Consider the following 115,343-nt stretch of genomic DNA (forward strand, 5'->3'; position numbering starts at 1 on the left):
CGTTGTTTTTCGGGGGGATTACCATACGAGGTCAACTTCTTGCCCAAAGTAGCCCGAACAAGCTTTCCCTGATTCCTAATACCAGACCCTTGCTCTGTCAGTTCTGAGCAATACGCGCCACCGCATCCCGACTAGCCGCATCCCGAGCCGCGCCGGTCAGTTCCGTCAACTGACCGGCGCGCATCTCCAGCAGCCGGTCGGCATGTTCGAAGTAGTGGTCATCGTGGCTGATGGCGAACACGGTATGGCCGCGGTCGGCGAAGGCGGGGAGTAGTTCGCGGTAGAAGACGCGGCGGAAGGTGGGGTCCTGGTCGGCGGCCCATTCGTCGAGCAGCAGGATGTCGCGGGATTCGGCCAGCGCGAGCATGAGGGCCACGCGTTTGCGCTGGCCCTGGGAGAGCTGGGTGTCGAGGATGCGTTCGCCTTCGAGGGCGAGTTTGTCCGTGAGCCCCAGGCGTTCGCGCCAGTCCTGGATGAAGGCGTCGTCCACGGGGGCGCCGTCGCTGTCGAGCAGTTGTTCGAACAGATGAAAGTCGGTGAATACGGCGGCGAACAGGTGCTGTAGCGATGCGCGCCGGTTGGCATCGATGACCTGACCATCGACAAGAATCTGGCCGGACTTGGGTGCGTAGAGGCCGGTGAGCAGCCGGGCGAGGGTGGTTTTGCCGCTGCCGTTGCCGCCGATCAGGAATACCAGTTCTCCGCGGCGCAGGGTGAGGTCGATGGGGCCGATGGCAAAGCCGTTGGGCGTATCGGCTTCGGCCTCGTCGCCGTCGTAGGCGAAGCAGACCTGGCGTAGTTCGATGGTCTGCCAGTTGGTGCTGATGGGCGCGGGTTGGTCGAAGCCGTGGGCGTGTTCGGCCAGGGCCAGCGTGCGTAGTTTGTCGAAGGCGACCTGGGCAGCGATGAGCGTGGGCAGGGCGCCGATGGCACCAATCAGCGGCGTGCGTACGAACAGCAGGGTGAGCGCATAGGTGGCGGCCACGGCCGGCGAGGCCCAGCCCAGGCCGTTGGCCAGGAAGAACACCAGCCCGATCGCGCCCAGCATCATGATGTTGGTGCAGTTGTTGGCGGACAGATGAAAGGTGTCGGCGCGAATGATATGGCGCTGGTAGCGGCGGGCGTTGTCGGTATAGGTTTCGTCGAACAGCCGGCGTGCGCGGGCGCGGTTCAGGCGTAGCTCCTTGCGGCCGTGGATGACGTTTTCATAGTCGCGATAGAGCGCGTCTTCGGCCTCGCGCACGAGCGCGATATGGTGATAGACACGCCGCACCAGCCAGGCGCCAAAGCCCATGGTGGCGCCGATCCATACCGCGGTAATCGCCAGAATGGGTAGCGACAGCCAGCCCAGATACAGCACGCTGGCCACGGTGAGAATGCTGCCCTGAACCAGCTCCGGCAGACGCACGAAGGCGATGGTGACGTTGCGGATGTCCGATGATAGTGCGGCGAGCAGGCGCGCGCTGCCCAGGCGTTCAATCCGCTCGATATCGGTATCCAGTATCTGTTTGACCAGGCGCGAGCGCAGGTCGAACACGAAGCGATGGCCGAGCGTGGTCAGCCCTAGCTGGGAGGCCAGAGAAATCGCCAGCAGCAGGGCGATGAGGCCGAAGAATTGCGGCAGGGCCGATAGGGCGCCAGTGCCGGTTTCAATGAGGCGCGAGTTGATGAAGGCGATCACGCCGATGCCCAGCCCCGCGCTGGCCATGCTGCCGACCAGCACGGCGATGAAGGCAGCGCGATAGTCGCGCCAGATCATACGAAGCAGGTCCATGAGCGGTTATCCGGTCGCGCGCTTGGGCGTGCGCAGGTGCATGGCGCGCGGGCAGTTTGAACACAGGCCCAGGCCGGGTTCGAGATCGCGCATGCAGCATAGCCGGCGACACTGTTCCACGGGTTCGCCGTTGCCGTCGAGGGTGCCGGGCGGGCAGCGTTTGTGGATGCGATGAAACGGGTTGAAGCCTCCGTCGGGGCGTTGCCGGCAGGCCATCAGGGCGCGCACAGCGGCCAGGCGTCCAGGCGGAATGCGCTGCTGGCGTTCCAGCTCGCCCAGTGCCCAGTCGAAGTAGACGCCGGCATTGCTCCAGAACACCCGGGTGGCGAGCCGGCAGTGTTGCGACAACGTGGTGATGACCGGGGCAAAGGCCGAGTCCACCAGCGCGCTGAAATCATGCCCCGGCCGGTCGCTTATGGCCGCGCTGCCGTTGGTGAACAGCACCTGGGCAACGGTTGCGTCGTCGTCGCAGACGATTTGCAGCCTGTTCAGATCGAAATCGAGCGCGCGGTCGGTGGACAGCTGGGCGACGAGCGCGGCGATGCCCAGCCGGGCGAAGAAGAATTTGGACCACTGCGATGCGCGGGCCCGCGGCTCGGTGCATTCGTGGCGTTCGCCGAAATGGGCCAGCAGCGGCTCGAGGCGGGCCGGGTCCGTGAGCGTACCGGCATCGATGGCGCGCGCGTACGGCGCCGCCTCGGAGTGCAGAAGCACGTCCGAAAACGAGGCGAGATCATCATGGAAATGGTCAGCGAACATCGCAGCCGGGCCGGTGGCTAGAAGTCTTGTGCGCCGCGCTCGCGCCAGACGATAGGAATGATTATCAGTACGTTAACGCGCGCGGGCCACCCCTTGCCAGTTTCCAAGGCAGGCTGGCGCAACTCAATCTGACATTGCGCCTTGTCAGAAAGAGCGGAAATTGATATTTTTGAAGTCCGCCAAACCCATGGCACCCACTTACATCGCCACGGAGCGCCCCATGGCCGTTACCGAACTCGTGTCCCGCCTCAATCCGCTCACCTCCCATCCGAAGATCGATACCGATATGCATATCGCGATCATCGGCGCCGGGTTTTCCGGCCTGGGCATGGCTATCCGGCTCAAGGAAGCGGGCGTCGACAGCTTTACGATTCTGGAACGCGGCAGAGAGGTGGGCGGCACCTGGCGCGATAACCACTATCCGGGCGCGGCCTGCGATGTGCATTCGCATCTGTACTCGTTTTCCTTCGAGCAGAGCGCGACCTGGTCGCGCAGCTTCGGCCAGCAGCCGGAGATCTTCGATTACATCAAGCGCTGTACCGACAAGTACAAGCTGCGCCAGCATGTGCGCTTCAATACCACCATCGTGGGTGCCGATTTCGATGAAGACACCGGCATCTGGAACGTGCACACGGCCGATGGCGAAACGCTGACCGCCAACGTCGTGGTCTCGGCCGTCGGCGCGCTGGCCGACCCGGCCTGGCCGCGTATCGAAGGTCTGGACAGCTTCACCGGCAAGCTCATGCATACCGCCCAGTGGGACGACGACTACGATCTCGCCGGCAAGCGCGTGGCCGTCATCGGATCCGGCGCGAGTGCGATTCAGGTGGTGCCGGAAGTGGCCAAGCAGGCGGAGCAGCTCACCGTGTTCCAGCGCACGCCCAGCTGGATCATGCCCAAGCCGGACCGGCCCATCAGCGCCGAGAAGCAGGCCGAATACCAGGAATCGCCGTCGAAACTGTATCGTCGCCGCGCCAAGATCTACTGGATCAACGAGCTGTTCGCGCCTTTCGTGATTTCGGACTTCGGCCCGTTCAAGCGCGTGGCCGAGAACATGGCCAAGGGCCATATCAAGAAGCAGGTGAAAGATCCGGCCATGCGCAAGCAGGTCACGCCGGATTACAAGATCGGCTGCAAGCGCATCCTCATCTCCAACGACTGGTATCCGGCGTTGCAGCGCGATAATGTCGAGCTGATTTCCGACGGCCCGGCGAAGATCACTGAAAACGGAATCGTCACCCAGGACGGGCGCACCGTCGAGGTGGATGCCATCGTCTGTGCCACCGGCTTCAAGGTGCCCAGCAAGGCTGCGCCGTTCCCCACCAAGGGCCGCCAGGGCGTCGACCTCAACGCCGCCTGGGACGATGGCGCCGAAGCCTACAAGGGCGTGACCGTTTCCGGCTTTCCCAACCTGTTCTTCCTGATGGGCCCCAACACCGGCCCGAGTCATACCTCGGTGCTGGCCTTCACCGAACAGCAGATGGACTACACGCTGCAGGCCATCGCCCATATGGCGAAGAAGAAGCTGCGCTTCATCGACGTGAAGCAGGCCGTGCAGGACAAGTTCAATCGCGGCATCCAGTGGCGGATGAAATACACCTCGTGGACCTCGGGCTGCAACAGCTGGTATCTGACCGATTCGGGCAAGAACACCACGCTGTATCCCGGCTTCAACTGGGAGTACAAGCTGCGCCTGATGCGTTATAAGCCGAGTGAATACGAAGAAGTGAAGCAAAGCGCCTCGAAGGCGGCGCGTTCGCGCAAGAAAGCGGCCTGACGCCAGGCTTTCACTGATCGAATCGACCCTGAGCGTTGGCACAGCGCTCGGGGTTTTTTATGAGCACTGCCGGGTACGCCGTATCTGGAGCAATGCCGCGCTGGCCACGAGGTCGGCTTAGCGAAGCGTAAGCCGACAAGAACGTAGCCACGCGCCCTGATTTCGGTTGGTAGCCGCATCGACTTGCGCTGTAGCGTGAAACCGAAGGGACGTCGAGCTGGTGAGCGCCGAAAGCGTGGCACTGATGGCCGTTTGAACAGCGCCAACAAAAAACGCCCCGGCAAAGCTGAGGCGTTCTCGATTCCAGTTTCAACGATTCGAGGCTAGAACTTCACATTCACCCCGGCAATCACGCTACGCCCCGGCTGGGCGACGCGCAGGAACGAGGTGCTGCGAATGATCTCGTCGTCGAGCAGGTTGTCGCCACGCAGATAGACCATGGTTTCGGTATCGTCGAAGCCCGCCAGGCGATAGCCCAAGAAGGCGGTGAGATCCGTATAGCCGGCGGTTTCGTCTTCCAGCGGGCCCTCGCGGTCCTGGCGGCTGGCGCGCAGGGCTTCCACGCTGCCCAGCCAGGTCTTGCTGTCGTAATCCAGGCCCACGCCATAGCGCCCGGGGGTGATGCGCGGCAGGTTGGTGTCGTTATCCAGCTCGGCCCGTACATAGTCGCCGAGTACGCGAGCGGTCAGGCGATGGGCGCCTTCGATAAGGTCGTAACCCACTTCGGCTTCGCCGCCGTAGAAGGTGGCATCGGCCGCGGCGTAGTCGATGAGCAGGAACTCGCCGTCGGCCGCGAATTCGCCTTCTTCGTTCACGCGGTCGGCAATGCCGTTTGAGGCGGGTGTGCCGGTGCCGTCGGCGTTGAGGCCGGCGTCGACCGAGCGCTGGTAGATGTAGTCGTCGTACTTGGTATAGAACAGGCTGGTATCGAAACGCAGCCGGCCGTTGATACGACGCAGACCGACGTCGAAGCTGTTGGCCACTTCCTCGCCGAAGCTGCCGTTACCGCGTTCGTAGGTGAGCGTGGCTTCGTGCGGGCCGAAGCTGTACAGCTCTTCGGTGGCCGGGGCGCGCTCGTAGCGGCCGGCGGTGGCGGTGAACACGTAGTGATCGCCCATGGTGCGCTTGGCACCCAGCGAGACGCTGATCGGGGTGTGGTCGGTATCCGAGCGGCCTTCGCTGGTGTCCTGTTCCTGGTATTCGGCACGCAGACCGCCCTGGAGGGTCCAGTTGTCGTCGAGCGGACGTTGTTCGACCCAGAAGGCGGCGATCGAGCGGGTATCGGTCGCGGGTACGAAGGATTCTTCTTCGCCGTAGGCCTTGAAGTCGCGGTCGAACCCTTGCACACCGAAAACGCCGGTAAAGCCGGCAACCGGCGCGTGCTCGGCGGCGATACGGAATTCGGTTTCTTTATTGTCGAAGAACGCTTCCGGGGTTTCCTCGCCTTCGGTATGCAGGTAGTCGGTATAGGCGCCGGAGAATTCGAGCCGCTTGATGCCGGGGGCCACGTCGTAGACCTCGCCCTTGAGGTCGTAGCGGTCCTGGGTCAGACGGATCTGCGCTTCTTCGCCGGGGATGCCGTATTCGCGCCCGAAATGGCTGACCGCGCCGCCGACATAGCCCCAGTCGCCCGAGTATGACGTGCCGGCACTGTAAGTGTCGGTATCGGTGGCACTGTTGTCGATCAGGCGGCTGTTGTCGGCCTCGTAGTCGTCGGTCAGGCGCTTCAGGCCCTGCACGTTGAGCGCGAAATCGCCGATGCCGCCGGTGACGTCCAGTCGCTGCAGGCGCTGGCCCAACGTGCTGTCGCCGCGTTCGAGCGTGGCCTCGCCGGTGATGCCGTCGGGTGCGGTCATGGGGATACGGTCGGTGACCACGTTGACCACGCCGCCGATGGCGCCGGAGCCGTAGAGCAGCGTGGACGGGCCCTTGAGCACTTCGACCTGGCGTGCCGAGTAGGGGTCGATACTGACCGCATGATCCTGGCTGAGCGTGGAGACGTCGGCCGAGGCCAGGCCGTTTTCCTGTACGCGCACGCGCGCGCCTGACTGGCCACGAATGACCGGACGGCCCACGCCCTGGCCGAAATCCGCGGAACTGATGCCGGGCGTGTCGGCCAGCGTTGCGCCCAGGCTCTGGCCGCGCTTGCGTACCAGCTCGGGCCCGGCGACAACCGTTGCCGGCTCGATGGCCTGGCTCGGGTCCTGATCGTCAAAGGCCAGGGCCTCGACCGAGATCGGCGCCAGCAGCGTGCTTTGGGCGGCGCTATCGCGGTCGTTGTCATTCGCGCGTTGCGGTTGGGCGAATAGAGGTTGCCCGGCCCCAAGCAGGCACATGCCGGCCGCGGGCACGAGCAGGCGTGCATATTTTGAGTAAGCCATGAGAAGAGTTCCGTCTGATATACGAACCCGCGAGAGGGGTTCGCAGAAATGCCGCTACGGCGGCGCCCGGGTTGTTGCGGTCAGACGAAATGTCGGGGTGGGGCCCGTGCGGCATGGTGGCCGACCTGGCTACGGGCATGCCCGGCATGGATCGGCGCCGCCGCCATGCGGGGCCGGGAAAAGAGGAGCGTCTGCGCCGGCACCTTAGCCGGTGGCACATTGCCCGAATGCCCGTGTGCACAGCTCGTACAGGCATGATCGGCATGGGCGACGGCGATCGGGTGATCGAAGGCGTGGGCGAACGCAAGCGACTGCACACAAAGCAATGCGAGCAGCACGATTGCCGAACGGAAATTCTTTTTCCCCATGCCCCAATCGAACTCATGTTCGTCGGCCAGAGAAGCCGATCGGAGCAGATATTACGTTATAAGATAGCAGTAAACCATAGCGGCATCACTTCTTATGGACTCGCGGGGGACGCCGGCGCTTGCGACATGCAACGAGCGCCCTGCGCTCATTTACAGGCGCCATAAAAAGCCCCGCGTACCTGGGGCACGCGGGGCTGAAATGCCCGTCGACGTAGAGGCGATCAGCCGCCGGCGTGGGTCACCTTGAACACAGTGCCGCCGGCATCGTCGCTGATATACAACGCGCCGCTGCTGTCCTGGGCGAGGCCGGCCGGGCGATGTTCGGCGCCCCCGGGCGAGGCGACGGTTTCGCCGCTGCCGGTAAAGCCGGCCGCCCCGGCGAAGTCCTCATAGTCGCCGCTGGCCTTGCCGTTCTCCATGGGCTGATAGATCACGCGATAGCCGGCCTGCGGGCTGGGCGCGCGGTTCCAGGAACCGTGGAAGGCAATGAATGCGCCGTCGTTGTACTGGGTGCCAAAGCCGTCGCCGTCATAGAACAGAATGTCCATGGGCGCCCAATGGGCGGGATAGGCGGCCAGCGGCTGTTCATAGTCCGCGCACTGACCCACCTTGTTGCCGTCGCCACCGTATTCCGGGCCGAGCACTTTCTTGTCCTGCTTCGGGTTGTAGTAGCAGAACGGCCAACCGAAATGGTCGCCCTCGTCGATGGCGAACAGTTCCTCGGCGGGCAGGTGCGCGCTTTGTTCCTGGGTGAATTTCTCGCGCCAGTTGGAATGCAGCTGGTCGCGGCCGTGCTGTACGCCATAGAGCTGGCCGGCGTACCAGTCGAGCGCGAACATGTTGCGCAGGCCGGTGGCGTATTCGGTTTTCGGCTTGAAGGTCTGGCCGGTTTCGGTGGCCGAGAACTGCCAGATGCCGCCATGGTTATCCAGCAGCGGGCAGGGGTCTTGCCCTTTCGAACCGGGCTGGCGGTCGTTTTCCTGACAGGCGTTCGAGGGCGCGCCGTTGTTGACGTACAGCTGGCCGTCGTCGCTTATTGCCAGCCCGCGGGCGGCGTGCGAGGACTGTCGCGGCAGCCCGGAGACGATATGTTCCGGCTCGCCCTCGGGTGCCAGGTTGTCGTCGAGCTTGTAGCGATAGATATAGGTGACCGTGGCGGCATAAAGCCAGCCCTCGTGAATCGCAAGCCCGGTGCCGCCGCCTTCACCGAACGTCGTGCGCTCATCGGCAACGCCATCGTCGTTGGTATCGCGAAGCGCCATCAGGCCGTGTCCGTCCACGTCGTTGGCAAGGTTCACATATACCGTGCCGTTGTCGGCCACGGCCAAATGCCGCGGTGCGCCCGCGTCTTCGGCAAATACGGTCGCACAAAAGCCTTCGGGCAGGTCGAGCCCGGTGTTATCACAGCTATCGGCTGCGCTTGCGCTACTGGCCGCAAAGAGACTTGTGGCTGCCAGCGTCGTGGCACAAAGCGTGTGGAACGAAAGCGTTCGCATCGGTTTTCCATGGGTTGTTTGGATGCCTGAGTCGGTTATATCAGTTACCGGTCGGCCTGGGCAAAGCCGCACAAAAAAACGATCAAGTAACTATTGAATCGTATATCGCTGTCCCTATCTTTCTCCACGTAACAACGCAGCCCGTTGATTCGGGGCGAAAAATCAGGAGGAATGATCATGGCTATTCAGCGTTATCAGAACCGTTTCGAGCCGAGCAGCCTGCTCGCGCAGTTCAACGACGAGATCAATCGCATGTTCGTACAGGACAACAACGCCTTTCCCGCGCTTTCCGGCGGGGCGTGGACGCCGAACGTGGATATCCGCGAAACCGGCGATGCCTATCACATCGAGGCCGAAATACCGGGTGTAGACCCGCAGGCAATCGAAGTAACGCTCGACAAGGGCGTGCTCACGCTCAAGGGCGAACGCAAGGAGGAAAAGAGCGGGGAAAACGGCCAGGCCCGCTATCGCGAGCGTCGCTTCGGTTCCTTCGTTCGCCGCTTCTCGCTGCCGGAAACAGCGGACGAGGACAATATCGACGCCCGTGCCGAACACGGCGTGCTACGGCTGACCATCAACAAGAAAGCCACCAGCGAGCCGCGGCGCATCACCGTACGTAGCGGCGAGCAGGCTACGACGGCGGTCACGCAAGAGTCCGAAACAGCAAGCGCCTGAGCGGCGTGGTCAAGCCGGAAACGGGGCCATTCGGCCCCGTTTTTTTTTCAAGGAATCTCTGCATAACCTCTCGCGGCTCGCGTTCGAGTCCTCAAATGCGTTGCGACAAGACGTCCGAGCGCAGCGCCTGCCTCATTGGCAGGTCAAGCTCGGCAACGCAGTCGCAGCGCATTTGAGGCCGAACCCCTTCGGGGCCGGGGCTTTGCGCGCGCCTGGTCGGCGTCGAGGCAGTCGCACCGTGCAACCAGCACGCTACGCCTACCTCTCCTTGCCAGCCACGCGCAAAGTACACCGGCGCGACCGTGACAGGTTGTGCAGAGATTCCTTAACTTACAGCGATCAATCGGTACACAGCGCCGCCGCCAAGGCGACCACCTGTGTTTTCGCCTGGGCTTTCGATGCCTCGAAACGGTCGTCGCCGAATTCCTGGTATTCGATACCCACGTGGTGGATGTTCTGGGCGCCCAGATAGCCCGCTACCGAACGCAGGTGTGGCAACAGATGCCCGGCCTGTTCGTTGAACTGGCCGGCGCCGAAACCGAACTCGCCCGAGGATGTCAGCAAGACCAGCTGTTTGCCGCCGAGTATCGGTTCCAGCGGCCGGTCGCCGCGGGCCAGGTCGAACGTGAACGTGCGATTGATACGCACCACCTGGTCGACCCATGCCTTGAGCGCGGCGGGCATGCCGTAGTTGTACATGGGCGTGGTGATGACCACCACGTGCGCTTGTTCCAGTTCGTCGATCAGCGTGTTCGACAGACTGAGTGCCGCGTGTTGCGCTTCGGTGCGTTCATCAGCCGGGGTAAAGGCCGCCGCGATCCAGTCTTCGGATATTGCCGGCGGCGGTTCAATGCCGACATCGCGCCGAATGAGCGGGGCATCGGGTTCGGCCTGCTGCCAGCGTTCAATAAACAGGTCGCCGAGCATGCGGCTGAGAGAGCGCGCCTGACGGGCGCTGGCGTCGATACGCAACATGTGGGTGATGGTGGATTGTCTGCAATGGTTCATGGATAAGTTGGGCGCAACTATCCGCCGTCGCGACGAGCCGCGACAAAGGCAAAGAAAGCGTCTATAGATGAGTGAAATACATCTATCGCGAGGCGCCGGTGTCGTTACCTTCGCTCTCTGCGCTGCGTGCGTTCGAAGCCGCTGCTCGGTTGGGCAGTTTCAAGGCGGCGGCCGAGGCGCTACATCTTTCGCCGACGGCCGTGTCGCACCATATTCGTGGTCTGGAAGCGCAGCTGGGCGTATCGCTGTTCGTGCGCCGTACCCGCGCTATTGCAGCAACCGAGGCCGGGTTGCAGTTGTCGCAGGCAGCCACGCGTGCGTTTTCGGAACTCGAAACGGCGGTGGCAACGCTTCGCGATCGCGAAACTTAGCTGACCGTCTCCGCCACGCCCGCTTTTGCCACGCTTTGGCTGGCGCCGCGTATCGATGCCTTCGAAAAGCGCTATCCCGATCTACGCATACGCTTGCTGTCGTCCACCGATCCGGTGGATATGGCGCGTGAGCGGGGCGTGGATATCGCCATCCGTTATTCGCCCGCCTTGCCCGAAGCAGACGACGGCGACGTGCTGGTACACGAATGGGTGGGTGCGTTTGCCAGTCCGGCCTATCTGGCGGGCGGGGTGCCCATCGAACGCGCCGATCGGCTGGCCACGCGCTGGCCGGCGTCGCGGCTTGCCCCGATCGACTGGTCGACATGGCAGGCCCGGGCCGACGTGGGGCCGCTCGACGACGCGAAGCTACGTACCTTCGCCCACCAGCAGGAAGTGGTACAGGCAGCGTTGGCCGGCAAGGGCGTCGCGCTGGTCAGCGAACTGCTGGTCGCGGACATGGTGGCCCGCGGCTGGCTCGTGGCCTGGCGGCCGGACATTCGCGTACCCGGGCATGCCTATCGTCTGATCACCGGGGCGTTGAACCGCCGGACACGTGGTGTGCAGCGGTTCACGGCCTGGCTTCAGGAGGCGCTGGCCGACGACTGACGCAGGCCTTGCCTCTAGCGAAACAGCGTATCGATATGGTCGGCGCCGATGCCGACGCGGTCGTAGTGTTCGCGGCACAGGCCGATATAGTCGTGCACGTCGAAATAGCCGTCCGATTCGCCCTGTTCGTCGAGCCAGATGAGCGGGCCCTTGACCACGAAGAACACACGCATCGGGTCTTCGTGCTCATAGGCGACCAAGGTATGGCCTTCGCCCGGCGTTTCGTAGACAAAGTCACCAGCGGTGGCGATCCAGTCGTGTTCCAGATACCCCCATTTGCCGGAGATGGTGTAGGCGAACACTTCGTTGGGGTGATAGTGGCGGTTCACCAGGCCCGCGCCCTTGGCCATAAGCACGTCGCACCAGCGGTTCGACGAGGGCGATATCCATAGCGGCCGGGAGGACACGGTATCGCTGAAGGGCACGTAGTAGCGCTCGTCCTCGGTGGGCGCATTGGCGATATGCACCTCGGGCAGCGTATCCGGCTTGAAGCTGTTCGGAATGGGTGGGATATCGCGCCAGAATTCGGCGGCCGGGCTTTTGGTGGCCATGGTGTCTCCTCGATCTAATCGTTATCGGTCAGCGCCGAGTGTCGATGCGCGGGCGATCGCATGCAACGTCGCCCGCTGATCAGTCGCTGGCGCGCAGGCTGGTCCAGGCCGGCTGGCGCAACACATCGCGTAGCGAGGCCAGCCCGGAGAGGGCGATTACGGCGGTGGCGCTGGTGATCGCGATCAGCCACAGCGGCCAGCGCCAGGCATAGCCGAGATCGAACACCCACACCGCGAGCACGATGGCCGTGACTTGGGCGATCACCGCTGCCAGCAGCGACGCACACAGGCCGATCAGCAGGCATTCCCCGAACGTGGCCTGGCGTAGCCAGCTTGAACGGGCGCCGAGTGCACGCAGCAGCGCGGCTTCGCGCAGGCGTTCGGCACGGCTGGCCTGCATGGCGGCCAGCAGCACCACCAGACCGGCGGCCAGGGTGAAGCCGAATACCAGCTCGATGGCGAGGCTGAGGCGGTCGATCAGCGTGGTGAGCTGGTCGAGAATGGCGGCGATATCGATCACGCTGATATTGGAGAACTCGCGCACCAGCGCGCCGATCACGCCGTGGGCGTCGTCGGGTACGTAGAGGCTGGTGATATAGGTCGCCGAGAATTCGTCCAGCACGCCGGGGGCGAACAGCACATAGAAGTTTGCCTGCAGGCTGGACCAATCGATTTCGCGAATGCTTTCGATCGTGGCCGTCACCGGCGTGCCGGTGATATCGAAGGTCAGGCTGTCGCCCACGCCCACATCCAGGCGTTCGGCCACCGAGGTATCGATGGACATGCGCGGCTTGCCGCGATCCTCGGCGTCGAACCACTCGCCCGCGGCGATGCGGTTATCGTTTTTAAGTTCGTCGATCCATGACAGATTCAGCTCACGCCGGGTCAGTTCGCCGGCCTGTTCGGCAAGGTCGGCATCGTCTTCGATCGCGGTGCCGTCGACTTTCGTCAGCCGCCCGCGTACCAGGGGATAGAAATCGGCGTCCAGGCCGGCTTGGGCCAGGCGGTCGGCAACGGCCGGCTGTTGTTCGCGGGTGATATTGATCAGAAAGCGGTTGGGCGCGTCGGCGGCGATATCCGCCTGCCAGCCGGCCAGCAGATCGCCACGGACGATCACCAGCATGAACAGCATGGTCAGGCCGATGCCGAAGGCCACGATCTGCAGCGCGCTGGCCTGGCGCCGGCGTGCCAGCGCGGAGAGCGCGAGTCGCAGGCCCGGCCCGCCGCGGTTGCCGATGCGTGGGCGCAGCCAATCGATCGCCGCCAGCAGGCCGAGCGCGACGACCCAGAGCACGGCCGTACCGGCGATGGTGGCACCCACCACCCAGGCGGTGAGGGTGAAATCACGCGTCGCGGCGCCGGCCAGCAGGGCAACGCTTGCAAGCGCGGCCGCATAGATCAACCACATACGCGCCCGATGTTGCGCCAGCGAGCGGGCAAACACGCGTGCAGGCGGCGTGGCTCGGGCCTGTGCCAGTGCCGGCCAGGCAAAGCCGGCCAGCAGCACGGCGCCGGCGGCGGCAGCCGGCCAGAGCGCGAGTAGCGATGCACCCGGCAGCTGAATTTCGAAAGCCCGGGCGATCAGCTGTGAGATACCCAGCTGCGCGAGCCAGGCCACGCATAGCCCCACGCCAATGCCCATTGCGCCGACGAAAGCCAGCTGCCAGGCCATCATGCGGCCGATCAACCCGCGCGCGGCGCCCAGCGTCTTGAGCAGCGCGATTTCATCGAGCCGCCCCGTCGCATGCTGGCGTGCCGTCAGCGCGATGGCTACGCCTGCCAGAACCACGGCCACGAGGGCGGCCAGATCCAGAAATACATCGGCACGATCGAGCGCGCGTGCCAGCGCACGGTTGGACTCGGCGGGCGTGCGCAGCTGTTCGCCGGGTTGCAGGGTGGGTTCCAGGCGTTCTCGCACCTGTTCGAGTGCCGCGGGCTCGCCGGCGATGCGTTCATCGTAACTGGCGCGGCTGCCGGGCCCGAGCAGGCCGGTCGCAGCCACGTCCGCGTCGCTTATGAGCACGCGCGGCGCGATATTGGCAAAGCCCTGGCCGCGATCGGGTTCGATCACCAGCACGGCGGCAATCTTGAGCCGGGCATCGCCGAGCGCCAGCGTATCGCCCACGTTCAGTTGCTGGGCGTCGAGAATGCGTTGGGCTACCCAGGCCGTGCCCGGCTCGGGCGTGGTGGTCACCGTTTTGGTTGGGCTGCCCGGCTCGCCCCGCCGTAGCGTGACTTCGCCGCGTAGCGGATAGCCTGGCTCGACGGCCTTGACCGAGACCAGCGTGATGTCGTCGTCGCGGCTCACCACGCTCGGGAAGACGGTTACGCCGTGATGGGCCACGCCGATCTCGTCCAGCGTCGCGGCCCGCGCGTCGTCCAGCGGTGCGCGCAGTTCCAGTTCCAGGTCGGCGGCGAGCGTGGCCGCGCCCTGGCGCTCCATGCCCGCGCGTACGCGATCGGTCATCTGGCTGACCGCGCCCACGGCGGCCACGGCCACCACGAGCGCGATCAGCAGAATCCAGGCCGAACCGTCGCGGCGGCTGCGCCCCACCTGGCGCCAGGCCAGGCGTATGGCCGAAGCGCGCTCAGTGCTCATGCAATTGCCCGTCCGCCAGGCGCGTACGCCGGGCACAGCGCGCGGCCAGGTCTTCGTCGTGGGTGACGAGCACCAACGTGGTGCCTTGTTCGGCGTTGAGTTCGAACAGCTGGTCGATCACTGCGGCACCGGTGGCGCCGTCGAGGTTGCCCGTGGGTTCGTCGGCAAACAGAATCTTGGGCTGGCAGGCAAAGGCGCGTGCAAGCGCCACGCGCTGCTGCTCGCCGCCGGAGAGCTGGCGCGGCGTGTGTTTGACGCGATGCGCCAGGCCCACCTGTTCGAGCAGCCGCTGCGCGGTGTCGCGTGCTTCGCCCAGGTCGGCGCCCGCCAGTTCCAGCGGCAGGGTGACGTTATCCAGCGCCGACAGGCCTGAGAGCAGCTGGAACGACTGAAACACGAAGCCCACCTGGCCGCTGCGCCAGGCCGCGCGTGCGTCCTCATCCAGATCCGACATCTCGCGCCCGAGCAGGGCAAGCTTGCCCTTGGTGGGCGTATCGAGACCGGCGAGCAGGGCCAGAAGCGTCGATTTGCCCGAGCCGGACGTACCCACGATCGAGAGCGTATCGCCCGCGTTCAGCGATAGTTCGATACCGTCGAGAATGGTGAGCGTGCGCTCGCCGCTTTTGATCGTCTTGGAAAGACCGATCGCTTCTAATGCAGGAGATGACATTGAGCCGAGTTTCTTGGTCCGGGAAAGGAATACTTCGCCGCGCGCTTTTTGCGACGACGGCAGCGCTGCTGTTTGCGACATGCAGCTTGGCATACGCACAGACGAGCGTCCTGGTTTTCGGCGACAGCCTCAGCGCGGGCTATGGCCTCGACCGGGGCGAAGGTTGGGTGTCGCTGCTGCGCGATCGCCTCGACGAAAACGATCGTGACGTCGACGTGGTCAATGCCAGCGTCTCGGGCGAAACCACCGCGGGCGGGCGCGGGCGCCTGCAAGCCGCGCTCGAGCGCCACGACCCGGACGTGGTGATTCTGGAACTGGGCGGCAACGACGGCCTGCGTGCGCTGCCGGTCAAAACGATGAAGGACAACCTCCTCGCCATGATCGAGGCCAGCCGCGACTCCGGCGCGAAAGTGCTGCTGCTGGGCATGCGTATACCGTCGAACTACGGCAAGCGCTACGCCGACCAGTTCCACCAGGCCTTCGTCGATGTGGCTGAGCAAACCGACGTCGCCTTCGTGCCGTTCTTTCTGAAAGACATTGCTACCGATCGCGGCAACTTCCAGAACGACGGCGTGCACCCCAATGCCCAGGCCCAGCCGGCCATGCTCGATGCCGTCTGGCCGGAACTCAGGCCGTTGCTATTTACGAATGCGCAGTCCTTAGCCACGCCTTGATCTACTGATGGGTGGGTGACAATGCGGCCATGAAATAGGCGCAGTGTGAGGCGCAAACCCGAGCTGGCGGGGCCTCTAGCGGTGGGCTGAAGCGTCTGCTGAGGCGATGCGTGAGGCGACCACGTCCAGTTCGCGGTCGGTGAGCGGCACCAGTTCCAAGATAAGCCGGCCTTGCGCGAGTTCGTGTTCCATGACGCGAATGGCAGGGCGCTCATGGGCAAGCCGCGCGACCAAGGCCGCAGCGCGCTCTGCCGAGTCGAGTTGCAGAACCACCCGCGAGAAAGGCGCCATTGATGGATCCGGCCATTCGGTGGCAACAATGCTCTGCACCGGCTGCATTTGATCCAGAAACCAGGCGACCTTGCGGGCTTGTTCGTCGCGCCAGTCGTCGCGATCGAGCGCCGCGCGTTCCTCGAGTGCAGCCAGCACCCCGCACAAGGCTTCCTTGCTCGCCTTCATGCCGCGGCCAATGCCTTTCTCCTGTGCCCGGCAGGCCGCTACATAGTCGGCGCGCCCGATCATGAGCCCCGCAGTCGGCGCGGCCAGATATTTGTGGGCGCTGACAAGCACGATATCGGCGCCGGTGCGCAGTAGTTCTTCGAGGCGAATATCCTGCGCAGCGCCGTCGATGATCACCGGAATACTGCGCTTGTGTGCAACGCGAACCGCTTCGTCGAAATCAACCCGTGGCCCTTGTGTCAGTCGCGACGATACGAGCAGCAGGCAGGCGGTGTCGGTGTCGGCGAGGGCAGCGTCCAGTTCGGCTATCTGGCATGCCTCGTGACCCCCGACCTGGATCGGTGTCGCACCGGCCAGGCGGATATCGGTGAGGATCGGATGCCCGTAATTGACGACATGCGCGGCCGGAATCACGACACGACTGGGCAGGTCGCGCGTATTCGGTAACGCCGCGATCTTCGTTTCGTTGGTTCCAGTCATCGCAGCCGCGACGGCCATCGTGATGCCGGCGGCAACGCAGTGCGTCAGCGCGGCGGCTTCGACGCCGTATATTTGGCTAACGGTTTGGCTGATCCGATCCTGCAATTCGTCGATAACGAAGAATTGCCCAAGCGCCGCGGCGGCCGTTTCAGCTACATACGGGGAAGAACGCGACACGCCCAGCGGTGTATAGGTGCCGGCGGCGTTGATGACAGGCGTCAAACCGTAGCGTTCGTAAAGATTCATACGCGCCCATCGCTATCGCCGTTGTTTAAAGGCGCTCGCGCCGTGTGCGAGCGCCTATTCATACGATACTTATACTCGCCTCATGCCTCGCTTTTGCCTGCAAACGGGCAAGCCGGCGCCTCGACACCGGCGGCCGCCAGATGCTGGGCGAAGGCTATGGTGGTGAGGTCGTGGCCGTAGTCGCCAACAATCTGCAGGCCGACCGGCAAACCATCGTCGGTGAGGCCGACCGGCGCGCTGGTAGCGGGCAGGCCGGCAACGGTGGCCGGGGCGATCCAGCGGAACAGGTTGGTATAGCCGTGGCTGTTGCCGTCCACGTCGATCTTGCGCGAGAGCACGTTGCCGCCCTGGTCGTGGGCAATAGCGGGCACGCAGACGCTGGGCAGCAGCACGACGTCGTAGTCGGCGAACAGCGTATGCCATTTTTCGCGCAGTTTATGGCGGGCTTCATCGGCCTTGGCCCAGTCGCGATGGCTGGTGGTGGCACGCTCGGCAAAGCCGCCGGTGGTGCCGACATCGTTCTTGCCGACCAGGCCCATTACCTTGGCGCCGCGTTTGGCCTTGTTGTAGAGCTTGTCGGGAATCGAGGCGCCGACCAGGCCGTTGAGCAGACGGTCGTAGGTTTCGTAGCTGGCTTCGAAACCGCCCGGTAGCTCATCGAGTTTCGTGACCGTGGCGCCGGCGCGGCGGGCGGCTTCCAGGGCGTCTTCGAGGCGTGCTTTCACGGCGGCCGCGATCGGGCAGAAGTCGTGCTCGAACAGATAACCGATCTTGAAGTCGGCCAGTGTGGTGGGTTTGGGGGCGGGCAGCTGAGCCTGCCAGACGCTGGCATCGATAGTATCCGCGCCGGCCAGCACATCGAGCGCAAGCGACAGATCGGCCGGGTGGCGCGCCAACGGGCCGGCCACGCACAGATCGGGTTCACCGCGGGTGCCCGGCGGGCCGGGAATATGCCCGCGCATGGGAATCACGCCGTAAGAGGTCTTGTGGCCATAGACCCCGCACCAGCTCGAGGGTGTACGAATCGAGCCAGCCAAATCCGAACCCAGTTCCAGCGGCGTGAAGCCGGCGGCCAGGCCGGCGGCCGCCCCGCCCGAGGAGCCGCCCGAGGTGCGCTCGGTGTTCCAGGGGTTATTGGTGGTGCCGTAGATCGGGTTGAAGGTCTGTACGTCCTGGGCCAGCCGCGGGGTGTTCGACTTGCCGAAGATCACCGCGCCGGCGGCACGCAGCCGGGCCACCGCCACGGCATCGTCGCTGCTGCGGTAGTCCTTGAGCTTGGGTTCGCCGACCACGGTGGGCAGGCCGGCGACTTCGTAGGTGTCCTTGATGGTCATTGGCACGCCGTGCAGCGGGCCCCAGTTCTGGCCGGCGGCGATGGCGGCGTCGGCTGCATCGGCGCGCTGGCGTGCGGCCTCGATATCCATCGCGACAACCGCGTTGATCGGCTCGCCCAGGGTTTCGATACGCCCCAGATAATGGTCGAGCGCGGCACGGCTGGAGATGTCGCCGCGGGCGATGGCGGCTGCGAGCTCGCCGGCGGCGAGCTGGTGGATTTCGGTCATGAAGTCGTTGTCCTTATCGTTCTCTAACGGCGGCTTGTTATTCGGTTTCGCCGCTTTGGGGTGTGTTCAGTGCATCGAACAGGGCCTGCTTGAAAAGCTCGGGCGATTCGATCGGCGGCAGATGGCCGATACCTTCGAACGTGACCAGTTCGGCGTTGGGCATGCGTTCCACGGCCTCGCGACCCAGCGTGGGGTAGTCGCCCAGTTCGGCGGCGAGCTCGTCGGAGACCAGATCGCTGCCGAGCGCGGTGCGATCACGGGTGCCGATCATGAGCGTGGTAGGCACGTCGATTTGTTCGAATTCGTAGAACACGGGCTGGGTGTAGACCATGTCGTAAGTCGCGGCCTGGGCCCAGGCGACCTGGGACTTGTCCTCGGCGCTGCCCGTGTACATGCCGGCGAGCATCTTTGCCCATTCGGCGTAGTCGTCGTTCCATTCGCCGTCGTAATAGCTTTTGATCTGATAGGACTTGATGGCGGCGTAGTCCTTTTTCATCTCGCGGGCATACCAGGCGTTCATGCCGCGATAGGGCACACCCTTGGCTTTCCAGTCTTCCAGGCCAATCGGGTCGACCAGAATCAGCTGCTCGATGGTGTCGGGAAACATCAGCGCATAGCGCATGGCGAGCATGCCGCCCATCGAGTGGCCGATGATGGTGGCGTTGTCGATATCCAGCGATGCCAGCAGCGCCTGCGTGTTGGCAGCCAGATGATGGAAGGTGTAGCTGTAGGCGGCCGGCTTGTCGGACTTACAGAAGCCGATCTGATCGGGCACGATGACACGGTAGCCGTTATCGGCCAGAGCCTGAGCGGTGTCCTGCCAGTACGCGCCGCAGAAGTTCTTGCCGTGCAACAACACCGCAACCGGGGCGTCGGTGATGTCGTCGGTGGGGGCGATATCCATATAGGCCATGGAAACCGTGCCCTGGGGTTCGTCGATCTCGAATTGCGCAACCGACCATGGGTAGTCGTAGTTCTCCAGATTGGGGCCGAGATCGGCCGCTTCGGTGGTGTCGCTGTTTGCGGCTTGTGCCGTGAACGCGAACCCGGCGCAGCACGCCGTGATCATCAGGGCATATGAAATAGCGCGTTGATTCATGGCTGTCGACGATGGAAAACGGATGGCGGCCAGCATACCCACAGTTACGGACCGACCACCAGCGTGCCGGAACCTTATGCGTCCGAGCGGGTTCTATATGAGTAGCTGATTCGTAATACGCAATTTTTCATTGCGTGGGCATGTCTGCTGACGTGCCAACCAGTCGACAGGGGGAAGGGTGAGCGATTGCACACCGGCGCCAAGCCGCGCCAAGCAGATTCAGCCGATGCGGTGGCTGCTGGGCGCTTTGTTGAGCCTGACGGCGAGCGTGCTTGCGGCGGCCGAGCCCGCGGTGGTGGATACGGTTCGCGTGGAAGAGCGCCGCTGGCAGCAGACGGTACCGCTCTACGGCACGCTGACCTCGCCCCGCGACGCCGATGTGATGCCACGCATTGCCGGGCTGGTGGAAACCGTTGCAGTCGATGCCGGCGATCGGGTGTCGGCGGGCGATACGCTCATCGAGCTCGACCGCGCGCTCTCCCGGCTCGATCTGGACACGCTCCAGGCCTCGGCCGACGAGGCCCAGGCCGAACTCGAAGAAGCGCGCCGCTTGCTGCGCGAGGCCGACCGTTTGGCCGGGCGCGGTGCGGTGTCGCAGAGCGAACTCGAAGCTCGGCGTTCGCAGGTGGCAGTGCGCGCGGCCGCACTCCAACGCCTGCGTGCCGAAGTGGCAGCGCAACGTGAACGCCTGGCGCGTCATACGTTGATCGCGCCGTTCGACGGCGTGGTGCGGGCTCGCCTGGTCGATCCCGGTGAATACGTGGCCCAGACCACGCCCGCGATTTCGCTGGTGGCGACCGATACGCTGCGCCTGGATGTGTCTGCACCGCAACAGTATTTCGGGCTGATCGAGCCTGGCATGCGCGTGCAGATCGAGCCGGAAGCGCCGGTTGGCGAACCTGTCGTCGGCACGGTGGATGTGATCGTGGGCGCAAGCGATGCTGCGGCGCGCAGCTTTCTCGTGCGCGTGTTCGTGGATAACAGCGACGGCGCGCTCACGCCCGGTATGTCGGCCAAGGCACTGCTCGAACTCGAAACACCCGAGGGCGTGTTGATTGCACCACGCGACGCGCTGGTACGCGTGCCCGGCGGTGGCACGCGCATGTGGCTGGTGAACGAAGATGACGATGGCACGCCGCGCGCAATCAAGCGCCAGGTTTCGCTCGGGCGCAGTGCGAACAACGATGTCGAAGTGCTCGACGGCCTGGAACCCGGCGATCGCGTGGTAGTGCGCGGTAACGAAAGCCTGGATGCCGGGCAGGCGGTCCGCGTGCGCGAAGCCAGACAATTGCCGCCAGCCGATACGGTAAGTCCCCCGCCGAACAACGAATCGCGAAGCTTGCGACTCTCGCAGCCCGGGGCCTGATCGATGTTCGAAGCGCTGATCAAGCGCGGCACGCTGATGACCATCGTCGTGCTGCTGATCTGTCTGTTTGGCGTGCTCGCGGCGATGCGTATTCCGGTACAGATGATTCCCGATCTGGCGGTACGCACGATCACCGTGACCACGAGCTGGCCGGGCGCCACCCCGCAGGACGTGGAAAACGAGATCCTCATCGAGCAGGAAGAATATCTCGCCAACATCATCGGCTTGCAGCGCATGAGCGCCGAAGCCAAGACCGGCGAGGCCGAGATCGAGCTGGAGTTTCCCTTCTCCACCGATGTCAACGAAGCGCTGATTCGCGTGACCAACGCGCTCATGCAGGTCCCCAGCTACCCGAGGACGTGAACGAGCCCGAGGTAGTCGCCGCCTCTTTTTCCCAGAACTCGTTCATGTATCTGAGCGTGGCGGCCGAGGCCGGCAATCCGGCCGGGCTGGACATGGCATTCATGCGCGATTTCGTCGACGACGAAGTGCGCCGGCGCATGGAGCGTGTCAAAGGCGTAGCGGATGTGCAGGTCGGTGGCGGTGCCGAGCGCCAGGTGCAGATCCATATCGACCCGTCGAAGCTGGCGGCCCGCAATATCTCGATGACCGGTGTGCGTGACGCGATCCGCGCGCGCAATCAGGATATTTCCGGCGGCGATATGGACGCCGGCAAGCGCCGTTATCTGGTACGTACCGTCGGCCGCTTCGACAACGTCTCGGGCCTGGCCAATGTCGTGCTCTCGCGTCGCGGCGATTCGGTGACCACGCTCGGCGATGTGGCCGATATTCAGCTCGACCATGCCGAGGTCCGTGAGCTGGGGTTCTTTAACGACCAGCCCGTGGTCAACCTGCAGGTGCGGCGCCAGCCCGGCTCCAACGTGATCGATATCAAGCGCGACATGCTGGCGCTGCTGCCCGAGCTCAATGCGACCGTGCTCGAGCCGGCCGGCATGCGCATGCGCCTGACCTCCGACGATGTGCGCTATGTCAGCGCATCCATCGCCAGTGTCTATCGCAATCTGGCGATAGGCGGCGTGCTGGCGGCGATCGTGATGTTTTTATTCCTGCGCTCGGTCTACGCCACGTTGATCGCGATCGTGGGCATTCCCATTTGTGCGATCGCGGCGTTCATCGGCCTGGCTGCGTTCGGGCGCACCATCAACGTGATCTCGCTGGCCGGTATTGCCTTTGCCATTGGCATGACGCTGGACAACAGCATCGTCGTGCTCGAAAACATTGCCCGCAAGCGCAGCGGGGGCGCGAGCCGCTGGCAGGCCGCGGTCGACGGTGTGCGCGAGGTGTGGCCGGCGGTACTGGCCTCTACGTTGACCACGGTGATGGTATTCGCGCCGGTATTGTTCATCACCCAGAAGGCCGGCCAGCTGTTTTCGGATATTTCCATCGCCATCTCGGCGGCGATTCTGGTCTCGATGCTGGTGGCGATCATGGTTGTGCCCACCGCGGCCGCGCGTATTCTGCCGCGCGATTCCGGCGCGGCGGAGACGGCGAACGGGCCGGTATCGCGTGGCGTGCTTGCCCTGTGCGCATGGATCATCGCGGTGCGCTCGCGGCGGTATCTGACCATGGTGTCGATTGCCGGGGCGCTGGGCGTGGGCGTGTTTGCGCTCACGCCGCCGGCGGAATATCTGCCCGACGGCGAAGAAGCGAAAACGTTTTCCTCCATGCTGCCGCCGGCCGGCTACAACCTCACCGAGCTTGGCGACATCGCCGACGAACTACGCGAGCGTTTCATGCGCTACGTGCCGGACGACAATGGGGATATCGAAGCCGACGACGGCGCGATGCCGGCAATCGCCTATCTGAACATGAGTGTGACCACCAACGAGCTGCGCGTGATCGCCGAGCCGGTCAACGATCATGAAATCGGTGCGCTCATGGCCGCATTCAACGACAGCTTCGAAGCCTATCCGGGCATGCGCGCGTTCTCGACCAAGGGTTCGATCATCTCCTCCAACGATGGCGGCACGCGCGCGATCAATATCGATATCTCGGGCGCGGATCTGGCCACGATTTACGCCGCGGCCGAGGCGATCTATGCACGGGCCAATACGGTTTTCGACAATCCGCAGGTGCTCGCCGAGCCGTCCACGCTCACGCTCGGCCAGCCGCTGCTGCGTATCGAGCCGGATCATGCCCGGATTGCCGAACTCGGGCTCGATGCCAGCGATATGGGCTATGCAATTGCTGCGCTCACCGACGGCGCATACGTCGACGAATATTTCTTCTCCGATGACAAGGTCGATATCTATCTCTACGATGCGGCCGGCAAGCCGGATACGGTGGATGCCATATCACGACTGCCGATCGCGACCTCCGAAGGCGTGCTGCCCGTCATCGCGCTGGCCGATGTGGTGCCCACGGTCGATACCGACGTCATCCGGCGGTTGGACAGCCGGCGCACGGTTACCATTCGCGTTATCCCGCCGGCCGCCATTCCGCTGGAAGCCGGCGTGGACCGCGTCAATCGCGACGTGATCGATCATCTGCGCGAGCAGGGCGCGATCGATGCCTCGCTGGCGCTTGATATTTCCGGGGCAAGCGATGAACTGGAAGTCACCCGCGATGCGCTGCTGAGCAACTATGTGGTGGCCGTGGGTGTGTGCTACCTGCTGCTGGTGGCGATCTTCTCCCACTGGGGCTATCCGCTGCTCATTCTCACCACGGTGCCGCTGGGCATTGCCGGCGGCGTGGTGGGTCTGGCGATGCTCAACGGTGTCGGTGCGCTGTTGCCGCTGATCGGGCTCACCGCGCTGTCGCAGCCGTTCGATCTGATCACCATGCTCGGCTTTCTCATTCTCGTCGGCACCGTAGTGAACAACCCGATCCTGATCGTGGAACGCGCACGCGCCAACGTGGCGGCCGGCATGGTCGCGATCGAAGCGGTCCAGGATGCCGTGGCTGTACGGCTACGCCCGATTCTGATGACCACGATCACCACCACCTTCGGGCTCGCCCCGCTCGTCTTTCTGCCGGGCGCGGGCACCGAGCTCTATCGCGGGCTGGGCGCGATCGTGATGTTCGGCCTGTTGTTCACGATGGCGACCACCGTAACCTTTCTGCCGGCGATGCTGACCGGTGTGTTGCAGTTCAGTGAACGGCGACGTGAGGCACGTTCGTGATTTTTATTCGGTCTCGACTGAGCTGATGCATTTTGGCCTGGGGTTTCGCACAGCCGCGCTAAATAAAAGGTTCGAAAGACGCGTGAGCACCGACCGCCTCGTGGCCTAATTGCCCGTTTCCCGCCCGAGTGGGCGGGTGAGCTTGTTCCGGCGGTTTTACAAAGCTAGGCCGAAAGCGTCGTCATCCAGGGCCTGCGGGCACATAATCGAGCCGCGAAAGACGTCTGCCTCCAATATTGGAGAGCCGGCTCGTGCTCTTTAGTCAGGACGCGAGGCGTCACCCTTCTCCCCCGCCGGGTTCAACGGAATGGCCGACGGTTGCAGACTACGCACGCGCCCGGCTCCGAGCGTATCTGGATGCTGCATATCGAGCAGCGGCGCAGCCAGATGCGGCGCGAAGTGATAGTCGATACCGCGCTCGGCGTCACGCAGAATCAGTTCCGGTTCGCGCTCGATCACGTCCAGTCGCCGCTCGTGATCATCGCCATAGCGCAGCGTCACGCGTGCGATACGTTCGCGCGAGGCATCAACCGGTTCGAGCGAGAGCACCCGGCTATGGCGCCAGGCATCGATCGTGGCCTGGGCATAATCGGCACCGCGATCGGCGCTGCTCGGTTTGACCTGCCAGCCGCCGGTTTCACCGCGAGTGAGGGTCAGGCGCGGCAGCGTGAGCTGGGCGAGATCGGCGTTATCGGTAATGAGCGTGGGCGAAACCCAGTTGCGCCAGGTGGTGGGTAGTCGAGCCAGCTGTTCGGCTTGAACCAGGAGCATCGCATGCGGCGTGGCGACGTAGCGGCTGGCGGGTGTGGGCCCTTCGTTGCCGACGAGAATCGGCGCTTGGCCGTTGAAGCGCACCACGAGCGCGGGGTCGTCGAGCCCCGTGGTTTCGTCATCGATCGCGCCGCGTTCATAGCGCTGTGTGGGCGTGGCCTCGGCCAGGGCAAGTAGTGCTTCGACCGGTACGTCATCGGCTGGGGCCGCAATAGGTTGGCGTAACTGCCAGGTTGCGGCTGGCCTCGACCGGTCGAGCTCGACCACGGCGTTGGGCAGATGCACTTCCATCGCTGTGACCGAGCCGGGCGCCAGGGCGCTGACCGTCTGGGGCGGCGTAGGCGCCGGCTCTGGCGCGCGAACCAGCCACAGAGTGAGTCCGAGCACCACGATGCCCAGAATGAGTACCACATTGAAGATCAGCCGCTTGCGGGTCATGGCGGACTTATCGACGGCGCCGGCGACGCCAGCGCATTAGCCCGAAGCCAAGCAGCGCGATCGGCAGGATCAGCACGTACACCCACCAGAAACCACGAATTTGCGCGGGTGTGAGTTCGAGCCTCGTATCCGGCGCTTTGGCGACATCCACCGCGATCTGGGCATCGCGAAAGCCGAGCCACTGAAATATGGCGAGCGCGAGCGGCCGGTTGCCGAGCCGTTCGAGATGCCCGTTGGTCATGAAATCGCTGTCGGCGACCACGGCCACGCGCTGGGCGAATTCGCCGGCGTCGGTCTGTACGGCGCGGGTCAGGGCAATCCCCATATCCAGCGGGCCGCGTGTATCGCCCTGGTCGGGCTGAAAGGTCAGGCTTTGCTGGCCGTCGAGCGGCCCGGTTTCGAGCCAGCTGCGCGTGCTCGAGCGTAGAAACGTCTGTGCCTGCCACTCGTTCGTGGCAGAGCGCTCGAGTCGGGCCAGCGCGCCGGCGTACGGAAACACGCCAATCTGTGTAAGGCTTTCGGTGATCGGTGTATCCGGATAGTTGGCAATAATGGCGATGGCGGGATGGCCAGTGCCCAGCTCGCGAAAATCCGGGTAGATCAGCGTGCCGGAAAGCCAGCGCAAGCCGAGGTCGCTCGCCAACGGTTCCAGGCCGTAGCGTGGGCCGGGGTCGTCGGCCCATAGCAGCGCGCCGCCACGGGCGACATATTCACGAATCATGCGGATTTCGCCGGGCAGCATAGCGCGCTGGGGGCTGGCGATGACCACGAGCGCGGCGTTGTCGGGAATGGCAGCGGCCTCGGCGATATTCAGGCTGCGGGTAGTCAGCCCCTGGGCATCGAGGGCGGCCGCAAGCTCGCTGTAGCCGCCGTTGGATTCGTCGGCAGGTGAGCGTTCGCCGTGGCCGGATAGAAACACCACCCATTGATCCTTGGCCACCGAGAGCTTCTGCAACGCGTTGGTCACGCTTTTTTCGCTGAAGTCGGTCACCGTCTGGCTGCGGCCCTGGTAGCGAATCTGTACGGCGCCCTTGTCGCCGATGCCTAGCGCGCGCACCTGCTGCGGGTCGCGCGCGGGATCGACGAATTCGAGGTTCACCCGTGAACTGGCGCGCGTGTAACGCGAAAGCCGCTCGCTCACTTCTGCCCGACGCGGGCCGGGATAGATATAGGCCGTGAACGCGATCGGCCCGGCGTCGAGGGCATCGAGCACCTGTTCGCTGGCGCTCGATAGCGAATTGCGATTACCCGCGGTCCAATCGGCGCTGAAAGAAAACCGCTGACTGACCGCGCCGGCCATGAGGGCCGCGATCACGATCAGCGCAAGCGACAGCCAGTGCGTCGCGCGCATCAGTGACGGTCCATATCGAGGCGCACGATGGTAAGCGCCAGAAAACCCAGCGTGAAAATCACGAAATAAAGCACGTCGGCGCTCGAGAACACGCCCCGCAGCAGCGCATCGTGATGGCCGATCAACGATAGCGCATGGGCGATATCGCCAAACGGTAGCGTGGTGCCGAGCACGACCGGCTGCCAGTCGAATGTCGACACGGCATAGCACAGCCATAACAACATCAGCACGCCGAGCGTGGCGATGGCAGCCAGCGTGGGTTCGCGTGTGAGCGATGAAACGAACAGCCCGATGGCGCAAAACGACGCCATCACCAACCACAGGCCGATCAGTCCCGCGCTCAGTAGCCCCAGATCCAGCGGCGTGAACAGCGCCAGCGAGAGCGGCATGGCCGCTATCAACACGAACATCAGGCTCAGATAGCCCATGAGTGCTGCGAATTTGCCCAGCACGATCGCCCACAGCGGCGCCGGCGCCGCCAGCATGAGATCGAGATTGCCGCTCTTACGCTCTTCGGCGAAGGCGCGCATGGTCAGCAGTGGCACAACAAGCAGCAGTACCACGGTGGCAAAACGAAACACGCCGCCGCCGACAATGGCGGAAATGCCGTCGTACTCGCCCACGGTTTGTGGGTTCAGGCTGATATCGGTCAACGACAGGGCGAACAGAATGCCCAGCAGCAATTGGGTGACGGCCAGCAGGGTCCAGGAGAGCGGCGAGACGAACAGCCGGTTGAGTTCGTGGGCGGCGATAGCGCGAGTGGCATTCATGCGGCGTGGTCCGGGACGTCGCGTGTGAGTTCGCGAAAACGGCTTTCCAGGTCGGGTGCGTGGCTGGTCATCTCCAGCAGTTGCCACCCCTGGTGCACGGCGGTTTCGGCCAACGCGCTTCGAATATCGTGGCCGGTTTCTGCAACCACGCGCCAACGCCCGTCGCCGGTTGACTCGACCGATTGCACGCCGGCCAGCGCTGCGAGCGTTTGCGTGCTCGGGCCCGAGCGCAGCGTGATATCGACCACGGCCGGGATGTGCGCGATCCCGCTCGGGCGTTCGTCGAGCACGACCCGTCCGTGGTGCAGGATGACCACGCGTGCGGCGACCGCTTCGATTTCCGACAGGATATGGCTGGACACGATCACGCTATGGTTGGCGGCAAGCCGTGCCACCAGCTCGCGAATGCCGCGCAACTGGTTCGGGTCGAGCCCGGCCGTGGGCTCGTCGAAGATCAGGACGTCCGGGCGGTGCACGATCGCTTGGGCGATGCCTACACGTTGCTGATAGCCCTTCGACAGATTGCCGATCAAGCGTTTGCCGACGTCTTCGAGCCCGCAATCGGCCTTGGCCTGGGCGATCGCGTCGCGGCGCGCGGCGCGCGGGATACGGTGCAGACGGGCACAGAATTTCAAATATTCGTCGACCGTGAGTTCAGCGTAGACCGGCGGGTGTTCGGGTAGATAACCGAGATGGCGTTTGGCCTGCAGCGGTGCGCGTGCCATATCGAAGCCGGCGATCTCGATACGACCGGCGCTGGGCGCGAGCGTGCCGGCGAGCATGCGCAGGGTGGTGGATTTGCCGGCCCCATTGGGGCCAAGCAATCCCAGCACTTCGCCGCGCGTAAGCGACAGATCCACGCCATCGACCGCGCGTCGGCCCGCATAATCGCGGACCAGCCCTTGCGCTACGAGCTTCAAATCGCTTTCCATGATGGTTTCCCGGCAAACCGGCAGCGTTCGGCCGTACAAAACGGCGACAACGACGAAGCCGAATCATCCGCTGACAGGATCATGACCCTAAACCACGACGATCGTTCGACAAAGCCGCAATCGAATTCGCAGTCCGCCGGCGAGCTGGGCGTGGATACCGGCGGTACATTCACCGACGTGATCGCACGCGAGAACGGTGCCCTGGCTGTCTACAAGATCGCCTCCACGCCGGACGCCCCGGAAGAGGCCGTGATCGACGGCGTGCGTCATTTTGCCGGCGACGCCGCGGCCGACTGGCGCATCGTGCATGGCTCCACGGTGGCGACCAACGCCGTGCTGGAGAACAACCTGGCCCGTACGGCGTATATCGCCAATACCGGTTTTGCCGATGTGTTGACCATCGGCCGTCAGGCGCGCCGGGAGCTTTATGCGCTCGAGCCCGCGCCCAACCCCGTACCGGTGGCGCCCGAGTTGTGTTTCGAGGTCGATGCACGCCTCGATGCCCACGGCAATTCGCTCGTCGCGCTGGACGAGGCCATGTGCGATGCGCTGGTCGACAAGCTGCGTGAGGCCGGTGTCGAGGCCGTCGCGATCAACCTGCTGTTCGCTTTTCTGAACGGCGATGACGAAGCCGCCATCGAATCCGCGCTACGTAAGGCATTGCCGGATCTGGCCATTGCCCGTGGCAGTCGCGTTTTGCCCGAATACGGCGAATACGAACGCGGCATCGCGACCTGGCTCAACGCCGCGCTCGGGCCCACGGTCGGCGGCTATCTGCGCCGCCTGGAAAGCGCGCTCGAACGGGTCGCAATCATGCACGGCGCAGCCGGCACGGTCGGCGTCGATCAGGCGGCCGATAATGCCGTGAACCTGTTGTTGTCCGGCCCGGCCGGCGGCTTGCTCGGGGCGCGCTTCGTGGCCCGATCCGCCGGGCTCGATCGGGTGCTCACGCTGGATATGGGCGGCACGAGCAGCGATGTGGCGCTGGTTGCCGATGAACTGGCATTGACCAGCAAGACCCGTATCGCCGGCTATCCGGTCGCCGTGCCCATGGTCGATATGCATACCATCGGTGCTGGCGGTGGCTCGATTGCCTGGCTGGATGCCGGTGGGCTGTTGCAGGTCGGCCCCGCGTCGGCCGGCGCCGAGCCCGGCCCGGCCTGCTATGGAAAGGGCGGCGAGCAGCCGACCGTAACCGATGCCCACGTTGTGCTCGGACGCCTGCCGGCCTCGACCCAGCTGGGCGGACATATGGGCCTCGACGTGGAGGCGGCACGACGTGCGGTCGGGCGTATTGCCGAGCCGCTCGATTTGAGTGTCGAGGACGCGGCAGCCGGCATTCTGCGTATCGCGGATGAAGCCATGACCGGCGCGCTGCGCGTGATTTCGGTCGCGCGCGGGGAATCGGTGGCGGACGATAGCCTGCTGTGCTTTGGCGGCGCCGGGCCGCTGCACGCCTGCGCCTTGGCCGAAGGCATGGGCATGAAGCGCGTGCTCATTCCCGTGTTCGCTGGCGTGCTCTCGGCGCTCGGCATGCTGGTCGCCCGGCGTTCGCGCGAGCGTTCGCTGAGTATTCTGCAGCCGCTGGCCGATGTGGATACCGACGAGATCGATGCATGGCTCGAACCGCTGCGGGAGGCGACGCGTGATGAACTGGTGGAAGAGGGCGTCGCCGAGTCCGACATCGAAGAACGATTGAGCGCCGATTTGCGCTACGCGGGCCAGAGCGCATCGCTCAACCTCGCCTGGCGCGAGCCGGCCGAACTGGTTGACGCGTTTCATGAGGCCCATGCAGCCCGCTACGGGCATCGCTTCGAACTGCCGGTCGAGCTGGTCAACCTGCGTCTGCACCGCGCCGGGCCCGTGCCCGACGTCGAACTGCCGGATATCGAGACGGGCGAGGGTACGCCCGAAGCCGCTGAAACTGTCGCTGTGCATGGTCTTGGCGATGCGGTTCCGGTTTACGATCGTGACTCGCTCCACGCCGGCCAACGCTTCGATGGCCCGGCGATCGTGCGCGAAACCGTTACGACAACCTGGATCGCGCCGGACTGGGCGGCGCAGGTCGATACCAAGGGGAATCTGGTGTTGTGCCAGCGCTAATGGGGCGAACTAAGCCAGCGCTCTCGAGCTTGGAACTCGTGAGGCGGGTGGACTCGGTTACGCGATGTCGTTTCCTGCCGGGCGGTGTCACTGAAAAAGATGTTCGCAGGTCCAGACGTTTACGCTGATGTATATTGCACGCAACTGAGCTCGGGCGCTTGCCGCGTCCGCCCTGTGCAAGGAGCTAATCCGTGAGCGATCTTTTTCAACCCTGGACCATCGGCGAGGTCACGTTTCGCAATCGTTTATTCGTCTCGCCCATGTGTCAGTATTCGGCCGAGGACGGTTTCCCGAACGATTGGCATTTCGTGCATCTGGGCAGCCGCGCGGTCGGCGGCGCGGGTCTGGTGATGATCGAGGCCTCGGCCGTTACGCCGGCGGGGCGGATCACGCCGGCTGATCTCGGTTTGTGGCAGGACGCTCATATCGCCGAGTTCAAGCGCAATGCCGATTTCATTCATGCACAGGGCGCTGCCGTGGGTGTGCAGTTGGCCCACGCCGGCCGTAAGGCGTCCTGCGATGCCCCCTGGCGCGGTGGCAAGGCGCTCAGTGCCGAGCAGGGCGGCTGGCAGACCGTGGCGCCAAGCGCGATCGCATTTTCGGACGATTCGTCTATGCCGCATGCGCTCACGCATGCCGAGATTGTAGAACTCGTTGATGCGTTTGCCGCGGCGGCCGAGCGTGCGCTGGCCGCCGATATGGACATGGTCGAGTTGCACTGCGCGCACGGTTATCTCATGCACGAGTTTCTGTCGCCGCTGTCCAATACGCGCGACGACGACTACGGCGGCAGTCTGGCCAACCGCGCCCGTTTTCCGCTCGAAGTGGTACGCGCCGTGCGCGCGGTCTGGCCGAAGAACCGGCCGCTGTTCGTGCGTATTTCCTGTACCGACTGGGCCGACGGCGGCTGGGATATCGATGCGTCGGTACAGTTTGCGCACTGGCTCAAGGCTGAGGGCGTAGACGTGATCGATTGCTCCGGCGGCGGCAATACGCCGGCTGCAAAGATCCCCGTCGGACCGGGTTATCAGACCGGGTTCGCTGCACGTATCAAGCGCGACGTCGGTATTGCCACCGCTGCGGTCGGCATGATCACCGACCCCGTACAGGCCGAACATATACTGCATTCCGGCCAGGCCGACTGCGTACTGCTTGCGCGTGAACTGTTGCGCGATCCGTACTTCCCGTTGCGCGCGGCTCGCGAGCTGCACGGTGCCGAGGTGGATTGGCCTGTGCAGTACGAACGCGCGGCCCGATAGCAGCGGGCGTGTTTTCAGCGCCCGGTTCGGCGCGTCGCTCCACATGGCTGGTACGTCGCTTGCATAGGCGTGCGGCTATTCCTCGCCCGGTACAATTGCACAGATGAAAAAACTAAACTGGCTCAAGCGGTTCTTGCCAGACCGATTCATCGTCGCGCTGCTTGCTGCGATCTGTCTGGCGAGCTTCGTGCCGATCTCCGGTACGGTCGCGGTTTACTACGACTACTTCACCAACGCCGCCATCGCCCTGTTGTTTTTTCTGCATGGTGCAAAGCTCTCGCGCGATGCGATCTATGCGGGCGCGACCAACTGGCGGTTGCACGTATGCGTTTTGCTGACGACTTTTGCGCTGTTTCCGCTCATCGGCCTGGCTTCGCAGCCGCTGCTCGGCGGCTGGCTGACGCCGGAGTTGCTTGCCGGCGTGTTGTTTCTCTGTCTTTTGCCATCGACGGTGCAGTCGTCAATCGCGTTCACGTCGGTGGCACGCGGCAATATTCCGGGCGCGGTCTGTAGTGCCAGCCTGTCGAATGTGCTGGGTGTGTTCATCACGCCCCTGCTTGCCGGGCTCTTGATCAGCTCGCAGTCGATCAGCGGCGGCGGTTCGCTCAATGCCGTCGTCGATATTCTACTCAAGATTCTGTTGCCGTTCGTGCTCGGCCAGATCGCGCGCCGCTGGGTCGGTGGCTGGATTTCGGCCCATCCGAAACTGGTGAAGTTCGTCGATCAGGGCTCGATCGTGCTTGTGGTATACGGCGCGTTCAGTGCCTCGGTCGTCGAAGGGCTCTGGCAGCGCATGCCGCTATCGGCGCTGGCGGTCCTTGCGGTCGTGTGCGTCGTACTGCTGGGGGTTGTCATGGGGCTGACGTTCATCGTCGGCCGGCGCTTCTTCTCGCGCGAAGATGAAATCGTGCTGCTGTTCTGCGGCTCGAAGAAATCGCTGGCCAGCGGTATTCCGATGGCCAAGGTTCTATTTGCGGGTAGCGCGCTCGGGAGCGCGGTGTTGCCGCTGATGCTCTTTCACCAGCTTCAGTTGATCGTTTGCGCGCTGATCGCCGCCCGGTATGGGCGGGCAGCGGATGCCGCGGATGCCGCATCGGCTACAGGGCCAGCCCGCTGAGTTCGGGTTTGTCGACGGTCGATCGCGACCGCAGAACCACCGGATGGCAGATCGCCGGCATCGCCTTTCTGGGCGGTGTGGGCGGCGGCGTGGTGTTTCCGATTCTGCCGGTGATCGGTATGGATCTGGGGATTTCCGGGTTCATGATCGGCCTGATTCTGTCGGCCAATCGTATTACCCGGCTGGGCTTCAATCCGATCACGGGCAGCCTGTTGGATCGTTTCGGCGCGCGCTGGCCGGTGGCTATCGGGCTCGCGATCGAAGCACTCGGCACATTGGCCTTTTCGATCGGTCTGGTAGCGGACTCACCCGGTGCGTGGTTTCTTGCCGGGCGCGTCATCTGGGGTGTCGGTTCGTCGCTGCTTCTGGTCGGCACGCTGGCCGCGGTCATGGCAATCGCGCCGCAGGCGCGGCGTGGCGGCATGACTGCGCGTGTCCGTACGGCGATCAGCCTCGGCCTGCCTGCCGGGCTGGTTATCGGTGGACTGATTGCCGACGGCGCGTCGGCCAACGCCGCCTTTTTGACGGCGACCGCTCTAAGTGTCGTCGCGGCATTGCTGGCCGTGGTGGTGTTGCCGCCGACCAGCGGTCGTAGTCCGGAGCCGGCCGAACAGCGCAGCAAGCCCGAAACGACGCGCGAACAGTGGCGTGCGCTGCTTGGCTTGAAGACCCTGCGCATCATCTGGGGCGCGAACGCGCTGCTGTTCTTTGCTGTATCTGGCGTATTGCTGGCCACCATCGCGGTGCTCGTGGATCAACGCGGCCTGTTCGTGTTCGGTCTCGGTGCCGAAGGCAGCGCCGGGCTCTTGATGGCGGTACTGATGAGCGCACGTGCCGGCGCATCGCTGGCGGCAGGGCGCGTACTCGATCGGACTCAATCTCGTACCCGGCTGTTGCTGCCGGCAATGGCACTGGTTGCGATCGGGTTCGCCGGACTGGGTCTGGCGACCAGCGCCGTAACCGCGGCGATGGCGTTGCTGGTGATCGGCGTTGGCTCCGGCGGCCTGACAATTCCCATGCTGACCTTGCTTGGCGACGTGACGCCGCCGCACCTGCACGGGCGTGCGCTGTCGGTCTATCAATGGTCGAGCGATTTTGGCGGGGCGCTTGGCCCAGCCGCCGGGCTGGAGCTGGGGCGGCTGGTCGGCTTTGGGCCGAGCTATGCCGGCGTAGGCCTGTTGATGCTGGCGATGGCACTGCCGCTGTGCGGGCTGATCGCGCGTGAGCGCTGACCGGATGGCGCGTTAGCCAACCGTTGGTTCGGCGCGACCCAGCGCACAGCGGTTGATCTCGTGGCCGTCGTTGTCGACGAACACGGTTTCGGCCCGCACCGTGTCGTCCTCGACGGTCAGCGCGATATGGTGGCGTTTTTCGCCGTTATCCTCGATACGCGGCACCCGCGCGGCGTTGAGATACAGCGTTGTCGCGTCCTGTGCCCAGGTGTCGCGCCAGGCACCGGTGTGCTTGCTGCGGTGATGCATGTGCCCAGCGAGCACTGCCCGCACGCGTCGGCCCGTGCTGTGAGCATGATCGATGGCCATGCGCAGGTCCGGGTCGCCGAAGTCGCCGTGGTCGGGATCGAAATCGCAGCCGAACGGCGTGCCGGGTGTATCGCCGAGCCCGGCAGGGCCGTTGTGGGCCAGCACGACGAGATTCTTTGGCGCATCGTCCACGAGCGCACATAGCCGGGCCGCGCTGGCTTCGAAATCGGCGATACCAAATGCCGATTTCAGATAATGGCGATAGTAGAAACGATTCGGGCCCATGGCGTGCGGTCGTGCGACCAGCAGGCCGAGATCGGTGTCGAGCCGTGCCAGATTGTAGCCGCCCAGCCGCACGCCGCCGAGGGTTTCATCAAGCCGGCGTACGCGTTTTGCCATGCCGCGCGCGCCCAGGCGCGCGGCCAGCGGGCGGTTCTTGACCTCGGCGAGCAGTTGCCAAAGCCCCACCGCGTCGTGATTGCCTGGAATTGCCCACCCCGGTTTGGTGAGCCCCGCGAGCTGGCGCGCGACCGGCAAGCTGTTGGCCACGCGCGCGAAGTCGCCCACGAACAGCAGCATGTCGTAGTTGCTGGCATTGAAGAACGCGGTGTCGCGTTCATCCCAGAAGCCGTGTATGTCGCCGATGACGCCGAATCTCATGGCGGACGTTTTAGGCTGCCACGGCTTCGGCGTCAAACCCACGCCGCCATGCCGGGCCGGCCGTGGCTAGAACGCGATCTCGCCGCGCAAAGTGACGACCTTGGCGTCTTCGAGCCCCATGCCGCCGGGATTGACGATGTATTGGAAGTCCGGCTTGAGCGCCATCCAGCCAGTGACCTGAATGGCATGAAAGACTTCGATGGCGGTTTCGTGCTCTTCGATGAAGCCGGCCCCCGGCGCATCGGAGAAATCGACGCGGCTGGCCATGAGCCCGGTGATATCGTCGGGTCGATCGTCGATCAGGCCGGTGATCTGTATGCCCGCGCCTATATGCGAGGCCAGTTCGCTCACATCCTCGTCGGCCTGGCCGTACTGGGCAAAGCCGTCGACGGCGAAGGAGGAGCTCAGGTCGTCGTAGAGCGACTGGTCCCAGACCACATACACGCCTTTGCTGGAATCCTCCGTGCCGCCGTCGAAACGGGTGAAGTCGCCATCGTGGCGCCAGTAGCCCACGCCCACGCGGCCGCCTAGATCGTCGATCGTGTATTTCAGACCGGCTTCGCCGACGCTGAAGCGGTCGCTGTCGTCGTCGAGGAAATCATCCGGCCCGCGTGTGCCGGTACGTCGGCCATTCAGGCTCGAGCCATCGTAAATACCGGCCCGTGCATAGGTGCCGCCCGGCAGTTTGGCGAACAGCGCAATCGCGGTGGCCGGATCCGGATAGGAAGGGAACGCCAGGATCGTGGGCGAAAAACCCGGTGAGGAGTTCAGGAACTGGTCACCGTTGTCGACATAGGCAAAGTCTTCGTTCGCATCCATCTTGCCGAGCTTGATGGCAAAGCGCTCGTCGAACAGGTCCTGGCGATACCAGAGCGAGTAGAAAGCATCTACCGGTGTTTCATCGATGTTGGAGTAGACCTGGATATCGCCGCTGTCGAGGTTGCCGTTATCGCCGTGAAAACCCAGATAGGATGCGCGCAATGTGCCACCGGGCCAGCCGAACGCGGCGGCCGTATCCAGCTCGACGCCCGCTTCGATCAGATAGCGCGCCGCTGTCGCGCGTGGTTCGGCGCCGCCGTCGAGCACGATCGAATAATCGCCGACGGCTACCGCATCGAACGTCAGTCCGTGGGATGTGGCGGCCGGGCGCAGCCCGCCCAGATCGCCGATCAGCGTATCCCGGGTCGAGACATTCGGCGCGCCGCCAGCGTCTATCTCATCGCTCGTTTCGGCATTCGACGGCCCCGCCGCGGCCACGACAGCGCCAACCACCAGCGTCGATGCCAGCACGTGTACCGGCCGCTGTGCAGTGGTTCACGCGGCATGGGTCGACGGCTTCATGTTGTCGGGTGTCGGTCGTCCAGGCATAGGCGCGTCTGCGGTTTTCACATTGATCGACAGGCGGATGGATAATTGACAGCCTGCGCACTAAAAATTAGCATGGGCTAAACTTCGTGGCCATAGGCTAGTGGGAGTCGTGGCGGCTCAAGCCGGTTTCTTATCTGGTGTTTGTGGGAGATAAACATGCGAGCTCGAAGATTGTTCATTGCCGCGGCGTTTGTCGCCTGTTGCGCAAGCGCCGCGCCGTCGGTCGCCGCCGAAGACGTGCGTTTCAAGGTGGCGACCACGTTCACCATCCTGGCCGATATGGCGAGCAACGTTGCAGGCGACCATGCCGAGGTGGTGTCGATCACCAAACCGGGTGCCGAGATTCACGATTATTCGCCCACGCCGCAGGACATCGTCCGCGCCAGCGATGCCGATCTGATTCTTTACAACGGTTTCAATCTGGAACGCTGGTTCGAGCAGTTCCTGGCCCATCTGGGTGACGTGCCGTCAGCAACGCTCAGCGACGGGGTCAAGGCGATTCCCATCGCTGCCGGCGACTATGAAGGCATGGCGAATCCGCATGCCTGGATGGGGCTTGAAGGCGCGGAAATCTATGTCGACAACATTCGCGACGCGCTGGTCGAACACGATCCGGACAACGCCGAGGCCTATCGCGACAACGCGGCGGCGTACAAGAAAGAAATTCGCGACACGATCGCGCCGCTGCGCGAACGGATTGCCGAGATTCCGGCCTCCCAGCGCTGGCTGGTCAGCTGCGAAGGGGCGTTCAGTTATCTGGCCCGCGACTTCGGCATGGAAGAACTGTATCTGTGGCCGATCAACGCCGAGCGCACAGGGACGCCGCAGCAGGTGCGTAAAGTGGTGGATGGTGTAAAGAAACAGAATATTCCGGCCGTGTTCTGTGAAAGCACCGTCAATACCTCGCCGGCGCGCCAGGTCGCCCGCGACACGGGCGCGCACTATGGTGGCGTGCTCTATGTGGACTCGCTGTCCGCGGCCGACGGCCCGGTGCCCACTTATCTGGATCTGCTCCGTGTGGATGCACAGACCATCGCCGATGCTCTGCACAAGCGCCGCGAATGATCCATGATCGGAACTCAAACAAGCGCCGAGGCATGAACCATGGCTGAATCTGCCAGTACGTCGGGCCGGGCCGCGCCGGCAGAAAGCGCCGAGGAGGGCATCATTGCCCGTCACGTCACCGTGACCTATCGCAACGGTCATACCGCGCTCTACGACGCCAGCTTTGCTACGCCGCGCGGCTCGATCGCCGCGCTCGTGGGCGTCAACGGTGCCGGCAAGTCCACGCTGTTCAAAGCGATCATGGGTTTCGTACCGGTCGCCGAAGGTGAGATAAGGCTGCTCGGGCGCACGGTCAAGCAGGCGCTCGGCGACAACATGGTGGCTTATGTGCCGCAGTCCGAAGACGTGGACTGGACGTTTCCGGTGCTGGTCGAAGACGTGGTGATGATGGGTCGCTATGGGCATATGGGCTTTCTACGCCGGCCCAAGCGGGCTGACCACGAGGCGGTGGAGCTGGCCTTACAGCGTGTCGGCATGACCGACTTTCGGCATCGTCAAATCGGCGAACTCTCGGGCGGTCAACGCAAGCGTGTGTTTCTGGCCCGTTCGCTGGCCCAGGACGGCCAGGTGATCCTGCTCGACGAGCCGTTCACCGGCGTGGATGTGGGCACCGAGGAACGCATCGTCGGGCTGTTGCGCGAGCTACGTGACGAAGGCCGCGTGATGCTTGTGTCCACGCATAACCTGGGCAGTGTGCCGGAGTTCTGCGACCAGACCGTGCTGGTAAAAAAGACCGTGCTCGCGTTCGGGCCCACCGACACCACGTTCACCCGCGACAATCTGGAACGCGCCTTTGGCGGTGTGCTGCGGCATTTCAGCCTCGGCGGCGCGACGCTGCACGATGACGACGATCCGCGCGAGGTCTCGATCATCACCGACGACGAGCGTCCGTTCGTGCACTACGGCGACCCGGTCGAGCATGATAGCCGTCGCCAGGCGCCGTTGACCCGCGAACAACGTGAGCGCGACGCGTGATCGATACGCTTGTCGAGCCGTTCAACTATACCTACATGCTCAACGCGATGTGGGTGTCGGCGCTGGTGGGCGGCGTTTGTGCGTTCCTGTCGGCCTATCTCATGCTCAAGGGCTGGTCGCTCATCGGTGATGCGCTCAGTCATTCCGTCGTGCCTGGCGTGGCGGGCGCCTTCATGCTGGGCCTGCCATTCTCGGTGGGCGCTTTCATTGCCGGTGGTCTGGCGGCCGGCGCGATGCTGTTTCTCAGCGAGCGATCCGGCCTCAAGATCGACGTGATCATCGGTATCATCTTCACGTCGTTCTTCGGCCTGGGCCTGTTCATGGTCTCGCTGAACCCGATGGCAGTGAGTATTCAAACCATCGTGATGGGCAATATCCTCGCCATCACGCCTGAAGATACGTTGCAGTTGGCGATCATCGGCTTCGTATCGCTGGCGGTGCTGCTGGCGAAGTGGAAGGACCTGATGGTCACTTTCTTCGACGAAAATCATGCTCGTTCGATCGGCCTGCGGCCCGATCTGCTCAAGCTGTTGTTCTTCGTGTTGCTGTCGGCGGCGATTGTTGCAGCGATGATCACGGTGGGCGCATTTCTGGTCATTGCCATGGTGGTCACACCGGGAGCGACCGCGTATCTGTTATCGGATCGCTTCCCGCGCTTGATTGCGCTGTCGGTGCTCATCGGTACGCTGACCAGCTTCGTCGGCGCCTATATCAGCTATTTCCTGGACGGTGCGACCGGCGGCATCATCGTCACGCTGCAAACGCTGATCTTTCTCGCGGCGTTTGTGTTTGCGCCCAAACACGGTCTGCTGGCCAGTCGCCGTAAGGCAGCACGGGTGCTGCACGAACATCGAACGAAGGCGCACGATGCGCCTGCCGAACCAAAAAAGGTGAATACGCGCGCGGATACGTCGGCATGACGATCGATACCCTGCTGCTGCCGTTCGAGTTCTCGTTCATGCGCAATGCGTTCTGGATCGCGCTGTGCGTGGCGCCACCCACGGCGCTGTTGTCGTGCTTTCTCGTGCTCAAGGGCTGGGCGCTGATGGGCGACGGGGCCAGCCACGCCACGCTGCCCGGCGTGGTGCTGGCCTGGATTCTGGGCGCGCCGCTGATCGTTGGCGCGTTCGCTGCTGGCATGGCCTGCGTACTGGCGACCGGTTATTTGTCACAGAACAGCCGCGTGAAGCAGGACACGGTCTTGGGCGTGGTGTTCTCGGGCATGTTCGCGGTGGGCATCGTCATGTACACCTGGGTGCACACCAACGAACATCTCACCCATGTGTTGTTCGGCAATATGCTCGGCATCAACCGACAGGATCTGCTGACCTCGGGTGTGATCGGCGCGGCTGTGTCGGCGCTGTTGGTGCTCAAGTGGAAGGATTTCGTTCTGCATGCCTTCGATCCCGCCCAGGCGCGCGCCTCGGGGCTGAACACCTCGCTGCTGCACTACGCACTGCTGGTGTGTCTATCGCTGACCATCGTGGCCACGCTGACCTCGGTGGGGCTGATTCTGGCGGTGGGGCTGGTGATCACGCCCGGCGCCATCGCCTTTCTGACCGTGCGCAGCTTTGGGCGCATGCTGGTGGTGTCGGTCGGCGTATGCCTGGCCTCGATGCTCGGCGGGGCGTACCTGAGCTTTTTCATCGATAGTGCAACCGCGCCGACCATCGTGTTGCTGCTCACCGCGCTGTTCATTCTGGCGTTTGTCTATCGGCTGGCGACGAGCCGGCGAAACTCGCGCCGCAAAGCCATTCAGGAAGCTGCCTGACGTGTGCTAACCACGGCGCCAGGGCAGTCGACCTATGAATGCCCGGTGCGCTTAGCGGGAGTCGATATACGGCGCGATTATGGCGGCGAGCGTGTCGGCAAGCGCGTCAGGATCATCGGTTTGAGTCGTCTGCGCCGCATCGAACAGCCGAGCGAACAGGGGCGTATCGTCGACGGTCGTACGAATTACGAGTCGGTCGTGCACGGCCATTGTACGATCCCAGTAGCGGCGTACGGCAGCCCAGAATGCGTCCGTTTCGGGCCAGTAGGCTTCAGCTGGGTCAAAGTCGGTATTCCCGATGCGCCGGTAGCGAACCAGGCCAATCTCCTGAGCCAGCGCTGTGGGTTGGCCGTCGGCTTCGCTGATCTTGCGCGCGCTTTGTTCATGCAGCCAGCCGTGCGGTGCATGCGTGATCGTATGTCGGCCTGTCAGCACATCGTAATCGTCGCGGACGCTGGCCTCGCGGCGCGGCAGGGGCCGGCCGAAGCGCTCGCTGCGCCAGCTCGCTACGCCATCGTCGTAGTGCCAGCGCCCGAGCGCTTCGTAGCGCAGCGAGTCGTCGACCTGATAGACCGTCTGCTTCCAGCGCGCGGAGGCTTCGCGATCGGATAGCGCGGCCTTCCGCCAAAGGCGATCGCCGGTGTAGCGCCAGATCGTGGCCGGCTGCCATTGCCAGCGCTGGCGCCAGTGCTTCATCACCATCGGGTCGCTGATCGCGCCTTCGTCGTCGACAAAGCGCATGACCATGATGTGCTGCAGCTCGATCTCGGTCGGCGTATCGGCAATCACGAAAACGCGCTCGGTGGCCCAGGAGCGATAAGGGCGCGCATCGCGCTCGATGCCCGGCGCCAAGGCGGCGGTTTCGATGAACTCGAAGGTTGCGCGGTAATCGCCGGCGAGCGCGCGGATGGCCCGGGCATCGCGCTCGCGCTTGTCCAGTCCGGGCGCCTGGATGTCGTGATAGGCGGCGGGCACGGTATCGTCGAGTTCGACCGGCGCGCCGCGGGTCGTACCGCCACGCGGTGTTTGCGCCTTCTCGGAGGCGTTATCGAACCCATGGCTGAAGACATAGGGGGTCGCGGCATATAGCGTGGGCCCAGCACCCAGCAGGCCGGCCAGCAAGCACAGCAGGGCCGGGAGGCGCTTAATTGGGCCTCGGTCGGTCATGCCGGTTTCAGCCAGCGAAGCAGCGGCGCGCGCACGGGCCGGATCGAGATCGCGATGAGCAGTACTGCTGAAGGCAACGACAGCCATAGCGGCATGACTGCATGGTCCGCATCGACGCCGGTGGCCAGGTCGATGCCGAAAGCGGCGACCGCGGCATCGGTTGCCAGCCCGAAAGCCAGCGCGCAGGCACCCATACAGCCAAGATAGAAGCCGGCGAACGCGCTGCCGAATTCCTGGCGCACCGCGCCGATCGTGGCGAGGTTGGTTGCCGGCCCTGCCAGCAAAAATACCAGGACCGCACCCGGCGACATGCCCGCCGCGAGCAGCGCGGTCGCGATCGGCGTCGACTGGGTGGCACAGACATACAGGGGCACGCTGATCGCCAGCATGATGAGCATGGCGGTAAAGCCGCTGCCATAAGTCGCAAGCGTCTGCGGCGGCACCACGGAGAGGGTAACGCCGGCCACGACGAGCCCGACGAGCAGCCAGAGACCGAACTCGTCGAGAATGCGAGTGATGGCGTAATGCAGGCCATCCGCCAGACGCGCGCCAACGCCCGGCGGCGTATCGCGCGACGCGCAGCATCCGGCGCTTGCGCTGGTGTCCGCTGTCGCCGGGGCGACGCCACGCGTTGCCGCTGCCCCAGCCGAGCGGTGGGCACTGGGCTCGCCGCAGCAATCGGTTGGGTCAGTGGTCTGCGCCGGGCTCGGGGCGCAGCAATCGTCTTTTACACGCGACTTTTCGCAGCAGCCGGCACTGTGTGTCGGCGAGCGGCGGGACGCCGGCATCAGGTGCGAGGCCAGCCCGGTGATCACGGCGCTGGTGATCGCAGCCGCGGGGCGCACGACCGTGAAGAACGGCCCGAGCAAGGCATAGGAAGCGCCGACCGAATCCGCCCCGGTTTCCGGCGTGGCGATCAGAAACGATGTGGTCGACGCACGTGAGGCCCCCGATCGGTGCAGACCCACGGCGACCGGGATCACGCTGCAGGAACACAGCGGCAGCGGCGCGCCGATAAGGGCAGCCTTGACCGTTGGCCAGGCACCGCGCCCGCCCAGCCAGCCTGCGATACGCGCCTGCGGCACGAAAGCGCGGATGCTGGCGGCGATCACCAGTCCCAGCAAAAGCCAGGGCGCGGCCTTGAGAAACAGCAGCCATGTATTAACGACGATATCGACGGCGATGGACATGGAAAAAGCGGCCCGAACGAAACAGGAGACAGCATACCAGTGGGGGTGGCTGATCCCGCTTCAGTCAGGCCGTGTGCGCGACAAATACGTAACACGTTTGGACGGCTGCTGCGACGATTTGCCGCATGGTCGCAAGTGATTGCGGCCGCTAAGGTTCCGCCAATTTTAAGCCTTGGGGGAACCATGTCGCGTATCGCTTTCGGTGTTTTGGCAACGGGCTGCCTATGGGCGACTGCCGGTTGGGCACAATGGCCGATCGTGCTGGACACGATCGATATCGACGGTCGGATACCGTCCGCCGAACGCCAGACGCGCTCGCCCGAGCCGGCACAGGCCGATACGGCGTCCACGTTGCGCGACGTACCCAACGCCGCGCTGCTCGACAATGGCGGCATCAGCGGACAGACCCAGTATCGCGGCAGTGCGGGTTATCGCAATGCCGTACGTATTGACGGCATGGGCATCGCCAGCGGCGGGCCGAACTGGATGGATCCGCCGTTGCACTATGCGCCGGCGGCGCGGCGGGTTGGACATCGGCATCGAGCGCGCGTGTGGCGTCGGTCGATTCGATACGCAGGCTCAGGGTGTCGTCGTCGATAGCTTCTACGCGAAAGCGGATATCGCTGAGCCCGCGCCAGGCCGCGAGCGTGTATTCAGCGCCTACCTGGTCGTCGATGGGGCGGGGCAGTGTCGGCACCACGATGGGCGCGACGAGCGGATTGCCCGCGGGCGCGTCGAGTTCGTCGCCGAGCGGGGTACGCGCCTCGGCCGCTGCGTGATCGAAGGTCGGGCGGCCGTTTTCGATAGGCATATCGAAGCCGCCGACTCGGCGCGCCAGATCGCCGTCATACGTGATTCGAGCCATCGCTTTCTTGGAAGCTGTGGGTATCGAGCGGGTGTTCGGTCACCCGGTGGCCGACGACGTAAGTCGTGTTCGAGCCGGCCCCTGCGTCGAATGCGCCCGTACCGTTGTTTGCGAGCCACCAGACAGCGCCGGCACAGGCGATGACCAGCAATGCAATACCGGCGAATCCGAGCGATTGTTTCATGGTGTGGTCTCGTGCTGCGCGGGGTTTCGGCGCGCCGTTGTGTTGCGGCTAGCCGACCCGTGGACAGGATGCGGCCAGCGGCGTTTTGCGCTGGGCGCTTCGTAATCGAGCGTCAACAGCTGGGCGACATTGCCCCAGATACGAATCCGGCCGCTGTCGTCCACGTAATCGCCGACGCTATGCGCGGCCGCCTGCTGTGCCCAGGCAGTGCCGGGCACCTCGTCGTAATGATGTGTCTCGTCGAGCGCCGGGTCGAAGTCGAGCATGTCTTCATGCGGTGCTATCGCGCTATACACGGCGCGCCCAGACCGGCGACCAAAAGCACGCCTGCAATCCATCGAGCTCGATTCATCGCGTGCTACAACGTTTGAATTCAGAGCGCAGGCGCGCTCCAGCGACTGTGGCTATGTCGATCAGGGCCGGGCATCGCGTGCGATCTGCTGCCATGTGTGGGTTACGCGAATGCATAACGGCTGGCTGTGTCTCACTATTCAATGAGACGTTCGTTGCGTAACTCGCTGATCTAGGGCATAAAAGAATAGCAGGGGCGAGTAAATTGTTGTATGTGCACGCTATTTTAATTGCTGCAATAATATTGAGTGCAATATGAAAAGCGGGATCGAGCCAACGGTTCTGACCGGTGAACGCGTGCTGCTGGAGCCGCTTGGGCACGAGCATGAGTCCGAGCTGGCCGAGGCCGTACGGGACGGCGAACTCTGGCGGCTGTGGTACACCTTCGTCCCGGCGCCGGACGCGGTCGAGGCTTATATCGACGGGGCACATGCTGAGCAGGCGGCGGGCGGTCTTGCGTTTGCCGTGCGCGATCGCGCCAGCGATACGGTGATCGGGTCGACGCGTTTCTGTCATGTAGATGCCGGCAACCGTCGGGCCGAGATCGGCTATACCTGGTACGCCCAGCGCTTTCAGCGCACGGCACTCAATACCGAATGCAAACGCCTGATGCTCGCGCATGCGTTCGAACAGCTCGATGCGATCGCGATCGAATTTCGTACCCATTGGCACAATCGCGCCTCGCGGGCAGCCATTGCCCGTCTGGGCGCCAAACAGGACGGCGTGCTGCGCAATCACCAGATCAGCGACGACGGCATCCTGCGCGATACCGTCGTGTTCTCGATCCTGGCGCACGAGTGGCCGGCCGTACGCCAGAATCTGGATTTTCAACTCGAACGCCGTGGCTGAGAGGCCCGCACCGGGCTGCGGAGCGGGCGGGCGACTTCGCTAGTTCCAGCGATAGGTGATGCTGCCCAGCACCTCGCGGCCGACGCCGTAGTCGCAGAACGAGCTTGGCTCATTACCGGTGCAATAGATCTTGACGTCGTCGAAGACGTTTTTCGCCGATAGCTGCAGGCGTACGTCGTCGAATTCATAGCGTATGGCCGCGTCGACGAGCGTCGCCGACGGATAGCGCGCAGTGTTGTCGGCATTACTGAACGCCGAGCCGCGATGGCGTATGCCCGCGCCGACGCCCAGCCCGTCGAGCACGGGCTGCTGGAACGTATAGTCGAGCCAGAGTTTGGCGATATGTTCGGGGCGGTCGACGACGCGCTTGCCGTTGGTGACCTGGGCGCCGCCGGCCTCCACGACTTCGACTTCATTCCAGGTATAGCTCGCAATGGCCGACAGTCCGCGCGTGAGATCGAGTTCGGCGCCCAACTCGACGCCGCGCGAGCGCGTCTCGCCGATCTGGTCCTGGACACTCGGATTGCTGGGTAGCGCGACCAGTTCGTTCTCGCGGCTGATATCGAAGGCGGCGATCTCGAAGGATGCGTCCCAGCCGACCGGTCGATAGCGCAGCCCGATTTCGTATTGCTCGCCGGAGATCGGCTCGTAGCTGGCGCCGGTGACGTCGTTGTTGCCGTATTGCGGCGTGAACGATTCGCTATAGCTCATGTAGGGCGCCAGGCCGTTGTCGGCCAGATAGACCAGGCCCGCACGCCAACTCAGGTTGTTCTGATCGTTCTCGTCGGCGCCCAGCGATTCTTCGCTGACCCAGTCCTGGCGCGCGCCGGCGGTCAACGCCCAGTGGTCGCCGTATTTCACGTGATCTTGGACGTAGAGTCCGTACTGATCGGCTTCGGTTCGGCTGCGGGTAAAGGTCGTCGGCAGCGAATAGGGCTGGCTGTAATCGGGATCGTAGAGATCCAGTGGCGGGATATCAGTGGTGGGGTTGCCAAAGCCGCTGTTACGGGCTTCGTAGTCGAGGGTCTTGTAGTCCAGGCCTACGAGCAGGCTGTGTTCGAACCCCCGTGCGAGAGTTCGGTGAGGAGCTGATTGTCGACGGTGACGGTATCGCCTTCGTCGAAGCGCAGGCGTGCGTCGCGAGACAGTTCGGTGAGATCCTCGTTCAGCGGGTAGAGGGGATCGGCTGGATCGTCGGGATTTGGGGAATAGTCGCGAAACACGTCGACCACGTCGTATTCGATATGCCGATAACGCGCGTTCTGGCGGAAAGTGAAGTGGTCGCCGATAAGCTGCTCGAATAGATAGCCCACGGAATAGACTTCCGAATCGTAGCCGCCCAGGCCAGGTATGCCGATATAACGATCGTCCGGAATGCGACCGTTGTCGCTATCGTATTTCGTGCCACGGCGCGGAAAGCCGGTCCAGTAGTAGTCGGATTCGTTCTTCTGATAGTCGGCCAGGAGGGTCAACTCGGTGCGTGTGCTCGGTGCCCAGGTCAGAGCGGGCGCGATATAGACACGATCGTTCTCGATGTAATCGATCGGCGAATCAGCGTCCTGTATCAGTCCGGTGAGGCGGTAGCGCCAATGGCCCTCAGCGTCGATGGGTCCGCCCACGTCGCCCTTGAGCTGCTTGTGATGATCGCTGCCCATTTCCAGGCCGACTTCGCGCAGCGGTGTCGCGGTCGGGCGTTTGGTTACGAGATTGATGATGCCGCCGGGTTGGCCCTGGCCATAAAGCACCGATGCCGGGCCGCGCAGCACCTCGACGCGCTCCAGGCCATAGGTTTCGATCGGCGCGTCGTAGGGCAGGCCGGCAAACAGGCGGGTGCCATCGCGATAGGTGGCATCGGACGCCTGGAAGCCGCGGATGTTGATGCCGATGGAATCAATGATGTTGTTATTGAAGCGATTGAGCACCGCGATACCGGGGCTGTATTCCACGGCTTCGGTCAGGCTGTCGGCATCGCGATCCTCCAACTGGTCGCGGCCGATCACGCTCACCGCCTGGGGGGATTCGATAAGCGGGATATCGGTTTTGGTGGCGGTCGCACTGCGTTCGGCCACATAACCGTCGACCGGCGCATAGGCGCGGTCGATGCCAGCCCCCTGAATATCGATCGGCGCCAGCGGGGTCGGCGCGGTATCGGTCTGTGCGCTGGCGGTCGCCGCGGTAAGCGTCAGTGCCAGTGCACTGGCGATGCGTATGTCGGCTCGTCGAAGAGTCAAACCGTTGAAACGTTCGTTCACGAATCCCCCCTGAAAAATATGGCCACGTGTTTTTGGTGTGCGCCTGCGGCGGCTAGTAGACGTCCATGCGAATACGCCCGGCCTCGTTGAGTTGCTCGACGGTCTCGGCGCCGAGGATTTCGGTGAGCGTCTGGGTCACGCCGGCGGCCATGCCGTCATGGCTGCCGCACACGAATACGAACGCGCCGTTGGCGATCCAGTCACGCAGACGATCTGCGTGTTCGGCGAGCGCGTGCTGGACGTAGCGCCCGTCGTCGGCATCGCGTGAGAACGCGGTATCGAGATGGGCGATTTCGCCGCTGTGGTGCCGTGCGGTGAGGCGCTCGCCGTAGTAGAAATCGACCGCGCGCTGGCGTTCGCCGAACAGCAGCCAGTTGGCGTGCTGGCCTTTGTCCATGCGCTCCAGCAGATGGCTGCGCAGTCCGGCCATGCCGGTGCCGTTGCCGATGAAGATGGCCGGGCTTCGTTGTGTTTTCGCGTCGCCACGAAAGCCCGGGTTCGCGCGCAGCCGCAGCTCGACCGTGTCGCCGATTTCGGCACGCTCGATCAGCCATCCGGACGCCAGGCCGGTTCCATATTCGTGACGTGCCAGGCGCACCAGCAATTCGATGGCGCCGTTACCGATATTGGCGATCGAGTAATCACGCGCGGCCAGCGGCGCGAGGCCATCGAACCAGGTCTGCACATCGGCTGGTACGCCCGCGACATCATCCGGCAAGTGACGGTCAGCCAAGGCGCTGCGCAGCGGCTGTGCGCGGTCCGCGTGAACGACCGGGGTCTCGCCGTCGATGCCGTGCTGTTGCAGCCAGGCCTCAACCGTCGCCTGCGGCTGGCGCGGCCGAATTTCGACGATATCGCCCGCCTGCCAGTGTGTGGCGCTCGCCTCGATGGGTTCGAGTCGCAAACAGGCGGTTGGTCCGCCCAGGCTGTCGGGATTGAGAATGCGGCGTGCGGCCAGCCGCCAGCGGTCGAAAACCGGTTCGACATCCGCGTTGGTCGTGCCAAACAGTCCGGCCAGGGCGGCATGCCAATCGGCGAGTGCGGTGGCATCCGCCTTGTCGACTTCGATCGGCGCGATGAGTGTGCGCGCGCCGCGTTCGCGCAGCGCGCGATCGAACCGGCGCCCGAAAGCACAGTAGCTGTCGGCATAGTCGGTATCGCCCAGCGACAACAGTGCATAGTCGAGTTCTTCCAGGCGCGGTGTGGTCGCGCTGCAGAATCGGCGGTCGAAAGCACGCGCGGCCACCGGCGCATCGCCGTCGCCGTGGGTGCTGACCACGAACAGCGCCTGACGGTGATCCCGCAGTGATGCCGGCTGAATTTCGTTGAGGCCGGACATGCGTACAGCGCGCCCGGCCGATTGCAGCGCGGCCGCGGTCTGGCCGGCAATGCGCTGGGCGAGCCCGCTCTGGCTGGCATAGGCCACAAGCAACGTATCGGCGCCGGGTGGCGCATCGGCATGAACAGACGGTGTAGCCGCCACCTGTCGCTTCATGCGGCGACGGCGCAGATACAGCAACAGGCCGGTGACAAAGAAAACCGGCATGGCGAAGCTGGCGAGCATCATCACGATGACGCCCGGCGTGCCGAAGAAGGCCCCCATATGCAGGGCATAGAGGCTGGTCAGCAGCTGGTTGCCGGTGGCTTCGTCTGCAAAACGTGCCTCGCCGAGAATTTCGCCGCTCGATGGGTGAACGAATAACTCATCGTCCGCATAGCGATGAAACGCGTTGGCTGGTACGTAATGCACTTCCACCGGATCGCGCGCTTCGCCCGGCAGGCGGATGAATACCGACTTCGCATCGCCAAGCCGCGGCGCGATCGAGGCCCAGATACGGTCCATATCCACGCCTGCGGTGTCCTGTGCGAGTTCGACGTGCGCCGGGGTTTCGCTTTCGAAGAGCGCCTTGGCACCGTCTCGATACCAGTCGAAAGACCACCATAGCCCGGTCAGCGATGCGATCAGGTAGGCCAGCAGCGCCCACAGACCCAGCACGGCATGCCATTCGCCGGCCAGCTTGCCGCCGAGCGCGCGCGGCCAGACCCAGCGCCAGCCTTGTCGTGGGCGACGCTTCCAGCGAATCCACAGGCCGGTGATCGATAGCAGCACCAGCGCGATCGTCGAAATACCGACAATGAACTTGCCCGTAGCTCCGGCGGCCAGTCGCTGGTGCAACTGGCGAATCAGGCCGAACGTCCACTGGCCGCGTAGCATGCCGATCGGCTCGGCGGTGGTCGGATCGAGCATGGCGCGTTCGCCACGGCGGCCGGTCGTCTCCGGCGTGCGATAACCCAGAAATACGGGATAGGGGCGATCCTGGCGCCAGAAGAGGCTGCTGACCGCGTGGCCGGGATGTTCGGCTTCGTAACGTGCGATCAGCGCCGGCGGGCTAAGCCGCTGATCGTTTTCGAAGTGTGCGACCTGGTCCGCGTTGATCCATTCCAGGATATCTTCCTGGAACGACATGAGGCCGCCGGTGATACCGATGAGCATCAGCACGATGCCGGCGGTGATGCCGATAAACCAGTGCAGCTGAAAGATCGGGTCGATCGCACGAAAGCGGTCGATAGTGCTCATCGTTTCGCCTGACGAAACAGTGGTATGGGCATGGCCGGAATGGCCGAGCGCGAGTCGTGGCTGCGAGCAACGGACGTGCAAACGACAACGCCACGCATGGCGTGCGAGCAATTCATGATGGCGGCCCCCAATCGAATATCGGCCGACGCCGGGCAGGCGCTACCGATGAATGTTCATCTGCACGTGCATAAAAGAGCGCGGCCCGTCAGGGCCGCGCAATCCACCGAGATGAAGGTTTCCCTTCGTTCCATTTAGCAACCGCTGGGATGCAAATGCGAACGATTCGCATTATGCATATGAGATTTGTTAGTGCAACTGTCGCGGGGACGCTATTAGGTTGTGCGCAAATTAAAAAGCGGCCACTGGGGCCGCTTCTCGGTCAGGCGTATCGCCGCTTTACTGCCAGCGATAACTCACCGTGGCGGTGGTTTCGCGGCCATAGCCGTAATAGCAGAAGTTGGAGCTCAGGCAGGACGAAACGTATTTCTTGTTGAATATGTTCTGCATGTTCAGTCCTACGCGCCAACCCTCGTACGCCGGATCGAGACCGCCCAGCTCGTAATGCAGGGCGGCATCGGCGACGGTGTAGTCGGGCACCTGCTGCTCGTTGGTATTGCTGACCTGCTGCTCGCCGACGTAGCGTACGCCCACGCCGCCGCCCGCGCCTTTCCAGGCGCCGCTCGGCTGGGTGTAATCGAGCCAGGCCGAGGCCGTGTAGTCCGGTGTGCGTTGGTATTCGTTGCCTTGGGTGCCATCTTCTGCGCTGGTGACTTCGGAATCCAGATAGGCGGCGGCCAGGGATAGATCGAGGCCACGGGTAAGGCTTGCCTTGCCGTCGATCTCCAAACCCCGCACTTGCACTTCGCCGGTCTGTGAGACGGTGCCGTCCGGCTGTTGCGGACCGGTGACATTCTTCTGGGTTAGCTCGAAGGCCGATAGCGTGACCAGCGCGTTGCTGCCGCGCGGCTGAAATTTTACTCCCGCCTCGTACTGCTCGCCTTCGGTCGGATCAAGCACGCCCGGCTGGGTGCCGCTGGTGGCCGGCGATTGAAAGGATTCCGTATAGGCGACGTAAGGGGCAATACCGTTATCAAACGCGTACAGCGTGCCCAGGCGGCCGGTGAAGGCGCGATCGGTACGCGTATCGCGTGTGTCTGTGCCCGGGCCCACGGCCGTGGTATCGATCACGTCGTAACGGCCGCCGGCAAGCATGGTGAGCCGGCCGATTTTGGCCTGGTCCTGAAGGTAGAAGCCGATCTGGTCTTGATCGAATTCGTAACGGTCACGGGCAGGCGGCAAAATCGTCTGGCTATGGTCTGGGTTGTTGATCGAAAGGTCGGGTGGTGGTGGCGAAGTGCTGTCGCGCGAGTCACCCAGCCCGTAGTAGCGATCGGCGTCGAGATTCTGGTAATCGAACCCGCCCAGGAGCGTGTGTGCGACCGGGCCGGTATCGACATAACCCAGCAACTGGTTGTCGATCAGGATGCCGTTGACGTTTTCCTGCGAAGCGGCCGTACCACGGGTGAGCGTGGTGCCGTCGTCGCTCAGCCCTGAGCCATAGACACTGCGGTAATCCACCTCGGCATCGCGAAAGCGAAAGTTCTGGCGGAACTGCAGGCTGTCGTTGAACCAGTGCGAGAACTCGTAGCCGAGCTGAAGCGTCTTGCGGTCGAAGCTTTCGAAGTTTTCGTCGCCGTCGTAGAAATCGCGCGCTAGCTTACTGCCGTCGGCCAATGGATCGACCGTGCCTTGATAGGGCAGTGCGCCGTAGGAGCCGGAGTCCGGATCGTTGCGGTACTTGGCCAGTAGCGTGAGTTCGGTGTCGTCCGACAGGCGCAGACGCAGCGACGGCGCGATCGAGAAATTGGAGGTCTCGACCGTCTCCTGCGGGCCATTGCGGCGACTGCCGGTGGCAACCACGCGATAGAGCGCATCGCCTTCTTCGTCGAGCGCGCCGCCGATATCGAAGCCGGCGCCCAGTCGGCTGTCGTTGCCGGTTTCCAGATAAAACTCGTTGGTCGGATCCTCGGTCGGGCGCTTGGACACCAGATTGATGAGCCCACCGGGCGGTGTCTGGCCGTAGAGTACGGATGCCGGGCCTTTGACGACCTCGACGCGTTCCAGCAGGTAAGGATCGGTCTTGGGAATGGTATAGAAATAACCGAGCTGCTTGAGCCCGTCGAGATAGGTGTCCGGCTGGAAACCGCGCAACGTCAGCTGGTCGTAACGGCTGGCCACGTTGCCACGCAATTCGGGTACCACGCCCGACACATAGCGCAACACCTGGCGGATATCGCGCGCGCCCTGGGCCTGAATCTGGTCGGCGGCAATCACCGATACCGATTGCGGCGTTTCCGCCAGCGGCGCGTCGGTTTTCGTTGCTGAGCGCGTACGCTTGGCGGTATAGCCCTCGACCGGGCTGGTCGCCGTTTCCACCTGCGATTCGCCCTCGACCTGGATCGTGGACAGTGTCTCGGTACCCGTGGTTTGCACAGCCTCCTGCGCGACGGCCATACCGCTACACAACAGGCTTGCGCCAAGGCTCGGTATGACGACGTGATGAAATGCGCGTGCTGCGTGCGCCGATAAATATCGCAAGACGAATCCCCCGGGAAAAGCCGAAGCTTCAGCGTGTTATTGAGAACGATTCGCAAATATTAGTGGTCGTCGACTGCCTTGTATACCGTTTGCGCTGACGCTCGCCTGCGAAACCGCTACCATCGTCGACACCATCTTCTGGAGAATCGTCGTGCAGCAAACTCCGAGTTTCGTGTCGGTGCGATCCGGCCTTGCCCGATATGCCGGGTTCGCGATCGTGGCAACGCTGGCTTTGGTACTGGTCGGCTGCGGCAGCGACGACGATAGCCAAGCCGCCGATGACGCGTCGGCGAGTGCTGACACTGCGGCCGCGGACGGCTTTGCCAGCGCCGATACCATTCGCGAGCGCGTGATCGGCAACACGGTGACCGGCACGATGTCGCCCGACAGTGCCTATACCGAGTTCTATGCGCCGGACGGTACGATTCGCGGGCCGAGCTACGAAGCGCGCTGGACGATCAAGGACGATCAGCTGTGTTTCGACTATGACGAAGCGCTACAGATCGATTGTTATAGCGTGAAGATCGATGGCCAGTCGCTGGAGTGGCATCGCCAGGACGAGGTTCAGGGCAAGGGCACGCTCGTCGAGGGCAATCCGAACAACTTTTAGCGGCGCCGCCTGAAACAGACGGTTGCACAAGCGCGCCCGATGGCGTCGACAAGGTCAGATATGACGGATATGGATAGCGCGGCCGACGCGCACACCGGCGGCCCGCGGCGCGTGGTCATGCGCGGCGAGCACAAGTACACGTTGCTGGGCACGGCTCACGTCTCGCGTGCCAGTGCCGAAGAAGTGCAAAACGAAATCGAAACCGGCGCTTACGATACGGTCGCGATCGAGCTGTGCGATGCGCGCCACGCGGCGCTCACGCGCGCCGGCGAACTGGAGCAGATGGATCTGTTCCAGGTGCTGCGCCAGGGCAAGGCCGGCATGGTTGCCGCCAACCTCGCGCTGGGGGCGTATCAGCAGCGTCTGGCCGATCAGTTCGGTATCGAGCCGGGCGCCGAGATGCGGGCGGCGATCACGAGTTGTGCGGCTGCCGATCTGCCACTCGTGCTGGTCGATCGCAATATCGGCATCACCCTCAAGCGTGTGTACCGGCGTATTCCGTGGTGGCAGCGCATGAGCACGCTGGGCGCGCTGTTCGCCAGCCTGCTCTCGCGCGAAAAGATCGAGGAATCCGATATCGAGCGCCTCAAGGAAGGCGACATGCTCGAATCGACCTTCAACGAATTCGCCGCCGAATCCGCCACCATGCACGAAACGCTCATCGACGAGCGCGACCGTTATATGGCGGCCCAGCTGCTCAAGCGTACGCCTTCTCGGCATACGCTGGTGGTGGTGGGTGCGGGCCATCTGAAAGGTCTGGCGCGTTATCTCGAAGCCGGTATGGACGATCCGGGCGAGGTCGTGACCGAACTCGATCGTGTGCCGCCGGGTGCGACCTGGGTGAAATGGTTGCCGTGGATCGTGGTGGCGCTGGTATTCATCGGGTTCGCGATCGGTTTTTCACGCAGCGCCGGGCTGGGTCAGCAGATGGTGATCGAGTGGGTGGTCATCAACGGCGCGCTGTCCGCCGTTGGCGCGGCGTTGGCGCTCGCCCATCCATTGACGGTGGTCACGGCGTTCATTGCGGCACCGCTGACCTCTCTCAACCCGACCATTGGCGCCGGCATGGTCACCGCGGCGGCCGAATTGTGGCTACGCAAGCCGCGCGTTGGCGATTTCTCCACGCTCAAGAGTGACGTGACCAAAGCCACTGGCTGGTGGAAGAACCGTGTGTCGCGCACGTTGCTCGTGTTCGTTTTTTCCACCGTGGGTTCCGCGGCCGGCACGTATATCGCCGGTTTTCGTATCGTCGGACAGTTGTTCGGCAGCTAGCGGCTTAGCTAGTAAACGATACGCATCGGCAGGTCTTCGCTGTCGTATTCCGGCGCGTCGGGCAGGGTCACGTGTTCGTCGTTTGCGATGCGCTCGGCGGTGAACAGGCAGGCAAAGGCATCGGCGATGTCGTCGTCGTTGGCCTGTTGTCTGGATACGAGCGTGCGCGCGTTGGCGAACGCGTCGCGCCCGAAGTGGGCGGCAATGAGTTCGCGCCGACGTGCATGGCCGGTGGCACTGTGCTTGGGGTCGGTCAGCGCCTCGCCGGCGTTCATGGCCGCGAAGCTGACTTCCGGATGGGTTTCGTGGAGGCGCGCCTGCCAGTACGCCGAACGGCGCAGCAGGTCGTCGAGTTCACGAATCTTGGGCAGCAGGTTGTAGGTCTGGGCCGACAGGCGCTTGCCGCAGTATTCGGCGTTGATGGCGCTGGCTTCGCTGTGATTTCGCCCGAGTAACGCGGCGCGCACCGGCGTCGGGAACACACTGGTCGCGCGGCGACCGGCGAGCAATTGTCGGGCGGCATGATCGCAGGCGCGGGTCTGTTGTTCGTCGGCCAGCCCGATTGGCATATCGATGGCGACGACCGCCGGTGCGAGCCGATTGAGCAGGGCAGACAAGTCGCGCTCGACGAAGGCGCCCTCGTGCGATACCGCGACCCAGCCGCCCGGGCAGCCATCGATGCCGATACATTCGCGCAGGCGGCGTTTATGGCGCCGGTATTCGGCCAGCGGTGTGGCGAACGACAGCGTGTAGCCGTCCGGATCGCGGATATGAAAATAGCGTTCGTCCCAGGGCGCGTCGGCAGGCGCAAAATCCGGTTTGAGCCCGGCCGCGAGTGCACGCGCATGCTGGGCGTCCACGTCGTCGACATGAAAAATCGTCAGTCCGCCGCCAGGCCGTGCCTTGTCGCCCGCACTCAGGTTCACGAAGCTCTCGCCGGCATAGAAGCTCGAAAAGCCGGCGTCCTCGCCGCCGAATTTCAGCTCGAATCCCAGACCCTGATAAAAGGCACAGCTGCGTGCCATGTCCGTCACGAACAGCGTGACGGCACTGATTTGACGTATCGACATGGCGCGATCTTGCGATGCCCGTTCGTCCGAGGCAAGCCTCGTATGCAGATGTGCGCGTGAACATGCGCTCGCCGCGCGCGGTGGTATGGTCGATAGCGTTCAGCCAAACCACAGGAGTTGGGTGTCATGGCGCAAATGAAGGTAGCTCAGATCAGCACGGCCGGCGGCGATTTCGAATTGGTCGATCGCAACATTCCCGATCCCGGTCCGGACCAGGTTCGTGTGAAGATCGAAGCCTGCGGCATCTGTCATTCCGATGCGTTCGTCAAGGACGGCGGTTTTCCGGGGCTCGATTACCCGCGCGTGCCCGGTCACGAAGTGGCTGGGGTGATCGACGCCATCGGCGATAATGTCGACCACTGGCAGGCCGGCCAGCGCGTGGGCGTCGGCTGGCACGGCGGTCATTGTTTCGCCTGCGATTCCTGCCGGCGCGGCGATTTCGTCACCTGCGCGAACCAGCAGATCTGCGGTATTTCCTACGACGGCGGTTATGCCGAGTACATGATCGCGCCGGCCGAGGCGTTGGTTGCCATTCCGGACGAATTGACCTCCGTGGCGGCCGCGCCGTTGCTGTGTGCGGGCGTGACCACCTACAACGCGCTACGCAACTCGGGCGCGCAGCCGGGCGATATCGTGGCCGTGCTCGGTGTCGGCGGCCTCGGCCACCTGGGTGTGCAGTACGCGAATGCCATGGGCTTTCATACCGTGGCGCTCTCGCGCGGTACCGACAAGAAGGAACTGGCCCTCGAACTCGGCGCCGATACCTATATCGATACCGAAGCTGAAGATGCGGCTGATGCACTGCAGAAGCTCGGTGGCGCGCGGGTGATTCTGGCCACCGCGCCCAATCCCGAATTGATGAGTTCGGTTATCGACGGGCTCGGCGTGAACGGCCAACTGCTCGTGGTGGGGGCATCGCCTGATCCGATCGAGGTATCGCCGTTTCAACTGCTCATGGCCAGGCGCAGCGTAGCCGGCCATCCCAGCGGCGCGCCGCAGGATTCACAGGACACGCTGGGGTTTTCGGCGCTGCGTGATATCGAAACCCGAATCGAGACCTATCCGTTGGCCGAGGTCGGCGCGGCCTATGCCCGCATGATCAACAACGAAGCGCGTTTTCGGGTCGTATTAACGATGGACTGAACGGATCACAGACGGGCGTGCCGTACGCGACTTTCTAGAACAGCGATTGCTGGGGATCGGGTCGGCGGGCGCCGAAATGGCTGAACTGTTCGCAGGCGCGCGTCAGGTAGTTGGCGATGCTGGAAAGCGCGGTGATATCTGCAAAGCGCTGTTCGGCAACGGTTGCGCGTACGTTCTCGCGTTCGCCGTTGGAGGCGGCCTGTAGCAGCGTGGTGAGCATGGTCTGATCGACCGGCTCGAAGTGTTCCGGATATTTCCATTCGACCAGTTCGGCCGGTCGATCCAGCTGGGCAGCAAACGCTTGATCGTGTAGCAACGCGGCGGCGGTTTTCAGATCGTCGCCGTGGCCCGCCGCATGCTGGCGCCGTGCGAACTCGTGACAGGCCTCGGCATCGACGGCCGCCATGCCGGCCAGCAGCGTGTTCATCGGTGTTTGATCGGTATAGGCCATGGGCACGCCGGCTGAAAATTGAGAGCGCGCATCATCCGGACACGACGCCCCCAGTGCAAGGCCTTCATGTTGCTATGCAGTGCGTGACGCTTGAAAACCGGCCTCGCGGGCCGCACTGACGGCTATCAAGGCGATAGTTTGTCGGGTGATCGCCGCCCACTCACCGTTTCACAACCACCGAATACCGCCATGAGCGAAAACCAGAACACCGAAACCCGTGGCTTTCAGGCCGAGGTCAAACAGCTGCTGCAGCTGATGATCCATTCGATGTATTCGAACAAGGAGGTCTTTGCCCGCGAGCTGATCTCCAACGCCTCCGACGCGCTGGATACGCTGCGCTTCGAAGGCCTGAAGAACGATGCCCTGTTCGAAAACGATCCCGAACTCAAGATCTGGATCGACTACGACAAGGACGCGCGCACCGTCACCATCGGTGATAGCGGCATTGGCATGACCCGCGAGCAGGTCATCGACCGCTTGGGCACCATCGCCAAGTCCGGCACGCGGGCATTCCTGGATTCGCTGTCCGGCGACGAGAAGAAAGACGCCCACCTGATCGGCCAGTTCGGTGTGGGTTTCTATTCGGCGTTCATCGTGGCCGAGAAGGTCGTGGTCGATACCCGTCACGGCGGCGAGTCGATCGGCGTGCGCTGGACCTCGGACGGCGGCGGCGAATACACGCTGGAAACCATCGATAAGGAAAAACGCGGCACCGAAGTCACGCTGCATCTACGCGAGGGCGAGGACGAATTCCTCGACGACTATCGTCTGCGTCATCTGGTTCGCACCTATTCGGACCATATCGCCTTCCCGATCATGATGCGCGAACAGCTGTCCGAAGAAGACGAAAAAGAGGGCAAGGAAGCCGGCTGGGAACAGGTCAACCGCGGTGCGCCGCTGTGGACACAGCCCAAGTCCGAAATCTCGGCCGAAGACTATGCCGAGTTCTACAAGCATGCCTGCCACGATTACGAAGACCCGCTGACCTGGACGCACAACAAGGTCGAAGGCAGCCAGGAATATACGAACCTGCTCTATATTCCCAAGCGCGCGCCCTACGATCTGTTCGACCCGAACGGCAAGGCCCACGGCGTGAAGCTGTATGTGCAGCGCGTGTTCATCATGGACGATGCCGAGAAGCTCATGCCGCGCTACATGCGCTTCGTGAAAGGCATCATCGATTCCAACGACCTGCCGTTGAACGTCTCGCGCGAAATCCTGCAAAGCAACCAGTTGCTGGACAAGATTCGCGCCGGCTCGGTGAAGAAGGTGCTGGGCTTGCTCGAGTCCATGGCCAAGGACGACGAAGAGCCCGAGAAGTACCAGACGTTCTGGAACGAATTCGGCCAGGTGCTCAAGGAAGGCATTGTCGAAGACCACGAAAACCAGGCCAAGATCGCCAAGCTGCTGCGCTTCAAGACCACCAAGGACGAAAGCGCGGATCCGGGCGTGTCTCTGGACGAGTACATCGCCCGCATGGCCGAAGGCCAGGACAAGATCTACTACATCACCGCGGATACGCTGGCCGAGGCCAAGCACAGCCCGCATCTCGAAATCTTCAAGAAAAAGGATATCGAGGTGCTGCTGCTCACCGACCGCGTCGATGAGTGGGTCATGGCCCATATGACCGAATACGAAGACAAGACCTTCCAGTCGGTCGCCAAGGGCGCGCTCGATCTCGGCGATGCCGAAACCGAGGAAGAAAAGGCCGAGCAGAAGAAGCTCGAAGAGGAATCCAAGGATCTGGTCGAGCGCGTCAAGAAAGCCCTCGGCGAGCGGGTCAACGAAGTGCGTGTGACCTATCGTCTGACCGATTCCCCGGCCTGCCTGGTGGCCGACGAGCACGGTATCTCGGCACATCTCGAACGGATTCTCAAGGAAGCCGGTCAGGAAATGCCCAACACAGCGCCGCATCTGGAAATCAACCCGACGCATCCGCTGGTCGAAAAGCTCGCCAGCGAGCAGGGCGAAGACGAGTTCGAAGCGTTCTCGCAGCTGTTGTTCGAACAGGCGGTGCTGGCTGAAGGCGGCGAACTGGATGATCCAGCCACCTTCGTGCGCCGTATGAACCAAATGCTGTTGGCGGTCTCCAAGGGCGCGGCCGCGTAGGTGGCCGCACGCCGTACCGGTGCTCGCGTGGCCGGTACGCGCCACGCATAACGCCGATGTCAGTCGAGGCCCGCATATGCGGGCCTCGCTCGTTTGGCCGGTTGCAGGCATAGTGATTGCCAGATGCACGGGACGGGGTCGAGCAACGACAAGGTGAAAACATGACACGACATCATTGGACTTACGCGGCGCTGGGTTTGTGGGCATTGTTGATTGCGCCACTCGCTTCGGCCCAGAACGTGTCCATCGGTGGCACGACACTGGAGCTGGGTGCATCGCGGGCAGATACGCTCGCCATCGCCAACGCGCATTTCAATATCGTACCGGCCCAGGCGGACGGTCATTACATGCTCTTTCCCAAGCAGGGGCCTGTGGTCGTTGGTCGTGATACCTATGGCAAACCCGTGGGTACGCTCACGATCCGGGACAACCGACTGACCCGGGTCAGCCGCAATCTCGGCTCGTTTCGTAGCGAAGACGGCGAACAGGCTATCGAACGCCTGATCGCTGCTTTCTCGCGCGCGCCAAATGGGGGCGATACACCTGCGGTACGTACGGATACCGGCGTAAGCGGCGACGCCAGTACCTCACGCGTGTACTTCAGCTATCCGGATCGTGCGATCCAGATCGTGCTGTTTCGACCGAACAACCGTGCCGGCCTGTCGACGATCGATATCACCGAGCAATATGCCCTACGCCCCGGCCCTGTGGGCGGTGCCGACAAGCAGCGCTAAGTGGTGATGATATGGCTCGCCATACTCGCGGCTGTGGTTATTCTGGCGCTGGCCGGCTATGCCGGCTGGCTGTGGTGGCGGGTGATCAACCAGCAAAAAGAGCGCGAGACGCACAACGCCGCGGTACTGGCCGAAACCGAGGCCGACCTGGAATACAGCATCGCCATCATCGCCGATAGTCTGCTGACCGGCGAGTTGAATCTGTCCGAAGGCGCGATTCGGCTCAAGGTACTGCTCGATCACTACCATGCGCCCGGCGGTGCCCAAGCCGATTATCCGGCGATCTACAGCCTGTTTCTATCGACCTCCAACATGCCGCGCGGCGAAGAACGCGACGCCTGGCCGCGCAACGAAATCCGGCGTATGGATCGCGAGCGCGAAATGCTCGAGGTTGCCGCGAAGGATTCGATTCTCGATGAAGCCGCACGATTGCGGGAGCGTTTTGGCGTGCCAAGCGGCCGCGAAGGGCTGGCCTCGGCGCGGCCGGTCGATGCCGCCTGACGGATATCGTCTGCTAGCGCAAATCACGCACATGCCTCGCGGCTAAACGGCTAACTGCCTCCGGCGCATTGCGACGCCCAACTTGACTGCCTGCCTGTATTGGGCGCCGTTAGCACTGCGCCGGTGCGTGTAGTCTATTTGAGGGTCGTGAAAGCGATCCGAGTTCTGGCCGCATCCCTTCGACGTGAACATCGGAGTGGACCGGCGTAGCCGGCGCGGTGCCGGGTGTCTTTCGTGTTGGTTACTTATATTTGGACAAGCAAATATAAGTGACTCGCACAACAGTGCGAAACAAAAGGTCCGACAGACTCGTGAGTGCCGTAAGCCCATGGCTAGAAGCCCGCGAGCTTCGAGCTTGAACAGTCGAGTTCAACTCGCGGTTTCGCGCGCGAGCTCTATCACGACGTCACGCCTCATTCCGAAGTCGTAACTTCCTTGTCCCGCGATTCATGCTCACAAACCGGCGCCTGATCACCAATTGCCGCACACCCAATACCACGCGGGTCGGAGGCGGCATCCATCGTGCCGTCGGCCTTGTTCCAGATCACGGTATGCATATCGCCGTAGTGGCGATTCACCTTCTCGAACTTATGGCCGAGTTTTTTCAGCCCGGCCAGCGTTTCCGGCGACAGCGCGCCCGGTTCGTACTCGACATGATCGGGCAGATACTGGTGGTGGTAGCGGGGTTTGCCCACAACGCTTTCAGCATCGCCGCGATGCGTGAAGTCGAGCACACCGAGCAGCACCATGGTGGTGATTCGGCTGCCGCCGGGCGTACCCAGCGCGATCTCGCGGTCGTCGCCCACGACGAAGGTCGGCGTCATGCTCGACAGCGGGCGTTTACCGGGCGCGATCGCGTTGGCTTCGCTGCCGACCAGGCCATAGCCATTGGGTGCCAGCGGTTTGGCCGAGAAATCGTCCATCTCGTCGTTGAGAACCACGCCGGTACCGGCCGCCACCAGGCCCGAGCCGAAGGGAAAGTTCACCGACAAGGTGGCCGCTACGCGATTGCCTTCGGCATCGATGACCGAGAAGTGGGTGGTGTGATGGCCGTTGGCGTGATCGGCGCTCACGCCAGCGAGTTCGTTGCTGGCGGTCGCGCGATCGCTGCGAATGCCCACGCGCAGGCCCGCAGCGTAGTTTTTATCGGTGAGCCGGGCGATCGGCATATCGACAAAATCCGGATCACCCAGATAGACGGCCCGGTCGCGGTAGGCGCGACGCATGGCCTCTATGGTGACATGGCGGCGCTGAACATCATCAAGCGCGCCCCAGTCGAAGCCTTCGAGAATATTGAGCGCTTCAATAAGCACGGCGCCGCCGGAGGAGGGTGGTGCAGCGGAAACAATCTGGTATTCGCCGTCAGGGGTGCGGTAGGTCCCACGCACGGGCTCGCGCTCGACGACGTCGTAATCGGCCAGGTCCTGGCGGCTCCAGATGCCGCCGGCACTGCGCACCGCTTCGACGAGCTGGCGGGCGACATCGCCGTCGTAGAAGCCGTCGCGGCCGTGCTTGGCAATTGCTTCCAGCGTTGTCGCCAGATCGGGCTGTTTCAAACGCGTGCCGGCGGCGAGCGGCTTGCCGTTGTCGCCCAGAAACAGCGCGGCACTGGCCGGGTGTTTGGCCAGCTCGTCCTGGCGGTATTGCGCGAGCCGATGCATATGGCTGTTTATCTTGAAGCCGTCACGCGCGAGTCGGATCGCCGGTGCGAGGGTGGTGGCCAGATCGAGCTTGCCGTAGCGTTCCGCGATATGGGCCAGTGCCGCCGGCTCACCCGGGATGCCGGCAGCAAGAGCGCCGTTGCGCGACAGATGTTGCACGAAGTGGCCCTCGTCATCGAGATACATATCGTGACTGGCAGCGCCCGGCGCTTCTTCGCGCCCATCGATCATGACGTCGCGGCCTTGAGCGGCGTCGTGCAGCAGCCAGAAGCCGCCACCGCCCAGGCCCGAGCTCTGGGGTTCGACAACGGCCAACGCGGCGGTAACGGCTACGGCGGCATCGAAGGCATTACCGCCCGCGTCGAGCACTTCCATGCCGGCAGCGGTCGCCGCCGGATGGGCGCTGGCCACGGCCGGCACGGGGGGCGTGTCGTTTTGGGCAAGCGCGCCGGAGAGCGGCGCCAGTGAAACAAGCGCCACACAGGCGATTACACGAAGCCGTAAAGGCATGGGCATTACCGAACAAACGAAAGGCGGATCGTCACGATACCGCCTGTAATCGCTGAGCTCTAGCCGCCGGTCTTTTCGTGAAGCTTGTCGGCGACGAGGCTGGGCACAAGACCGCTGATACGTCCGTCGAGAAACGCAATCTCGCGCACCAGGGTCGAGGAGATATGGGCATATTCCGGCGAGGGCGCCAGAAAGATCGTATCCACCTGCGGGGCGAGATGGCGGTTCATCACAGCCATTTGTTTTTCGTATTCGTAGTCGCCCACGCCACGCACCCCGCGCACCAGCACGCTCACGCCGTGCTTGCGGGCGAAATCGACCACCAGCCCGCTGACCGGCATGACGATCACGTTGTCGACATCGGCGAGCACCTGTTTGGCCAGCTCCACGCGTTCCTGATGATCGAAGATCGATTTCTTGCTGGCATTGCTGGCCACGGCAACGATCAGTTCGTCGAACATGCCGGCGGCGCGCCGGATCACGTCGGCATGACCGTTGGTGATCGGATCGAAGGTGCCGGTATAGGCCGCGCGCACGTTGGGTGCCTTACTCATGGGTCACCCGTTTTGCCAAGGCCTTGGCCCAGTCCTGTTCTGCTGACCGCACGTGGTTCTCCTCAGGCGTTTTTCGCGCGCGTGCGGCTGCACGCTGCGCGAGCATGTATTACGAGATCAAAGATTCGCCGTCATCTTCGCTGGCGCGGCACGGCTGTGCAAGGCAATAACCAACCTGGCCGGCGCGTTTGTCGCGCAGGATATCGACACGACCGGCAAGCAGCGCAAGCATCTGCTCGCGCTGTTCGGCGGGGTATTCGAGATAAACCCGCGCATGGGCGGGCAATACGCGCAGTACGCGCTCCAGCGCCTCGCCGTGCAAGGCGGCGGCAAACGGCGGGTCGATGAACACGATATCGGGTGCAGGTGCGGGCAGCGCCGTGCTCAGCGCATCGGCTTGCAGCAGGGTGGCGCGCGCGCCTGAGTGAAGCGTATCGAGAGTGGCGCGTAACGAGGCGATCACCTGGCGATCGCGATCGACGAACTGTACATGCGCCGCGCCGCGCGAGAGTGCTTCCAGCCCGAGCGCCCCAGTGCCCGCGAACAGATCGACACAGCGCGCGCCTTCAATACGCGGGGCCAGCCAGTTGAACAGCGTTTCGCGTACGCGATCCGGTGTCGGGCGCAGGCCCTCGGCAACCGTCACTGGCAGGCGCCGACCGCGCCATTCGCCGCCAATGATACGAATCGACGTGGTAGCGCTGGCGCTGCCCGCTCGGCGCCGTGGCGATTTTCGCGCCATGTTCAGGCGCAAACCGGTGTTGCAATCATCCCTGTTGGGTGCCGCCGACGGTGATCGCGTCGACCTTGAGCGTGGGTTGGCCCACGCCCACCGGCACGCTCTGGCCGTTCTTGCCGCATACGCCGATGCCTTCATCGAGGGCGAGATCGTTGCCGACCATGGAGATACGTTCGAGCACATCCGGACCGTTGCCGATGAGCGTGGCGCCCTTGATCGGCGCGCCGATCTTGCCGTTTTCGATGCGATAGGCCTCGTCGGCCGAAAACACGAAATTGCCGGACGTGATATCCACCGAGCCGCCGGAGAAATTCACCGCATAGATACCGTTGTCGACCGAGGCGATGATGTCGTCGGGCACGCTCTCGCCCGCGCGCATATACGTATTGGTCATGCGCGGCATGATCGTATGCGCATAGGATTCGCGGCGGGCATTGCCGGTAGGCGCCATGCCCATCAGGCGCGCGTTGTGCTTGTCCTGCATGTAACCGACCAGACGCCCGTTTTCGATGAGCGTGTTGCAGGCCGCGGGACTGCCTTCATCGTCGATGGCCAGCGAACCACGGCGTCCATCGAGCGTGCCGTCGTCGACGATCGTACACAGATCGGAGGCGACCTTTTCACCGATACGGTTGGAATAGTTCGAGGAGCCGCGGCGATTGAAATCGCCCTCGAGGCCGTGGCCGACCGCTTCATGCAGCAGCACGCCGGGCCAGCCCGCACCGAGCACGACCGGCAGACTGCCCGCCGGCGCGGCTTCGGCATACAGACGCACGAGCGCGCGGCGCACGGCCTCGCGCGCATAGCCGGCCACGCGATCGGCGCTGTCGCTGCTTGCCGTGCCGAAATAGTCGTAACCCATGCGGGCGCCGCCGCCGGCACTGGCGGATTCGCGTACGCCGTTTTCCTCGACTTGGACCGACACGTTCACCCGTACCAGCGGGCGGACGTCGCCGGCCAGCGTGCCGTCGGAGGCAGCGACCAGCATCGTATCCGAGGAGCCGGCCAGCGATACCGTTACCCGCACCACGCGATCATCCGCGTCGCGGGCGATCTTGTCGGCGTGATGCAGCAATGAAACCTTGGCATCGGCATCCAGCGTGCCGGCCGGGTCGATTGGCGCATAGCGCGTGGCAGCGCCGCTATCGCGGCGGGTGAGTGCGTTCACAGACGCGCTCTTGCCCTCGCGAGCGATCGCGGCCGCGGCTTTCGATGCCTGGGTGAGTGCCGGAAAGGCAAGCTCGTCGGCATAGGCGAAACCGGTCTGTTCGCCGGCCAGCGCGCGTACCCCCACGCCCTGAGACGTGGAGGCACCGGCGCTGCGGACCACGCCGTCCTCGAGCAGCCACGATTCGTTCTTGAGAATCTGGAAATATAGATCGGCGTAGTCCACGCCCGGTACCATCAACGAGCCCAGCGCGGATTGCAGCTGGCTGGCATCAATGCCGGCCCGGCCGAGCAGCGTATCGGAGGCGATATCGATTGCGTTTTTCATGGCGCCACATTAACACCGTCTGGCGCATTGTTGGTGTGGGCGCCTATCGCTGATCATAGTGTCAGAATCGTCGAGCCGGTGGTTTCGCGATTGGCCAGCGCCCGGTGGGCCTCGGCGGCGTCTTCCAGGGCAAAGCGCTGGCCGATCTTGATCTTCACATCGCCGGATTCGAGTACCGCGAACAGGTCGTCGCACATCATCTCGAAGCGTTCGCGCGTATCGGCATAGCCATTCAGGCTGGGCCGGGTGACGAACAGCGAGCCGCCCTTGTTGAGTTCGGCCAGGTTCACGCCCTCCACCGGTCCGGAGGCATTGCCGAAGCTCACCATCAGCCCGCGCTTGGACAGACAGGCCAGCGAGTCCTTCCAGGTGTCCTTCCCGACCGAGTCGTAGACCACCGGCACCATGGCGCCGTCGGTGAGCTCGCGTACGCGTTCGGGCACGGATTCGCGCGTGTAATCGATGGTCATCCAGGCGCCGTTCTGCTTGGCTGTTCCGGCCTTGTCTTCGTTCGAGACCGTGCCGATGAGATGGGCGCCGAGCGCATGCGCCCACTGGCAGGCGATCGAGCCCACGCCACCGGCGGCGGCGTGGAATAGAATCGTGTCGTCTTCGCCGATGGCATAGGTCTGGCGCAGCAGATATTGCACGGTCAGGCCCTTGAGCATGCCGGCCGCTGCGGTTTCAAAATCGATGGCCTCGGGCAGGGCGATCGCTTTTTCGGCATCCATGGTGATGAACTCGGCATAGGCACCGAGCGGGCCCTGTGCATAGGCTACGCGATCGCCTTCGGCGAAATCCTCGACGCCTTCGCCCACGGCATCGACCACGCCGGCGCCTTCGGTACCGAGGCCGCTTGGCGGCTGGGCTGGATACAGGCCTGTACGCACATAGATATCGATGAAGTTCAGTCCGACCGCACGGTTGGCGATCCGGATCTCGCCCGGGCCGGGATCACGCGGCTCGACGTCGACGAGTTTCAGGACTTCAGGACCACCGGTTTCGGTGAACTGGATCTGACGGGCCATGGGTGCTCCTTGCAGAAGGATTCGAACAACAATGCCCGTTTGTAACAGGCCCTAGAACAAACGTCGATGCGACAGACAAGGGAAGCCTTCGCGCAGGCTGGCGATACGTGTACGGTCGACCGATGCGATAACCACTTCATTGGCCTCGCTTTTGGCTTCGGCCTTGAGCTGGCCCCAGGGGTCGAGAATCAGGCTGTGGCCGTAGGTGCGCCGGCCGCTGGCGTGATGCCCGGCCTGATTGGGGGCGATCATCGTGACTAGATTCTCGATCGCCCGAGCGCGGGTCAGCACATGCCAGTGGGCGCTGCCGGTGGTATGCGTGAATGCCGACGGTGCGACCACGATTTCGGCGCCTTCGGCGGCCAGCGCGCGATAGAGCTCGGGAAACCGCAGGTCGTAGCACACGCTCAGCCCGAGTCGCCCGAAAGGCGTATCCACGACGTTCGGCGTGGGCGGGCCGGCCACGAAGGTGGCCGATTCACGATAAGCCTCGGCCGAGTCCGGCAGGCCGACGTCGAACAGGTGGATCTTGTCGTAGCGGGCGACGCGCTCGCCGTTGTCGGCATATACCGGGCAGGTCGGGTAGACCCGATCCGGCTCATCGCTTGCGAGCGGAATGGTACCGCCGACGATCCATAGACCGTACTTGCGTGCGGCTTCGGCCAAAAAATCCTGAATGGGGGTGTTCCCATTGCCGGCGCCATCGGCTTCGGCTACGCGCAGTTTGTCGGTTTCGTGCGCGCCCATGAGCGCGAAGTTTTCGGGCAATACGGCAAGCTGGGCGCCGCGGCGTGCCGCATCGGCGAGCAGATCGTCGGCACGAGCCAGATTGGGCGCGACTTCGCCGCGCGAGTTCATTTGAATGGCGGCCACACGGGGCATATCGGAATCGGTGGTCATGGCGGTATTGGGGTCGGTGGTGCTATTGCTCGGCGCTGGGCTGTTCGATACGCGGATCGTCCCAGCTGCCTTTCAGGGTATACGCGATGCTTGAGAATTTCTTGATCGGTTTCTTGAATATTTCCTGCATGGCGAATACGGCTGCGCCCACCAGGGGCCCGCCGAGCACAGTGCTAGCAACGGCAACGCCGCTACCGACCTTGGGCACGATGGTCACCCGTTCGTCGTAGTCGCGTGCTGCCAGCCCGATACGCCCGTTCATGCGAATTTGCGATGATGGCGTTTCGATACGGACGTTATCGCTATAGGCGTTGCCGTTTTCGATCGCAAAGTTCGCGCGTACGTGATCGAAGGCGAGCCCTTCGTCGACCACATCGCGAAAATCCAGGCGCAGCCGACGCGGCAGTACATACAGATTGACCAGCCCGAGCACGCGTGCCGCACCCGGCTCCACGGCCGTGAAGGTGCCGTTATCGAGTGCCAGCTCCACACTGCCGTCGAGTGAGCGCAGATCGAGCCCGGCCGGGTTTGGCGCGATATTCAGGCGCGCATGCACGCGGGTGGACTCGGCGGTCACGCTTGGCGGGTAGCCGAGCGAACGCAACAAGCCTGCCATGCCGGCGCCTTCAAAACGGGTCTGGGCGCTGGCATGGGTCTGGCCCTTGTCGCGAATCCAGCGACCGGTCGCCCAGCCGGCAAGCGCGCCGTTCTTGAGCTGAAAACGGTCGAGCTGCCAGCCATTGGGCTGGGCTCGTGCTTTTACTTCGGCCTGGCCGAAATCGGTGTCGTCGACCTGGACGTTGGCAACGAACAGGTCCAGATGCGGCAGATCGTCCGGATCGATCTCTTTCCAGATCACCGGGTCGCTTTCAGCGGGTGACGGTTCGGCCTTCGGTGGCCGGGTCTTGATCGCCAGACGGGCCAGATTGCCGGCGATATTCACGGCGCCGCCGACGGGTTGGGTCCAGGTGATCTGGCCCTGGGTGTCGGGGCCTTCGAAATCGACACGCCAGCCGGGGCGCGCGCTCATCGGCTGGGCGCGCAGATGCGCGTTCTCGAAATAGCGGCTGTCGAGTTCCAGCGCACCGATACGCAGATCACCCCCGACAAAGTCGAGCGCGGGCGCACTGCTTTTCGATTTTTTCGCCTGCTCTGTCGCGGCGGCGACCTGGTCGCTTACCACGGTGAACCAGCCGATGCCGTCTGCGCGATCGGTGCGTCCGCCAATCCAGATACCATCGACATCGGGCGGGGTGAGTGTCTTGTCGTTGAGCAATGCCTGGATACGGGTGACCGCGCCGTTGCGCAGGCGCACGGTCGTATCGAGACGGCCGTCGTAGCCGACATGAATACGGCTGGCATCGCCGGAGACGGTAATCGCGAGCGGTGCCGCGTTCGATGCCGGCTTGGCCAACGGCTCGGGCAGGTCGAGGGCAAGCCCGCGCAAATCGCTCCTGAAATCGATATCCGATACCTGACCGCTGCGCGCGACCTCGAAGGCGACCGTGAAATCGGCCGCGCCGTGGCCGTAGCGTAGCCAGGACTCGGGCAGATAATGGGCTACTGCCGCGCCATCCTGCGGCAGCTGCAGGCGCGCACGGCTGACGATGCGCTGACTTTCGCCCGCAACGGGGACGACATCGGCATCCAGCGCGACGCCGAGTAGATCGCCCTTGAGACCATGGGCGGTCAACCCGTGCTTGTCGTCGAAGTGCATTTTGCCCGTTATATCGGTGATCGGGCCGGGCAGCGCGTCCTGGCGCAGCGTGGCCCCGCGTGCCCGGACGTCGCCCGCGACGCTCGGATCACCCAGACCGGGCTTGAGCGGAATACGCAGGTCGATGGCAAGGTCGGCCTGCCCGGTCACCTTGAGCGCATCGACGATCTTGGCGAAGCGATCGCGCAGCGGTGACTGGACGAGAAACGCCAGCATCTTCTCGGCTCGCGCGTTGCGGGCCTCGCCGTCGAGCTTGAGTACCGGCTCGCGAACGTTGTCCACGCGCCCGGTTGCCGGACCGAGATTCACGTCCAGCATGCGTGCAGCCGCAACATCCACGCGCAAGTCGTCGCCGTCGAGCGTGAGCTTGCCACGCGCGGCCTCGAGCGGCGGCCAGTCGTCCTTGTAGGCGACATCGATATCATGGCCGGTGAGTTCAAGATGGAAACGCTCGTCGCCGCGTGGCTGCGCGAAGGGGAAGCGATCCATCGGCCCGCGCACTTCGAGCGTAGCGCTATCGAGCGTACCGGCAGTAATGGCCTTGGGCAGCCAGTCGCGCAGTTTCTGGTTGGGCAGATCCTCGGCCTGCGGGATACGCGCAAGCAGATGCGCGACCTGCGGCGCGCTGCCAGTGGCCTGTATATCCACGACCGGCGCACGGCCCGGCCGCAGCTGTACACGACCGCTGGTCTTGAACTGGGCCTCGGCGCTCGTGAGTTCGAGCTTGCGGGCATCGATCTGCCAGCCGCCGTTATGGCGCTGCCATGATATCTCGCCATCGAGATCGTCAATCGCCAGTTCACCGCGCAGGTAGCGTCTGGCAGCAAGCGTGCCGCCGGCGTTGTCGAACTGCAGTATGTGGGTCCCGGCCTGCTGGTAATAGCTGCCGGTCAACGGGCCCACGGCAAGTGCCGGGTCGTCGATGGACAGCTGGTTGAAATCAAAGGCCAGCTGTAGCGGCGTATCGGCACCAACCGTAAGCGCCAGATTATCTACGCGCGCATCGATTGCGGTATCTGCGAGCCGCGGAATGCGCAGTTTGGCCAGGCGTTTCGCCATGGCGACAGGCACATGACGGGCATCGATACGCAGGCGCGGCTCGTCGGTATCGATTGCGCCGGTCAGGGCGAACTTGTCGAGCCCCGGTGCGTCGCCGGACAGTGAGGTCATCGCCACGCGAATGTCGTCGGCCGTAGTCGTCGCCTCGGGCGATGGGTCGACGCCGGTGGCCTTGAAGGTGGTGGACAGCTTCGGCAACAGATCGGCGTTGGCCGTGTCGTCGCGTACCGCATCGAGATCGAGCTGAGCCTTGGCATGGACCAAGTGCCCCTGTTGCCAGCGGCCGTTGATATCGGCCGACAGGCGACCGCCCGAGAGCTGGTTAAAAAGCGCGGCATCGATAGCTTGAGCGCTATGGGCGAGCGCGGGTGTGTCGAGTCCATCCACGGTGAATTCGAAGTCGGCATCGTCTATGGCGGGCAGCCGCCCGGAAAAACGCGCCTTGCCGTCGGCCTGCTTCAGCCAGTCCGGGCCGTCGAGATTGAAACGCAGGGCATAGCTGTCGTTGCCGCGATGGGCGATATGGGCATCGAGACGCTCGATACGCGCGCGCCCGTCCGGCAGCGCTTCGTCGAGCAGGGTGATATCGGCATCGCTGATGGTGGCGGTATGCAGCAGGGCCAGGCGCTCGTTGATGGTGTCCCAGTCCAGCGGTTCGTCGTCCGGGCGCGACCAGTATTCGAGTTGCGGGCGGCCGTCGTCGCCGCGGCGTACCGCGACCGTTGGCTGTTCCAGCACCAGTCCATCGGGCAGGCGTTTGCCGTCGATGAGATCGGTAAAGGAAAAATGCAGGCCAAGGCTTGCGAGCGTAACCGCGGGCTTATCGAAGCCGTGACGGGTCACGCGTACGTCGGCCAGCTCCAGCAATGGCCCAGTCCATTGCCAGCGCAGTTCGATCGCGTCGATCTGGATATCAGCATCGATACGCCGGCCGATACGTTCAGCCAGCGCCTCGCGATAGCTGGGTACGAGATGATCGATCAAGCGCACGCCGCCCACCAGCAGCCCGGCCAGGATGACGAGGCTGGCGACGGTAACCACCAGCGCGCGTTTGATGATCGTCGTGCTAGCCATGCGCATCCGGCGCACGGTTCAAGATGGCGGCGGGTGTGTGTAGTGGCTCACGATGCGCAGCCGCAAGCCGAGGTCCGCGCGATCCGTACCGGTTTGAACAGAAATTGGCAAAGCGCGTAGCGGGCATGAACGTGTCGGGCAGCGATCAGACGGATGCGATGGTGTTCCGACACACGCGCGCGGTCAGGGTTCGCGATGAGTCGGTTGCGGCACGGTCTTGGCCGGGGGCCGCAGCGCAGCGTTATCGACCCCTCACGAACTGCCGGCCCCGGGGCCGATCGTGTGCAGGCGTCGTATACCAACACAGCTTACATCACCACCAGATCGAACTGTTCCGGTGTGTAGAGCGATTCGGACTGCAGGCGCACCGGCAGACCGGTGTTGGTACACACCTCGTGGAAGGCGCCCGAAAGCTCGTCGAGCAGCAAACCAATGATATCGGGCGAGGCCAGAATCAGCAGTTCCTCGACGCGTTGACTGTGCGCGATCCGCGTCATTTCGCGAAACAGCCCGAAGCACACGGTCTCGCCTGTCTTGACGAAGCCACGGCCCTGGCAGGTTTCGCAGGCGTGGCACATGAGCTGCTGCAATGATTCGCGGGTACGCTTGCGCGTGACTTCGACCAGCCCGAGCGGCGAGATCGCGCCGACGCTCGTTTTGGCCGGATCGGCATCGAGCGCGGCGCGCAGCGCGGTGAGGACCTGGGCCTTGTGGTCGGCGTCGACCATGTCGATGAAATCGATCACGATGATGCCACCGAGATTGCGCAGCCGTAGCTGGCGCGCGACGGTGTTGGCGGCCTCGATATTGGTACGCAAGACGGTCTGTTCGAGGCTGCGCGTGCCGACATAGCCGCCGGTGTTCACATCGACGGTGACCATGGCCTCGGTCTGTTCGATGATCAGGAAACCGCCGGAGCGCAGCGGCACCTTCGGCGCCAGCGCGCGCTCGATGGCTTCTTCGACACCGTATTGAGAGAACAGCGGTACCGGTTTGGTGTAATGCAGGGTGCGCTCGGTGAATTCGGGTGCGAAACGCTGGGTAAAGCCGGTCATCTCCTGCCAGGCAGCTTCGTCGTCGATCGTGATCGCTGCGACTTCAGGCGTGAGCATGTCGCGCAGCATGCGAATCGGCAGGGCGAGATCGCCGTATAGCAGGGTTTCCGGGGGCACCGTGCGGCTCTGGGTGAGTATGTCGTTCCACACCGTGGCGAGAAAACGCATATCCGCGGCCAGCGCGTGATGCGGGGCGCCGTCGCCCACGGTGCGCACAATGAATCCGCCGGTCAGTCCCAGTTCTTCCCGAATACTCGCGACGGAGCTACTCAGGCGTTCGCGTTCGGCTTCGTTTTCGATACGCGCGGACACGCCGATACGCGGGTTGTAAGGCATATAAACCAGAAACCGCGACGGAATCGCCAGGTCGGTGGTCAGGCGCGCACCCTTGGTGCTCATCGCATCCTTGGAGACTTGAACCAGTATCCGGTCGCCCTGGTTCAGCCGGTTCTGAATTCTGGGCGCGACATCCTGCGTTTCGGCCGGTCGGCGAACCATGTCCGAAATCTGCAGAAATGCGGCACGTGGCAGGCCAACGTCGATAAACGCAGCCTGCATTCCGGCCAGCACACGCTGCACCTTGCCCAGATAGATATTGCCGACCACGCTACCGGTGGCATCGCGCTGAATATAGATTTCCTGCAGCACGCCGTTTTCCAGGTGGGCTGCCCGGGTTTCGCCCTGCGAGACGTTGACCAGAATCTCGATACGCGGCGATTCGAGCTCGGCCGCTGTCTGCCCGGAGGCGCTCACCGCGTGCCGCGCACAAGCGCGTGGATACGAAACAGATTGTGCGAATTCAGTGCCATACGTTCGATTGTCTGCGCACAGCATGCGCGTCTGCAAGCCGTCCGGCGCGCTTCGAGTGTGCTGAGCTCAACCGCGATGATAAGGATGGCCGGTCAGAATACTGTGCGCGCGAAACAGCTGTTCGGCCAGAATCACACGCACCAGCGGGTGTGGCAGCGTTAACGGCGACAGCGACCAACGCCGGTGGGCGCGCGCGAGACTGTTGGGGCCGAGCCCATCCGGGCCGCCGACGAGCAGGGCTCTGTCGCGCCCATCGGCCAGCCATTCGCGCATCTGGGCTGCAAGTTGCTCGGTTGTCCATGGCTTGCCATCGATGGCGAGCGCAATCACGTCCTGATCGCCGGAGAGCGCGTCGCAGATGCGTCGGTCCTCATCGGCGATGGCGCGTTCGGGCTTGTGGCTCTGGCCCTTGCGATTACCGGGTGCGATTTCGGTGAGTTCCAGCCGACACTCGTGTGGCAGGCGCTTGGCGTAGTCGTCATAAGCGCTCGTGACCCACGCGGGCATGCGCCGGCCGACCGCCAGCAGGCGTATTCGCATTGCCGTCGCCCCGAAAGGCTAGTGAGTGGTCGAGCTTTCGCCAGCGATCGCGTCCATGTCCCAGAGTTTTTCCAGCTGGTAGTAGGCGCGCGTAACCGGCTGCATGATATGCACGACCACGCCGTTGAGATCGATGAGCACCCACTCGGCCTGAGTCAGGCCTTCCACGCGGGGCTTGATGCCGGCGTCCTTGGCATGGGCGATCACGGTTTCGCCGAGTCGTTTGACGTGGCGTGCCGAGCGACCGCTACAGATGACCATATGATCGGCAATGGTGGTCAGCGCGGCGACATCAAGCACCTGGACGGATTCGCCCTTGAGTTCGTCGACGGCTTCGATGGCCAGCTCGAGCAACGCATTGATCTGCGGATCGCTGTTGCGGGCGGATTCGGGCTTGTCTTGTAGATTCATTGACTCGCGGCCGTGGCCGATTGGGACTGATAGACGCCTGCATCCATAATGTCGTCGAGCACAGCCGTGGGCAAGAGGTAGCGCGGACTTTCACCGCGCTGAAGCAGCTCGCGGATATAACTTGCCGAAATGACAAGCGGCGGCGGCATGTACGTATAGATATGGCCACAAAGCGTGCGATGCAATGCCTCGTGGCTGTCCGTCTGGCGCTGGGTCAGTGCTTCGGCGGCGGCGCCGTCGAGCTCACAGTCGATACCGGGGCGGTCGATAAGCACGATATGGGCGCTATCGAAAATGCGTTCCCATTCATGCCATTGGGGCAGTTTGGCGAACACGTCGCGGCCCATGATCAGACATAGCGGCGTATCCGGCATCTCGGCACGCATCGAAGCCAGCGTATCGACGGTATAGGAGGGGCCGTCGCGCAGCAGTTCGCGGTCGTCCAGCCGCAGGCGTGGCTCGTCGCTGACCGCTACCCGAATCCATTTCGAACGCTGTCCGGGCGATGCCGTGGGTGCGCCGCGATGGGGCGGGCGCGCGCAGGGAACGAGGCGCACATGCGCAAGCTCAAGTGCTACGGCCATTTCCATGGCCAGGCGCAGATGGCCGTTGTGAACGGGATCGAACGTGCCGCCAAGGACACCGACAGGGGCCGTGCTCAAAATAATTCTCCGAGAGCGATCAAGGCTAGCGAACGTGGCCGTCGCCGAACACGACATACTTGAGCGATGTCAGGCCTTCCAGACCGACGGGGCCGCGCGCATGCAGCTTGTCGGTGGAAATACCGATTTCCGCACCCAGGCCATATTCGAAGCCGTCGGCAAAGCGTGTCGACGCGTTGACCATGACCGACGACGAATCCACGGCCCGCATGAATGCCCGCGCCTTGGTCACGCTTTCGGTCACGATCGCATCGGTATGGTGCGAACCCCAGGTTTCGATATGGTCGATTGCCTCGTCCATGTGGTCGACGATCCTGATCGCGAGCACCGGTGCCAGGTATTCCTCGGCCCAGTCGGCGTCCGCAGCTGGCTTGACGCTCGCGCCCAGCAGCTTGCGCGTGCGCTGACAGCCGCGCAGTTCAACGCCGGCCTGGCGCAGATCCTGGGAGAGCGGTTTGAGTACGTCCTCGGCGATCGAGTCTGCGACCAGCAGCGTCTCCATCGTATTACAGGTGCCATACCGCTGCGTCTTGGCATTCACCGCGATGGCGATGGCCTTTTCGATATCGGCATCATCGTCGATATAGACATGACACACACCATCGAGATGCTTGATCACCGGCATCTGGGCGTTGTCGGCCACGAATTCGATCAGGCCCTTGCCGCCGCGCGGCACGATCACATCTACATGTTCGGGCATGCGCAGCAATGCACCGACCGCGGCGCGATCCGTGGTTTCCACCACCTGGACGGCATCGGCAGGCAACCCGGCGTCGGTGAGCCCGCGACTAATACAGGCTGCGATCGCCTGATTGCTATGGGTGGCTTCCGAGCCGCCACGCAGAATCGCTGCGTTGCCGGATTTCAGACACAGCGCGGCGGCATCGGCGGTCACGTTCGGACGCGATTCGTAGATGATGCCGATCACGCCCAGCGGCACGCGCATGCGACCGACCTGAATACCGGAGGGCCGGTAGTTGAGATCGGTGATGCCGCCAATGGGATCGGCCAGGGCGGCGACCTGGCGCAGGCCTTCGGCCATCTGTTCGAGGCGCTTGTCGTTGAGTTCGAGACGTTCGAGCAGGGCGGTGTCGAGCTCGTCTCGCCCGTCGCGCATGTCGCGGGCATTAGCCGCCAGAATGCTGCTGCGCCCGGCGATCAGGGCTTCGGCAATCGCGAACAGCGCGGCGTTTTTCGCCCCCGGTTCGGCGGCGGCCATATGACGGGCTGCGGCCCGGGCACGCTTGCCCATGGCCTGCATCTGCCGTTCGATACGGGTTTGCGGACTGCTGTCCTGGTTTTCGCGATCGCTTAAATTGGCGCTCATGACTTCTGGTTTTACTGGAAACGATTGGATACAAGGCAGGACGTGCGCGGTGGCTCGCCCGCCAGACCGAGGGTCAATGTTACCAGTTCGTCCCACGCGCGCCCGACGGCTGCGCCTTTGTTGACCTGATCCAGCCTGGATGCGCGGCGTAGCAACTCGGACAGCATGTTCGGATCGGCCCGTGTCGCGGCTTCGCCGAGCTGGCGCTTGCGCGCGGGCGGCATGAAGATCTTGCCCAGCATGGCATCCAGCCGGTTGGCACGCGCGGCAAGCGCGGCCTGATAAAGCATGCGGATTTCACGCACCAGCGCCCAGGTGATCGGTATCGCGTCCACGCCTTCGGCGCGCAGTTTGGCGAGCGTTTTCAACGCACTGACGCTATCGCCGGCCAGTGCTTTGGCGGGCAGGTCGAAAATGCCGAAACGGCTGTGATCGCTCGCGGCCGCCGCGATTTCGGCCGCTCCGATGGTTTCGTTCGGGTGCAGTAGCGCAAGACGATCGATTTCCTGGGCGGCGGCCAAGAGATTGCCTTCGGTCTGTTCGGCCAGCAGTGCGACCGCGTCGCGATCGAGCGCCAGCCCGTTCGCACGCGCGCGTTGCTCTACCCATTGCGCCATGCGTGCGCCGGGCAGCGGCCAAGCGTACATTGCCACTCCGGCTTTGGACATGGCCTTGTACCAGGCGCTTTTACGGGCGCTGGCCGCAAGCGGCGTAGCCACGATCAAAAGCAGCGTCGTATCGGGCGCGTTCTTGGCATAGTCGCTGATCGCCGCACTGCCGGGCTTGCCGGGGCCCTTGTCGGTGAGATGCAGCTCGAGCAGGCGTTTTTCCGAAAACAGCGACAGACTCGCGCCGGCGCTGGCCAGCTGGCCCCAGTCGAAACCGGGCTCGGCATGGAGCACTTCACGTTCGTCGAAGCCCTGATGGCGTGCAGCAGCGCGCAGCGCATCCGCGGCCTCGAGCACCTGCAGCGGTTCGTCGCCGGCCAGCAGATAGCAGCGGGCCAGGGGCTGGGTTTCGATCTGGCGCTGAAACTGGTCGGGGCGCAACTCCACGGCTCTACCTCGCTAGGGACAACACACGGTGTGGCCGATGAAAAAGATCAGGTGCACGAGCCAATATCTGCATATGCACGATGCGCGCCACGGCGTGCACGCGCGCTTTATTCGCTGTCGTTTGCGCCGTTGGCGAAATTGCGCCCGTAGAAGATTTCGTTGACCTCGGATTCGATTCGATCCGTAAGCTCTGCGGCTTCTTCTTCGGATAGGTCCGCCGCTTTTTCGGCGAACAGATAGTCGTCCAGCGAAAACTCGGTAAGCCGCATCTTGGTATGGAAGATGCGTTCGGCAAGCACGTTCACGTCGATCATCTGGTAACGGTTGCAGATGTCTTCAGGAATATAGTCCTGGATCGAATTGATCTCGTGATCGATGAAGTGCTTCACGCCGTCCACATCACGCGTGAAACCGCGCACGCGGTAATCCATCGATACCACGTCGGATTCGAAGCTGTGAATGAGATGATCGAGCGCCTTGAGCGGCGAGATCAGCCCGCAGGTCGAGACATCGATATCGGCCCGAAACGTCGAAATACCGTTGTCCGGATGAAACTCCGGATAGGTATGCACGGTGATATGGCTCTTGTCGAGATGGCCGACCACAGCATCCGGCGTGGGGCCGTCGTAGGCGGCTTCTTCGGCGATGAGAATGGTCACGCTCGCGCCCTCGGGCTCGTAGTCCTGGCGGGCTATATTGAGGATATGCGCGCCGATGATGTCCGAGACTTCGGTGAGAATCTGGGTTAGCCGGTCGGCGCTGAACATGTCGTCGAGATAGGCGACATACGCCTTCTTCTGCTCTTGCGTACGCGCATGGCAGATGTCGTAGATGTTGAACGACAGCGACTTGGTCAGATTGTTGAAGCCGTGCAGGCGCAGTTTTTCCATGGCGAATTCAATGGGGGTGCGGTGTAAGCCTGAGCGGTCGAGTTCAACGTGGGCTGGCTGCCGATTTCAGCACGTCGCGCCCTGTGCTGCGTTATTCGACCGGGTTCAATAGGCGATGAAATGGCGCAGTATCCGCGCCCGAGCGCGCACGTCAAGCGTAACGGGCGCGCATCACTCGATCAGCCGGCTTCGATCGTGTAATCGTGCGTGATGTTCACACTCGACTGCAGCATGATCGAGGCTGAACAGTACTTCTCGGCCGACAGTTGCACGGCGCGTGCGACATGCTTTTCGTTGAGGTTCTCGCCGGCGACGAAAAACTGCAAGTGGATATCGGTGAATACCTTCGGGTCGGTGCTCGCGCGCGTGCCGTCCACTTCAATACGGCAGCCGGTCACCTCTTGGCGCGACTTCTTGAGGATATGCATCACGTCCATGGCACTGCAGCCGCCCACGCCCAGAAGGATCATTTCCATGGGCCGGAAGCCGGCGTTTTCGCCGCCGATATCAGGCGGCCCGTCGATGGTGACTTCGTGGCCGCTATCAGCGGTCCCGGAGAACTGAAGCTGGCCCTGCCAATCGATAGTTGCTTTCATTTACGGTCGTGATCGTCGGGGTGATGGATCGACGATGGGGCCGCTCGAAGACAAAAAAAGTGTCGCCTGGCGCGTAATCGTTGCCGCGCAAGTGCGGCGCCCGCGCAACGGATACCAGATATCGTCGCGACGTGACGGCCAATATCTCTGGCGAAACGGAATCGGGGCGAGCATCAGCCCGCCCCGATCCGAAGGCCGCCTTGTTTACGGCTGGGTCGCTGTGACCGTATCCAATGTGCCGGTCTGCGCGCAGCCTGCATAGACATCCAGGCTCGACAGCACGCTTGCCGCGCCATTGAGACTGATCCGGATGGCGTCGTACGTTTCATCCGTTTCGAATGTAACCAGACGACGGTCATCGCTGGACAGCAGGCCGACCAGATCCAGCACCAACAGGTTGCTACTGGTTGCTTCGTCGACGAGCACGCCGTTGCGCAACACGCCGATCGTGATGCCTTCGATCAACTCCAGGTCGAGTAGCGAATCGGGCGAAGACAGCACCAGACCGGCCTGGCCGGGATCGAAGTCATCCGCCTGAGTGCTTGATATCGTGAGCGAGGCATCGCTGCCGCCAAGCAACGGAAGGCCTACGGGTACCGAGATGTTAGCGGCGTTGTCGAGATTGCTGTCGATCGCCGCACGCGTATTTGTAACGCCGCACAGCAAGCAGGTGGCCGAGGTCTGGGTCATGACCGTGGCATTCGGGTCGATGATCGGCGTAAACGGTGTACTCGGGTGCACGCTGCAGCTGGCGACATTGGCATTACCGCCGCCGTTACCGCCGCTACCACCGTTATCCGTACCCGGCGTCGTATCGCATGCATCACCCGTGTCGTCACCGTCGGTATCGGTTTGATCCGGATTGCGAATGGCCGGGCAATTGTCGTCGGCATTAGCCACGCCGTCGTTGTCTGTATCGCCCTGACACATATCGCCGACACTGTCGTCGTCGCTATTGGCCTGCTCGTTATTGGCTGCGACCGGGCAGTTATCGACGTCATCTTCCACGCCATCACCATCTGTGTCGTCATCACAGGCGTCGCCGACGCCGTTATGGTCGGTATCGGTCTGTAGTGGATTGGCGACCGCCGGGCAGTTGTCGATGCCATCATCGACGCCATCGGCATCTCCATCGTTGTTCGTGTCGCAGGCGGCGCCTATACCGTCGTCATCGACATCGGTCTGGCCACTGTTGCTCGTGAACGTGCAGTTATCCTGCCCATTCGCGAAATCGTCGCCATCGACATCGTTAGCGCAAGCATTGCCGATACCGTCGTTGTCGAGATCGCTCTGGTCCTCATTTGCAACAAGCGGGCAGTTGTCGTTGGCGTCGATGGCACTGTCCTGATCGCTATTCTGCGTGGTGCTTACAGGCGTCTGATCGGGCTGAGAGTCGCCACCGATATCGACGTTTCCGTCGCCGTTGCAGCCCACCAGGGCGATAGTGAGCAGTAGCAGCAGGAATGCTATTACCTGATTCCTTTTCATCTGAGTCCCCCTCCGTTTGGTACTGCGCATCGCACCATTGCGCGTGCACTTGGAAAAACCAAACCACAACCACATTCGACTTGTCACGTATTTGTAGCCCACTAAAAAGCTCAAGAAAATACGAGAGCCGCTTTATTTTGAAGGTGTCTCGAAACGCGGGCTTCATGCGAAAAAAAATTTTGAGAAACAATAATTTTTGATTCTTATTAGTTCTTTGTATGTAGAATAAAATGAATTTAAAAGACAGATATCGGATTATCAGTTTTAAAAGGGGGTTTTGTATTTTTCTCTATTTTTCCGTGAGCTGCGCGCGCAAATGGGCTTTGCTGGAACCGGCTCGATAGCTGGCTTTTTCAGCTGAGACAGGCCGCATACGGGTTTTTGTTTGGGTCGAGATTTCTGTGCGCCGGCCGACGTGAAACGCGCACTCACAGCTGTGCCACGAACACGAAAGTGTCCGCAGAAAGCCGGGGACTGGCTTGTCGGGCGGGTGTTATCGCGCGGCTGGGGTTGCGACTGCTATCGGAGTGGATCCAGCAACGCGCACAACGCGGTACCAGGATCGGGCTCACGCATGAAGGACTCGCCGATCAGGAACGCGCCGAAACCGGCCTCTGCGAGTTGGGTCAGGTCGGCCGGTGTATGAATACCGCTTTCGCTGACCAAAAGCCGATTGGGGGGAATGGTATCGCGGAGGTCGATGCTCGTATCGAGAGTGGTCTCGAAGGTGTGTAGATCGCGGTTGTTGATACCCAGAATCGTGCGCTCTGGGAGTTCGAGCGCGCGTTCGAGTTCTTCGCTGTCGTGCACTTCGGCGAGTACGTCCATGCCCAGTTCGAAGGCGCGATCGGCGAGTTCGGCCATGAGTTCGGTATTCAGGGCGGCGGCAATCAGGAGAATGCAGTCGGCGCCCATGGCACGGGCCTGATCGACCTGGATGGTATCGATCATGAAATCCTTGCGTAGCACGGGCAGGTCGCAGGCCTGGCGGGCCAGGGCCAGAAAGTCGTTGTCGCCTTGAAAGAAATCGCGATCGGTGAGTACCGACAGACAGGCCGCGCCGCCGGCGGCATAGCGCTCGGCCAGCCAGGCGACGTCGAAATCCTCGCGGATCAGCCCTTTGCTGGGTGATGCCTTTTTGATTTCAGCGATCACTGCGCGTGGCGCTTTGGCACGCAGCGCATCGGCGAAGCCGCGCGGCGCGAAGGCGCGTTCGACGGCGGCGTTCAGTTCTGCGGTCGAGGTCTGGGTACGAAACGCATCGATTTCTTCGCGCTTGCGCACGAGGATGCGGTCGAGGATCGTATCGGTCGTACGTACGCTCATGAGTTCACCATGCCGACGCGGCCGGTCATCGTTTGGGTGAGTTCGGAAAGCGCTGCCATGCGTTCGCCGGCAGCACCGCTGAGCAGCACCTCGCGAGCCTGCGAGACGCCCGCGGCAATATCGGGCGCATGGCCGGCGACATATAGCGCTGCGCCCGCATTGAACGCAACCATGTCGAGCGCGAGCCCGGCCTTGCCGGCAAGCACATCGCGCACGATCTCCAGGCTCTCGGCCGCGGACTTCACCCGTAGGCCGTCCAGCGAACCGCGTTCTAGGCCGACATCTTCCGGGGCGATCTTGTAGGTCGAGATCTTGCCGTCCTTCAATTCGGCGACCCGGCTCGGGGCGTTGATGGAGAGTTCATCGAGCCCGTCCTCGCCGTGCACGATCATCACGTGGCGGCTGCCCAGGCGCTGCAGCACCTCGGCCAACGGTTCACACAGATGGCCGTTGAACACGCCCATGACTTGATTGCGTGCGCCGGCCGGGTTGGTGAGCGGGCCGATGATATTGAAGATGGTGCGTACGCCCAGCTCGCGTCGCGGGCCGACCGCATATTTCATGGCGCCGTGATGGGCCGGCGCGAACATGAAACCCACCCCCAGCCGGCGAATACATTCGGCCACCTGCTCGGGCGATGTGTCGATTGCTACGCCGGCGGCTTCGAGCAGATCCGAACTGCCCGAAGAGCTGGAAACCGAGCGGTTGCCGTGTTTGGCGACATGCCCGCCCGCGGCCGCCACGGCAAATGCCGCGGCCGTGGAAACATTGAAGAGCCCGGCGGCATCGCCGCCCGTGCCGCAGGTATCCACGAGTTGATCGGCCAGTGCCGGGTCCACGGGCACATCGGTGGCCAGTTCGCGCATGACGGTCGTGGCGGCTGCAATCTCCGGCACCGTTTCGCCTTTCATGCGCATGGCGATCAGAAAACCGCCGATCTGAGCTGCGGTGGCCTGACCGGTCATGATCGCGGTCATCGCCTGATGCATGCGTTCGGCCGAGAGATCGCGCCCGGCGACGATATGGTTCATCAACTCCTTGTCGATCACTGGGCTTCTCCCGTGGCGGGCTGGCCTTCGCCGCAGCGTTTGAGAAAGGTGCGCAGCATTTCATGGCCGTGTTCGGACAGGATCGATTCCGGATGAAACTGCACGCCTTCCGCGCCCGTCGGCGTATGAATCAGGCCCATGATTTCGTCCATTTCGCCGTCTTCGGTCTCGGTCCAGGCCGTGATCTCGAAATCGGCCGGCAGGCCGTCGCGGGCGACGATGAGCGAGTGATAGCGTGTGGCGGTAAGCGGATCGTCGAGATTCTCGAATACGCCACGCCCGGTATGCCGAATCACCGATGTCTTGCCGTGCATGACCTGGCGTGCGCGGGTCACCTTGCCGCCGTAGGCTTGGCCCAGCGCCTGATGCCCCAGGCATACGCCGAAGATCGGCAGCCGATGGGCCAGACGCTGGATCAGCTCGACCGATACGCCCGCTTCATCCGGCGTACACGGGCCGGGCGAGACGACGATGCCGGCCGGCTTGAGTTCTTCGATATCTTCGACCGTGACCTGATCGTTACGCACCACGTGGACTTCGGCCTCAAGCTCGCCGAGGTACTGCACCAGGTTGTAGGTAAACGAATCGTAGTTGTCGAGCATGAGAATCATGCGTCACCCCCGTTGCGCGGTGTGCTGGCCTGCGCGCGTGTACTGAGCCCGCGCTCGGCGATGGCCGCGGCTTTCATCACGGCCTTGGCCTTGTTCATGGTTTCTTCCCATTCGGCGGTCGGCTGCGAATCGGCCACGATGCCGCCACCGGCCTGGACATGAATCTCGCCGTCCTTGAGCACGGCGGTACGAATGGCAATCGCCAGATCCATGCTGCCATTGCCGGCCAGATAGCCCACCGCGCCGCCATAGACGCCGCGTTTGACCGGCTCGATTTCGTCGATGATTTCCATCGCCCGGATCTTGGGTGCGCCGGAGAGCGTGCCGGCCGGGAAGGCGGCACGCAGTGCATCCATCGGGGTGAGGTCGTCGCGCAGCTTGCCGGTGACGTTCGAGACGATATGCATGACATGCGAGTAGCGCTCTATGGCCATGCGTTCGGTCAGCTTCACGCTACCCGGCTGCGATACGCGCCCGACATCGTTCCGCCCGAGGTCGATGAGCATCAGATGCTCGGCGATCTCTTTCGGGTCTTTGAGCAGATCTTCGGCCAGGGCTTCGTCTTCGCTCGCGGTGGCGCCGCGCTTGCGCGTGCCGGCGATCGGACGCACGGTGACTTCGCCGTCCATGGCGCGCACCAGAATCTCCGGCGAGGCGCCGACCACGTGATGGTCGCCGAAGTTGAAGTAATACATGTACGGCGAGGGGTTCAGGCTGCGCAGCGCCCGGTACAACGACATCGGCTCGGCGTTGAACGGCGCCGAGAGACGCTGGCTCGGCACTACCTGCATCACGTCGCCGGCCTGGGTGTAGTCGCGAATACGACGCACCGCGTCTTCATAACCGGTCTGGGTCAGACCGGACACGAAGCGGCTGTCGTCGAGCAACTCGGACGGGGCCTCGTCGGCGTTTGCTCGCGTCGTGCTGGTGGTCAACGGCTGTTCGAGACGATCGAGCAGCGCGTCGAGCCGGCGGGCTACGCGCTCACGATCGGCCTCGTCGCCGTCTACGTAATGCGCAACGCAATAGAGCTTGCCCGACAGATTGTCGAAGATGACCAGCTCTTCGGCGATCAGCAGCAGGATATCCGGCAGACCGAGCGGGTCGTCCTTGCCGGCACCGCCGGCCGCCAGACGCGGCTCGATATAGCGAATCGTGTCGTAGCCGAAATAGCCGACCAGCCCGCCGGTCAGGCGCGGCAGCTCCGGTAGGCGCGGCAATGGGCGCGCATCGTTGAAGGCTTGAATCCAGGCCAGCGGATCGTCGGTCTCGATCTGTTCGAGAACCGCGTCGTCGCGTTCGTGCACCAGCGTGTGGCCGCGTACGCGAATACGCTCGGCACAGGGCAGGCCGATAATCGAATACCGGCCCCAGCGCTCGCCGCCCTGGACCGATTCCAGCAGAAACGAGTAGGGCGCGTCGGCCAGTTTGAGATAGGTCGACAGCGGCGTGTCGAGATCGGCCAATGCCTCGACTACCAGCGGCACGCGCGGATGTTGAAGCGAATGGGTGGATTCGCGGTGGGAAGCAGACGAATTGTTCATGAAGTCACTCGATCGAAAATCGCAAGAAGTGCGCGCTCGGCCAGCCGTAAGAGCAGGGTAATACGCGCGAGACAATGTCCAGGCTATTCAGCCTCGCCAGTCGTCTTCTCGCCATCGCCAAGCCGCATCAAAAGCGCGGTTGGCGGTGTTTTTGAATCGATTCGGTGTCATGTCGGTCGTCATTCGTCGCAGGCGCGCCGCGCGCCACGGTAAGTCAATGCTGACTTATCTGATCCGCCTTGCCAAGTCACACCCGCGGACTTACCCGCCGGCCCGGTGATCGGGTTTTCCGGTCGGCCGCTGTATAGAGCTGCTACGCCTTATAGGAGAGCCGGCGATACGGCACCAGTGCTTCCCATTCTGCCTCGGGTAGCGCTGACAAGGTTAATAGGCTGACACCTCGTGCGTCATTGTTTGCCGCCACAGCTGTAGATGCATCGAAATCGCGCTCGAGGCTACTGATCGTGCAGCGTATTTTGCGCTACGACCGAAGAATGACGTGCGGACATAATGAATTCGGAAAATATTTCTTTCGATATCGCCGGTGCCAAATCAAGGAACCACGCGGTTTGCGCCGGATGGCGGTCGCTACAGGTCTGAAAATAATTGTTTTTATAGATATCGTAGTGATAGGTTTTGCAACCATCGGCTTCTACGCTTATCGGCGGATAACTGGCGCGCAATCAGTAAGTTGTGCGTCGGTCGCGCGATGGCATGTCGTCGTGGGGGATACAGGCAGCGAGGCGTGGAGCCGTGTGCTCATACCAAAAGGAGGAGATGCCTATGCCTGTTGTCCAGTATCGCCCGACCGCCTGGGCTATTGCCCTGTGTTTTGTTCTCGCTGCCGGTACGCTGCCGTGTCGTGCTGCCCGCGCGAATGACGAAGAAGCGGCGGCTGTACCCGGGGCGCGCGATGATGTCGATACGTCGCACCGTGGTTTCTACGACCGTTTCGTTAAGGACAAGCTCTATATAAAGCCCGGCGTGTCGTATCTTGATTTCAGTCAGCTCGAAAGTTCGGAGCTGGATTTGTCCGGCGTCGAGTTTCCGGCCTCGCTGGCGGTGGGCAAAGGCCGTATTGCCGGCGCCACCGCAACAATAGCCAATCAGTCGATCGCGACGATCGGGGTCGGCTACAACATCCCGGGGACCGGTCGTCATCTGTCCTTCGAAACCATCATCGGCAAGCCGATCGATATCGATTTCATCGCGCAGCCGGGCACGTTACGGGATCAGTCGCTCGCGCCCACGGCGGATCTGGGTAATCTGGTCACCGGCGATAGCGTGCTTGAACAGGCGCTCGGTCAGACCCTCAGCGATCTGGGTTCCGCGGTTAATTCGGCTACTGGGCTGCTGGATACCGGCATCCCGCCGCTCGGTCGCGAACTGGGCACTGTGAAGAGTCTGCCGATCATGATGACGCTGACCTACCACCCCTTTCCGGATGCATTCGTACGGCCCTATCTGGGCGGCGGCGGCATCTATCTTTACAACTACGATGCCGAGATCAGCAACGATGTGCTCACCGAGGTGAGCGATCCCGGTTTCGATGTATCGTCAACGCCGGGCTATATTCTGCAGGCCGGCGTGGATATCGGCTCGCCGCAGGGTGGTTTTTACGGCTTTGCGGACGCGCGCTATATCGGTGGCGCGACCGTGAAAGGCAGTCTGTCGGATGTGAACGTCCGGCTCAACAATCAGGCCCTGGCCAATACGCTCGGTCTGCTGGGTTACGGCGAAGACATCGCAGTCGGCGACGCCGACATCGAACTCGAGATCAACGCCATGATTTACAGCGTGGGTGTCGGCTACCGCTTCTGACGTGGAGACCCACGCCAAAGCGTTTGTTCACCGGCCCGCCGGTTGTCGTTCTCCTTCGCTCGCTCAGGCGAGTTCGGCACGCATGTCGGCAATGACTTTCGCATAGTCGGGTTGGCCGAAGATCGCCGAGCCGGCGACGAACGTATCGGCGCCGGCATCGGCCACACGCTTGATGTTGTCGGTCTTGATGCCGCCGTCGACCTCCAGCCGGATATCGCGGCCCGAGGCATCAATGATCTCGCGGGCCTCGGCGATCTTGCCAATGGCTTCTTCAATGAATTTCTGGCCGCCGAAGCCGGGGTTCACCGACATGATCAGCACGATATCGACCTTGTCGAGCACGTATTTCAGCCATTCCAGCGGCGTGGCGGGATTGAATACGAGCCCGGTCTTGCAGCCGGCGTCGCGTGCCAGTTGCAGGCTGCGGTCGACATGTTCGCTGGCTTCCGGATGAAAGGTGATCGACGTCGCGCCGGCTTCCGCAAACGCGCTGATCATGGCATCCACCGGTTTGACCATTAGATGTACGTCGATCGGCACGTTCGGATGCCGGGCCTTGAGGCGCTTGGCCAGCGCCGCGCCGACCGGCGGGCCGAAGGTCAGGTTCGGCACGTAGTGGTTATCCATCACATCGAAATGAATCCAGTCGGCGCCAGCGTCGATGACCGCTTCGCATTCGTCGCCCAGTGCGGCGAGGTCGGCAGCGAGAATCGAGGGCGCGATGAGCGGCGCGTATTTGGATCGGGACATGATTCAAAACCGTGGATCGGACAGCGGCGCTAGTTTACGCTTTGCGGATTGTCTATGTCAGTCGAGCTTGAATGAGCGTTCTTATCGCGTTGCATGCGCTTGCCGCCGTTATCTGGGTGGGCGGGCTATTCTTTCTGGTTGGTATTTTGCGCCCGGCCGCTTCGTCCGTGCCGCTGGCCGAACGGCTGCCGCTGCTATTCACCGCGATGGGGCGCTTCTTCCTCTGGGTATGGATTGCGATCATCGTGCTGCTGGTCACCGGTAACACCATGATTTTCATGCTCGGCGGCATGGCCGGTGTGCCGCTGTATATCCATCTCATGCAGGCGCTGGGCTGGGTGATGTTTCTGTTGTTCGGGCATATGTTCTTCTCGCCCTGGCGGCGCGTGCGCGTGGCGCTGTCGGCGGGTGCCCTGGCCGATGCCCTCCGGGCGATGAACCAGCTGCGATTCTTTGCGGCCATCAATCTCGCCATCGGCCTGTTGGTTGTCGTCATCGCCACAGGCGGGCGCTACTGGGTGGGTTGATAACAGCGCACCGGGCGCGCGCTGATAGAATTGCGCCGGTCATCCATTCAACGCCGCCGCTGCGCCTGTGCCATGCCCGACACATTATTTGAATCCGATCTGCACAGCGTGCCGCTGCTCATGCGCGGCAAGGTGCGCGATGTCTATGCGGTGGGTGATGACCATTTGCTGATTGTGGCCACCGATCGCCTGTCGGCGTTCGACGTGATCCTGCCCGATCCGATTCCGGGCAAGGGCGCGGTGCTCACGGCCGTCTCCAATTTCTGGTTCGATCGGTTTGCTGGTCAGATCGCCGATCATCGAGCTGACATACCGCTGACCGATGTGCTCACCGGTGAAGAGATAGAACAGGTCGCGTCGCGGGCGATGCTGGTCAAGCGTCTCGATGCGTTGCCGGTGGAAGCGGTCGCACGCGGTTATATCATCGGTTCCGGCTGGAAGGACTATCAGGCCACCGGCACGGTGTCGGGTATCGAACTGCCGGCGGGGCTGAAACAGGCACAGCAGTTGCCCGAACCGATATTCACGCCGTCGACGAAAGCCGAAGCCGGTGAACACGACGAGGCCATCGATTTCGATGCGGTCGTGGATCTGATCGGCGCCGAGCGTGCCGCCGAGGTGCGCGATGCCACCTTGTCGATCTACAAGGACGCGGCTGCCTATGCACGCGAGCGCGGCATCATCATTGCCGATACCAAGTTTGAATTCGGCGTGGATGCCGCCGGCCAACTGGTGCTCATCGACGAAGTCCTTACGCCGGATTCGTCGCGTTTCTGGCCCGTTTCCGAGTACGACACGGGTATGAGCCCGCCGAGCTTCGACAAGCAGTACGTGCGCGATTATCTGGAAACGCTGGACTGGGACAAGACCGCGCCTGGCCCGCGCCTGCCGCAACAGGTGATCGACAATACCGCGGCCAAGTATCGCGAAGCACAGCAATTGCTTACCGGCGCGTAGGCGACCCGCGTGCCGGTGATGGGCCGGCCCCGCCGTGCGGCGGGGCCGACCTGAAATTCTAGACGCCCGTTTCGTAGTCCTGCGGGTCGAGAATCGGGATCTGGACGCTGCCGTTGATCGTGCTGGCCGGTACCAGCAGATCGCGCGAGAAGCTCACCGGATATTGCGGGTGAAACCCGTATATCAGCAGGCCCAGTTCGTCGCCTTCCGACAGGCGCTCGGCAATGCCCGTCATATCCAGATCGTGACTGCCGAAACCGCGCAGCGGCGTGAGCTGATCGTCGATGAGATCCCAGCGCGCCGTGCCCGCCGCGCGTTTGCCCAGCGCAAGGAAATAGATTGGATCACAGCCGAGCGCGAGTGCATCGATGGCACAGTCACCGGGTTGCTCCTGACCCAGGATGCCGCCGAGCAAATCGCCGACCGGGTCGATGATCTGATCGACCGTGATCGCGATATGCGGAATGCCGGCGACCACGCCGCCACCGACCGGCGCGGTATAGAACGACTGGGTCTGTAGCAACGGCTCGCGCGTGGCGCTGCCGAGCACACTGCCGAGTATGCCGAGCGTGCCGGACAGGGCCGGCGTGTCCATTGCGATATCGAACGATTCGCCGCCCCGGGGAATGGTGTCGGTGGCAATCGCATCGCCTTCGGCAAGGCTCAGGCAGAGTTTGTCGCCGATGCCGAGTGCGGCGTCGAGCGCGCCCTTGTCGGCCTGCAGTTTTTCCTGGAACCAGGCGAAGGTCACGTCGTAGAGATCGAGGCTGCCACAGGTCTGGCTGCCACCGGCATCCTGGAATGCGGGCAGGGTGAGTGCGGCATAGAACGGGTCGAGCGGGTCTTCGAGGCCGGCCGTGCCCAGGCTCGCGGGCAGAATATGGCCGGTCTGATGGGTGAGCAGTCGCACATCGCCGCCAAGCGCTTTTAGGCAGTCGTAGCTGTTGGCGGCATCGTTGAAGTTGAACAACGTGTCGCGAAAACCTTGGGTGATCAGGGCGTCGATCTTGTGCAAGCCGCCGGGTGCGACCTCAAGTGGGTCCGGCACGCCGATGGTGAATCCGTCCTGCGAACCCGCGGGCTCGTTCTCGCAGAAAAAGCGCAGGCTGTGATAGCGGAACAGGTTCAGTGCCGCGTCGGGAATACGATTGGTGAGCGCGCCGCGCACGGCGGCTTCGTAGATGACCGGGTCTTCGCGCAGGCCCTCGGCGCGCTGCACCTGTTCGAGCACGTGGTCCACGATGACGCTCGGGTCGCCCGTGGTCGCCAGACCGAGTATCGGCACTTCGCCTGCGGCGACCAGCGCCAGCACCCAGCCGCTCTTGATCACTTCGTTCGGATCGAGCGCGTAGGTGAGGTCGTAGGGCGCGATATCGGGTGCGATCACGCGCAGGCGTTCCTCGGGATCGGCGCCGGCGAGTAGCCATTGGTACATGCCGCCGTAAGAGCCACCATAGCTGCCGACCTTCATCTTGCCGTTCGCGCGTCGGGCCAGGCCTTCGAGGTTCTCGGCCCAGTCGAGCACGCCGACCAGATCCTGACCCTCGAAATCGGGCGACATCACGCGCACGGTGTTCGAGGTTTCGCCGAACCCCCGCTGATCGATCGAGATCAGGTAGTAGCCCGCGTCACGCAGGCGTTGCTGGAATGCATCCGGTGTCTTGCTGCGGCTGCCGCCATATCCATGGCCGTGCAGTATCAGCGGATAGCTCTCGCCGGCCACTAGCTCGGCCGGCTCCATCACGGTCAGCACGATATCGTCGGTGCCGCCGTCGTTGGTAGCGATGGTCAGCGTCTCGTCGTAGACGCGCCCGGCGCGGCTTTCGGCGACCGGTACCGTTGGGGCGCTGGTGTCGTCGCCGTTATCTTCTCCACTACCGTCGTTGTTCGGTGTTTCACTGTCGCCGCTGTTGGCGCCGGTGCTGTCGGCGCTAGCCAAAACGACGTTGCCGTCGTCTTTGCAGCCGGCCAGTATCAATACGCTGCAGCACAGCACAATCGATAGCGCGTGCTTCAATCCGTTCGCACCCATGATGTCTCCCTCGCTTGTATGAGCGCTAGACGCTCTTTTGTTCTAATCGCGCCAGTTAGCCAGCCGCGCCGGTGGGCTCGCTGGCGGTCGCCAATCTGAAAATCGATCTTTACGGCAAGGCGAGGGTGCGTGCAAGCAAGCCGCGACTCGGCGCATCGCGCGAACGCCAACGCGCGTCGGTGATGCTTGAAAGCAAACGATAATCCGGAGAATAACGGCGGCGCTATCCGAACGGCCGCGTTGCAGGCACGGCGTATACCGCCTCTGAATGGCCCGTTGCGCGCTAAATTGTCTTATGCGCGGGGTGTCTGAGTGCGCGCTCGAACGATGACGCGTACGCAGGAAGCGCTTAGGCAGCGTCCGCCGTGCGCGTGGATGCGGTCTTCGACTGCGATTCGTCGTTGGCGCTGGCCTGGCGGGTGAGTTCGCTATCGAGCATGCCGATGATGCGATTGCGATCGATACGCTGATCCTTGATGGCCAGGAAGTAGGCATAGCCCATCGCGCGTGTATCGTTCTTGCCGGCACGGTGCTGCAGGTCGGCGCCGTGGTCGATCATGAAGCGCAGCATTTTGGGGTCGTTGCGCTGGATGGCGAAGAACAGGCCGGTGAGCTGATCGCTGCCCGCACGCGGGTCCTCGGCATCGATATCCAGACCGTGGGCGAGATAGAAATCGGCACAGCCGTAAGGATCGTCGAGCCGGGCTTCGCGTTCGAAGATATACACCAGCCCGCCGGCTTCGCGCAGGTCAGGCACATCGGCCTCGCGCTCTGCGACCTGATCGAAGTCGCGTTCGCAGAACCCGCGTTCTTCGATTGAAGCCTGCATCTGCGCGTTCCCCTCGTCTGCGCTGGCGGCTTGCTCGCTGCCGGCTGTCGCATCGCGGGTTGCCGCATCGCCTGACCCGCGCTCGGCCAGTGTGGCCGAGTCGCGCTGGCTGTCGGTCTGGGCGGCGTCCGGCGTCAGCACCCCAGGCCCGCCAGCAAGCCAGAAGATCAACAGACCCAGAAAGATTGCGACGATAATAGTAATAACGACGATCGGTCTCATAGGCGGGGTCTCGTTGGCTTGGGCGGGGTTTTCGGTCAGGTGTGGTTACTGGTCTTTGTTTTCGCCGAACAGGGCGTCGAGCTTGTCTTCGTATTCGTGATAGCCCAAGTGTTCGTAGAGTTCGTTGCGCGTCTGCATGCGATCGACCACGTTCTTCTGGGTGCTATCGCCGCGGATCGCGGCATAGACGTCCAGCGCCGCGTTCGCCATGGCGCGCGAGGCAGACAACGGATAGAGCACCATGGCCACGCCCTGGTCGCCCAGCTCGGTGGTGGTATAGAGCTCGGTTTGGCCGAATTCGGTGATGTTGGCGAGTACCGGCACGCCGAGGTCGGTGAAACGCTTGTACATCGACAGGTCGGTCATCGCTTCGGCGAAGATGAAATCGGCGCCGGCTTCGATACAGGCCGCGGCCCGTTCGACGGCCGAGTCCAGGCCTTCGACGGCCAGCGCATCGGTGCGCGCCATGATCAGCATCTCGTCGCGGGCATCGGCTGCCGCGGTCACGCGCTCGGCCATTTCCTCCTTGGAGACGATCGCCTTGCCTGGGCGATGCCCACAGCGTTTGGCGGCCACCTGGTCTTCGATATGCACACAGGCCGCGCCCGCGCCTTCGAACAGCTTGACCGTGCGTCCGATATTGAATGCGCTGCCCCAGCCGGTATCGATATCCACCAGCAGCGGCACATCGGTGGCATAGGTGATACGGCGCACGTCTTCGAGCACGTCGTTCATCGTGGTCATGCCCAGATCCGGCAGGCCATAGGACCAGTTCGCCACGCCGCCGCCGGACAGATAGATCGCCTTGAAGCCGCTGTGTTCGGCCAGCATCGCCGAATAGGCATTGATCGCACCCACGATCTGAAGCGGGTGTTCGGTTTCGAGTGCGGAAAGAAAGCGTTGGGCTGCGGACATAATCGTCTAACGGTCGGATTGAATGACGGGCGTCAGCTTAACTCAAGCTCGATATTCTGCGGTGCTAGGTCGATACGCAAAGAAAGCACGATTCGCTGATTGCGCAGACCGCCATCTCGTAAAGCGGTGCGATCTGCGAAATCTGCGGATACTTACCGGTATTCGCGGACCGGTTTCTCAGCTGAGCCAGCGCGTGGCGAACTTGATGAACCAGCGGGTGAAGCCCTTGTAGGGCGGTAGGAACAGAAAGCTGAGCGAGAAGCGCTCGCGCACCACGGCGCGTTCGTGGCTGAAGGCCTTGAAGCCGTAGTGACCGTGTGAGTTGCCGAGCCCGGAGTTGTTGACGCCGCCGAAGGGCAGGTTCGCGTGCAGGAACTGCACCATCGAGTGATTTACGCAGGAACCGCCCGCGCTGGTGTGGGTGAGCACTTTCTCGATGAAGTCGTTGTCGCGCGCGAATACATATAGCGCCAACGGTTTCGGCTTGGCGTTGATTTCACCGATGATGCGGTCGGTATCGGTGAACGGCACGATCGGCAGCACGGGGCCGAAGATTTCCTCTTCGAGCACGCGCGAGTCGCGGTCCACGTCGGTGAGTAGTGTGGGGGCGATATAGTTGTCGTCATTGGCCGGTACGCCGCCCATCGGCACCCGCGCGCCGCGCTGGGTGGCGTCGTCGATCAGCCCTTTGACGCGCCCGTAGTGCTTGTCGTTGACGATGCGGCAGTAGTCCGGGTTCGACTCCATGCGGGACTGATCGCCATAGAGCTTGGTCATCGCCTTGCGCATCGCCTCGATGAAGCTGTCGACAATATCGGTATGGACATACATATAGTCCGGCGCGATACAGGTCTGGCCGTTGTTGGCGAACTTGCCCCAGGCCAGGTTTTTGGCCGCGTTGGCGATATCGGCGGTCTTGTCGACGATCACCGGCGACTTGCCGCCCAGTTCGAGCGTGACCGAGGTGAGATTCTCCGCCGCGGCGCGCATCACGATCTTGCCGACTGCCGGCGAACCGGTGAAAAAGATATGGTTGAAGGGCAGCCCCAGCAGGTGCTGGGAGGTTTCCACCGCGCCCTGAACGACCGCGACTTCATCCTCGTCGAAGATATCTCTGACGATCTCGTCCATGAGCTGTGCGCAGTGCGGCGTCAGCTCCGACGGTTTGAGAATGACCGTATTACCGGCCGCGAGCGCCGAGACAAGGGGGCCGAAACTCAGGTTGATCGGGTAGTTCCAGGGCGAGATGATCAGGCAGACGCCCTTGGGCTCGTTGCGCACCTCGGCCGAGGTGCCGAACATCAGCAGCGTGGGGCGCTTGCGCTCGGGCTTCATCCAGCCTTTGAGATGACGAATGGCGTGGTTGGCTTCCATCACCACCGGCAGGATTTCGGTGATATCCACTTCCGGGGCCGGCTTGGCAAAGTCTGCATGACAGGCTTTGTAGATCTGTTCGGTGCGATCGAACATGGCCTGCCGCAGGCGTTTGAGCTTTTCGATGCGCTCGGCGGCCGTGGATGTACGCAGCGACAGTGCCTTGCTCTGCTGGGCCGCAAACAGCCGCTCGGTTCGATTATGGTCGGCCTCTTCGGGCGCGGCGGCGATATTCTCTACGGCGGTACTCATGGTTATCCTCCTGTCTCGACGCCGGCGGCATCGAGCGTTGCTCGCGTTGTCTTGATGTTATGTCAGTTTCTTGTCGCAGCGGCCGGCGGCGATATTCAAGATTCTTCCGCCATGTCCAGCCGTTCTGCCGCGCGCTTGGCCAGTGCCGGTGCCCGCGCATGCGCCTGAAAGAAGATATGCGCGAGTACGCGCACCACACGTCGGTGATCGCGGGTGCTGCGATGGCCCAGCGGCAGCACGATCGCCTCGATCAATGAAATGAACGCGCGCGCCATATCGCGCGTCGAGCCTTCCACGCCCAGCGCGTTGGCCGCGCGGGCTTCATCGAGTACCTGTTCGATCGCCTCCGAGGCCTGGGCTTCGAAGGCCTGCTGCACGGCAATCGCCGATTCGACTTCGGCCGTGCTCGGCTTGAGCCAGTAGCCGGCGATACCGTCGGCCAGGCGCGGGTCCTCGACCAGGTGCTCGAGGCCGGCGAACATTGCAAAAATCTGTTCGACCGGGTCGGTTTCGTCCGCCACGGCATCGAACACATGGGCTTCGAAAATGCCGATCAGACGGCGCATGGCATCGGCATACAGCGTCTGCTTGCTGTCGAAATGCCAGTACAGCGCCGCTTTCGTTACCCCCGATTCCTTGGCCAGACGGGTCATCGAGACGCCGTCATACCCGAAGCGGCCGAAGGCGCGAAATGCTGCCTCGCAGATGCGCTTGCGCGTTTGCCGTGGATCCGTGTCGACCGGTCGTGCCATGCCGTGTCTTCGTCTATCGATAGAGAACCCGACGTTAGCACAGGCTATTGACTAACCGGTCGATTAATTCATAGAGTTACATCGTGCAATGTAATAAACCGATCGGTCGGGCGCAAAGTAGCCGACTCGGTCGTGTCAATGCCGCTAACGCGAGGAGATCGCATGAATACAATGACAATGGCCGAAGCGCGGGCCCACGACCGCAAGCGCTGGCTCTGGCCGATGGGCTTCGGGATCATCATGATCGTGGCCGCACTGGCGCTCACCGGCTGGATTACGGGTCAGACCTGGTTGATCTTCGCCGGGCCGATCGTCGTCTATGGCGTGGTGCCGGTGCTCGATCTTTTAATCGGCAAGGACAGCACCAATCCGCCCGAGCGGGTGCTCGATATCCTCGAGGACGACCCGTTCTATCGCTACTCGACCTATATCTATGTGGTCGTTCAGCTCATTCTTTTCGTGGCCGTCTGCGCGATCGTCGGTACGCAGGATTTGACGTTCTGGCAGTGGCTGGGCTTTGTCAGCACCATTGGCATGCTCTCGGGTGTATCGATCAATACCGCCCACGAGCTGGGCCACAAGAACACCGCGGTCGAAAGCTGGCTGGCCAAGATCGCGCTGGCGCCGGTGGCCTACGGCCATTTCTATACCGAACACAATCGCGGCCACCACAAGAACGTCGCGACGCCGCACGACCCGGCGAGCGCGCGTATGGGCGAGCCGTTCTGGCGCTTTCTCGTACGCACCGCCGGCGGCAGTGCGCGTTCGGCACTCGATATCGAGAAGCGGCGCATGGCGCGCAAGAACCGCAGCTTTTGGAGTGTGCACAACGAAGTGCTGCAGTCCTGGGGTATGACGATCGTGCTCTGGGGCGCGCTGATGTTCGCCTTCGGGATCGAACTGCTGCCGTTTCTGGTGCTCCAGGCCATCATCGGTGCGTCGCTTCTGGAAGCGGTCAATTACGCTGAACACTACGGCCTGCTGCGCAAAAAGCTCGAAAGCGGTCGTTACGAGCGCTGCCAGCCAGAGCATTCCTGGAACAACGATCACATCGTGACCAATATCATGCTCTTCCATCTGCAACGTCATTCCGATCACCATGCGCACCCGACGCGTCGTTATCAGTCGTTGCGCCATTTCGACGAGGCACCGCAGTTGCCGACCGGCTATGCGGGCATGATCGTTCTGGCCTATTTTCCGCCGCTTTGGTATCGGGTGATGGACAAGCGCGTTGTCGCGCACTACGACGGCGACCTGCGCCGGGCCAACCTGCAGCCGGAAAAACGCGAGCGCCTGTTGGCGAAATATCCGCCGCCGCATGCGCCGGCCGATGCGTCTGCATAGCGCGGTCGCTGCGTAATCAAGAAATCGCCGTCGTACGGTGGTTTTGGTAGCCTTGAATTCTACCGAGCGGGCGCCGTTACTACGGCGCCCGAATTTGCTACAGCGCAATAGTTCAAAGGACGTTAGATGAAGAAATGGCAATGCATCGTCTGTGGTTTCGAGTACGACGAAGCCGAAGGCATGCCGGACGAAGGTATCGAGCCGGGTACCAAGTGGGAAGCGATCCCCGACGATTGGACCTGCCCCGACTGCGGCGCGCCCAAGGACGATTTCGAAATGATGGAAGTCGACTGATAGAAGTCGGTTGAAAGCAGCCGCACGTCGTCACGCACGGGCCGCTTGCCGGCCTGTTTTCTGATCTCACTCGAGAGCACGCATGGATCCGATCATTATCGTCGGCACCGGGCTGGCCGGTTACGGTACCGCCCGCGAATTTCGCAAGCACGACAAGGAGCGCCCGCTGGTTCTGATCACCCGCGACGACGGCGCCAACTATTACAAGCCCGATCTGTCGGAGGCGCATGCCAAGGAGGCCGAGCCTGACGATCTGATCAAGAAAGACGTCGATGCGATGGCCGAAGAGCTCGATGCGACGATTCATACCCATCGTCAGGTCGAATCCATCGACCGCGAGAATCGCCAGGTCGTGCTCAACGGCGACACGTTCACCTACCACAAGCTCGTGCTCGCCTTCGGCGCCGACCCGATCGTGCTCAAGCTGGCCGGTGACGCCACCGAGTCGATTCATAAGGTCAACAACCTTTCCGACTATCGCGCCTTTCGCGCGAATCTGGGCGAAGCCAAGCATGTGGCGATCCTGGGCGCCGGTCTGATTGGCTGCGAGTTCGCCAATGATCTCGTCAAGGCAGGCTACGAGGTATCGGTAGCCGACCCGGCCGACTGGCCGCTGTCGCAACTGTTGCCCAAGGCTTGCGGCCAGGCCGTTCAACACGGTTTGGCACGGGCCGGCGTGCACTGGCATCTCGGCCATGCCGCGACCGGCGTGCATCACGCCAACAAAGAGCTCCAGATCCTGCTCGACAATGACGAAAGCATTCGGGCCGACGCGGTACTGTCGGCAGTCGGCCTGCGCGCCGGCATCGACCTGGCCGAAAAGGCCGGGCTGGAAATCGACAAGGGTATTGTCGTCGACCGTACGCTGGTCACGAGCGATCCGAACATCTACGCGCTCGGCGACTGTGCCGAAGTCGATGGCCAGTGGCGGCCCTATGTGGGCCCGCTCATGCAGTGCGCGCGCACGCTGGGCAAAACGCTGGCCGGCGCCGACGGCGACACGGCCGGTCAGGTCAAATACCCGACCCTGCCCATCATCGTGAAAACCCACGTCTGCCCGGTTGTGGTATTGCCGCCGGTCGAAAGCGGCGGCCAATGGGAAATCGAAGGCGATATGCCCGATTTCGAAGCCCGCTGCATGAGCGAAGACGGCCGGCTCATCGGCTTCGCGCTCACCGGCGAAGCCACCAACAAGCGTCGCGACTACATCAAGGAAGCGCCGCCGCTGATGGCGTAGTCCGTGAGCGTCTGGCGTTCCACCGAGTCCTGACCGTCTTGTTCGCAGCGCACGAGATCGTGTTGCTTACGCATTTGTTCTGCCGCAAACCGACCGGCTAGCACGCGCTCGAGGCATCTCGCGAACGCGTGAACGGGGGGGGGTATTTCAGCGCGGTATGTCGATCCAGGCGGCAAACCGAAGCGAGCCGGAATGCGTTTACCTGGCTAGGCGACGTGCCGCGCGTTGCCCTGTGCAACGCGCGACAGCCGCGCACCCGCCAGTCGTGCGCCCTTGATATTGCCGGCCATCGGCCCGAGCTGAAGACTGGCCGGTCGCCCGAGCAGATGCAGGCCGGGCGCGGCTTCCAGGTCGTCGTTCATGAAGACATGCCCGTCGCGATCGCAGCGTAGATCGAAATTACGGATACAACGATCGAGCAGGCTGTTCTCGGCCGGCCATGGCTCGAAACCCGTGGCCAGAATCACGCGGTCGGCATCGAGTCGCCGGCCGTCGTCGAAAAGCAATCCGTGATCGTCACGGACTGCAACGCTGCCACGCCGCCATGCGATATCGCCGGCAGCCAGGGCGGCGGTGATCCGCGCGAAAACATCCGGTGGCAGGGTGCCGGGCTGGCGGGCTTCGGCGAGCAGGGCGGTGCGCTGTTCGACTGGCGTGTTGGCAAACGGGGTCAAGCAGCGCGGGCCGGCATAGCAGGGGTCGCTATCGAAATCGGCACGCCGCGGTGCCTCGCGTGTGACCCAGCAGACCGCGTGGCCGAGTCCGCGTAGACGCAGCGCGAGCTGGGCGCCGGTGATGCCGCCGCCGACGACCGCGACGTGCATGTCGGTGGATGTGTTGATATCGAAATCGCGGTCGTAAACATGTTCGCAGCGTATGGCCCACGCCGGGCGATACGGCGCGTTGGGCCCGAGTGCGAGCACCAGGCGTGCCGTGTCGTGCCGGGCACCGTCTGTCGTATGCACGCGCCAGCCGCGGCTCAGGCGTTCGATGCGCTCGGCGCGTGCGGCAATACGTGGTGGCTCGGCCAGTGCTTGGGCTGCGTGGGCTTCGAACAAGGCACGCGAGGGGCGCCGGTAATAGCCCAGTTCGTTGGCGCCGTCGAAACCGTGTTCGCCCGCGAACACGCGTAGCGAATCGGCGCGCTGGCCCAGATGGTGTGCGTTCGACGAGCGCAGATAGGTCATGCCGCAGGCGTCGGCACGGCGCCGCCAGGCGGCGAGCGCGGGGCGGTCGTCGATTACTGCGAGCCGTGCGCGCGGCGCGGCCGCGGCAATCGATTGTGCGACGAAGCTGCCGTGCAGGCCGCCGCCGACGATCAGCCAGTCGTACATGTCAGCGCGAGCGAACGCCTTAGCCGAGCTTGCGCAGCTGGCGGGCGGTCAGCAGCCAGCGCAATGTGCTGGTGCCGCCGTCCGGCGGGCCGGGGAACTCAAGCAGGGCCGCGCCGGCTTTCTTGAAGGCCATCAAACGATCGCGCCGGCGGGTCAGGCTCCAGGACACCCAGGTGGCCAGATCCGGCTCGTGGCCGACCAGTACCAGGCGGCGATCGCCGAAGTGCGTGTGCAGGTATTCGTCGAGTGCGGCCATATCCACCGGCGGAGCGAGCACATCGGCTTCCTCGATGGTGGGGTCGTCCAGATAACCGGCCAGAATCTCGGCGGTCTGCACGGCGCGCAGTAGCGGGCTGGTGACGATATCGTCCACCGCCAGCTCGTTGAGCGTGGCGCGCAGGCCCGCCGCCGCAGCGCGCGTACGGCGCGTGCCTTCGGGGGTGAGGGGGCGTTCTTCGTCCGACAGACCCAGGCCGTGGGCCTTGTCGGCGTCGAGCGCAATACCGTGGCGAATGACGATGATATCCATGGCGCTATTGTCCCCTGTGAACGCTGGCACTGCCACCGCGCGATGGCTGTTTGCTCGGGTCGAAGCTATCGAAAATCGCGGAGCCGCTAAAAATTTTTATCGTCATTATTTTCATGAATCGTTTCGCCTTCCGGTATCGGTAAAAACGCTTGTACGCCAAGTCTTTTACAGATCGTCCACGAGATCTGTGGAAATTTTGCATGCGCTGGGCGCCCACGCCGGTGCGCGAGGCTACGACCCAAGTATGTCGTCGGCTGGCCAGCCGATGATCATCCCCGCGAGGCCTTGCGGGACACGCGATTGCGCCGGTTTCACCCCAGTTTATCCACAGTGTTGTCCACGCCTTGTTCACCGTAGCACCACAACATATAGTTCTGTTGGTGGCGAAAAGGGGTGCTTGACCACAGTATCTAGTGGGGTAGAGTTCGCCGACAAGACGTTGTCCCCAGCGCGGCACGGCGTCTACCGGTTTCGTTTTAGCGCGGCGTCGTTCTCCCGGCGCGGTGTATTTCAAGAGGCATAGCCATGGAGCAAACACAGGTTTCCGATCGCGCGAATGCGCGCAGCGAACAGCCGGCATCGGCCGATTCGTACGGCGCCAGCATTGAGGCGACGGCGCCGGGCAGCTACAAGGTCATCCGCCGCAATGGCAAGGTCACCCCGTTCGATGCCTCCAAGATCGAGCTGGCCGTGACCAAGGCCTTCATCGATGTCGAAGGCCAGCAGGGCGCGGCGTCTTCGCGTATCCGTGAAACCGTCAAGCAGATCACCGAACAGGTGGTGCAGGGCGTGACCCGCAGCCTGCCGGGCGGCGGCGCGGTACATATCGAGGATATTCAGGACTACGTCGAGCTCGCGCTCATGCGCAGCGGCGAACACAAGGTCGCGCGCTCCTACGTGCTGTATCGCGAAGAGCGGGCCCACGAGCGCGCCGCCAAGCTGGCCGAGAAGGGCGCCGAAGCCGGCGAGCCGGCCCGTGCTGCCGATATCAACGTCGCCTTCACGGACGGCACCACCCGCCCGCTGGATCGCGATCGCCTGGGTCGCGTGATCGACGAAGCCTGTGCCGGCGTCGACGGTGTCTCTGCCGAGCAGGTCCTCAAGGACACGCTCAAGAACGCCTTTGACGGTATCGCGGAAGACGAGCTGTCCACGGCACTCGTGCTGTCGGCCCGTCAGCGTCTGGAAGCCGAGCCGAACTACGGCACGGTCGCCGCTCGCCTGTTGATGGACAAGATCCGTCACGAAGGCCTGACCTTCCTCGCCGACGGCGCGGTGGAATACGCCACCCACGCCGAAATGCGCGAGCGCTATCCGGCCTACTTCAAGGACTTCATCGCCGCCGGCGTAGAACATGAGCTCATCGACCCGCAGCTGGGCGAATACGATCTCGACCGTCTGGGCCAGGCCCTGATTGCCGATCGCGATCTGTCGTTCACCTATCTGGGCCTGCAGACGCTTTACGACCGCTACTTCATCCATCACGAATCCAAGCGCTTCGAACTGCCGCAGGCGTTCTATATGCGCGTGGCGATGGGCCTCGCGATCAACGAGATCGAGCGCGAAGAAAAAGCCATCGAGTTCTACAAGCTGCTCTCGAGCTTCGACTTCATGTCGTCCACGCCGACGCTGTTCAACTCCGGCACGCTGCGCCCGCAGTTGTCGAGCTGCTACCTGACCAGCGTCTCGGACGACCTGCACGGCATCTACGGCGCAGTGCAGGACAACGCCATGCTGTCCAAGTTTGCCGGCGGTCTGGGCAACGACTGGACGCCGGTGCGTGCCATGGGCGCCCATATCAAGGGCACCAACGGCAAGTCGCAGGGCGTGGTCCCATTCCTGAAAGTGGTCAACGACACGGCCGTGGCCGTGAACCAGGGCGGCAAGCGCAAGGGCGCGGTCTGTGCCTATCTGGAAACCTGGCACAAGGACATCGAGGAATTCCTCGACCTGCGCAAGAACACCGGCGACGACCGTCGTCGCTGCCACGACATGAACACCGCGAACTGGATCCCCGATCTGTTCGTCAAGCGTGTGCTCAACGACGAGCCGTGGACGCTGTTCTCGCCCAACGACGTGCCGGACCTGCACGATCTCACCGGCAACGCCTTCGAAGAAGCCTATGTGGGCTACGAAGCCAAGGCCGCCCGCGGCGAGATCAAGAACTACAAGACGCTGTCGGCGGTCAACCTGTGGCGCAAGATGCTGTCGCTGCTGTTTGAAACGGGCCACCCGTGGTTCACCTTCAAGGACCCGTGCAACCTGCGCAGCCCGCAGCAGCACAAGGGCGTGGTGCATTCGTCCAACCTGTGCACCGAGATCACGCTCAACACGTCGCCGGGCAAGGAAATCGCGGTCTGCAACCTGGGCTCGGTGAACCTGCCGCAGCACATTGAGAACGGCGAATTGAACGTGGCCAAGCTCGAAGCCACCATCAACACCGCCATGCGCATGCTCGATAACGTCATCGAGTACAACTACTACAGCGTGAAGACCGCACGGGACTCCAACCTGCGTCATCGCCCGGTGGGCATGGGCCTGATGGGCTTCCAGGACGCGCTCTACAAGCTGAAACTGCCCTACGAATCGAGCGACGCGGTGGACTTTGCCGATCGTTCGATGGAGCAGATCAGCTACCTCGCCATCAAGGCCTCGACCAATCTGGCCGAAGAGCGCGGCGCCTACAGCACCTTCAAGGGCAGCCTGTGGGATCAGGGCATCCTGCCGATCGACTCGATCAAGATCCTGCGCGAAAACCGCGGCGCCGAATATCTGGACCAGGACGAAGGCCAGACGCTGGATTGGGAAACCCTGCGTGAGCGCGTCACCCGCGTGGGCATGCGTAACTCCAACTGCATGGCCATCGCCCCGACGGCGACCATCGCCAACATCACCGGCGTGAGCCAGTCCATCGAGCCGACGTACCAGAACCTGTACGTCAAATCGAACCTGTCGGGCGAGTTCACCGTCATCAACCCCTACCTCGTGGAAGACCTCAAGGCGCTTGGCCTGTGGGACGAGGTGATGGCCAACGATCTCAAGTACTACGACGGCAGTGTGCAGGGCATCGACCGTATTCCGGACGATCTGAAAGTGCTCTACAAATGCGCCTTCGAGATCGACCCGCGCTGGTTGGTGGAAGCCGGTTCGCGCCGCCAGAAATGGCTGGATCAGGCCCAGAGCCTGAACCTGTACATGGCCGAACCCTCGGGCCGCAAGTTGGACGAACTCTACAAGTTCGCCTGGAAGAAAGGCCTGAAGACCACCTACTACCTGCGTTCCACCAGTGCCACGCATACCGAGAAGTCGACGATCACCGATCATCGTCTGAACGCGGTCGGCAACGGCGGCAAGGGCTCCGGCGGCGGTACCGGCGCAGGTGGCTCGGCCAACGGCGGCGGTCAGGCGGTCAACGCGGCGTCCAACGGCGCGAGTGCCAGCGAAGCGCCCAAGGCACGGCCCACGGCCTCGGCCAGTGCGCCGGCGCCGGAAGGCAAGCCGACCGCACCCATGGCCTGTGCCATCGACGATCCGGACTGCGAGGCCTGCCAGTAGGCGTTAGCCATGACCACGCCGTGTTTTCGTTACCAATGGGATGCCGCCAAAGCGCTTGCCAATCGACGAAAACACGGCGTGAGTTTCGATGTCGCCGTAGGCGTTTTTCGTGACCCGCTGGCTCTGACAATTGCCGATCCGGCGCACAGCGAAACCGAAGAGCGTTGGATTACACTCGGCGTTGTACCGGAAACAGGCTTGCTGGTCGTGGTTCATACCTGGGCCGAGTGGAGCGAAAACGAGATCGACGTACGCATGATCTCGGCTCGGCGCGCCAGCAGACGGGAACAACGCGACTACGAAGGTGGCGACCTATGAAAGACGAATACGATTTTTCGAACGGCGAACGCGGCAAATTCTATCGGCCCAACGCCTCGCACCATATTCCGTTGTATCTCGACAGTGATGTCATGGAGTTTTTGGCGAAACGTTCGCGCGATCAGGGTATTGAACCGCGCGAGCTAGCCAATCAAATGCTCAAGAAAGACATCGAGATCGTGCAGGCGGCGGAAAGAACATCCAAATAACGCGCGTTACAACGCAACAGAACACCGCTTTTTAACGAAGCAAGGCAAAAGGAACGACACCATGCTCGACTTCGAAGACACACCCCGCCAAGGCACGCCCGAGCACAAGCCGGGCAGCACGGCCAACCCGAACCCGGCCGGCAACGCGCCCGATCCGTACGCGCTCGACAAGCAGCCCGAAAAAACCAACCAGTCCGGCGCGGAAGAAGCGGTCACCGGTCTGGAACAGGTCGAACTCGGCGCCGGCCGTGTCTCGGTCGACGAAAAGCGCATCATCAACTGCCGCGCCGACGTCAACCAGCTCGTGCCCTTCAAATACACCTGGGCCTGGGAAAAGTACCTCAACGCCTGCGCCAACCACTGGATGCCGCAGGAAGTGAGCATGTCCGCCGACATCGCCATGTGGCAGGACCCGGACGCCCTCACCGAAGACGAGCGCCTTATCCTCAAGCGCGGCTTCGGCTTCTTTGCCTCCAGCGAATCGCTGGTCGCCAATAACATCGTGCTGGGTGTGTACAAGCACCTCACCAACCCCGAATGCCGCCAGTACCTGCTGCGCCAGGCCTTCGAGGAAGCCGTGCACGGACATACCTTCCAGTACATCGTGGAAAGCCTCAACCTCGACGAGGGCGAGATCTTCAACATGTACCGCGAGCTGCCCAGCGTGCACAACAAGGCCGCCTGGGCCATGCAGTACACCCAGAGCCTGAACGACCCCAACTTCCAGACCGGCACCCACGAAAACGACCAGATCTTCCTGCGTGACCTGATCGCCTTCTACGTGATCTTCGAAGGCATCTGGTTCTATGCCGGCTTCGTGCAGTACCTGAGCTTCGGCCGCCGCAACAAGATGACCGGCACCGCCGAGCAGATGCAATACATCATGCGCGACGAGTCCATGCACCTGAACTTCGGCATCGACGTGATCAACCAGATCAAGATCGAAAACCCGAACCTCTGGACGCAGGAATTCCAGGACGAAGCCCGTCGCATGATCGACGAAGCCATGCACCTGGAAATCGAATACGCCCACGACACCATGCCCCGCGGCGTGCTCGGCCTGAACGCCAGCATGTTCGACGAATACATGAAGTTCATCGCCAACCGCCGCTGCTCCCAGATCGGCCTGGCCGAACTCTACCCCGGCGCGGAAAATCCGTTCCCGTGGATGAGCGAGATGATGGACCTCAAGAAGGAGAAGAACTTCTTTGAAACTCGGGTGATTGAGTATCAGTCGGGTGGGGCGTTGAGCTGGGATTAAGAGCTAAGCCAATAGTCAAGTTGCCGCCGTGTCTGCTACCGATCGACTGAAAGAACAGATCGCCTACCTCAAGCTTTGGTTGGGCATTCTCGTTGTCACCGGTATCAGCATTGGCGGCTGGCTCGTTAGCAATTGGGACGATTCCACGTGGCCGTTGCTGATGGGCGCTGTCGTTGGTTTGTTCTCGATTGCTGGCGGTTGCCGTGTACTCCACGCTAAGATCGAAGAGAAGATTAACCAGCTCGAGGACTTGTAAGCCATGGATATTTTGGTCGGATTGCTGATAGCTGGCGGCGCGGGTTTTCTCACGTATTTGGCAATTGACGCAGCGCGTCGGGCGTAAGCTGGCTATTTGGTCGCGGCGCAAGATGACGATGTTAGTCGTATCATCTCAGCGCGAATTCCAACATGCCATGAGCGAAAGCAATACCAAAAGGCGGATCTTCCGGCGACCAAGAACTTAACGAGCAGGTCCCCACGTCGGACGACGATATCGATACGCCGGATATCCCGAAATAATGGAGTCGCGCCGAGCGCGGCAAGTTTTATTTGCCAGGGTCGGCGCACAACGTAGTGCTGTATCTTGATCGTGACGTTGCGGCCTTTCCCGCTGAGCGAGCGTTCGCCCGTGGCGTCCCGTTACGCGCTTTGGCGAACGAGATGCTGAAGAAGGATATCGATATAGTGCGGTCTGTTTAGTCTGCTCGAACTCGCAGTTTTGACCTAATGCGATACCTGATCCTAAGCCGTCTGTAATACGGCTACCACCCGTACGCTGAGTTTCAGCGTTACGACCATGTGCACGAATCCGCGCGAGTTGATAACCTGGCGATTGTACAGTCGGCTCGGGACACGAATGGACTTTATCGATCTATACTGCGGCGCTGGTTTTGGCGCCAGAGGCGCTGTTGCCGGTGGTGGTGTCGCAAGACTCGCCGTCGACATATGGCAGGCCGCGACTGCCACTTATCAATGCAATTTCCCTGAAGCCCACGTCATCACCTCTAGCGTTGACGACGTGGAGCCAAGGCGATTCGATCCGGCGCTTGGAGCGGATCTCCTTCTTACCTCTCCGGAGTGTACGTCCCACTCATTAGCCCGCGGGAATAGGCCGGCGGATGAAACTAGTCTTGAGACTGCTATCTCATTTATGCCTTGGGTCGACCATTTTAGGCCACGTTGGATTGTAATCGAGAATGTGGCTCGACTTCGCGCCTGGGACCGTTACGCTTCACTATGCGACCAAGTGGCTCGGCGCGGTTACGAGGTTAGCGAGTGTCTCCTGAATGCCGCTGATTTCGGTGCGCCACAGGCGAGAAAGCGCTTATTTATGATATGCGGACGCGAGTCTTCGCCTCCAACAGTCGACGCTCTTTATCCCGTGCACGCGCCGCGTCGCACCGCTAGAGATATCGTTGATTCTGATGGGACATGGCGTACTACGCCGCTTTATAGCAAACGCCGCGCTGAAGCTACGGTAGAGCGAGCCGAGCGAGCGATTGCGGAGCTGGGCCGCGGAGTACCGTTTTTGATTGTCTATTACACGTCTGATCGAGCTGGAGGGTGGCAGTCGCTCGATCAGCCTCTCCGCACGATCACGACGGTGGATCGATTCGGTTTAGTAACCTGGGACGGCAATGAACCCCGATTGAGAATGCTTCAGCCGCCCGAGTTATTGCGTGCTATGGGCGCGGATAGGCATCTGCTCGATGTCGGGTCCAGGCGGGATAAAGTAAAACTTTGCGGTAACGGAATCTGCTCTCCGGTTATGCAGAGAATAGTCGAATGTCTTCGCGATATTGACAATCGAGTTGCGCGGGAGGCGGCCTAAGCCGATGACCGCTTCCCCGCCGCTCACATAGGCGATTCAAACCTTGCGCGATTATAGAATGTAAACCTACTCTTTTAGCTTTATTCTGGAAAGCGGCGGATAACTGCTTTGTTGGCTTTGGCGCATTCACTTGAAAAACCGAAAGTGCGGAACGGTCAAACTAGGACTTCTTTGTTTTTTCTGTTCCAGTCCTTTTGGCAATAAGTTGTTTTGAAGCATCGTCGAGATCCGGCGTACCGAGTCGGGTGTAGTAATTGCCGAACGCGAGGCAAATTGACTCCCGAAATGGTTGATCGAGCTGACAAATTGGCTCCATGAGGGGAAATTCTTCGTATTCAAACTGTTTAATTGCTTGAAAATCGACTATTAAATCTTGGATGAAGAAAGTCCCCGGGAGAAACTTATACCTTGGCCCTTTATTGCCCGCAATAAACGCTGCCCTTTTATTCTGTTTGAACTCATCGACTGGATAGCAACGAATAGCGAGAACGCGATCGGCTTTTTTTCTAGCCAAATCACAGGCAGGCGTTACTACAAGCCATATCTCGTTTTGTCCCGAACTATAAATATTACCGGTGCTGACAACGCTCGGCTCGTCTAATGGGTAAATATAATACTCAATCGGTACGACGGTTGCCTGTGGATCCCCTGAATAATCCTTGATTGCTATCTTTGAAAGGCCAGAGGAGATGCGACGTGATAGCAAATAAGCGAGCTCGTACGGGTGATCCGAACGTAAATCCTCACGGACATCGGCCCACTGCTTATAAATCGTATCCCATAGGTAAGCCCGCTGATATTCTTCGACATGTCTAAGCAGGCGAGGTATACCCGTCTCGTGGATTTCACGTGCCGCCTGCCTCAGCTCTGTAGCCCCGTTTCCTTTAGTCACAACCTTAACGATCGGAGCTTGGACGTGTGTGAGTTTTGCAGTAAAACCGGAATAGAAGATGACCGGGACAAAATGCAAGTCCTGTAGTTGCTGGAGGAGCCTTTCGCCACTCTGGCTCTCGAGTCCAGGGTCGGACTCGGGTCGCGGATCTTCGCTGCCGTGTAGATCCAGGACCACGAGATCAAAGCGCTCTTGGGTAAGGCGCGTCAATGCATGTCTGAAATCAGTTTCCCAAGTCGCGTCAATCCGACCATAAGGATTATCATCGTCCCAGGCTTCGAGTAATTCGGCAGCCTCTTCGGCCTTTTCTTTCTCGTCGTCTACGCACAACGCGCGCCACGGCTTATCCAACATTTTCTATACCCTTTTTCGCAGCGTTATCCGAAACGTCGCGCCTGGCAATGGCCCTTCGTCCATGATTTCAAAAGCACCGTCGTAGAAGTCCTTGATGATTTCCCCGACGATTACGAGCCCGAGACCGACACCATCTTCTCTGGTGCTAAAGTAAGGCTGAAAGACGGCTTCGCGATCGTCGGACGCAATACCCGGCCCGCTATCGGAGAAGAGAATTTGGAGAACGCCCTCACCCGGACGACTGCAGGCCACTAGGATGGAACGCCTTTCTCGTGGCACTTGGCGGAGCCAGTAAAGGCTGTTACTCAGAAGGTTGATAAATACTTCCTGAAGTTCCGATCGATCCACGGTAACCAGAAAGCTTTCAGTCGGTAGTTCGACTTCGACACCTAGCTGTGTCAATTCTGACCGGAAGTGTGAAAACGCTTCCTGGATGATCTGATCGATGTAGAGCTTGCTTGGCCGCCCTCGCTTACGCCCGCCCAGAGGTTCGACCCTGGAAATAACTTCATGCATCAGCTTGCCAGCATCCAGGATTCGATCGACCTTTTTGCTGGAATCATCAATGGCTTTGATGCACTCTTCAGAAAGCTCGGCTTCCTTGCGTTTGAATTTGGTTATGCGTTCGCTGATCAAGGTTCCTTGCGCGTTTATCGTGGATAACGGCTGTCTGGCTTCGTGGACGATCTTGTCGACAAGCTGCCCTAGCGTGGCGAGAGAGTGATACTGAGCGAGGACCTTACCAATACGATCCACCTGTTGTTTCCACTCACGCGCCTTTTGATCCACAAGCTCGATGGTTTTTTTAGACGCGCCATCTTGTTTGAGTTCGCTCCGCAGGTCGCCCATTTCAGGCGGCGCAAGGAGAGCGTCACGAGTAGTGTCGTTCCGTGGATCCTTGGGTTTTTTCTTTGCCTCATTGCGGACGCGCTCTAGCTCGGAAAGGATCGCCAGCATGATCGAAGAGAGGTCCTCGAAGGCTTTATTATCGGTCAGTCCTTCCCGGTTGCTTTGATCGTACAGATCAGGGTTTTCGTCTGCGCCGATTCGAACCACACCTACGATCTGATTGTTCGAAAACTTTTTGGATGGGGTGTTGACCCGGCGCATGTCTAGCCTTAGCCAATCGTTATCCTGCTCGCCGTAGGGAAGCACCCGGAATCCGTCCCGATAAATGCTTATGCCTGATACAGACTTTACGTCAGCTCGAATCGATCGAATTCCGACACCGAGTTTCTGCTTCGTGCCTTCGAGATCGTCTAGGTCCCAGGCCTTGATTTCGATTGCCAGCGGCCCGCAAGCAGGTTTGCATGTGCCGGCAAGGTCCTGCCGCATAGGAATATCGCGGATCGCCATATCCGCGTCAGGAACCTGTCTGTACCAACCGTTTTTTGTCCGCTCTCCGCCTGTTCCAAAAACTTGTATATGTAGCGTAAAAGCGCCATCAGCGTCTATGGTTGCTTCAGCTGAGTAGTGTGGATACTTTAGCGCCTCCGGCGGCGATACTTCCTGTTTGACGGGCTCTCCCTTTCCCGAAGTCTCCAGGAAGATTCGGAAATCTTCGCTTTGTCCTGCCGGGGAAACAAGTCGACTAAGAGCGTGTCCGAGTTGCTCGAGATCTTTCGGTCGCCATGATCGCTTCAAGGGCGACATTCGCAGCAGCGTACCGTGGGAGCCGTCGCGTGGCAGCTGATGCTGATCGCTATTAGCTGGGGCTGGGGCACTCGAGGCTGTGAAGAATGCCGGCTCCCGTTCCTCGGCTAGTAGTATTACCTCGTCGAGAAAGAGCGAATCGTTGTCGAACTGAGTCCAATCAAAGTAAGCGTAGGTTTCATTGGGAGAGTCAACGGGGCGCGTAATGAGTTCGAGTTCCGAAGCAAGCCGCGCGGACGCGAAACGCCCGACGCCTTTTTCCCCTAGAACGCGTCGATTGAGAAATGAGCTGCGCGTGTTTTTCTTTTTAGTCGCAGTACCTGGTTCCATCCAGGCGGAACGAACGGTACCCAGGTTCATGCCAACGCCGTCATCCTCTATCTCGATGCAACTAGTATTCTTTTCGAGTTCGCCCTTGAAACGAACTGCGACGCAGCTGGCGTCTGCGTCGTAGGCATTTTTGACTAGTTCAAGAATCGCAACCTGCTCGCTGCTGATCAGATCCTCACCAAGAGCGCGTATGATGCGTGCTCGGGGTCTGAGCGGTTTGCCGTGTTGTTTGTAAGACTCGTCATTGGATTGGTAGGCCATCGTTATCTCACGAGTCCATAGTCGGACTATTCTCTCGCTTTGCACCATATCTGGCGAAGCAGAACGCCACCAGCAATTGTCGGGGCATATGCCGACCTCCTTTTCGATCGTATTTTCAGCCTACCGTTGTTAAGCGGCGAAACGCTAGCGCTGTTGCGATTTACTTAGCCAAACCATGTTGCGTCCGAGGGGTGGGGGCGCCGCGACAAGCTATTAGGGCGAGGGCGCATATGCTTAGGCGGTTTAGCTGGCCACGTTGACGACGACTCATCTCCTACAATCAAGGCGGGGAGCTCTCGCAATTCTTCTAATTGGTGTCGGAGTCCGCATTCCCAGATTACAAAAACGCGCCACCCGTTTTGAAGAAGTCGTTCAATACTCCGCTGATCGCGATGCACATTGCCTTCGAACTTTCTTTGCCAAAAATCGGTTCTTGTGGCGGGGACCGTCGCGTAATGGCATCCGGGGTGTCGATGCCAGAAACAGCCATGTACGAATATGACTAATCGGTATTTGGGTAGCACGATATCTGGTCGTCCTGGCAGATCCTTTCGGTGAAGACGAAACCTAAAGCCGCACGCATGCAGATAACGTCGAACCTGCAGCTCCGGTTTAGTATCGCGACCCTTAATCCGCGACATCATGGACGACCGTTTACATGGATTTACTATGTCATTCATTGCGGTGGTGCGGGGACGGTATGGAGAGGCTCCGGCTATTTCGGACAGTTAAATCAGGGGTTAACGGCTAGCTTACGTTCGCATCGCTCCCGAGATTGGCAGCTCAGCGATTGGTGCAGTCGCTGTCGGCTATAAAAAAACCTCGACGTGGTCGAAGATCGAAGATTTAGCCTGCGATGGCGACTCAACCTGCTGCCCCAGATCATTCATTCTTCAGCGTACTTGAGAAGCATTCGGCACCGCACTATCCCAGCAGCTGCCCTTGCGGCTCATGCTCGGCGTGATCTCTCGTCGGACCACATAACCACGATACGCGTGGCCGCGAGGACGACGCCTATTCATCAGAGGTTCTCGCGCGTTAGCTGATGCAGTGTCCGCCGTTAATCGCTTGGTGATATCCCAAGCTACATCGGCACGGTCGCGGATGAGATTCTGCGTCGGCCCTCAGCCCCATATACGCTTGGAAGCGATGGCGGCGCCCTCGGTCAACGAGCCGAGCTTGGCCCAGGCCACATCCGGTGCCACGAATTCATAGCTGGCGAAGGTGCCGAAACCACAGTCCGTGCCGGCGATGACGCGCTCGCGATCGCCCACGGCGTCCACCGCAGCACAGATACGGTTGGCGACGACCTGCGGGTGTTCGAGGTAGTTGGTGGTTACGTCGATCACGCCCGGCAGCAGCAGCATGCCCGCCGGTAGCGGATGCTGCTTGAAGGCGACGGTTTCGTGTTCGTGGCGGGGATTGCCGAGCGGGATGCTCAACGCGCCCACGTTGGCGCGATAGAGAATCGGCAACAATTCGTCGACCGGCACGTCGTCCTGGTGCGGGCCCTGCCAGTTGCCCCAGCACACGTGCAGGCGCACCTTCTCGGGCGGGATGTCCGCCAGCGCGAGGTTGATCGCTTCCACATGCAGTTCGACGCGTTCGAGGAAGGTGCCGAGCGGCGCGTCGCCAAACATCACCACGCGTTCCATGGCCAGGTCCGGTGCATCGAGCTGCAGCAGGTGGCCGCAGGCGACGATGGCGTCGTATTCCTTTTTCATCTCTTTCGCGACGGCGAGCACGTAGTCGCGATCGGTGCGATACGCCGGGTTGTGCTCGCCGCGCAGCATGGTGGTGGTCACCACGCCGGGGGAGGCCGCCGTCATGAAGGTTTCGGCCGGTTTCGGATGATTGGCCAGGCCGCGCTCGAAGGCATCCAGCTCGGCGGTGACACCCGCCAGCGAGTCCTCGTAGTGGACGGCCTGCTGGGCTTCGGCCGTATCCCACACCCGGGCCAGATCCTCGGCCACGCCGATCTGGCGCGCCATATGGTCGGCATAGCCGGGAAAGCGCTGCATATCGAGTGCGGTCTTGCGCCGCTGCTCGCCGCCGAAGCCGCTCATGCGTTCGACCACGTAAGTGGAAAAACCGACGCGCGGCGCTTCGCCGTCGTTGATGACATCCAGTCCGGCATCGATCTGACCCTTGACCGCCCGGGCCACGCCGTCGTCGATATGGCGTGCCAAGGCGTTGGCGTCGACCGGCTTGCCTTTTTCCTGCTTGACCAGCAGTTCCGACAGCTCGCGCGGACGCGGCAGGCTGCCGGTATGGGTGGTCAGGATTCGATCGCGGCTATGTTGCATGGTGACCTCTGCGTGAAAGCAGTCGTAGTCTACGCGGGCCGTACCTCAGGTGATGCCCCCAGAGACGGGGCTTCCTCACGCCTGGCTAGACCCGCGTAGCGACTTGAGGCAGTCAGCATACGTGCGAGTCGAACGCCATGACGAGGTGAAGTGGGAGACAATATGTTTTGAATAGGTGAGCCGAGGGCAGTCTTCATCCTGTGGATAGCCGTATATTTGATTCGCGAGAGGGGATTGGCGACCAATGGATTCAGGTCGCAAACGCAGCACGCCTCGAAGGATGAGACATCGCAGAACTTTTGGTTAAATCGAGGTTGTCGGAACCATTGGCGTACCGAGCACTGGCGCAATAAATCGCCGTATTCGTCCGTAGTATCGTGAGCCCGCGGCCAAGGGTTTGATTTGAATTGTTGGGGGCACCATGGACGACCAGCCTGATCGCCTACTCAAGGCGTATTTCGGTTACGAGCGTTTTCAACCCGGCCAGCGTGAAGTGATCGAGCACTTGTTGGCTGGCCGTTCTGCGGCGGCGGTATTTCCTACCGGCGGCGGTAAATCGCTGTGCTATCAACTGCCGGCATTGGCGTTGCCGGGTATCACGTTAGTGGTGTCGCCGTTGATCGCGTTGATGAAGGATCAGATCGATGCGTTGAGCGCCCGTGGCATCGCTGCACAGCGGCTGGATTCGAGCCTCGATGCCGAGGGTTACCGTGCTGTGATGGATCGCCTGCGCTCGGGCGAGTTGCGTCTTTTGTATGTGGCGCCAGAGCGTTTCAACAACGAACGCTTTCGGCAAACGCTGAGCCAATTACGCGTATCGCTGTTTGCGGTGGACGAGGCGCATTGCATCTCGGAATGGGGGCACAATTTCCGCCCCGACTATCTCAAGCTGGTGGGTTTCGCCAAGGCGGCCAAGGCCGAGCGCCTGTTGGCGCTGACCGCGACCGCCACGCCGGCCGTGCTGGACGACATTTGCCAGGTACTCGATATCGGCGCCGACTGTGCCGTGCGTACAGCTTTTTATCGTCCCAATCTGACGCTGCTGTTCGCGCCGACCACCGTGGAACAGCGCGACCATGATCTGCTGGCGCGTCTGAATGAGCGGTCGGCGGGGCCGACGATCGTTTATGTAACCCTTCAGCGGACCGCAGAGCAGGTGGCGAAGCAGCTGGCTGATGCAGGCCATCCAGCACGGGCCTACCACGCCGGGATGGACAGCGAGAAGCGCAGCGTGGTGCAGGAATGGTTCGTGCGTTCCAACGACGGCATTGTGGTGGCAACGATCGCGTTCGGCATGGGCATCGACAAGGCCGACATCCGCTACGTCTACCACTACAACTTGCCCAAGAGCCTGGAAAACTACGCCCAGGAAATCGGCCGTGCCGGGCGCGACGGCGAGAATGCGGTGTGCGAGATGCTGGCTTGCGCCGACGACCAGAACACACTGGAAAATTTCGTTTATGGCGATACGCCCACGGCGGCTGCGATCGATTCGTTCCTGCACGACATCTTCGCGCAGGAAGCGGAATTCGATATCAGCCTATCGGCGCTATCCCGCATGCATGATCTGCGTGAACTGGTCGCGCGCACGCTGCTGACTTATCTCGAGTTGCAGGGCTACCTGAAGGGCGGCACGCCTTTTTACGCCAGTTACCGATTCCGGCCGAAGATGGCGTCGCAGGACATACTGGCCCGTTTCCAGGGGCCCCGCCGACAGTTCCTGGCCGAGTTGCTACGCAGGGCGCGCAAGGCCCGGACCTGGTTTGACCTGGATGTAGATAGCGCGGTCGCCGAGATGCAGCAGCCGCGCGAGCGCATCGTGGCGGCGCTGGATTATCTGGGCGAGCAGCATATGCTGGAAGTCACCGCGGCCGGCGTGCGTCATCGCTACCGGATTCTGCAGCGCCCCGACAGCGTGAAGGCATTGGCCGCCAAACTTTACGAGCACGCGCTACGCCGCGAGGAGAGCGAGTTGGCGCGCTTGCAGCAAGTGCTTGCGCTCATCGAAGCGGATGGCTGCCAAGTGGCGGCCTTGAGTGCGCACTTCGGCGAACAGCGCGAGCCCTGCGGCCACTGCTCCTGGTGCTTGAATGATGGCAAACCGGTGCGCATCCCGGCCCGTCGCAAAACCGAGATCGATCCGGCCGTGTGGGCCGAGATGGAGACGCTGCGACGACAACACCCGAATGTATTGGGCCCGGCACGTGTCGTGGCGCGCTTTTTGTGTGGCGTTTCATCGCCGTCGCTATCCAAGGCGAAACTTACGCGCCATACCCTGTTTGGCCGCCTGGCTGATGTACCGTTCGCGGCAGTGGAAAAGCACGCTCAGGATTCTGCACCGCCGACAGCGTGAACATGACTAATAGGCACTAGACGAGGACTTCGCGGCGGCGTTCGCCGACGGTTTGATCCCGGGAGGGGACACTCACTTCCCACTCGTATTATCAGCCAGATCCTGGCGGCACCTCTGCTCGACCTGATGCGTTATGCGTTGGCTCTCGCGGATGGTGCTGGCGGCGGTGGACGAGGAACCGCTCATGGGCGCTAGCGGCGGCTGCTCCAACAATGCCCGCACGCTGTTCGGACAGCTGGATCTCTCGCTACGCGATTTAAAGCTCGAGGTGGGCTCCTGAAACAGCGCGCCGCCTTTGGGCGGCGGGGGCTGGGCGTCTCATCTTGGCCGGGCAGCGCCAAGGCTGGCGCCCGCTCAGCGTTCGTAGAGGTCGTCGATGTGAGCCAGTGCCTCCAGCAACCAGCGCTGGGCGATATGCTCCTGCTCCAGGCGTAGCGCGGGCGCACGGTGATCGTCGCGGAGTGCCTGGAACAGCGCGGCTTCGTCTTCCGTCAGGTGGTCCAGTAGCCCGGTGAAGCGCTTGTCCGCAGCCTCCTGGCCCCAGACCGGTCGGTGCGCCTCGAGCGTGGCCTGGTCCATCAGCAGTGAGCGGGCGTGCGGAAAAGCGCGACGGAAGCGGTTCAGGATGGCGAAGCCGTGGGTGTCGATATCGCCCCAGTAGTAGAGGCGTTTGTCAGCCAGCCAGGGGAGACGGCGCAGCG

General features: G+C 62.5%; 96 protein-coding genes and 2 pseudogenes (1 of these 98 running past the window's edge). 36 read left to right on the forward strand and 62 right to left on the reverse strand.

The window, feature by feature from the left end; genetic code table 11:
• Positions 1 to 97: 97 nt before the first annotated feature.
• Positions 98 to 1,774: a multidrug ABC transporter permease/ATP-binding protein gene (locus tag SSPSH_RS08255; RefSeq protein ID WP_006914753.1), complete on the reverse strand. Its 1,677-nt coding sequence runs from the start codon at positions 1,772 to 1,774 to the stop codon at positions 98 to 100.
• Positions 1,775 to 1,780: 6 nt separating this feature from the next.
• Positions 1,781 to 2,533: a siderophore-iron reductase FhuF gene (gene fhuF, locus SSPSH_RS08260; protein ID WP_006914754.1), complete on the reverse strand. Its 753-nt coding sequence runs from the start codon at positions 2,531 to 2,533 to the stop codon at positions 1,781 to 1,783.
• Positions 2,534 to 2,753: 220 nt separating this feature from the next.
• Between fhuF and SSPSH_RS08265 the strand changes: the two genes are divergently transcribed.
• Complete coding sequence (locus tag SSPSH_RS08265) at positions 2,754 to 4,310, forward strand: flavin-containing monooxygenase (RefSeq protein ID WP_006914755.1); 1,557 nt, start codon at positions 2,754 to 2,756, stop codon at positions 4,308 to 4,310.
• Positions 4,311 to 4,633: 323 nt separating this feature from the next.
• On the opposite strand, the gene SSPSH_RS08270 is transcribed toward SSPSH_RS08265, so the two are convergent.
• The 3 genes from SSPSH_RS08270 to SSPSH_RS08280 all read right to left on the reverse strand — a co-directional run bounded on the left by SSPSH_RS08270 (position 4,634) and on the right by SSPSH_RS08280 (position 8,555).
• Positions 4,634 to 6,691 (reverse strand): TonB-dependent receptor, encoded by a 2,058-nt coding sequence (locus SSPSH_RS08270; protein ID WP_006914756.1) that lies wholly within the window; start codon positions 6,689 to 6,691, stop codon positions 4,634 to 4,636.
• 80 nt (positions 6,692 to 6,771) lie between these two features.
• Positions 6,772 to 7,059 (reverse strand): hypothetical protein, encoded by a 288-nt coding sequence (locus tag SSPSH_RS08275; protein WP_006914757.1) that lies wholly within the window; start codon positions 7,057 to 7,059, stop codon positions 6,772 to 6,774.
• 221 nt (positions 7,060 to 7,280) lie between these two features.
• Complete coding sequence (locus tag SSPSH_RS08280) at positions 7,281 to 8,555, reverse strand: PQQ-dependent sugar dehydrogenase (protein ID WP_006914758.1); 1,275 nt, start codon at positions 8,553 to 8,555, stop codon at positions 7,281 to 7,283.
• 177 nt (positions 8,556 to 8,732) lie between these two features.
• Between SSPSH_RS08280 and SSPSH_RS08285 the strand changes: the two genes are divergently transcribed.
• Positions 8,733 to 9,230, forward strand: coding sequence for an Hsp20/alpha crystallin family protein (locus tag SSPSH_RS08285; RefSeq protein ID WP_021031592.1), 498 nt, complete (start codon positions 8,733 to 8,735; stop codon positions 9,228 to 9,230).
• Between the two features lie 339 nt (positions 9,231 to 9,569).
• Here the strand turns inward: SSPSH_RS08285 and SSPSH_RS08290 are convergent, their stop codons facing one another.
• A complete protein-coding gene (locus tag SSPSH_RS08290) occupies positions 9,570 to 10,238 on the reverse strand; it encodes an FMN-dependent NADH-azoreductase (RefSeq protein WP_021031593.1) in 669 nt (222 codons plus the stop codon).
• A gap of 71 nt (positions 10,239 to 10,309) precedes the next feature.
• On the opposite strand from SSPSH_RS08290, the gene SSPSH_RS17890 reads away from it, so the two are divergent.
• Entirely contained in the window at positions 10,310 to 10,609 is a 300-nt protein-coding gene (locus tag SSPSH_RS17890; protein WP_006914762.1) for a LysR family transcriptional regulator, read from the forward strand.
• Entirely contained in the window at positions 10,610 to 11,215 is a 606-nt protein-coding gene (locus SSPSH_RS17895; protein WP_084623521.1) for a LysR substrate-binding domain-containing protein, read from the forward strand.
• A 14-nt stretch (positions 11,216 to 11,229) separates the two neighbouring features.
• On the opposite strand, the gene SSPSH_RS08300 is transcribed toward SSPSH_RS17895, so the two are convergent.
• From SSPSH_RS08300 to SSPSH_RS08310, 3 genes are all read right to left on the reverse strand, one after another.
• Positions 11,230 to 11,766 carry a 2,4'-dihydroxyacetophenone dioxygenase family protein gene (locus SSPSH_RS08300; protein WP_006914764.1) on the reverse strand — a complete coding sequence of 179 codons (537 nt, stop codon included), beginning with the start codon at positions 11,764 to 11,766 and terminating at the stop codon, positions 11,230 to 11,232.
• A 79-nt stretch (positions 11,767 to 11,845) separates the two neighbouring features.
• The gene (locus tag SSPSH_RS08305) at positions 11,846 to 14,365 is read right to left on the reverse strand and encodes an ABC transporter permease (protein WP_006914765.1); all 2,520 of its coding nucleotides are present in this window, start codon (positions 14,363 to 14,365) and stop codon (positions 11,846 to 11,848) included.
• Positions 14,355 to 15,035: an ABC transporter ATP-binding protein gene (locus SSPSH_RS08310; RefSeq protein ID WP_006914766.1), complete on the reverse strand. Its 681-nt coding sequence runs from the start codon at positions 15,033 to 15,035 to the stop codon at positions 14,355 to 14,357. The genes SSPSH_RS08305 and SSPSH_RS08310 overlap by 11 nt, the downstream gene beginning before the upstream one ends.
• An 86-nt stretch (positions 15,036 to 15,121) precedes the next feature.
• On the opposite strand from SSPSH_RS08310, the gene SSPSH_RS08315 reads away from it, so the two are divergent.
• The gene (locus SSPSH_RS08315; protein ID WP_006914767.1) at positions 15,122 to 15,709 is read left to right on the forward strand and encodes an arylesterase; all 588 of its coding nucleotides are present in this window, start codon (positions 15,122 to 15,124) and stop codon (positions 15,707 to 15,709) included.
• A gap of 75 nt (positions 15,710 to 15,784) precedes the next feature.
• On the opposite strand, the gene SSPSH_RS08320 is transcribed toward SSPSH_RS08315, so the two are convergent.
• The 3 genes from SSPSH_RS08320 to SSPSH_RS08330 form a co-directional block, all read right to left on the reverse strand.
• Positions 15,785 to 16,894: an aminotransferase class V-fold PLP-dependent enzyme gene (locus SSPSH_RS08320; protein ID WP_006914768.1), complete on the reverse strand. Its 1,110-nt coding sequence runs from the start codon at positions 16,892 to 16,894 to the stop codon at positions 15,785 to 15,787.
• Positions 16,895 to 16,974: 80 nt separating this feature from the next.
• Positions 16,975 to 18,456 (reverse strand): amidase, encoded by a 1,482-nt coding sequence (locus SSPSH_RS08325; RefSeq protein WP_021031597.1) that lies wholly within the window; start codon positions 18,454 to 18,456, stop codon positions 16,975 to 16,977.
• A gap of 37 nt (positions 18,457 to 18,493) precedes the next feature.
• The gene (locus SSPSH_RS08330; RefSeq protein WP_021031598.1) at positions 18,494 to 19,555 is read right to left on the reverse strand and encodes an alpha/beta fold hydrolase; all 1,062 of its coding nucleotides are present in this window, start codon (positions 19,553 to 19,555) and stop codon (positions 18,494 to 18,496) included.
• Between the two features lie 178 nt (positions 19,556 to 19,733).
• Here SSPSH_RS08330 and SSPSH_RS08335 point away from each other — a divergent pair, with 178 nt between their 5' ends.
• On the forward strand, positions 19,734 to 20,921 hold the full coding sequence (locus SSPSH_RS08335; RefSeq protein ID WP_021031599.1) for an efflux RND transporter periplasmic adaptor subunit: 1,188 nt from the start codon (positions 19,734 to 19,736) through the stop codon (positions 20,919 to 20,921).
• A 36-nt stretch (positions 20,922 to 20,957) separates the two neighbouring features.
• Positions 20,958 to 24,064: pseudogene (locus SSPSH_RS08340) on the forward strand (efflux RND transporter permease subunit).
• Positions 24,065 to 24,322: 258 nt separating this feature from the next.
• Here the strand turns inward: SSPSH_RS08340 and SSPSH_RS08345 are convergent.
• The 4 genes from SSPSH_RS08345 to SSPSH_RS08360 are packed head-to-tail and all read right to left on the reverse strand — an operon-like array spanning position 24,323 to position 28,326.
• Positions 24,323 to 25,273 (reverse strand): DUF4340 domain-containing protein, encoded by a 951-nt coding sequence (locus SSPSH_RS08345; protein ID WP_006914773.1) that lies wholly within the window; start codon positions 25,271 to 25,273, stop codon positions 24,323 to 24,325.
• 7 nt (positions 25,274 to 25,280) lie between these two features.
• Positions 25,281 to 26,624, reverse strand: coding sequence for a GldG family protein (locus SSPSH_RS08350; protein ID WP_006914774.1), 1,344 nt, complete (start codon positions 26,622 to 26,624; stop codon positions 25,281 to 25,283).
• Entirely contained in the window at positions 26,624 to 27,394 is a 771-nt protein-coding gene (locus tag SSPSH_RS08355; protein ID WP_006914775.1) for an ABC transporter permease, read from the reverse strand. The genes SSPSH_RS08350 and SSPSH_RS08355 overlap by 1 nt, the downstream gene beginning before the upstream one ends.
• Positions 27,391 to 28,326, reverse strand: coding sequence for an ABC transporter ATP-binding protein (locus SSPSH_RS08360; protein WP_021031602.1), 936 nt, complete (start codon positions 28,324 to 28,326; stop codon positions 27,391 to 27,393). Before SSPSH_RS08360 ends, SSPSH_RS08355 begins: the two co-directional genes overlap by 4 nt.
• Before the next feature lie 81 nt (positions 28,327 to 28,407).
• Here SSPSH_RS08360 and SSPSH_RS08365 point away from each other — a divergent pair, with 81 nt between their 5' ends.
• The 4 genes from SSPSH_RS08365 (at position 28,408) to SSPSH_RS08380 (ending at position 34,037) form a co-directional block, all read left to right on the forward strand.
• Entirely contained in the window at positions 28,408 to 30,429 is a 2,022-nt protein-coding gene (locus SSPSH_RS08365; RefSeq protein ID WP_021031603.1) for a hydantoinase/oxoprolinase family protein, read from the forward strand.
• Between the two features lie 191 nt (positions 30,430 to 30,620).
• Entirely contained in the window at positions 30,621 to 31,688 is a 1,068-nt protein-coding gene (locus SSPSH_RS08370) for an NADH:flavin oxidoreductase/NADH oxidase (protein WP_006914778.1), read from the forward strand.
• Between the two features lie 103 nt (positions 31,689 to 31,791).
• A complete protein-coding gene (locus SSPSH_RS08375; protein WP_006914779.1) occupies positions 31,792 to 32,805 on the forward strand; it encodes a bile acid:sodium symporter family protein in 1,014 nt (337 codons plus the stop codon).
• Between the two features lie 8 nt (positions 32,806 to 32,813).
• Complete coding sequence (locus SSPSH_RS08380; protein ID WP_006914780.1) at positions 32,814 to 34,037, forward strand: MFS transporter; 1,224 nt, start codon at positions 32,814 to 32,816, stop codon at positions 34,035 to 34,037.
• Between the two features lie 12 nt (positions 34,038 to 34,049).
• On the opposite strand, the gene SSPSH_RS08385 is transcribed toward SSPSH_RS08380, so the two are convergent.
• Positions 34,050 to 34,946, reverse strand: coding sequence for a metallophosphoesterase (locus SSPSH_RS08385; protein ID WP_006914781.1), 897 nt, complete (start codon positions 34,944 to 34,946; stop codon positions 34,050 to 34,052).
• Between the two features lie 66 nt (positions 34,947 to 35,012).
• Positions 35,013 to 36,236: a carbohydrate porin gene (locus SSPSH_RS08390; RefSeq protein WP_006914782.1), complete on the reverse strand. Its 1,224-nt coding sequence runs from the start codon at positions 36,234 to 36,236 to the stop codon at positions 35,013 to 35,015.
• A gap of 234 nt (positions 36,237 to 36,470) precedes the next feature.
• Here SSPSH_RS08390 and SSPSH_RS08395 point away from each other — a divergent pair, with 234 nt between their 5' ends.
• The 4 genes from SSPSH_RS08395 to SSPSH_RS08410 are packed head-to-tail and all read left to right on the forward strand — an operon-like array spanning position 36,471 to position 40,125.
• Positions 36,471 to 37,379, forward strand: coding sequence for a metal ABC transporter substrate-binding protein (locus SSPSH_RS08395; protein WP_021031604.1), 909 nt, complete (start codon positions 36,471 to 36,473; stop codon positions 37,377 to 37,379).
• A 39-nt stretch (positions 37,380 to 37,418) separates the two neighbouring features.
• Positions 37,419 to 38,354: a manganese/iron ABC transporter ATP-binding protein gene (locus SSPSH_RS08400; protein ID WP_006914784.1), complete on the forward strand. Its 936-nt coding sequence runs from the start codon at positions 37,419 to 37,421 to the stop codon at positions 38,352 to 38,354.
• Entirely contained in the window at positions 38,351 to 39,274 is a 924-nt protein-coding gene (locus SSPSH_RS08405) for a metal ABC transporter permease (protein ID WP_006914786.1), read from the forward strand. The genes SSPSH_RS08400 and SSPSH_RS08405 overlap by 4 nt, the downstream gene beginning before the upstream one ends.
• On the forward strand, positions 39,271 to 40,125 hold the full coding sequence (locus SSPSH_RS08410) for a metal ABC transporter permease (RefSeq protein WP_006914788.1): 855 nt from the start codon (positions 39,271 to 39,273) through the stop codon (positions 40,123 to 40,125). Before SSPSH_RS08405 ends, SSPSH_RS08410 begins: the two co-directional genes overlap by 4 nt.
• Positions 40,126 to 40,176: 51 nt before the next feature.
• On the opposite strand, the gene SSPSH_RS08415 is transcribed toward SSPSH_RS08410, so the two are convergent.
• The 5 genes from SSPSH_RS08415 to SSPSH_RS08435 form a co-directional block, all read right to left on the reverse strand.
• A complete protein-coding gene (locus SSPSH_RS08415; protein WP_006914789.1) occupies positions 40,177 to 41,379 on the reverse strand; it encodes a DUF6607 family protein in 1,203 nt (400 codons plus the stop codon).
• Entirely contained in the window at positions 41,289 to 42,482 is a 1,194-nt protein-coding gene (locus SSPSH_RS08420; RefSeq protein ID WP_006914790.1) for an SO_0444 family Cu/Zn efflux transporter, read from the reverse strand. Before SSPSH_RS08420 ends, SSPSH_RS08415 begins: the two co-directional genes overlap by 91 nt.
• A gap of 394 nt (positions 42,483 to 42,876) precedes the next feature.
• Complete coding sequence (locus tag SSPSH_RS08425) at positions 42,877 to 43,347, reverse strand: hypothetical protein (RefSeq protein WP_021031606.1); 471 nt, start codon at positions 43,345 to 43,347, stop codon at positions 42,877 to 42,879.
• On the reverse strand, positions 43,328 to 43,531 hold the full coding sequence (locus SSPSH_RS08430; RefSeq protein WP_006914792.1) for a hypothetical protein: 204 nt from the start codon (positions 43,529 to 43,531) through the stop codon (positions 43,328 to 43,330). Before SSPSH_RS08430 ends, SSPSH_RS08425 begins: the two co-directional genes overlap by 20 nt.
• A complete protein-coding gene (locus SSPSH_RS08435) occupies positions 43,528 to 43,827 on the reverse strand; it encodes a hypothetical protein (RefSeq protein ID WP_152522766.1) in 300 nt (99 codons plus the stop codon). The genes SSPSH_RS08430 and SSPSH_RS08435 overlap by 4 nt, the downstream gene beginning before the upstream one ends.
• Before the next feature lie 310 nt (positions 43,828 to 44,137).
• Between SSPSH_RS08435 and SSPSH_RS08440 the strand changes: the two genes are divergently transcribed.
• On the forward strand, positions 44,138 to 44,731 hold the full coding sequence (locus tag SSPSH_RS08440) for a GNAT family N-acetyltransferase (RefSeq protein WP_006914794.1): 594 nt from the start codon (positions 44,138 to 44,140) through the stop codon (positions 44,729 to 44,731).
• Positions 44,732 to 44,770: 39 nt separating this feature from the next.
• Here the strand turns inward: SSPSH_RS08440 and SSPSH_RS08445 are convergent, their stop codons facing one another.
• The 4 genes and pseudogenes from SSPSH_RS08445 to SSPSH_RS08465 form a co-directional block, all read right to left on the reverse strand.
• Complete coding sequence (locus tag SSPSH_RS08445) at positions 44,771 to 46,033, reverse strand: TonB-dependent receptor domain-containing protein (RefSeq protein WP_084623524.1); 1,263 nt, start codon at positions 46,031 to 46,033, stop codon at positions 44,771 to 44,773.
• A 422-nt stretch (positions 46,034 to 46,455) separates the two neighbouring features.
• Positions 46,456 to 46,983: pseudogene (locus SSPSH_RS19425) on the reverse strand (TonB-dependent receptor plug domain-containing protein); the annotation flags it as partial.
• A gap of 52 nt (positions 46,984 to 47,035) precedes the next feature.
• Positions 47,036 to 49,561 (reverse strand): sulfite reductase flavoprotein subunit alpha, encoded by a 2,526-nt coding sequence (locus SSPSH_RS08455; protein ID WP_006914797.1) that lies wholly within the window; start codon positions 49,559 to 49,561, stop codon positions 47,036 to 47,038.
• 396 nt (positions 49,562 to 49,957) lie between these two features.
• Positions 49,958 to 52,159, reverse strand: coding sequence for a TonB-dependent siderophore receptor (locus tag SSPSH_RS08465; protein WP_152522767.1), 2,202 nt, complete (start codon positions 52,157 to 52,159; stop codon positions 49,958 to 49,960).
• A gap of 151 nt (positions 52,160 to 52,310) precedes the next feature.
• On the opposite strand from SSPSH_RS08465, the gene SSPSH_RS08470 reads away from it, so the two are divergent.
• Both SSPSH_RS08470 and SSPSH_RS08475 read left to right on the forward strand, forming a co-directional pair.
• Positions 52,311 to 52,769 (forward strand): hypothetical protein, encoded by a 459-nt coding sequence (locus SSPSH_RS08470; protein ID WP_006914800.1) that lies wholly within the window; start codon positions 52,311 to 52,313, stop codon positions 52,767 to 52,769.
• A gap of 60 nt (positions 52,770 to 52,829) precedes the next feature.
• The gene (locus tag SSPSH_RS08475) at positions 52,830 to 54,041 is read left to right on the forward strand and encodes a TraB/GumN family protein (protein ID WP_006914801.1); all 1,212 of its coding nucleotides are present in this window, start codon (positions 52,830 to 52,832) and stop codon (positions 54,039 to 54,041) included.
• Between the two features lie 8 nt (positions 54,042 to 54,049).
• Here the strand turns inward: SSPSH_RS08475 and SSPSH_RS18410 are convergent, their stop codons facing one another.
• The gene (locus SSPSH_RS18410) at positions 54,050 to 55,111 is read right to left on the reverse strand and encodes a DUF429 domain-containing protein (protein ID WP_006914802.1); all 1,062 of its coding nucleotides are present in this window, start codon (positions 55,109 to 55,111) and stop codon (positions 54,050 to 54,052) included.
• A 126-nt stretch (positions 55,112 to 55,237) separates the two neighbouring features.
• Between SSPSH_RS18410 and SSPSH_RS08490 the strand changes: the two genes are divergently transcribed.
• The gene (locus SSPSH_RS08490; RefSeq protein ID WP_006914803.1) at positions 55,238 to 56,254 is read left to right on the forward strand and encodes an alcohol dehydrogenase; all 1,017 of its coding nucleotides are present in this window, start codon (positions 55,238 to 55,240) and stop codon (positions 56,252 to 56,254) included.
• Positions 56,255 to 56,288: 34 nt separating this feature from the next.
• Here the strand turns inward: SSPSH_RS08490 and SSPSH_RS08495 are convergent, their stop codons facing one another.
• Positions 56,289 to 56,705 (reverse strand): hypothetical protein, encoded by a 417-nt coding sequence (locus SSPSH_RS08495; RefSeq protein WP_006914804.1) that lies wholly within the window; start codon positions 56,703 to 56,705, stop codon positions 56,289 to 56,291.
• Positions 56,706 to 56,894: 189 nt separating this feature from the next.
• Here SSPSH_RS08495 and htpG point away from each other — a divergent pair, with 189 nt between their 5' ends.
• The 3 genes from htpG to SSPSH_RS08510 all read left to right on the forward strand — a co-directional run bounded on the left by htpG (position 56,895) and on the right by SSPSH_RS08510 (position 60,049).
• On the forward strand, positions 56,895 to 58,814 hold the full coding sequence (gene htpG / locus SSPSH_RS08500; protein ID WP_006914805.1) for a molecular chaperone HtpG: 1,920 nt from the start codon (positions 56,895 to 56,897) through the stop codon (positions 58,812 to 58,814).
• A gap of 161 nt (positions 58,815 to 58,975) precedes the next feature.
• Entirely contained in the window at positions 58,976 to 59,548 is a 573-nt protein-coding gene (locus SSPSH_RS08505) for a hypothetical protein (RefSeq protein WP_006914806.1), read from the forward strand.
• A 6-nt stretch (positions 59,549 to 59,554) separates the two neighbouring features.
• Positions 59,555 to 60,049, forward strand: a complete 495-nt coding sequence (locus SSPSH_RS08510; protein WP_021031607.1) for a DUF2489 domain-containing protein — start codon at positions 59,555 to 59,557, stop codon at positions 60,047 to 60,049.
• A gap of 413 nt (positions 60,050 to 60,462) precedes the next feature.
• On the opposite strand, the gene ggt is transcribed toward SSPSH_RS08510, so the two are convergent.
• From ggt to trpE, 20 genes are all read right to left on the reverse strand, one after another.
• Complete coding sequence (gene ggt, locus SSPSH_RS08515; RefSeq protein ID WP_006914808.1) at positions 60,463 to 62,226, reverse strand: gamma-glutamyltransferase; 1,764 nt, start codon at positions 62,224 to 62,226, stop codon at positions 60,463 to 60,465.
• A gap of 53 nt (positions 62,227 to 62,279) precedes the next feature.
• Positions 62,280 to 62,774, reverse strand: a complete 495-nt coding sequence (coaD, locus tag SSPSH_RS08520) for a pantetheine-phosphate adenylyltransferase (RefSeq protein ID WP_006914809.1) — start codon at positions 62,772 to 62,774, stop codon at positions 62,280 to 62,282.
• Between the two features lie 109 nt (positions 62,775 to 62,883).
• Entirely contained in the window at positions 62,884 to 63,516 is a 633-nt protein-coding gene (gene rsmD / locus SSPSH_RS08525) for a 16S rRNA (guanine(966)-N(2))-methyltransferase RsmD (RefSeq protein WP_006914810.1), read from the reverse strand.
• A gap of 25 nt (positions 63,517 to 63,541) precedes the next feature.
• Positions 63,542 to 65,008, reverse strand: a complete 1,467-nt coding sequence (gene tldD / locus SSPSH_RS08530; protein WP_006914811.1) for a metalloprotease TldD — start codon at positions 65,006 to 65,008, stop codon at positions 63,542 to 63,544.
• A 53-nt stretch (positions 65,009 to 65,061) separates the two neighbouring features.
• The gene (locus tag SSPSH_RS08535; RefSeq protein ID WP_006914812.1) at positions 65,062 to 66,036 is read right to left on the reverse strand and encodes a quinone oxidoreductase family protein; all 975 of its coding nucleotides are present in this window, start codon (positions 66,034 to 66,036) and stop codon (positions 65,062 to 65,064) included.
• A gap of 51 nt (positions 66,037 to 66,087) precedes the next feature.
• Positions 66,088 to 66,936, reverse strand: coding sequence for a carbon-nitrogen hydrolase family protein (locus SSPSH_RS08540; protein WP_006914813.1), 849 nt, complete (start codon positions 66,934 to 66,936; stop codon positions 66,088 to 66,090).
• A 22-nt stretch (positions 66,937 to 66,958) separates the two neighbouring features.
• Positions 66,959 to 70,786 carry a YhdP family protein gene (locus tag SSPSH_RS08545; protein ID WP_021031608.1) on the reverse strand — a complete coding sequence of 1,276 codons (3,828 nt, stop codon included), beginning with the start codon at positions 70,784 to 70,786 and terminating at the stop codon, positions 66,959 to 66,961.
• 308 nt (positions 70,787 to 71,094) lie between these two features.
• Positions 71,095 to 72,594: an Rne/Rng family ribonuclease gene (locus SSPSH_RS08550; protein WP_006914815.1), complete on the reverse strand. Its 1,500-nt coding sequence runs from the start codon at positions 72,592 to 72,594 to the stop codon at positions 71,095 to 71,097.
• A gap of 123 nt (positions 72,595 to 72,717) precedes the next feature.
• A complete protein-coding gene (rlmH, locus tag SSPSH_RS08555) occupies positions 72,718 to 73,191 on the reverse strand; it encodes a 23S rRNA (pseudouridine(1915)-N(3))-methyltransferase RlmH (RefSeq protein ID WP_006914817.1) in 474 nt (157 codons plus the stop codon).
• A gap of 18 nt (positions 73,192 to 73,209) precedes the next feature.
• Positions 73,210 to 73,602 (reverse strand): ribosome silencing factor, encoded by a 393-nt coding sequence (gene rsfS, locus SSPSH_RS08560; RefSeq protein ID WP_006914818.1) that lies wholly within the window; start codon positions 73,600 to 73,602, stop codon positions 73,210 to 73,212.
• Positions 73,599 to 74,264 (reverse strand): nicotinate-nucleotide adenylyltransferase, encoded by a 666-nt coding sequence (gene nadD / locus SSPSH_RS08565; RefSeq protein WP_006914819.1) that lies wholly within the window; start codon positions 74,262 to 74,264, stop codon positions 73,599 to 73,601. Before nadD ends, rsfS begins: the two co-directional genes overlap by 4 nt.
• A gap of 25 nt (positions 74,265 to 74,289) precedes the next feature.
• Positions 74,290 to 75,525 (reverse strand): glutamate-5-semialdehyde dehydrogenase, encoded by a 1,236-nt coding sequence (locus SSPSH_RS08570; RefSeq protein ID WP_420852597.1) that lies wholly within the window; start codon positions 75,523 to 75,525, stop codon positions 74,290 to 74,292.
• 77 nt (positions 75,526 to 75,602) lie between these two features.
• Positions 75,603 to 76,646 (reverse strand): DNA polymerase III subunit delta, encoded by a 1,044-nt coding sequence (gene holA, locus SSPSH_RS08575; protein ID WP_006914821.1) that lies wholly within the window; start codon positions 76,644 to 76,646, stop codon positions 75,603 to 75,605.
• 107 nt (positions 76,647 to 76,753) lie between these two features.
• A complete protein-coding gene (gene speD / locus SSPSH_RS08580; protein WP_006914823.1) occupies positions 76,754 to 77,536 on the reverse strand; it encodes an adenosylmethionine decarboxylase in 783 nt (260 codons plus the stop codon).
• A 179-nt stretch (positions 77,537 to 77,715) separates the two neighbouring features.
• Positions 77,716 to 78,132: an OsmC family protein gene (locus SSPSH_RS08585; protein ID WP_006914824.1), complete on the reverse strand. Its 417-nt coding sequence runs from the start codon at positions 78,130 to 78,132 to the stop codon at positions 77,716 to 77,718.
• Between the two features lie 204 nt (positions 78,133 to 78,336).
• The gene (locus tag SSPSH_RS19875; RefSeq protein ID WP_006914825.1) at positions 78,337 to 79,620 is read right to left on the reverse strand and encodes a thrombospondin type 3 repeat-containing protein; all 1,284 of its coding nucleotides are present in this window, start codon (positions 79,618 to 79,620) and stop codon (positions 78,337 to 78,339) included.
• A gap of 519 nt (positions 79,621 to 80,139) precedes the next feature.
• Positions 80,140 to 80,946, reverse strand: a complete 807-nt coding sequence (trpC, locus tag SSPSH_RS08595; protein WP_006914826.1) for an indole-3-glycerol phosphate synthase TrpC — start codon at positions 80,944 to 80,946, stop codon at positions 80,140 to 80,142.
• A complete protein-coding gene (trpD, locus tag SSPSH_RS08600; protein WP_006914828.1) occupies positions 80,943 to 81,977 on the reverse strand; it encodes an anthranilate phosphoribosyltransferase in 1,035 nt (344 codons plus the stop codon). The genes trpC and trpD overlap by 4 nt, the downstream gene beginning before the upstream one ends.
• A 14-nt stretch (positions 81,978 to 81,991) precedes the next feature.
• A complete protein-coding gene (locus tag SSPSH_RS08605; RefSeq protein ID WP_006914830.1) occupies positions 81,992 to 82,606 on the reverse strand; it encodes an anthranilate synthase component II in 615 nt (204 codons plus the stop codon).
• Positions 82,603 to 84,150: an anthranilate synthase component I gene (trpE, locus tag SSPSH_RS08610; protein ID WP_006914831.1), complete on the reverse strand. Its 1,548-nt coding sequence runs from the start codon at positions 84,148 to 84,150 to the stop codon at positions 82,603 to 82,605. Before trpE ends, SSPSH_RS08605 begins: the two co-directional genes overlap by 4 nt.
• Before the next feature lie 783 nt (positions 84,151 to 84,933).
• Between trpE and SSPSH_RS08620 the strand changes: the two genes are divergently transcribed.
• Positions 84,934 to 85,971 (forward strand): OmpW family outer membrane protein, encoded by a 1,038-nt coding sequence (locus SSPSH_RS08620; RefSeq protein ID WP_006914833.1) that lies wholly within the window; start codon positions 84,934 to 84,936, stop codon positions 85,969 to 85,971.
• Between the two features lie 63 nt (positions 85,972 to 86,034).
• Here SSPSH_RS08620 and rpe read toward each other — a convergent pair whose 3' ends face one another.
• Positions 86,035 to 86,721: a ribulose-phosphate 3-epimerase gene (gene rpe, locus SSPSH_RS08625; protein WP_006914834.1), complete on the reverse strand. Its 687-nt coding sequence runs from the start codon at positions 86,719 to 86,721 to the stop codon at positions 86,035 to 86,037.
• 71 nt (positions 86,722 to 86,792) lie between these two features.
• Here rpe and SSPSH_RS08630 point away from each other — a divergent pair, with 71 nt between their 5' ends.
• Together SSPSH_RS08630 and SSPSH_RS08635 are read left to right on the forward strand one after the other, a co-directional pair.
• Positions 86,793 to 87,248 carry a CopD family protein gene (locus tag SSPSH_RS08630; RefSeq protein ID WP_006914835.1) on the forward strand — a complete coding sequence of 152 codons (456 nt, stop codon included), beginning with the start codon at positions 86,793 to 86,795 and terminating at the stop codon, positions 87,246 to 87,248.
• 72 nt (positions 87,249 to 87,320) lie between these two features.
• On the forward strand, positions 87,321 to 88,205 hold the full coding sequence (locus tag SSPSH_RS08635; protein ID WP_006914836.1) for a phosphoribosylaminoimidazolesuccinocarboxamide synthase: 885 nt from the start codon (positions 87,321 to 87,323) through the stop codon (positions 88,203 to 88,205).
• 58 nt (positions 88,206 to 88,263) lie between these two features.
• Here the strand turns inward: SSPSH_RS08635 and SSPSH_RS08640 are convergent, their stop codons facing one another.
• The 5 genes from SSPSH_RS08640 to SSPSH_RS08660 all read right to left on the reverse strand — a co-directional run bounded on the left by SSPSH_RS08640 (position 88,264) and on the right by SSPSH_RS08660 (position 94,581).
• Positions 88,264 to 90,237, reverse strand: a complete 1,974-nt coding sequence (locus SSPSH_RS08640) for an alpha/beta hydrolase (RefSeq protein WP_006914837.1) — start codon at positions 90,235 to 90,237, stop codon at positions 88,264 to 88,266.
• A 349-nt stretch (positions 90,238 to 90,586) separates the two neighbouring features.
• Positions 90,587 to 91,288 carry an ankyrin repeat domain-containing protein gene (locus SSPSH_RS08645; protein ID WP_006914839.1) on the reverse strand — a complete coding sequence of 234 codons (702 nt, stop codon included), beginning with the start codon at positions 91,286 to 91,288 and terminating at the stop codon, positions 90,587 to 90,589.
• 45 nt (positions 91,289 to 91,333) lie between these two features.
• On the reverse strand, positions 91,334 to 92,203 hold the full coding sequence (gene prpB, locus SSPSH_RS08650; RefSeq protein ID WP_006914840.1) for a methylisocitrate lyase: 870 nt from the start codon (positions 92,201 to 92,203) through the stop codon (positions 91,334 to 91,336).
• Between the two features lie 177 nt (positions 92,204 to 92,380).
• Complete coding sequence (locus SSPSH_RS08655) at positions 92,381 to 93,829, reverse strand: aldehyde dehydrogenase family protein (RefSeq protein WP_006914841.1); 1,449 nt, start codon at positions 93,827 to 93,829, stop codon at positions 92,381 to 92,383.
• A gap of 95 nt (positions 93,830 to 93,924) precedes the next feature.
• Positions 93,925 to 94,581 (reverse strand): TetR/AcrR family transcriptional regulator, encoded by a 657-nt coding sequence (locus SSPSH_RS08660; RefSeq protein ID WP_006914842.1) that lies wholly within the window; start codon positions 94,579 to 94,581, stop codon positions 93,925 to 93,927.
• 162 nt (positions 94,582 to 94,743) lie between these two features.
• On the opposite strand from SSPSH_RS08660, the gene SSPSH_RS08665 reads away from it, so the two are divergent.
• The 3 genes from SSPSH_RS08665 to SSPSH_RS08675 all read left to right on the forward strand — a co-directional run bounded on the left by SSPSH_RS08665 (position 94,744) and on the right by SSPSH_RS08675 (position 97,456).
• Positions 94,744 to 95,925, forward strand: a complete 1,182-nt coding sequence (locus tag SSPSH_RS08665; RefSeq protein ID WP_006914843.1) for an alkane 1-monooxygenase — start codon at positions 94,744 to 94,746, stop codon at positions 95,923 to 95,925.
• 126 nt (positions 95,926 to 96,051) lie between these two features.
• Positions 96,052 to 96,219: a rubredoxin gene (locus tag SSPSH_RS08670; RefSeq protein WP_006914844.1), complete on the forward strand. Its 168-nt coding sequence runs from the start codon at positions 96,052 to 96,054 to the stop codon at positions 96,217 to 96,219.
• Between the two features lie 82 nt (positions 96,220 to 96,301).
• Positions 96,302 to 97,456 (forward strand): NAD(P)/FAD-dependent oxidoreductase, encoded by a 1,155-nt coding sequence (locus tag SSPSH_RS08675; RefSeq protein ID WP_006914845.1) that lies wholly within the window; start codon positions 96,302 to 96,304, stop codon positions 97,454 to 97,456.
• A gap of 206 nt (positions 97,457 to 97,662) precedes the next feature.
• Here the strand turns inward: SSPSH_RS08675 and SSPSH_RS08680 are convergent, their stop codons facing one another.
• Both SSPSH_RS08680 and sixA read right to left on the reverse strand, forming a co-directional pair.
• On the reverse strand, positions 97,663 to 98,790 hold the full coding sequence (locus SSPSH_RS08680; protein ID WP_006914846.1) for an FAD/NAD(P)-binding protein: 1,128 nt from the start codon (positions 98,788 to 98,790) through the stop codon (positions 97,663 to 97,665).
• 19 nt (positions 98,791 to 98,809) lie between these two features.
• Positions 98,810 to 99,319, reverse strand: a complete 510-nt coding sequence (gene sixA / locus SSPSH_RS08685; RefSeq protein WP_006914847.1) for a phosphohistidine phosphatase SixA — start codon at positions 99,317 to 99,319, stop codon at positions 98,810 to 98,812.
• 525 nt (positions 99,320 to 99,844) lie between these two features.
• On the opposite strand from sixA, the gene SSPSH_RS08690 reads away from it, so the two are divergent.
• From SSPSH_RS08690 to SSPSH_RS19880, 6 genes are all read left to right on the forward strand, one after another.
• Entirely contained in the window at positions 99,845 to 102,874 is a 3,030-nt protein-coding gene (locus SSPSH_RS08690) for a ribonucleoside-diphosphate reductase subunit alpha (RefSeq protein WP_006914848.1), read from the forward strand.
• A 9-nt stretch (positions 102,875 to 102,883) separates the two neighbouring features.
• Entirely contained in the window at positions 102,884 to 103,192 is a 309-nt protein-coding gene (locus tag SSPSH_RS08695) for a BrnT family toxin (protein ID WP_006914849.1), read from the forward strand.
• The gene (locus SSPSH_RS08700; protein ID WP_006914850.1) at positions 103,189 to 103,401 is read left to right on the forward strand and encodes a hypothetical protein; all 213 of its coding nucleotides are present in this window, start codon (positions 103,189 to 103,191) and stop codon (positions 103,399 to 103,401) included. The genes SSPSH_RS08695 and SSPSH_RS08700 overlap by 4 nt, the downstream gene beginning before the upstream one ends.
• A 61-nt stretch (positions 103,402 to 103,462) precedes the next feature.
• On the forward strand, positions 103,463 to 104,662 hold the full coding sequence (locus SSPSH_RS08705; RefSeq protein WP_006914851.1) for a ribonucleotide-diphosphate reductase subunit beta: 1,200 nt from the start codon (positions 103,463 to 103,465) through the stop codon (positions 104,660 to 104,662).
• 28 nt (positions 104,663 to 104,690) lie between these two features.
• Positions 104,691 to 104,918 carry a hypothetical protein gene (locus SSPSH_RS08710; protein ID WP_006914852.1) on the forward strand — a complete coding sequence of 76 codons (228 nt, stop codon included), beginning with the start codon at positions 104,691 to 104,693 and terminating at the stop codon, positions 104,916 to 104,918.
• Positions 104,919 to 105,518: 600 nt separating this feature from the next.
• Positions 105,519 to 106,493 (forward strand): DNA cytosine methyltransferase, encoded by a 975-nt coding sequence (locus SSPSH_RS19880; protein WP_006914853.1) that lies wholly within the window; start codon positions 105,519 to 105,521, stop codon positions 106,491 to 106,493.
• 160 nt (positions 106,494 to 106,653) lie between these two features.
• On the opposite strand, the gene SSPSH_RS08720 is transcribed toward SSPSH_RS19880, so the two are convergent.
• The 4 genes from SSPSH_RS08720 to SSPSH_RS08730 all read right to left on the reverse strand — a co-directional run bounded on the left by SSPSH_RS08720 (position 106,654) and on the right by SSPSH_RS08730 (position 112,289).
• Complete coding sequence (locus SSPSH_RS08720) at positions 106,654 to 107,739, reverse strand: DNA-binding transcriptional response regulator (RefSeq protein ID WP_006914854.1); 1,086 nt, start codon at positions 107,737 to 107,739, stop codon at positions 106,654 to 106,656.
• Positions 107,740 to 107,742: 3 nt separating this feature from the next.
• On the reverse strand, positions 107,743 to 109,983 hold the full coding sequence (locus SSPSH_RS08725) for a sensor histidine kinase (RefSeq protein WP_006914855.1): 2,241 nt from the start codon (positions 109,981 to 109,983) through the stop codon (positions 107,743 to 107,745).
• 164 nt (positions 109,984 to 110,147) lie between these two features.
• Entirely contained in the window at positions 110,148 to 110,663 is a 516-nt protein-coding gene (locus tag SSPSH_RS18420; protein ID WP_006914856.1) for a very short patch repair endonuclease, read from the reverse strand.
• Between the two features lie 444 nt (positions 110,664 to 111,107).
• A complete protein-coding gene (locus SSPSH_RS08730; RefSeq protein ID WP_006914857.1) occupies positions 111,108 to 112,289 on the reverse strand; it encodes a cobalamin-independent methionine synthase II family protein in 1,182 nt (393 codons plus the stop codon).
• A gap of 421 nt (positions 112,290 to 112,710) precedes the next feature.
• Between SSPSH_RS08730 and SSPSH_RS08735 the strand changes: the two genes are divergently transcribed.
• Together SSPSH_RS08735 and SSPSH_RS18855 are read left to right on the forward strand one after the other, a co-directional pair.
• Positions 112,711 to 114,642 (forward strand): RecQ family ATP-dependent DNA helicase, encoded by a 1,932-nt coding sequence (locus SSPSH_RS08735; RefSeq protein ID WP_006914858.1) that lies wholly within the window; start codon positions 112,711 to 112,713, stop codon positions 114,640 to 114,642.
• A 133-nt stretch (positions 114,643 to 114,775) separates the two neighbouring features.
• The gene (locus tag SSPSH_RS18855) at positions 114,776 to 114,922 is read left to right on the forward strand and encodes a hypothetical protein (protein WP_006914859.1); all 147 of its coding nucleotides are present in this window, start codon (positions 114,776 to 114,778) and stop codon (positions 114,920 to 114,922) included.
• A 74-nt stretch (positions 114,923 to 114,996) separates the two neighbouring features.
• Here the strand turns inward: SSPSH_RS18855 and SSPSH_RS08740 are convergent, their stop codons facing one another.
• Positions 114,997 to 115,343 carry the end of a DUF3322 domain-containing protein gene (locus tag SSPSH_RS08740; RefSeq protein ID WP_006914860.1) on the reverse strand. Its footprint extends 859 nt past the window's final position, so the window shows 347 of its 1,206 coding nt (coding positions 860–1,206); its start codon lies beyond the right edge, outside the window — the gene reads right to left on this strand; it ends in the stop codon at positions 114,997 to 114,999.

Origin of the sequence: Salinisphaera shabanensis E1L3A (genome assembly GCF_000215955.2) — a bacterium.
Taxonomy (GTDB): Bacteria; Pseudomonadota; Gammaproteobacteria; order Nevskiales; family Salinisphaeraceae; genus Salinisphaera; species Salinisphaera shabanensis.

Excerpts from the sequence above, each read along its gene's own strand:
- SSPSH_RS08330 (WP_021031598.1), bottom strand. The coding sequence starts at position 19,555 with ATGAATCAACGCGCTATTTCATATGCCCTGATGATCACGGCGTGCTGC.
- SSPSH_RS08730 (WP_006914857.1), bottom strand. The coding sequence starts at position 112,289 with ATGCAACATAGCCGCGATCGAATCCTGACCACCCATACCGGCAGCCTG.
- coaD (WP_006914809.1), bottom strand. The coding sequence starts at position 62,774 with ATGAGTAAGGCACCCAACGTGCGCGCGGCCTATACCGGCACCTTCGAT.
- SSPSH_RS08660 (WP_006914842.1), bottom strand. The coding sequence starts at position 94,581 with ATGGCACGACCGGTCGACACGGATCCACGGCAAACGCGCAAGCGCATC.
- SSPSH_RS18410 (WP_006914802.1), bottom strand. The coding sequence starts at position 55,111 with ATGTCGATACGTCAAATCAGTGCCGTCACGCTGTTCGTGACGGACATG.
- SSPSH_RS08440 (WP_006914794.1), top strand. The coding sequence starts at position 44,138 with ATGAAAAGCGGGATCGAGCCAACGGTTCTGACCGGTGAACGCGTGCTG.
- SSPSH_RS08455 (WP_006914797.1), bottom strand. The coding sequence starts at position 49,561 with ATGAGCACTATCGACCGCTTTCGTGCGATCGACCCGATCTTTCAGCTG.
- SSPSH_RS08505 (WP_006914806.1), top strand. The coding sequence starts at position 58,976 with ATGACACGACATCATTGGACTTACGCGGCGCTGGGTTTGTGGGCATTG.
- SSPSH_RS08420 (WP_006914790.1), bottom strand. The coding sequence starts at position 42,482 with ATGTCCATCGCCGTCGATATCGTCGTTAATACATGGCTGCTGTTTCTC.
- SSPSH_RS08305 (WP_006914765.1), bottom strand. The coding sequence starts at position 14,365 with ATGAGCACTGAGCGCGCTTCGGCCATACGCCTGGCCTGGCGCCAGGTG.
- SSPSH_RS19875 (WP_006914825.1), bottom strand. The coding sequence starts at position 79,620 with ATGAAAAGGAATCAGGTAATAGCATTCCTGCTGCTACTGCTCACTATC.
- SSPSH_RS08720 (WP_006914854.1), bottom strand. The coding sequence starts at position 107,739 with ATGTTGGATAAGCCGTGGCGCGCGTTGTGCGTAGACGACGAGAAAGAA.
- SSPSH_RS08645 (WP_006914839.1), bottom strand. The coding sequence starts at position 91,288 with ATGAGACCGATCGTCGTTATTACTATTATCGTCGCAATCTTTCTGGGT.
- SSPSH_RS08535 (WP_006914812.1), bottom strand. The coding sequence starts at position 66,036 with ATGGCCCGTCAGATCCAGTTCACCGAAACCGGTGGTCCTGAAGTCCTG.
- SSPSH_RS08585 (WP_006914824.1), bottom strand. The coding sequence starts at position 78,132 with ATGAAAGCAACTATCGATTGGCAGGGCCAGCTTCAGTTCTCCGGGACC.
- SSPSH_RS08270 (WP_006914756.1), bottom strand. The coding sequence starts at position 6,691 with ATGGCTTACTCAAAATATGCACGCCTGCTCGTGCCCGCGGCCGGCATG.
- SSPSH_RS08415 (WP_006914789.1), bottom strand. The coding sequence starts at position 41,379 with ATGGCTGTCGTTGCCTTCAGCAGTACTGCTCATCGCGATCTCGATCCG.
- prpB (WP_006914840.1), bottom strand. The coding sequence starts at position 92,203 with ATGTCCGCAGCCCAACGCTTTCTTTCCGCACTCGAAACCGAACACCCG.
- rlmH (WP_006914817.1), bottom strand. The coding sequence starts at position 73,191 with ATGCGAATACGCCTGCTGGCGGTCGGCCGGCGCATGCCCGCGTGGGTC.
- SSPSH_RS08385 (WP_006914781.1), bottom strand. The coding sequence starts at position 34,946 with ATGAGATTCGGCGTCATCGGCGACATACACGGCTTCTGGGATGAACGC.
- speD (WP_006914823.1), bottom strand. The coding sequence starts at position 77,536 with ATGGAAAAACTGCGCCTGCACGGCTTCAACAATCTGACCAAGTCGCTG.
- SSPSH_RS08425 (WP_021031606.1), bottom strand. The coding sequence starts at position 43,347 with ATGGCTCGAATCACGTATGACGGCGATCTGGCGCGCCGAGTCGGCGGC.
- trpE (WP_006914831.1), bottom strand. The coding sequence starts at position 84,150 with ATGAACAATTCGTCTGCTTCCCACCGCGAATCCACCCATTCGCTTCAA.
- SSPSH_RS08360 (WP_021031602.1), bottom strand. The coding sequence starts at position 28,326 with ATGGAAAGCGATTTGAAGCTCGTAGCGCAAGGGCTGGTCCGCGATTAT.
- trpC (WP_006914826.1), bottom strand. The coding sequence starts at position 80,946 with ATGAGCGTACGTACGACCGATACGATCCTCGACCGCATCCTCGTGCGC.
- SSPSH_RS08570 (WP_420852597.1), bottom strand. The coding sequence starts at position 75,525 with ATGCAGGCCATGGGCAAGCGTGCCCGGGCCGCAGCCCGTCATATGGCC.
- tldD (WP_006914811.1), bottom strand. The coding sequence starts at position 65,008 with ATGAAAAACGCAATCGATATCGCCTCCGATACGCTGCTCGGCCGGGCC.
- SSPSH_RS08350 (WP_006914774.1), bottom strand. The coding sequence starts at position 26,624 with ATGCGCGCGACGCACTGGCTGTCGCTTGCGCTGATCGTGATCGCGGCC.
- rpe (WP_006914834.1), bottom strand. The coding sequence starts at position 86,721 with ATGTCCCGATCCAAATACGCGCCGCTCATCGCGCCCTCGATTCTCGCT.
- rsfS (WP_006914818.1), bottom strand. The coding sequence starts at position 73,602 with ATGAATCTACAAGACAAGCCCGAATCCGCCCGCAACAGCGATCCGCAG.
- SSPSH_RS08285 (WP_021031592.1), top strand. The coding sequence starts at position 8,733 with ATGGCTATTCAGCGTTATCAGAACCGTTTCGAGCCGAGCAGCCTGCTC.
- SSPSH_RS08320 (WP_006914768.1), bottom strand. The coding sequence starts at position 16,894 with ATGAATCTTTACGAACGCTACGGTTTGACGCCTGTCATCAACGCCGCC.
- SSPSH_RS08265 (WP_006914755.1), top strand. The coding sequence starts at position 2,754 with ATGGCCGTTACCGAACTCGTGTCCCGCCTCAATCCGCTCACCTCCCAT.
- SSPSH_RS08325 (WP_021031597.1), bottom strand. The coding sequence starts at position 18,456 with ATGACCGAAATCCACCAGCTCGCCGCCGGCGAGCTCGCAGCCGCCATC.
- SSPSH_RS18420 (WP_006914856.1), bottom strand. The coding sequence starts at position 110,663 with ATGAATGACATAGTAAATCCATGTAAACGGTCGTCCATGATGTCGCGG.
- SSPSH_RS08355 (WP_006914775.1), bottom strand. The coding sequence starts at position 27,394 with ATGAATGCCACTCGCGCTATCGCCGCCCACGAACTCAACCGGCTGTTC.
- SSPSH_RS08700 (WP_006914850.1), top strand. The coding sequence starts at position 103,189 with ATGAAAGACGAATACGATTTTTCGAACGGCGAACGCGGCAAATTCTAT.
- SSPSH_RS08695 (WP_006914849.1), top strand. The coding sequence starts at position 102,884 with ATGACCACGCCGTGTTTTCGTTACCAATGGGATGCCGCCAAAGCGCTT.
- SSPSH_RS08310 (WP_006914766.1), bottom strand. The coding sequence starts at position 15,035 with ATGTCATCTCCTGCATTAGAAGCGATCGGTCTTTCCAAGACGATCAAA.
- SSPSH_RS18855 (WP_006914859.1), top strand. The coding sequence starts at position 114,776 with ATGCGTTGGCTCTCGCGGATGGTGCTGGCGGCGGTGGACGAGGAACCG.
- SSPSH_RS08635 (WP_006914836.1), top strand. The coding sequence starts at position 87,321 with ATGCCCGACACATTATTTGAATCCGATCTGCACAGCGTGCCGCTGCTC.
- SSPSH_RS08375 (WP_006914779.1), top strand. The coding sequence starts at position 31,792 with ATGAAAAAACTAAACTGGCTCAAGCGGTTCTTGCCAGACCGATTCATC.
- SSPSH_RS08605 (WP_006914830.1), bottom strand. The coding sequence starts at position 82,606 with ATGATTCTCATGCTCGACAACTACGATTCGTTTACCTACAACCTGGTG.
- SSPSH_RS08540 (WP_006914813.1), bottom strand. The coding sequence starts at position 66,936 with ATGACCACCGATTCCGATATGCCCCGTGTGGCCGCCATTCAAATGAAC.
- SSPSH_RS08735 (WP_006914858.1), top strand. The coding sequence starts at position 112,711 with ATGGACGACCAGCCTGATCGCCTACTCAAGGCGTATTTCGGTTACGAG.
- SSPSH_RS08490 (WP_006914803.1), top strand. The coding sequence starts at position 55,238 with ATGGCGCAAATGAAGGTAGCTCAGATCAGCACGGCCGGCGGCGATTTC.
- SSPSH_RS08670 (WP_006914844.1), top strand. The coding sequence starts at position 96,052 with ATGAAGAAATGGCAATGCATCGTCTGTGGTTTCGAGTACGACGAAGCC.
- SSPSH_RS08395 (WP_021031604.1), top strand. The coding sequence starts at position 36,471 with ATGCGAGCTCGAAGATTGTTCATTGCCGCGGCGTTTGTCGCCTGTTGC.
- SSPSH_RS08545 (WP_021031608.1), bottom strand. The coding sequence starts at position 70,786 with ATGGCTAGCACGACGATCATCAAACGCGCGCTGGTGGTTACCGTCGCC.
- SSPSH_RS08675 (WP_006914845.1), top strand. The coding sequence starts at position 96,302 with ATGGATCCGATCATTATCGTCGGCACCGGGCTGGCCGGTTACGGTACC.
- trpD (WP_006914828.1), bottom strand. The coding sequence starts at position 81,977 with ATGAACCATATCGTCGCCGGGCGCGATCTCTCGGCCGAACGCATGCAT.
- SSPSH_RS19880 (WP_006914853.1), top strand. The coding sequence starts at position 105,519 with ATGGACTTTATCGATCTATACTGCGGCGCTGGTTTTGGCGCCAGAGGC.
- SSPSH_RS08430 (WP_006914792.1), bottom strand. The coding sequence starts at position 43,531 with ATGAAACAATCGCTCGGATTCGCCGGTATTGCATTGCTGGTCATCGCC.
- SSPSH_RS08365 (WP_021031603.1), top strand. The coding sequence starts at position 28,408 with ATGACCCTAAACCACGACGATCGTTCGACAAAGCCGCAATCGAATTCG.
- SSPSH_RS08275 (WP_006914757.1), bottom strand. The coding sequence starts at position 7,059 with ATGGGGAAAAAGAATTTCCGTTCGGCAATCGTGCTGCTCGCATTGCTT.
- rsmD (WP_006914810.1), bottom strand. The coding sequence starts at position 63,516 with ATGGCGCGAAAATCGCCACGGCGCCGAGCGGGCAGCGCCAGCGCTACC.
- SSPSH_RS08665 (WP_006914843.1), top strand. The coding sequence starts at position 94,744 with ATGAATACAATGACAATGGCCGAAGCGCGGGCCCACGACCGCAAGCGC.
- SSPSH_RS08690 (WP_006914848.1), top strand. The coding sequence starts at position 99,845 with ATGGAGCAAACACAGGTTTCCGATCGCGCGAATGCGCGCAGCGAACAG.
- fhuF (WP_006914754.1), bottom strand. The coding sequence starts at position 2,533 with ATGTTCGCTGACCATTTCCATGATGATCTCGCCTCGTTTTCGGACGTG.
- SSPSH_RS08705 (WP_006914851.1), top strand. The coding sequence starts at position 103,463 with ATGCTCGACTTCGAAGACACACCCCGCCAAGGCACGCCCGAGCACAAG.
- SSPSH_RS08280 (WP_006914758.1), bottom strand. The coding sequence starts at position 8,555 with ATGCGAACGCTTTCGTTCCACACGCTTTGTGCCACGACGCTGGCAGCC.
- sixA (WP_006914847.1), bottom strand. The coding sequence starts at position 99,319 with ATGGATATCATCGTCATTCGCCACGGTATTGCGCTCGACGCCGACAAG.
- ggt (WP_006914808.1), bottom strand. The coding sequence starts at position 62,226 with ATGCCCATGCCTTTACGGCTTCGTGTAATCGCCTGTGTGGCGCTTGTT.
- SSPSH_RS08345 (WP_006914773.1), bottom strand. The coding sequence starts at position 25,273 with ATGACCCGCAAGCGGCTGATCTTCAATGTGGTACTCATTCTGGGCATC.
- SSPSH_RS08475 (WP_006914801.1), top strand. The coding sequence starts at position 52,830 with ATGACGGATATGGATAGCGCGGCCGACGCGCACACCGGCGGCCCGCGG.
- SSPSH_RS08300 (WP_006914764.1), bottom strand. The coding sequence starts at position 11,766 with ATGGCCACCAAAAGCCCGGCCGCCGAATTCTGGCGCGATATCCCACCC.
- SSPSH_RS08290 (WP_021031593.1), bottom strand. The coding sequence starts at position 10,238 with ATGAACCATTGCAGACAATCCACCATCACCCACATGTTGCGTATCGAC.
- SSPSH_RS08495 (WP_006914804.1), bottom strand. The coding sequence starts at position 56,705 with ATGGCCTATACCGATCAAACACCGATGAACACGCTGCTGGCCGGCATG.
- SSPSH_RS08655 (WP_006914841.1), bottom strand. The coding sequence starts at position 93,829 with ATGAGTACCGCCGTAGAGAATATCGCCGCCGCGCCCGAAGAGGCCGAC.
- SSPSH_RS08255 (WP_006914753.1), bottom strand. The coding sequence starts at position 1,774 with ATGGACCTGCTTCGTATGATCTGGCGCGACTATCGCGCTGCCTTCATC.
- htpG (WP_006914805.1), top strand. The coding sequence starts at position 56,895 with ATGAGCGAAAACCAGAACACCGAAACCCGTGGCTTTCAGGCCGAGGTC.
- SSPSH_RS08640 (WP_006914837.1), bottom strand. The coding sequence starts at position 90,237 with ATGGGTGCGAACGGATTGAAGCACGCGCTATCGATTGTGCTGTGCTGC.
- SSPSH_RS08630 (WP_006914835.1), top strand. The coding sequence starts at position 86,793 with ATGAGCGTTCTTATCGCGTTGCATGCGCTTGCCGCCGTTATCTGGGTG.
- SSPSH_RS08620 (WP_006914833.1), top strand. The coding sequence starts at position 84,934 with ATGCCTGTTGTCCAGTATCGCCCGACCGCCTGGGCTATTGCCCTGTGT.
- SSPSH_RS08680 (WP_006914846.1), bottom strand. The coding sequence starts at position 98,790 with ATGTACGACTGGCTGATCGTCGGCGGCGGCCTGCACGGCAGCTTCGTC.
- SSPSH_RS08410 (WP_006914788.1), top strand. The coding sequence starts at position 39,271 with ATGACGATCGATACCCTGCTGCTGCCGTTCGAGTTCTCGTTCATGCGC.
- SSPSH_RS08725 (WP_006914855.1), bottom strand. The coding sequence starts at position 109,983 with ATGGCCTACCAATCCAATGACGAGTCTTACAAACAACACGGCAAACCG.
- SSPSH_RS08510 (WP_021031607.1), top strand. The coding sequence starts at position 59,555 with ATGATATGGCTCGCCATACTCGCGGCTGTGGTTATTCTGGCGCTGGCC.
- SSPSH_RS08400 (WP_006914784.1), top strand. The coding sequence starts at position 37,419 with ATGGCTGAATCTGCCAGTACGTCGGGCCGGGCCGCGCCGGCAGAAAGC.